Here is a 108,475-nt window from a genome sequence, read left to right as displayed (position 1 = left end):
TAGTTGGATGGCCTTCTCCCCTTGTGGGAGAAGGTGGCCGAAGGCCGGATGAGGGGTTCTCTCCGCGTACTCATCGTCCGTCGCTTCGCTCCGGCCGCGCTACACTTCGTTGCGCGGACCCCTCATCCGCCCTTCGGGCACCTTCTCCCACAAGGGGAGAAGGCTAGAGGTGCCCATCGCCGCCATATGCGATAGCCCTGCCCCAAAGGGGGAGGGAGGCGATCGCCCGGTGGTGAGGGCGACATCCAGGGGCTCCTTACCAAGTCGTTACGCTCTGCAGCCCAAGTATAGGTTTGATTAACCATTCCGGTTTTAGGGTCGCGGCGAGGGCCTGGGGAGGCCCGCCGGGGCTCGGTGATTCGTGCGGCGCTTCAGTGTGGCGCTCATCGCTAATCTATGTTGGCTTGCCGCTCTGCTGATCGCGGTCGGCGGCGTGCTGCTGTTCGGCGTGGGCCTCGTGAGCGCGGTGCTGGCGATCGTTGCAGGGGGCGCGGCGACAACGGGCGCGGCGATCGTCGGGTGGCGCGCCGATCGGGCGTTCTCCGAGCGGCTCACCGCCATTGGCCAGGCGGTCGGGGTGCGCGCGGGCGAGGCCACCAGCCTCGAAGCGGTGGTGAAGAGCCTCTGCACCCGGCTCGACCGAGCCTACAACTTCAAGGCGGCGTTCGGCAGCATGCGACAGCCAGCGGCGCTGGTCGATGCCGATGGCGAGATTCTCGGGGTCAGCAACGGCCTGGTGCTGGTTGAACCGAAAGCCGAGGAGGGCGGGCTGATCTCCGATGTGCTGGGCGGCCGGGTGCTGCTCGAGGACATGGCAGAAGAGAGCATCGTCGTGGTCGGCGACCGCCGCTTTGTGGCCGAGCGGCGCGAGCTGGGCGGCGGGCGCTCAATCCTCGAGTTCACCCCGGCGGGCTACCATATCGCCGATGACGATTTCGATGCCTTCGTCACCGCGCTCAGCAATGGCCGCACCGGGTTCCGTTTCGACGACTGGGGGATGCAGCACTCGCCGGCACTGAAGGCGCTGGGCGGGGCGCTCGAACAGTTCGACAGATCGGTGAAGGCGATCGGCCAGCTGCTGCGCGGCGAACAGATCGACGCGCTCTTACTGATGGGCGCCGGGGCGATGGCGACGGAGCTGAGGCAGTTCGAGCAGGACCTCAACGCGATCCTGATCGAGCGTGAGGAAGCGCTGATGGCGCGCGCCCATCTCGAGGCCAAGATGGAGGCGATCCTCAGAGCCATCGATCGCTACCGGGCCAGCGTCACCAGTCTTGCCGAACTCGCCGACCAGAGCCGCGCGGGCCTGAGCGTGGCGTCGAGCGCCATCGAGAAGGGCCGCGCCAAGGCGCAGTCGGTGCGCGCGCTCGAGCGGCAGGCGGTGGCGCTGGCGGCCGATGCGGCGCTCGCGGTGCAGCGCACCAGTGCGTCGGTCGGCGGCGTGGAGAGCACGACGGCCGAGATCGACCGGATGGTGTCGAGCATCGAGGACGTGAGCTTCCGCACCAACCTATTGGCGCTCAACGCCGCGGTGGAAGCGGCGCGGGCCGGTGAGAAGGGCGCCGGCTTCGCCGTGGTGGCGGCCGAGGTGCGCACCCTGGCGCAGGCGACGCAGAAGGCGGCGCGCGAGATCAAATCGCTGGTCGGCACTTCGCGGCGCGAAGCCAGCGCATCGGTTGAGGAAGCGGCATCGCTCAAAAAGATTCTCTCCGGCCTCGGTGGACATTTAGAGAATCTAAGCAATGAGACGGACATGATCGCCGGTGCACTGGATGAGGGCAGCGGCGCCATCGCCCGGCTGGACGGCAGCGTTGCTGCGGTCGGCTCGGAAGCGGCGAAAGCCCTGCAACTCCCAGCGCGGAGGCGTACGGCCTAGAATGGGCCAGGGGGCAGTATGGAACAGGGCGAATTTGCCCTCAGTGACCGCGAGTTCAATCGGGTCAAGGCACGCGTCTATCAGGAAGCCGGAATCTCGCTGTCGGAGGCCAAGCGCACCCTTGTGGTATCGCGGCTCGGCAAGCTCGTTCGCGCGCTGCGGCTCAACTCGTTCGATGCCTATCTCGATTATCTCGAGCGGCAGGGCACGCCCGCCGATGCGCAGGAGTTCATCAACGCGCTGACCACCAACCTGACGCGGTTCTGGCGCGAGGATCACCATTTCGATCATCTCGAGGGCTATGTGCGTCAGCTGATGGCGCAGCGGCCACGGGTGGGCGCCAAAGGGCGGCCGAAGCTGCGGATCTGGTCGGCCGGCTGCTCGACCGGGCAGGAGCCCTACACCATCGCGCTGAGCCTGCTCTCGGCGTTCCCGGAACTCAAGCGCTGGGACTTCCGCATCCTTGCCACCGATATCGACACCAACGTCGTGGCGAAGGCGGCGGGTGGGGTCTATCCGGAAGCCGAGCTCAACGGGCTGTCGCGCGAGCGGGCCTCGCTGTTCGAACGCGCCGGCGCCGGTCAGGTGCAGATCCCGATGGCAGCGCGCGAGTTGATCGCCTTCAAGCCGCTCAACCTGATGCACAATCCCTGGCCGATGAAGGGGCCGTTCGACGCGGTGTTCTGCCGGAACGTCGCCATTTATTTCGACAAGAAGACGCAGGGCGAACTGTTCGCGCGGCTGGGAGCGATCCTGGTGCCGGACGGCTTTCTCTATATCGGACACTCCGAAAACCTGGGCGCCGGCGGCGCCAATTTCCGGCTGGTCGGCAAGACCATCTACCAGGCACGCGCACAGCAGAAGGCGAGGGACGCAGCATGAGCATCAAGGTGCTGGTCGTCGATGATTCCGCACTCATTCGCGAGGTGCTGAGCCGCACGCTGGGCAAAGATGGCGACATCATCGTCGTCGGTACGGCCGAGGATCCGATCGATGCGCGCTCCAAGGTCAAGGACCTCAACCCTGACGTGGTGACGCTCGATATCGAGATGCCCAACATGAACGGGCTGCAGTTCCTCGACAAACTGATGCGGCTCCATCCACTGCCGGTGGTGATGGTCTCGACGCTGACCACCAAGGGGGCGAGCGAGACGCTCCTGGCGCTGGAACTGGGCGCGGTGGATTTCGTCGCCAAACCCAACGCGACGCTGTCGGGCGGGCTCGATGCGTTCGGCGAGAACCTGCGCCAGAAGGTGCGCGCAGCGGCCCATTCCGACGTGAGGGGCCGCGCCATGAAGGCGCCGACCGCCAAGGTGCCGGTGCGCACCGCGGCGGCACCGAACGGCGCATTGATCGCCATTGGGGCCTCGACCGGCGGGGTCGAGGCGATCCGCGTGGTGCTGAGCGAGATGCCGGCGGACTGCCCGCCGATCGTCATTGCGCAGCACATGCCGGCGGGGTTCACCAGCCGCTTCGCCGGGCGGCTCGACGAGCTGACCGAGCTCAAGGTGGTGGAAGCCGAGGACCGGATGCCGCTGCTGGCCGGCCACGCCTATGTGGCGCGCGGCGATTTTCATTTGCGGGTCGAGCGGAGCTCGGGCCAGCTCAAGTGCCGGGTGACGCAGGATGAACTGACGTCCGGGCACCGACCGAGCGTCGACGTGCTGTTCGAGTCGGTGGCCAGGACCGTGGGGCCGATGGCGGTGGGCGCCATCCTCACCGGCATGGGCCGCGACGGGGCGCGGGGGCTGAAGCTGATGCGCGAGGCGGGGGCCTATACGGTGGGGCAGAGCCAGGCCTCGGCGCTGGTCTACGGCATGCCGCGGGTGGCGTTCGAAGAGGGGGCGGTGATCGAACAGGCGCCGGTCGAAAGCATCGCGGCGCGGCTCGCGGCAGCGCTCACTCGGCTCAAATCCGCAGCATAACGCGGGTTCGGATTGAAGGTTTGGTAACGGAATGTGCCTAGGGTTTTACGATACGCAACCCGGGCGTATTTCGGGCAGCTAGAAGGCGCAGCGTAACGATGCCGAAGGCAAGTGCAGTCAGTGTGATGATCGTCGATGACCAGCAGTCCATGCGGGGCATCTGCAAATACATCCTCACCCAGCTGGGATTCACCAACATTGTCGAAGCCAAGTCGGGGCGCGATGCGCTCGGCAAGCTCGAAAAGAGCAGTGTCGACCTGATCATCTCGGACTGGAACATGGACGATATCGACGGGCTGACGCTGCTGCGCGTCATCCGCAAGCACCCCAAGACGCAGGGCATGCCCTTCATCATGGCCACCGGCCGCTCCGACAAGGAGCAGGTGAAGGAAGCGATCTCGTCGGGCGTCAACAATTACATCATCAAGCCGTTCGACGCCTCGACCATGAAGAAGCGCATCGAGGCGGTGATCGGCGTGCTGTCGTAAGCGCAGCCTCCTGCTGAAGCCACCGAGGCCGCCTCCGGGCGGCCTTTGCTTTTCCGGTCAAGCACTTGCTGCAGCAGGTCTTTCAGGCAGTCGGTGCATCGACTGCGGGGTGGCGGATGTAATCGACTACATGCCCGGAAATGCTGGGTTTGCTACGCATCGTTCCGTAACACGAAATTAATCCGGCGCTGCCAGTCTTTGTCGCAGTCGTGCACGGCCTTGGGGGAGGGCCGACGTGACGCGGGCGCTGCGATTGCTGCGCGCCTTCGGCGTCCTCTCCCTAATGCCACCGGAGGGGAGAGACGGGATGGCTTGGTTCCCAAAATTCAAGATCGCGCAGAAGCTGCCGCTGGCACTGGTCGGCTCGGCGCTGCTGGTCAGCGCCGGCGTCGGTATCGCCAGCTACCTGATCGGCTCGAGCACCGTCGACCAGATGAGCATCCGGCAAATGCAGATGGCGGCCGGCGATCGGGTCAAGTCGTTCGAGACCTATCTCGAAACCATCGAGGCGGACCTGGTGAACCAGGCGGCGGCCGAAAGCGTGCAGACGACGCTGCGTGACTTCGCCATCGGCTGGGGGCAGTTCGCCACCTCGAAGCCCGCCGCCGATCCGATCGCCACGCTGCGCGGCAACTACATCGACAACAACCCCAACGCCGCCGGCTCGCGCCAGGCGCTCGACACGCCCGAGCAGGCGCCGGGCGCCAAGAAGTGGAACTACGATTTCCTCCACTCCAAGGTGCACCCGAACTTCCGGCGGCAGCTCGAGGCGCGCGGCTATTCGGACCTGTTCCTGTTCGATCCCAAGGGCAACCTCGTCTATTCGGTGATGAAGAACGACGACTTCGCGCGGAACTTCGCCGAGGGTGGCGATCTCGCCGATAGCGGGCTGGGGCGGGCGTTCCGCAGTGCTGCGGCGTTCACCGAGCCGGGCAAGGTGGCGTTCGAGGACCTGAGCCTCTATGCGGTGGCCGGCATGCCGGCGAGCTTTCTCGCAACGCCGGTGTTCGACGCGCGCAACAAGCTGATCGGGGTGATGGCGATTGAAATGCCGATCGGGCCGATCAACCTGATGCTGCAGGATAATGCCAATCTGGGGCAGACCGGCGAGAGTATCCTCGTCGGCGCCGACAAGCTGATGCGGTCGGACTCGGTGTTCTCTGCCGACAACGACACGCTGAGCGCCACTTACGACTACCCGGTGGTCGATGCGGCCTTGGCGGGTAATCGGGCCGATGGCATCACCACGGACTATCGTGGCATGCGGATGATCGCCACGGCGCTGCCGGTGGAGTTCAACGGCGCCAAGTGGGCGATGGTCACCACGATGAGCGAGGACGAAGCCTTCGCTCCGGTGGCCGAGATGCGCAACATGATGCTGCTGGTGGGCGGGGGCCTGCTGGCTCTGGCGGCGGTGGTCGGCTTCCTCTTCTCGCGCAGCATTTCGAAACCGATCAGCCGGTTGACCGAGACGATGGGCGCGCTGGCGGAGGGCAAGCTCGACACCGAAGTGCAGGGCGCCGGCCGCAGCGACGAAATCGGCGACATGGCCAAGGCCGTGCAGGTGTTCAGGGAGAATGCGCTGAAGGTCACCGAGCTGACTGAAGGCGAGCGTGCCGCCTCGATCCAGCGCCGGGCCGACCGGACCGAGATGATGCAGACCCTGCAGCAGGCGTTCGGCGAAGTGGTGGATGCGGCGATCGCAGGCGATTTTACCAAGCGCGTCGAGGCGGAGTTTCCGGATCAGGAGCTCAATGTGCTGGCGCACGGGGTGAACGAGCTGGTGGCAACCGTCGATCGCGGCATGAGCGAGACGGCCGAGGTGCTGGCGGCCCTGGCCCATACCGACCTGACCCAGCGGGTGCGCGGCGACTACCAGGGCGCCTTCCTGAGGCTCAAGACCGACACCAATGCGGTGGCCGAAAAGCTCGGCGAAATCGTCATGGGACTGAAGCAGACCTCGCGCTCGCTGAAGACCGCGACGGGCGAGATCCTGTCGGGCGCCAACGACCTGAGCGAACGCACCACCAAGCAGGCGGCGACGATCGAGGAGACCTCGGCGGCGATGGAGCAGCTGTCCGGCACGGTGCTTGCCAATGCCGAACGGGCCAAGGATGCGTCCAATGTTGCGGCGACGGTGACGCGGACCGCCGAAGACGGTGGGCAGGTGATGCGCCAGGCAACCGAAGCGATGGAGCGGATCACCCACTCGTCGGGCAAGATCAGCAACATCATCGGGATGATCGACGACATCGCCTTCCAGACGAACCTGTTGGCGCTCAACGCCTCGGTCGAAGCGGCGCGCGCCGGTGACGCCGGCAAGGGCTTTGCCGTGGTGGCCGTGGAAGTGCGGCGGCTGGCGCAGTCGGCAGCCAGCGCGTCGAGCGAGGTGAAGGCGCTGATCGAACAGTCGGGCAGCGAAGTGAAGGGCGGCTCGAAGCTGGTGGCCGAGGCGGCGGCCAAGCTCGAAGCGATGCTGGTGGCGGCACGCTCGTCGAACGAATTGATGGATTCGATCGCGCGGGCCAGCCAGGAGCAGGCCTCGGCCATCGAGGAGGTCAACGCTGCCGTTCGAACGATGGACGAGATGACCCAGCACAACGCGGCGCTGGTCGAAGAAACCAATGCAGCGATCGAGCAGACCGAGGCGCAGGCGACGGAACTCGACCGGATCGTCGAAGTGTTCCGCATCGGCGATGCCGAGCCGACACGCGCCGTGGAGCCGCCGGCCAAGGGGATCCGGGCGCTGCAGGACAAGGTGCGCACCGCCGCCAAGTCTTACCTCAGCCGTGGCAATGCCGCCCTCGACAAGGATTGGGCCGAGTTCTAGGGCATCGAGTTTGGTGAAGCAGTGGTGGTTGATCGTCAGTAGAGAAGATGGGCGTCTACTGCCGTCTTTTCTTTCGGCAACACGATGCGCCGTTCGTCCGCAAATGCTGAGCGCCCTACGTGTCGTTCCGTAATCAGAAATTAAGGCGGGGTGCCTAGTCTCCGCCAAGTTGTGCACGAGCCTTTTGGGGGATGAGGCGGCGTGAACAGCGGAGGCAGGATGCTTCCGTTACGCTGCGGCAGGACTGCCGCTCCCCCGGAAGGCCAATATTTGGGGGGATATTAGCATGGGTTGGCTTCCGAAATTCAAGATTGCCCAGAAACTGCCATTGGCCATGGTGGGGTCGGCGCTGCTGGTCAGTGTCGGCGTGGGGCTCGGAAGCTACGTGATCGGCTCGGGCATTGTCGCCGACATGAGCGCGCGGCAGATGCAGACGGTGGCCTCGAGCCACGCCGACAAATTCTCCACCTATTTGAAGACCATCGAAGCCGACCTGGTGAACAGCGCCGCGACCGACAGCGCGGTGAATGCGGTGCGCGATTTCGCCATCGCGTGGAAGAGCTTTGCCAAGGCGACGCCGCCGGGTGATCCGATCGTGGTGCTGCGCGAGGCGTTCATCACCAACAACCCGCACCCGGCCGGGCAGCGGCAACTGCTCGATGTCAACGACAAGGGCCGGACCAACTACGACACCACGCATGACAAGGTGCAGGCGACGTTCCGCCGGCAGCTGGAGCTGCGCGGCTACCGCGATTTCTACATGTTCGATACGGCGGGCAATCTCGTCTACTCGGTGATGAAGAACGACGATTTCACGTCGAACTTCGCAGAGGGCGGCGACATGGCCGATAGCGGCCTGGGGCGGGTGTACCGCAAGGCGCTGGCGCTGACCGAGCGCGGCCAGGTGGCCTACGAGGATGCCTCGGTCTATGCGATCGCCGGCTCGCCGGCGAGCTTCATCGCGACGCCGGTGATCGACGTCCGCGGCAAGCTGATGGGGGTGATGGCGATCCAGATGCCGGTCACGCCGATCAACCAGATGCTGCAGGAAAACAGCCAGCTCGGCCAGACCGGCGAGAGTTTTTATGTCGGCGCCGACAAGCTGATGCGCTCGGACTCGGTGTTCTCCGAAGGCGACGACACGCTGAGCGCCGTCTACGACAATCCGGTGGTCGAGGCAGCGTTGGCGGGTAACGCCGCCAACGGCGTTACCACGGACTATCGCGGCATGCGGATGCTGGCCAACGCCACGCCGGTTACCTTCAACGGCACCACCTGGGCGATGGTCACCACCATTGCCGAAGACGAGGCGTTTGCGCCGGTGGCGCAGTTGAGGAACACCATGCTGGCGATCGGCGCGGGGCTCTTGGCGCTGGCGGCGTTGGTCGGCGTGCTGGTCTCGCGCAGCATTTCGAAGCCGATCAGCCGGCTGACCGAGACGATGGAGGCACTGGCCGACGGCAAGCTCGACACCGAGGTGAAGGGCGCCGGCCGCAGCGACGAGATCGGCGACATGGCCAAGGCCGTGCAGGTGTTCAAGGAGAACGCGCTGAAGGTCACCGAGATGACCGAAGGCGAGCGCACGGCCTCGGTGCAGCGCCGCGTCGAGCGCACGGCGATGATGCAGGAGTTGCAGAAGGCATTCGGCGAAGTGGTCGATGCGGCGATCTCGGGCGATTTTTCGAAGCGCGTCGAGGCGGAGTTCCCCGATCAGGAGCTGAACGCCCTGGCGCATGGCGTCAACGAACTGGTCGCGACGGTGGATCGCGGGCTGATCGAGACCGGCGACGTGCTGTCGGCGCTGGCGCAGACCGACCTGACACAGCGGGTGAACGGCCAGTATGGCGGCGCCTTCGCCCGGTTGAAGGACGACACCAATGCGGTGGCCGAGCGGTTGACCGAAATCGTCGGACAGCTCAAGGGCACCTCGCGCTCGCTGAAGACGGCGACGGGCGAGATTCTGTCGGGCGCCAATGACCTGAGCGAACGCACCACCAAGCAGGCGGCGACGATCGAAGAAACCTCGGCGGCGATGGAGCAGCTGTCGGGCACAGTGTTGGCCAACGCGGAGCGGGCCAAGGATGCGTCCAGTGTCGCAGCGACGGTGACGCGGACCGCCGAAGACGGTGGCCAGGTGATGCACCAGGCGACCGAAGCGATGGAGCGGATCACTGCGTCCTCGGGCAAGATCTCGAACATCATCGGGATGATCGACGACATCGCCTTCCAGACCAACCTCCTGGCGCTGAACGCGTCGGTGGAAGCAGCGCGGGCCGGCGACGCCGGCAAGGGCTTTGCGGTGGTGGCGGTGGAAGTGCGGCGGCTGGCGCAGTCGGCCGCCGGGGCATCCAGCGAGGTGAAGGCGCTGATCGAGCAGTCGGGGACCGAAGTCAGGGGCGGCTCGAAGCTGGTGGCCGAGGCAGCGGCCAAGCTCGAGGCGATGCTGGTGGCGGCGCGGTCGTCGAACGAATTGATGGATTCGATCGCCCGGGCCAGCCAGGAACAGGCATCGGCGATCGAAGAGGTCAACGCCGCCGTCCGGACCATGGACGAGATGACCCAGCACAATGCCGCGCTGGTCGAACAAACCAACGCGGCGATCGAGCAGACCGAGGCGCAGGCGACGGAGCTCGACCGGATCGTCGAAGTGTTCCGCATCGAAGCGCAGGCGGCGCCGGCGCGGGCCGCCGAGGCACCGGCCAAGGGCATTCGGGCCCTGCAGGACAAGGTGCGGACCGCAGCCAAGTCCTACCTCAGCCACGGCAATGCCGCGGTCGACAAGGACTGGGCGGAGTTCTAGCCGTTTGTTTCTGTCGCGCTTTCGAACCGGAAGAGTCTGCAACTTTTCCTGAAAGCGTTCCGGCACCTGACGGTCCTCGCGAAACGTCCAGAAGGGACAAGCATGCGCAAACTCACCCGGACCATAGCCGCCCTCGCCATCGGTGCCCTGCCGCTCTGTGGCGGGCTCTATCTGGGGTGGCAGACGACGGCCGAGATGGACGCGGCGCAGCGCGAGGCCGATGGGGTGCGCTATGCCGGGCTGGTGCTGCCGGAACTGGTCGGGCTCGCCCGAGACGGCGCGCTGCCGGCGGCCGATCCGGCGCTGGCCGAGGCGGCGCGGAGCAGCGATGCGCAATTCGGCACGGCCTCGCTGTCGCGGGCCTACGACGCGCTGAAGGCGGAACTGGCCGCGGGGGCGCATCCGGCGGCGGCGCGCAACGCCGCGGCGATACTGGTGCAGCGCATCCATGACAGCTCCGGGCTCAGTGCCGACCCGGGTGCAGAGCAACTGATCGAGGTGCCGCAAGCGGCCAATGCGGCGCCGCTCTCGCCGGCGCTCATGCAGGCGACGCGCTATGCGGTAGCGGTGCAGCCGGCCGAGCTGGCGCGGCTCGAGGAGGTGCTGGCCGAGTTCCGCGCGGCGACCACCGACGGCGGGACCACGCCAGAGGGCAAGGCCTACACGGCGGCGGCGACAGCGGTGGCGGATCGGGTGGCGGCGGGCATCGCGGCGATCCCCGATGCCAAGGCGCGATCGGCTTTCGACTGGGCCGGGCTCGATGCAGCCCACGACGCGTTCCAGGATGCGGCGCTGGCGCTGGGCCGCGCTTCGGGCGCCGATATGCGGCAACTGCTGGAGCAGCGGATCGTCGAAGCGGGCGCGCGGCTCAACTGGATCGGCGGAAGCAGTGCAGCCTTGGCGCTGCTCCTGGGGCTCGCGGCGTGGTTCGGGCTGGGGTGGCTGGGTCAACCCCGGATTAAGGAAGCTTCCCTATCGTTCGCGACAGGGATGAGCGGGGAAGCCGGGCACGAAAGCCGCGGCGACATGGGGGCTAGAATGGCCACAACGTCTTCGCAGGCCAAAGGTGGGCTGGCGCTCACCACGACGATCTCGGCAATGGTGTTCCTCGCGGTGACGGTGGCCATCGCCACCGTGCTGTTCGCGGTGTGGACGATGCTCGCCGCCAATACGCGCGACACCGCCAACCAGCGGCTCGCGGCGGATCTCAGGATTGCCGCGGCGATCCTCGAAGTGAACCTGCCGAACTCCGACATCTTCTGGAACGAGGCAGGCGAGCTCGAAAAGATCGAAGCCAAGGCGATGCCGAAATTCCGCAACCACGATCTGATCGACACGATCGGGCGAGTGACCGGCGATACGGCGACGCTGTTCGTGTTCGATGCGGAGACCCAGGATTTCACCCGCAAGTCGACCACCATTGTCGACGACAAGGGCGAGCGGATTCTCGAAACGCCGCTGGCGCGCGACGGCGCAGCCTATCCGGTGGTGGTAGCCGGCGGCACTTATCAGGGCGAGGCCAATGTATTGGGCGTTCCCTACTATGCCATCTACCGGCCGATCCAGAACCTCAACAACGAGGTGATCGGGCTCATCTATGTCGGCATCCCGAAAGCGGAGATCGATGCGGCGGCGAGTGAGGGGCTGCAACTGCTGGCGCTGGTCGGCGCGGTGGCGGTGCTGGTGATCGGAGCGCTCTCGGTGTTCGCGGCATCGCGGCTGATGCGGCCGGTGCCGATGCTGTCGAAGAGCATGCGGCTGGTGGCCGGCGGCGCGCTCGAAACAGCGATCCCCTATACTGGCCTCCGCAACGAGATCGGCGAGATGGCGCGCAATGTCGAGGTGTTCCGCGCCAACGCACTGAAGGTGCAGGAGCTGACCGAGGACGAGCGGCTGGCGCTGGAGCAGCGCCGGGCCGAGCGGGCCCAGATGATGCAGTCGCTGCAGCAGAGCTTTGGCGACGTGGTGGATGCCGCGACATCGGGCGATTTCTCGCGCCGCGTCGCGACCCGCTTTGCCGACGATGAGCTGAACCGGCTGGCGGGCAGCGTCAACACGCTCGTCGAGACGGTTGAGCGGATCATCGGCGATACCGGTGCAGCGCTGGCGGCGCTGGCCGATACCGACCTGACGCACCGCATCGAGGGCAGCTACGAGGGCGCCCTCGGGCAGCTGCGCGACGACACCAATGAGGTGGCGGAAAAGCTCAGCCACATCGTCTTGACGCTGAAGCAGACCTCGCGCTCGCTGAAGACGGCGACGGGTGAGATCCTGTCGGGCGCCAACGATCTGAGCGAGCGCACGACGCGGCAGGCGGCGACGATCGAAGAGACCAGCGCGGCCATGACGCTGCTGGCCGATACGGTGCGGGCAAATGCCGAGAAGGCCGAGGATGCACGCCATGTGGCCGAGGACGTCAGCCGCACCGCCGAAGCCGGCGGCGCAGTGATGCAGCAGGCCAATGTGGCGATGGAGCGGATCACCCAGTCATCGGCCAAGATCTCCAACATCATCGGGATGATCGACGACATCGCCTTCCAGACCAACCTCCTGGCGCTCAACGCTTCGGTGGAAGCAGCGCGGGCCGGCGAAGCGGGGAAGGGCTTTGCCGTGGTGGCGGTCGAGGTGCGGCGGCTGGCGCAATCGGCGGCGCAGGCCTCGAGCGAGGTCAAGGTGCTGATCGAGCAGTCGGGCACCGAAGTCAAAGGCGGCACCAAGCTGGTGGCCGAGGCAGCCGACAAGCTCGAGGCCATGCTGGCGGCGGCGCGGCGCTCCAACGCGCTGATGGCGGCGATTGCCGACGACAGCCGGCAGCAGGCGGGCTCGATCGACGAGGTCAACGCGGCGGTGCGGCAGCTCGACGAGATGACGCAGCACAATGCGGCGCTGGTCGAGGAGATCAATGCCGCGATCGAGCAGACCGAGGCGCAGGCCGGTGAAGTCGATGGCATCGCCGACATCTTCACCGTCGATGCCGGCGGCATCAGGCGTACCTCCCGCGCAGCGTGACGGCCTCGCCGGCGGCGCCGTCGGCCCAAGCCCCTGACATTGCATTCGCAAGCCCTTCGAGCTCTGCCGGAAACGTCGCCGTTTGACGCGATGTTAACGCTGCCATGCTGTGATCGCGAGTGAGACGCAGGACGCATTTCAGCTCGTCGACACTCCAGAAGGACTACGACCCCTCCATGCCCGCCAAGACCAAATTCAAGCTACCGTCGCTCAAGCTTCGGGGCTCAATTATTCTGGCCGCCGCCGCCATTTTCACGGTCGCCATCGGCACATCGCTCTACTACGTGGTCTCCAGTAATCGCGCCCAGGACCTGGCGCAGGCCGACGAAGTGGTTGGCGGGCTGGCCGAGACGCAGGCCGAGAGCATCAAGACGTTCCTGACCGGCTTCGCGGTGGCGGCGGATTCAACGGCGCGCACCGCCGAGGCGCTGCTCGCCAACCATGATACGTCGCCGACCACCTACGGCACCATCGTCACCAAGCAACTGGCGAGCCTGCCGGGGGCACTGGGCGTCTACATGATGTTCTCGCCGGACTCGGCGCTCTATGCGCGCCCGACCTTTGCCGGTTCACACTTCCTGATCAGCGGCAACCATGTCGGCATCCTCGCCGAGAACAAGCCGGATGGCACGGTGGGCTATGGTTCGCTCGACAGCCCGGCGGGCTTTGACAGCTGGTTCACCGGGCCGTTGAAGGCGGGCGTCGCCGCGATCTCCGGCCCCGACAATATCGAGGGCAAGCTCTACACCAGCTTCACCAACATCATCAAAGATCCGTCGGGCAAGCCGGTCGGGATGAGCGGCGTCGCCTTCGACTCGGCGGTGCTGGCGTCCAAGCTCGGCAGCGAGCCGCCGATGGGCAATGGCTTCATGGGCATCATCAACCAGCGCAACGTCTGGGTGCTGAACCCCGATCCCAAGCTGATCGGCACAGAAGTGACCGAGCCCTGGGCGCTCGAGGCGCTGACCGCCATGACGTCGTCCGAGACGTTCTCGTCGACCGGCGAAGCGGCGGGCCAGACCTGGAAGATGAATGCCCGCAAGGTGGACCTGCCCGGCGCCGATGCGGCCTGGACGGTGGTCGTCGCCGTGCCGCAGGCAACGCTGCTCGCCGACTCCGAAGCGCAGCTCCTGAACCTCTTGATCGGCGGCGTGGTGATCTTCGCGCTCGGCCTTCTGGCGTTCGCCTGGCTCGGCACGGCAATCGCCAAGCCGATCAGCCGGATGACCGGCGTGATGCGCAAGATCGCCGATGGCGACTACAGCGTCGAAGTGCCGTTCGGTACGATGCGCAACGAGATCGGCGACATGGCGAAAGCCGTCGAGGTGTTCCGCGCGAACGGCCTCAAGGTCGCCGAGATGACCGAAGCGGATGCGGCGCGGATCATCCGCGACCAGCAAGCGCGCACCGCGATGATGGCCGAGCTGCAGAAGGCATTCGGCCAGGTGGTGGATGCGGCGGTGGCCGGCGACTTCTCGCGCCGAGTGGAGACCGAATTCCCCGATGCCGAGCTCAACGCCATTGCCGGCTCGATCAACAACCTCGTCGCCACGGTCGATCGCGGCCTCGGCGAGACCGGTGAAGTGCTGGCGGCTTTGGCCGACACCAACCTCACCAAGCGCATGGAAGGCGAGTATGAGGGCGCTTTCGCCCGCTTGCGCGACGACACCAATGCGGTGGGGGACAAGCTGAGCCAGATCGTCGGCCAGCTCAAGGAAACCTCGCGCTCGCTGAAGACCGCGACCGGCGAAATCCTCTCCGGCGCCAACGACCTCAGCGAACGCACCACCAAGCAGGCGGCGACGATCGAGGAAACCTCGGCGGCAATGGAGCAGCTTTCGACCACCGTGCTGCAGAATGCCGAGCGGGCTCGCGAGGCGAGCGAAGTGGCGAGTACCGTTACCCGCACCGCCGAAGAGGGTGGCCAGGTGATGGGCGACGCCAACGCGGCGATGGAACGGATCACCCAGTCTTCGGCCAAGATTTCGAACATTATCGGGCTGATCGACGACATCGCCTTCCAGACCAATCTCCTCGCGCTCAACGCCTCGGTGGAAGCGGCGCGCGCCGGTGATGCCGGCAAGGGTTTTGCCGTGGTCGCGGTGGAAGTGCGGCGCCTGGCGCAGTCGGCCGCCAGCGCCTCGAGCGAAGTGAAGGCGCTGATCGAGCAATCGGGCACAGAAGTGAAGACCGGCTCGAAGCTGGTGGCGGATGCGGCGGCGCGGCTGGTCGCCATGCTGGAGGCAGCGCGCTCGAGCAACCTGTTGATGGACGGCATCGCGCGCGACAGCCGCGAACAGGCCTCGGCGATCGAAGAGGTGAACACCGCGGTGCGCCAGCTCGACGAGATGACGCAGCACAACGCAGCGCTGGTCGAGGAGACCAACGCGGCGATCGAGCAGACCGACGGGCAGGTGAACGAACTCGACCGGATCGTCGACATCTTCACCATCTCGGGCGCCGCGCCGCAGCGCGTGGTGCAGGTGGCGCCGCCGGCCCGCGGCATCAAGGGCTTGCAGGAGCGGGTGAAGAAGGCCGCGAGCTCCTACCTGAGCCAGGGCAATGCCGCGATTGACAAGGACTGGGCCGAATTCTGATCCGGTGAATTCTGGGTTCGACAAATGCTGAGCGGCTCACAATTGTGAGCCGCCAGCGATAACCCTGACACTCGGTGTCAGGTGATCCATGCGAAACCCTTTCCCGCGTTACAACGGAGAGGGTTTTGTTCATGACCCAGACACTCGAGCTCGTCACCTTCAGGCTGGCCCGCGGCAGCGGGCAGCAGTTCATCGATGCCAATGCGGCGATCAGCGACTGGCTGAAGCGGCAGCCCGGGTTCGTATCGCGTCACCTCGCCGAGCGCGATGACGGCAGCTATGTCGACATCGTGTTCTGGCGGACGCATGAAGCAGCACTGGCGGCCAGCGGAAAAATGATGGAAGAGATGGCCCAGAGCGAGGCCATGACCATGATCGATCCCATGGGCCTCGAGATGAGCCATGGCACAATCCGACTCTCGGTCGACTGAAATGGTCGCCGATCTGATGCAAATCGTCCGGTCCTTTCCGCAGCCGGTCGCTGACCTCGCGCAGAAGCTGGCGCTGACGCTGCTCTCGGTGCGGCCGGACCTCGACGCCAAGGCGCGGTTGGGCTGGGGCTCGGTCAACTACCGGCATCCCATTGCCGGGTTCGTCTGCGCCATCTTTCCGATGGAGGATCATGTGTCGCTGGTGTTCGAGCACGGGCGGCTGCTGAGCTCGCCGCTGCTCGAGGGTGACGGCAAGCAGGTGCGCTTCATCCGGTTCGAGCCGGGTGTCGAGATCCCCGAAGACGAGATCGCCATCCTCCTCGCCGAGGCCATTGCGCTCAAGGCGTGAGCCGTGCAGAAAACCTCCGACGACTATCTCCGGAGATTTCCCATGGCGCGTATCGGGCTTGTGGCGCATGACGACAAGAAGGACGAACTGGTCGCCTGGGCCAAGCTCAACCGCGAGAAGCTCGCATTGCATGAGCTGTGGGGCACCGGCACCAGCGGCGGACGGGTCACCGACGGTACCGGCCTGCCGGTGACGCGGCTGCTGAGCGGGCCGCTGGGCGGCGACGCGCAACTGGGAGCAATGATCGCCGAAGGCCGGCTCGATGCGCTGATCTTCTTCCAGGATCCGCTTACCGCGATGCCGCATGACGTCGATATCAAATCGCTGACGCGGCTCGCGACGCTCTACAACATCCTGTTGGCGCCAAACCACAGAACGGCCGACGCAGTGCTCGCCGCGCTTTGACCGTCTGGTCAAAGTCTCCACAACCCTATAAGAGCCGCCCCCAATCGAAACGCGGTGCTTGGTTGACCGGTGTTTGTGCATATGCGCAGATGACCGCAAAACCGGCACAAGCCGCGAAGAAGAACGATTTCATCAGGACGGGGGCGGGGTGTCCTTCGACGCAGTCATCGACGTGAAGAACGTCAGCAAGCGCTTTGGCGGCTTGCGCGCAGTCAACGATTGTTCGCTCCGGGTCGAGCGCGGCTCGATTACCGGGCTGATCGGGCCGAACGGCGCCGGTAAATCGACGCTGTTCAACCTGGTCGCTGGCAATATCGTGCCCGATAGCGGGCAGATTATCTTTGATGGCCAAGATGTTACCGGCCTGAAACCGCACCAGCTGTTTCACCGCGGCATGCTGCGCACCTTCCAGATCGCGCACGAATTCTCCAACATGACGGCGCTGGAGAACCTGATGATGGTGCCATCGGGGCAGCCGGGCGAAAGCCTGGTGAAGACCTGGCTGATGCCCGGCGCCATCAAGCAAGCCGAGCGGCATGTGCGGCAGAAGGCGCTCGACGTCATCGATTTCCTGAAGCTCGGGCACGTCAAGCACGAGCTCGCCGGGAACCTGTCGGGTGGGCAGAAGAAACTGCTGGAACTCGGCCGCACCATGATGGTCGATGCCAAGGTGGTGCTGCTCGATGAGGTGGCGGCCGGCGTCAACCGCACGCTGCTGCAGGATCTTGCCGCCAATATCGAGCGGATGAACCAGGAGCTGGGCTACACCTTCTTCGTCATCGAGCATGACATGGACCTGATCGGGCGGCTGTGCGACCCGGTGATCGTCATGGCCCAAGGCGAGAAGATCGCCGAGGGTCCGATGAGCGAGATCCGCGCCAACCCCGAGATTATCGAGGCCTATTTCGGCTCTCCGGTGGAGGCCGCGTAATGGCATTGCTCGAGATCAAGGACGTCGTCGGCGGATATGGCGGCGCGCCGATCCTCAATGGCGTCAACCTCGCGATCGAACAGTCGGATATCGGCGTGATCGTCGGGCCGAACGGGGCCGGCAAGTCGACGACGCTGAAGGCGATCTTCGGGCTGTTGAAAGTCACCGAAGGCTCGATCAGCTTCCACGGTGAAGCGATCCAGAATTCGCTGCCGGACCGGCTGGTGCCCAAGGGGCTGAGCTTCGTGCCGCAGGAAAAGAACGTCTTCACCTCGATGAGCGTCGAAGAGAACCTCGAGATGGGGGCGTTCACCCGCACCGACGACTTCAAGCCGACGATGGAATGGGTCTACGACATGTTCCCGGTGCTGCGCGAAAAGCGCCGGCAGCCGGCGGGTGAGCTCAGCGGCGGACAGCGCCAGATGGTGGCGATGGGCCGCGCGCTGATGAGCCAGCCCAAGCTCCTCCTGCTCGACGAGCCGTCCGCGGGGCTTTCGCCCCGCTACGTGATCGAAATCTTCGAGCAGATCGTCAAGGTCAACAAGGCGGGGGTCGCCATCCTGATGGTCGAACAGAACGCGCGGCAGGCCCTGGCCTTCGCCTCGCGCGGCTTCGTCCTCGCCACCGGCAAGAACCGGTTCACCGGTACGGGCGCCGAGCTCATCGCCGATCCCGAAGTCGCCAAGAGCTTCTTGGGGGGCTGACGGCAATGAATGAACTGATCTTCTTTTTCAACAATGTCGTCGTCGCCGGCGTGGTGCTGGGCTCGATCTATGCGGTCGGCGCCATCGGCGTGACGCTGATCTTCGGCATCCTGCGCTTCGCGCATTTCGCCCATGGCGACATGATGACCATGGGAGCGTTCATCGCCTTCCTGCTCGCCATGGCGGCAACCGCGCTCGGCATCACCACCCCGGTCGTGCCGACCGGCTTCCTGGTGCTGCCGCTGGCGATGATCCTCGCCGCGATCATTGCGCTGGGGCTCGACAAGGGGTTCTACGCGCCGCTGCGCAAACGCGGGGCACGGCCGGTGACCATGCTGATCGCGTCGATCGGCGTGACGCTGATCATCCAGGGGATGATCCGGCTGTTCTTCGGTTCGGGCACCTACTCGTTCTTCGAGACCGAGCAGAAGCAACTGGTGCGCATCCCGGTGCCGCTCGAAGGCGTCACCCGCACGATCAACTTTACCCAGCCGCAACTGCTGATGGTGCTGTGCACCGCGGTGGCGGTGCTGGCGCTGCATTTCTTCCTCACCCGTTCGCGGCTCGGCAAGGCGATGCGCGCCATGGCCGATAACGCCGACCTGGCGCAGGTTTCGGGCATCAACACCAAGCTGGTGGTGCGGGTCACCTGGATCATCGCCGGCTCGCTCGCGGCGATGGCCGGCACGATGCTGGCGCTCGACGTCAACCTGAAGCCCGACCTGGCGTTCAACATCGTCCTGCCGATCTTCGCGGCGGCGATTGTCGGTGGGCTCGGGCAATCCTATGGCGCCATCGCCGGTGGCTTCCTGATCGGCTTTGCCGAGACGCTGGCGATCTTCAACTGGTCGGTGCTGCTCAGGCCTGTGGCCGGCTCGCTGCCGTTCGAGCTGCCGGGAACGCTGGCAATCGTGCCGACCGAGTACAAGCTGACGGTGGCCTTCGTGATCCTCGTGGTGGTGCTGCTGTGGCGACCGACCGGTATCTTCAAGGGAGCCTCGACATGATCGCGCGTCGTTCGCTCCTGATGTTCGCCGGCCTGTTCGTGCTGTTCACGATCATCGGGCTGTTCCTCGGCGCCGCCAACATCTCGCTGTTGCTGGTGCAGAGCTTCGCCTACGCGCTGATCGCGCTCGGCCTCAATATCCAGTGGGGCTATGGCGGGCTGTTCAACTTCGGCATCATGGGCATGCTGATGCTGGGCGGCGCAGCTGTCACCTTCATCTCCTATCCGGTCAATGCGCAGTTCTGGGGCTCGGAAGGGCCCCTGATGCTGGGCAAGGCGCTGATGGCGTTCCTCGCCGGGTTCCTGCTGGTGTGGGGCGCTCGGCATGCCGATCGCATCGGCATCAAGGGGCGGTGGAAGAGCTTCGTCACCATCCTCGCCTGGGTCGTCGCCTACATCGTCTATCGCAGCCAGATCGATCCGGCGGCGGCCTATATCGAAACGGCCGGCGGCGGCTGGGTCGGTGGGCTTGGTCTACATCCGGTGCTGGGCTGGCTGTTCGGCGGGGTGCTGGCAGCCGGTGTCGCCTATGTGGTGGGGAAGATCTGCCTGGGGCTCCGCACCGACTATCTCGCCATCGCCACCATCGGCATCTCGGAGATCATCCGGGCGCTGCTCAAGAACATGGACTGGCTGACCCGCGGCACGCTGACCGTGTCGCCGATTCCGTGGCCGACGCCGATCCCGCAGGACCTGCAGGCGCAGGGCGTGTCGATCTCGGATTCGTTCATCTATGCGCGACTGGGTTTCCTGGGCCTCGTGATCATCGTGCTCGCCATCGCCTTCTTCCTGGTGCAGCGCGCCTATGGCGGGCCGTGGGGCCGGATGATGCGGGCGATCCGCGACAACCACATTGCCGCGGCCTCGATGGGCAAGAATGTCACCCGGCGGCAGCTCGAGATCTTCGTGCTCGGCTCGGTGCTGATGGGCATTGGCGGTGCCATGCTGGTGAGCTTCCAGCAGATCTATGATCCGGGCGCCTACCAGCCGATCAACCACACCTTCCTGATCTGGGTGATGGTGATTGTCGGCGGGGCGGGCAACAATTGGGGCGCGGTATTCGGGGCGCTGCTAATCTACATCACCTGGATGATTTCCGATCCGGTGTCGCAGTGGCTGTTCAACAACATCTCGAACTGGTCGACCGATATGGGCTGGGGCGCGATCCCCGAAATCCAGTCCCGTGCCAGCCAGATGCGCGTGTTCGTGCTCGGGGTGGTGATCACCGTTGCGCTCCGCTACGCGCCGCGCGGCCTGATCCCGGAAGTGGTGCGGCGCGAGGCATAGTCCAAAATTGGACTCACTCTTGTATCGTGTCTGGATTTGGACTATGTCTGGATCCAGACAAAGGAGTGCGTCATGCAGTTCGGCTTCCGTGAACAGCCCAAGACAGCGTTCGTTCCAGCGAACGGCAGTGACGCGATCGTCGATGTCGGCCGGTTCTCGGCGCCCAACCGGCGTCGGCTGAGCGGGCCGGCGCTCCGGACATTCCTCAACATCGCCGAGCTGTGGGGCCTCAATGAGGAGCAGCGGCGGCTGGTGCTGGGCTATCCTCAGCGCTCGACCTATCACCATTGGGCCAAGCTGGCGCGGGAGCTGCAGCCGTTCACGCTCGATCTCGACGCGCTGCTGCGCATTTCAGCGGTGTTCGGCATCCATCAGGCCCTGGGCGTGCTGTTTGCCGACGAGGCCGAAGGGGTGCGCTGGCTCAAGGGGCCGCATATGGCGCCGCTGTTCGGCGGGCAGCCGCCGCTGACGCTGGTCACCTCGGGCACGCAGGACGGGCTGATGGCGGTGCGGCGCTTCCTCGATGCGGCGCGCGGCGGGCTCTATATGCCGCCCAATGCACTCGATGCGGCGTTCACCCCGTACGAAGACAGCGACATCGTCATCCGCTGATGCAGGCGCCCGCCCCGCAGCCGAGCCACCGGCTGATTCCGTCGCGGTTTCCGCCGATCGGGCTGTTCGATACCGTTGCCACCACCGCCGACGCCGAGGCGGTGATGGAGCTTGCCGGCTGGACCAACGACCGGCTGGTGCGGCAGCGGCTGGCGCGGCTGCCGCAGCACGAGTGGGTGTTCGGGCGGGCCAATTCCAGCATCGTCATGGCGGCGTTCCTCCACGCCGCGCCAGGCGGATCGCGCTTCAATGGGCCGGATCTGGGCGCCTGGTACGCCGCAGCGGCGCTGGTCACGGCGATCGCCGAGGTCGGACATCACCTGAGGCGCGAGGCGCTTGCCCGAGGGCTGGAGACGGCTCAGCGGACTTACCGCAGCTACACTGCGCGGCTCGCGGGCAGCTATCGCGACATCCGCGGCAGCGCGCCCGAGCTGCATGCCTCGGACAGCTATGCGGCCGGGCAGGCGTTCGGCGAAGGCCTGCGGGCAGTGGGAGAAGATGGCGTGCTCTACGACAGCGTGCGGCACCGTGGCGGCAGCAATGTCTGCGCCTATCGGCCGAGCAAGGTGCTCGACGTGGTGCAGGCGGAGCATCTCGAGGTGAGCGTCAGCGTCGGCGACAAGCGGATCGAGGCGACGCGGCTCTCGGGGTAGGGCGCTTCACCACCTCTGATGCCGATGCGAGCTGACCCCCATCCCTGGGGAGGGAAACCCTCACACCGGCGTTTCAGTCCGCTACGCAATGCTGGCAAGTATCGCCCGTACGGCGCGGGGCAGGTCGCGCGCGATGTCGAGGCGAAGCGGGGCGAATTCCGGGCGCGACAGGACGCGTTCGGCGGCGGGGGCCGGATGGGCGGCAGGCCACATGCCGGCCACCAGCGAGCCGATCATGGTGACCGCCCACAGGGCATCCTCGACCGACGCCTTCGGCAGCCGGACACGGAGAGCCACGGCCATCTCGGCGGCCATGGCGCCCATGCTGCGCTTCACCATGATGATGGTCTCCTCCGAGACATTGGCTTCGAGGGTACTGGACAGGATCGAGGTGAGCTGCCCGAAGCGGGGGCGAGAGACGAACTGCTGCGTCACGGCCCGGGCGAGGGCATCAAGATCATTCTCCGGCGCGGCGGCGATCGCCGCGGCGAACGCGGGCACCAGCTGCTCCATCTCGGTGAGGAACAGGCTCAGCAGCACCTCCTCGCGGCTCTCGAAGTAGCGGTAGACATTGGACTTGGTGAAGCCGGCGCGGGCGGCGATAGCGTTGAGCCCGGCGCCGAGCGGGCCTTCCGCATCGAACAGCTCCGCGGCCGCCGCGAGCAGGGTGTCGCGGCGGGCTCGGATTTCCTCGGGCTTGCGTGCCCGCTGGAAGGTCGTGGTGCTCATCTGGTTGTGGTGCGGCGGCCGGGCGGCCGCTGTCAAGCGGTGAGGGCGGTGCGGGTCGGCAAACGTACGCTGCTCAGCTCCTCGGAGACTTCCCATAGCCTGCGGGCCACTGCGAGGTCGAGCGACTGCGGAGGCGCCGAGGCCGCGCCCGGGCGACCGCGGATCTCGAACAGAGCCTGCGGGCCATAGTAGCCGCCGGGCGTGGCGTGCGGGTCGATGGCCGCCATCAGGGTCGGCAGCGCCGCCTGCGGTACCGGCTGGAACAACAATGACAGATAGCGTCGTGCGAGACCGGCCGGGCTGGCGTTGCCCATGCCGTTGACCACCAGTTCCGTCCGCGCCACGCCGGGATGCGCCGCGATGCTTGCAATGCCCCAGCCATTGGCGTCGCTTCGCCGCTGCAGCTCGAACCCAAACATCAGGCAGGCGAGCTTGCTCTGGCTGTAGGCAACCATCGGCTCGTAGTGGCGCTCCGACTGCAGATTGGCAAAATCGATCCTGCCCTGTCGCGCAGCGATGCTGGCCAGCGGCACCACCCGGGGCGCGGGCGCGGCGACCAGCTGGGGCAGCAGCCTCGCCGTCAGGGCAAAGTGGGACAGGTAGTTGGTGGCGAACTGCAGTTCGAGGCCGTCGCTGCTCAGCACGCGCTGTGGCGGGGCCATGACGCCGGCATTGTTGACGAGGATATCGAGGTGGCCATGTGCGCCGGCGAAGCGCTCGGCGAAGGCGGCGACATTGGCAAGGGCGGAGAGATCGAGGCTCTCATACGACACCTTGGCGCCCGGCACTTCGGCCCTGATGCGGGCGAGGGCTGCAGCGCCCTTGTCGGCGTTGCGGCCGGTCAGCACCACGTCGGCGCCGGCGCGCGCCAGCTCCAGCGCGGTTTCGTAACCGAGCCCGCCGGTGGCGCCGGTGATGAGGGCAAGCTTGCCCGATTGATCCGGAATGTCCTTGGTCGACCAGCTCATGGCTGCACCTCAATAAGAGAACGATGGTCTGCAATTAAGAGACCGTCGGTCTGCTTTCAAGGTGCCACCAAAAGAAAAGGCCCGGGATCACTCCCGGGCCTCGGAATTGCTGAAGGCCAAAGGCCTCCGGATTGCTTACTTCACCGGGCCGACTTCGACGAACTTGCCGTCCGTGACGCCGACTTCAACGATGATGCCGTCGACGTCGCCGGCCTTGTCGAAGTCCGCCGGACCACCGGCGCCGTCATAGTCGATATCGGTGCCGGCCTTGATCAGCTCGAGTGCCTTGGCCCACTCGCCGGGCAGGATCTTCTCGCCCGGAGCCGAAGCGACTTCACGCAGGGCGGCCGAGAGGCCTTCACGCTTGGCCGAACCGTTCTTCTCGATCGCGAGCGCGAGGAGGAACGCGGCGTCATAAGCCTGCGGCGCATAGGTCGCCGCCGGGTCCTGGCCGGCGTCGGTCGCCAGCTTGATGTAGGTGTCGGCCGAGGCACCGGTATAGGCGCCGGCGCGGGTGGCGATGATCTTGCCGTTGACGGCAGCCGGATCGAGGCCGGTCACCAGGTCGTCGCCGATCATCCCGTCGCCGCCGACGAACGCGGTGAATTCGCCGCCTTCGATCGCCTGCTGCAGCACCGTCTTGCCCGAGCCCGAAGCGTAGGCGAGGATTACCAGGTTCTGCGAGCCGCCCGAGGACAGCTGGCCGAGCTCGGCGCGATAGTCGGCCTTGCCGTCTTCATGCGCGATGTTGGCCGACACGGTGCCGCCATTGGCGGTGAACTGGGCGACGAACACGTCGGCGAGACCCTTGCCGTAGTCGTTGTTCACGTAGGTGACGGCAACGTCCTTGATGCCCTTCTGGATCAGCAGATCAGCAAGCTTCACGCCCTGGAAGGCGTCCGACGGGGTGGTGCGGAAGACCAGGTCGTTGTCTTCGAGCGTGGTGAGCGCCGGGGCCGAAGCCGACGGCGAGATCTGCACGACGCCGCCCGGGATGCCGGCAGCAGTGGCAGCGCCGATGGTGGCGCCGGTGCAGAAGGCGCCGACGATGGCGGTCACCTGGTCGGTGTTGACGAGCTTGTCGGCAGCCGGGCCGGCCACGGACGGATCGCAGGCGGAGTCACCGGTGACCGAGACGATCTTGCCGCCGCCGAGAATGCCGCCCTGGGCGTTGACCTGGTCGAAAGCCAGCTGGGCGCCGGCAACGATCGGCGGCGCCAGGCTTTCGATCGGCCCGGTCAGATCGCCGAGAATGCCGATCTTGACGTCTTCGGCGAGCGCCGGAACTGCGAGACCGAGCACGGTCGCGGCAACGGCGAGGCCAAGGATACTGGATTTGTTCATGATGTCCCTCTGCAAAGTCGCTCCGCCGTGCGGCGTTGTTTACCGCCGTCTCCATCGAAGCAACAATCAACGGGGGCACAACCCATGCCCCACTGCGGGCGATATTGCATAAATTGCGAAGGCGAGTCATCCGCTTTTGATCAAGTGGTAAAAGCCCGGCCAGGCATTTGTCTTCAGGGGTTCCGGCCTGGAGTTGGATGGCGTTTCGTTGACCCGCCCTCCCCCTCCAGGTTCTTGCTTTGTCGCAAGATCGAACCGGAAAAGTCTGCAACTTTTCCTGATCGTGCTTATAAGTTCGACCTCCAGATCCGTTCCTCGTGCCGGTCCGATGACAAAGTTGCTCCGCTGCCTTTCCATTCTCGCATTGGCCCTGACGCTGGACAGCGTCATGGCTCATGGGGCCCTGGCACAGGAGTCGGTGCAGACGCTCGATCCGCCGGCCGAGGGCGCCGCGGCCGACCCGGCGATCGGCGAGGCGCCGCCTCCGCCGCCTTGCGGTACGCAGCAACTGGCTATTGCCCGCATGGCGTGGCCGTCGTCGGCGCTGCTGGCCGAGGTGCATTCGCGGCTCCTGACCGCCAACTATTTCTGCAACGTCGCGGTGCAGGAAGGCGACCTCGCCGCTACCGGCTCGTCGATGGGCGCCACCGGCCAGCCGGCCGTGGCACCGGAGCTGTGGATCGGACGGATCGCCGATATCTGGAATGCCGCGATGAAGGGCCAGAAGGTGCGGCAGGCCGGCACGCCCTATGCCGATACGACCTTCGAAGGCTGGTTCGTGCCCGAATATGCCGCGACGCAGTGGCCGGAGGTGACGACCATCGACGGGCTCAAGGCGCATGCCGCCGATTTCGGCGACGGCAATGGGCGGGGCAAGTTCATCTCCTGCCCGATCGACTGGGGTTGTGCGGTGGTGAACCGCAACATGCTGCGTGCCTATGGGCTCGACCAGCTGTTCGACATCGTCGAGCCGGCCAACCGGTTCGAGCTCGATACGCTGATCGCCGAGGCGGTGGGGCGCAAGGAGCCGATCCTGTTCTATTACTGGCAGCCCAATGCAGTGCTGGCGCAGTTCGCCTTCAAGCCGGTGACGCTCGCTGCTTACGATCGGGATGCGTTCCTGTGCATGGGGCGCACGACCTGCGCCTCGCCGACACCGACCGGCTTTGCCCCCGATCCGGTGGTGGTGGCGCTGGCCGAGTGGGTCTATCTCGACGCGCCGCAGGTCGCGGCCTATTTCGGCCGAGCCCGCATGCCGTTCGCCGAAATGAACCTGATGCTGCAGCAGCTGGGCGAGGCGGGAGAGACGGTGGAAACCGTGGCAGACCGCTTCGTCGCCGAGCGCAGCGAAGTCTGGCGCCCGTGGGTCGGGCTGCCGCCGTTGGAAACGCCTACCGAGCCGGCGCCGCAGTAACCCCTTTTTAGCCAAGCCTGCCGATGCAGGGGCGGCAGTTGCTGCACTGTCACGAAGCATGGCTAGCCTGCTTGGCCGATCATCCGGCGCCATCGCCCTAGGCGCTTGTATTCGCTGTCATAATCTCCCGCCGTTAGGCCTTCCGAAAGCTTATGGGAGGAGGCTGCCGCGCGATCGTCGCGCGACAGGCCGCGGGGTATCGATCTTGTCGCGCTTTCGAACCGGAGAAGTTTCTCAGCTTTTCCTGAAAGCGCTCCAGCGGAGCCAGGAGGCCCTTTCGTTGCAACGCCAAGCCTCGCTGCAGCATGTCATCAAGACCTACCGGCTGGTATTCGCCGGAGTGGCGGCGCTGATCGTGGTGACAGGAGTGACCGCGCTCATCGGCTATTTCACCGATCCCCGCGCCATCGAAATGGTGGTGGTGCGGGTACTGGCCGGCGCCAGCCTGTTGCTGCTGCTGCGCTGGGGTTATGTGCGGCTGAAGCAGGAGCTGGCGAGCGCTGCCGAGGAGCAGCGGCAATTGCTCGATCTCGCCTATCGCGACGCGCTGACCGGAGCGCATACGCGCTCTTATTTCTTCAGCGCGCTCAAGGAGAGCCTGCACGGCAACGACCACCCCGTCGCCTACATGCAGATCGACATGGACAAGCTCAAGGTGCTCAACGACTCGCACGGCCACGGCGCCGGCGACGCCGCGTTGGTGCACCTGGTAAAGACGCTGAAGACGTTGCTGCCGGATGCGCTGATCGGCCGGCTCGGCGGCGACGAATTCGGCATCGCGCTCGTCGGCCAGGACAGCCGGCCGGCGCTGGTGCGGCTGGGTGATCAGATCCTCGCCACGCTGGGTCAGCCGATCAACATCGACGGCCGGCCGATCCGGCTTTCGGCAACCATCGGGGTGGCGCTATGGCCGCAGGACGCTGCCGGGGCGGATGAGCTGATCTCCAAGGCTGACCTGGCGCTCTACAAGGGCAAGAAGGAGGGCAGGGCTGCGACCGTGGCGTTCGAGAGCGAACTGATGGCGGACGAGCGGCACAAGCGTTTCGTCGAGCGCGACCTGCGCGCCGCGCTCCTCCTGAACGAGCTCGAGCTGCACTACCAGCCGATCTTTGCCGTCGACGGCACGACCCTCCTCAGCCATGAGGCGCTGGTGCGCTGGCAGCACCCGGTGCGCGGACAGGTGCCGCCGAACGACTTCATCGGCATTGCCGAGCAATCCGACCTGATCGACAAGCTGGGCGACTGGGTGCTCCGCCGCGCCTGCGCCGACCTCGCCGCGCTGGGAACGCCGCATGTCGGCATCAATGTTTCGGTGGTGCAGTTGCGGCGCGGCGATCTCGCCGAGCGCTTCGCAGATATCCTGATGGAGACCGGGACCAGCGGCAGCCAGATCGTCATCGAGATCACCGAGTCGCTGCCGCTCAAATCCGGGACGGTAGAGCTCAGCAATATCGAGGCGTTGCGGGCGCTCGGCGTGCGGGTGGCGATCGACGATTTCGGCAGCGGCTTCGCCAGCCTCGAATATCTCAGGGGCTTTCCGTTCGACATCATCAAGATCGACCGCTCCTATGTGGCCAACCTGCCGGGCAGCCGGATCGACGGGCTGATCGTCTCCTCGATCGCCAAGATCGCCCAGTCGCTTCAGGTCGAGGTCATCGCCGAGGGGGTGGAGACGGCCGAGCAGTTGGAGTTCCTGCAGCAAGCCGGCGTGACGGCGCTGCAGGGCTACCTGCTGGCCCGGCCGGAGCCGTTGCGATCGCGGCGCTTTGCTTCCGCCGCCTGACGGCGTAGGCCTGATCCATGAGCATCGAACCTCCCGTCGACATCCGCATGGCCGAGCCGCATGAGGCGGGGGCCATTACCGCCATCGTGATGGCGGCCTATGCCAAGTGGGTGCCGTTGATCGGGCGCGAGCCGATGCCGATGCGGGTCGATTACGAAAAGGCCGTGCTCGAGCACCGGTTCGACCTGGCGGTCGAAAATGGCGCCATTCTCGGGCTGATCGAGACGGTTCCGCACCCCGATCACCTGTGGATCGACAATGTCGCAGTCGCGCCGGCTGCGCAGGGCCGCGGCATCGGGCGGATGCTGCTGGCGTTCACCGAGGAGCGGGCGATCGCGGCCGGTCATCCCGAGTTGCGGCTCGTCACCAATGGCGCGTTCGAAAGCAATATCGCGCTCTATGCCCGGCTCGGGTTTGCGGTGGATCGGATTGAGGATTTCCGCAACGGCAAGGCGGTCTATATGCGCAAGCCGTTCCACGGAACCTAATCCAAAGTCGTGAGACTTAGGGCGGGCGCTGCCGCGCCTTGCCTCTCGGACGGCGCGATGTCTATAAAGGCTTCCGGGAAGACCCAGGCATATCTATCGGAGTATGTGATTTGGACGTGAAGCGGATCAACGACCACGTGAGCGTGTCCCCGCAGATCAGCCCCGAAGATGTGGCCGCCATCAAGGCCCAGGGTTTCGTCGCTATCATCAATAACCGGCCGGACGGGGAATCCCCGGACCAGCCCAGTAGCGCGACGATCGAGCAAGCGGCGCACGACGCCGGCCTCGCCTATCACTACATTCCGCTCGGCCGCGAGGGCGTCAGCGCCCAGATGGTCGAGGAGACCAAGCAGGTGCTCGAGGGGAGCACCGGCCCCGTGTTCTGCTACTGCCGTTCCGGCACCCGCTCGACCACCCTGTGGGCGTTGAGCCAGGCCGGCAAGGCGCCTGCCTCCGAGATCATCTCGGCGGCGGCGAATGCGGGTTACGACATGTCCCACCTCGCGGGACATCTGAGCCAGAAGTAACGGCCGAAAGGCCGCGACGACCCCTTTCCGGCACCTGAGAGTGCCTCAATCCCCTCTGCTCGGGTAACATCGATGCCGATCAAGAAGATCCTTGTCGCCAACCGCAGCGAAATCGCCATCCGGGTGTTTCGCGCCGCCAACGAACTGAACATCAAGACGGTCGCCTGCTACGCCGAAGAGGACAAGCTGGCGCTGCACCGGTTCAAGGCCGACGAAGCGTACCTGATCGGCAAGGGCAAGGGCCCGGTCGAAGCCTATCTGCAGATCGACGAATATATCCGCATCGCCCGCATCTCGGGCGCCGACGCGATCCACCCCGGCTATGGCCTGCTCTCGGAGAGCCCCGAATTCGCCGATGCCTGCGAGGACGCGGGGATCATCTTCATCGGGCCGCGCGCCCAGACGATGCGCGACCTCGGAAACAAGGTGGCGGCGCGCAACATGGCGATCGCCTCGAAAGTGCCGGTGGTGCCGGCGACCGAGGCGCTCCCCGACGATATGGATGAAGTCAAGCGCATGGCCGCCGAGATCGGCTATCCGCTGATGCTGAAGGCCAGCTGGGGCGGCGGCGGCCGCGGCATGCGCCGGATCATGGACGAGAAGAACCTCGTGCACGAGGTGTCCGAGGGCAAACGCGAGGCAAAGGCGGCGTTCGGCAAGGACGAGATGTATCTCGAAAAGCTGATCGAGCGCGCCCGCCACGTCGAGGTGCAGCTGGTCGGCGATGACCACGGCAACCTGGTGCACCTGTTCGAACGCGACTGCTCGGTGCAGCGGCGCAACCAGAAGGTGGTGGAGCGGGCGCCGGCGCCATATCTCAGCCAGCAGGTGCGCGACGACCTCACCGGCGCGGCGATCCGACTCGGCAAGGCCGCCAACTATCGCGGCGCCGGCACGGTCGAGTTCCTGCTCGATGCCGATACCGACAAGTTCTACTTCATCGAAGTGAACCCGCGCATCCAGGTCGAGCACACGGTGACCGAAGTGGTCACCGGCATCGACATCGTGAAGGCGCAGATCCGGCTGCTCGAAGGCGCGGTGATCGGCACGCCAGAGTCCGGCGTGCCCAAGCAGGACGACATCCGGCTCAACGGCAATGCCATCCAGTGCCGCGTCACGACAGAAGACCCGGAACACAACTTCATTCCGGACTATGGCCGCATCACCGCCTATCGCGAGGCGACCGGGTTCGGCGTGCGCCTCGATGGCGGCACCGCCTATGCCGGCGCGGTGGTCACCCGGTTCTACGATCCGCTGCTCGAAAAGATCACCTGCTGGGCGCCGACCGCCGACGAGGCGATCGCCCGCATGCACCGGGCGCTGCGCGAGTTCCGCATCCGCGGCGTCGCGACCAACCTGGCGTTCCTCGAGAACATCATCACCCACCCGGATTTCATCGAGAACCGCTACACCACGCGCTTCATTGACACGACGCCGGCGCTGTTCGATTTCAAGCAGCGGCAGGACCGGGCGACCAAGCTCCTCACCTACATTGCCGACGTCACCGTCAACGGTCACCCGGAAGTGCGCGACCGGCCACGGCCGCCGGCCGATGCCGCGGCGCCGGTGGTGCCGGAATACGAGCCGCTGATCGTCGTCGAGGGGTCGAAGCAGATCCTCGACCGCGACGGGCCGAAGGGCCTGGCACGCTGGATGAAGGCGCAGCAACAGGTGCTGTTCACCGACACGACGATGCGCGATGCGCACCAGTCGCTGCTCGCCACCCGGATGCGCTCGTTCGACATCACGCGCATCGCGCGCGCCTATAGCCGCGGGCTGCCGAACCTGTTCTCGCTCGAATGCTGGGGTGGCGCGACGTTCGACGTGTCGATGCGCTTCCTCAACGAGGATCCGTGGGAGCGCCTGGCCGCGGTGCGCGAGGGCGCACCCAACATCCTGACGCAGATGCTGCTGCGCGGTTCGAACGGCGTCGGCTACACCAACTACCCCGACAACGTGGTGAAGTTCTTCGTCCGTGAAGCGGCGAAGGGCGGGGTCGATGTGTTCCGGGTGTTCGACTGCCTCAACTGGGTGGAGAACATGCGCGTCTCGATCGACGCGGTGATCGAGGCCGACAAGGTGGCCGAGGGCGCCATCTGCTATACCGGCGACCTGCTCGATCCGGATCGGGCCAAGTACGACCTCAAATATTATGTCGGGCTGGCGAAGGAACTCGAAGCCGCCGGCGCGCATGTGCTGGGGCTGAAGGATATGGCGGGGCTGCTGAAGCCCGCCGCAGCCAAAAAGCTGATCGAGACGCTGAAGCAGGAAATCGGCCTGCCGATCCATCTCCACACCCACGACACCTCGGGCGCCGCGGCGGCGACGATCATGGCGGCAGTGGAGGCGGGCGTCGATGCGGTCGATGCGGCGATGGATGCGCTCTCGGGCACTACCTCGCAGCCGACGCTTGGCTCGCTGGTGGCGGCACTGAAGGACGGGCCGCGCGCGCCGGGGCTCGACCAGAAGGTGATCCGCGAGATCTCGTTCTACTGGGAGGCGGTGCGCAACCAGTATCGCGCCTTCGAGAGCGACCTGAAGGGCGGCGCCTCGGAAGTCTACCTGCATGAAATGCCCGGCGGGCAGTTCACCAACCTCAAGGAGCAGGCGCGTTCGCTCGGGCTCGAGAGCCGCTGGCACCAGGTGGCGCAGACCTATGCCGACGTGAACCAGATGTTCGGCGACATCGTGAAGGTGACGCCGTCATCGAAGGTCGTGGGCGACATGGCGCTGGCCATGGTGTCGGCCGGGCTGACCCGCGCCGATGTCGAGGATCCCTCGCGCGATATCGCCTTCCCGGATTCGGTGGTCGGGTTCTTTGCCGGCGACCTGGGCCAGCCACCGGGTGGCTTCCCCAAGGCGTTGCAGAAGAAAGTGCTGAAGGGCAAGAAGCCGCTGACCGAGCGGCCCGGGTCCTACCTCAAGGATGTCGATCTCGAGGCCGAGCGGAAGAAGGTGGCCAAGGACATTGGCGGCGAGGTCGATGACAAGCGGCTCGCCTCGTACCTGATGTACCCCAAGGTTTACTCGGACTTCGTCAAGACACAGGACAAGTACGGCCCCACCGAGGTGCTGCCGACGCCGATCTATTTCTACGGCCTCAAGGAGGGCGAGGAGGTGTTCCTCGACCTCGAGAAGGGCAAAACCCTGGTGCTGACCTACCAGGGCCGCACCGAGACCAACGAGAAGGGCGAAGTGCGCGTCTTCTTCGATCTCAACGGCCAGCCGCGCACCATCACCGTGCCGGACCGGCTGAAAGTCGGCGAAGTGAAAGTCCGCGCCAAGGCGGCGCTGGGCGATGCCAAGCAGATCGGCGCGCCGATGCCGGGCGTCATCTCGTCGCTGGGCATCAAGGTCGGCGACAAGGTGGTGGCCGGCGACGTGCTGCTGTCGATCGAAGCGATGAAGATGGAAACCGCCATCCACGCCGAAGCCGACGGCACCGTTGCCGAGGTTACGGTGAAGCCGGGCGACCAGATCGACGCCAAGGACCTGCTGGTCCGTTTCGAATGAGCCTCAGACTTCCGCGCCCATTGCCGTTGCGATGGTGCGGAAGTCCCTCTCGCTGATTTCGAACAGGCCGAAGCGCATCTGGTAACCCCAGTTGGCCTTGCCACGGGTGAACTCGAGCCGTTCGAGCAGTGGCACGATCGGGGCCTCTGCTGCTTCGACGTAATCGACATTCCGCCGCCATGGCGTGAAGTCGCCGCCCATCACGCCCTGGTAAAGCTCCTCGTCCCGCACCCGGCCAATGGTGGTGAAGCTTTGCAGGCGATCCCTGCCGCCGATGGTTTCGGCCGGCGAGTAATAGGCCACCCCGTCGCCGGCGCGGATGCGCTGCAGCGGGGCCTTCTTGCCGTGGTTCACCTGCATGAAGCCGTCGCGCCCGCGACGGGCGTGCTCAGCCGAGGCCACTGCGATCCAGTACTTGGTCATGTCGAAGTCTCCGTTAATACGGAGACCGATCTCACTGCAGGCTGTCAGAAACCGGCAGTGGTTATTGATTTGTGTCGCGCTTTCGAACCGGAAAAGTCTGCAACTTTTCCTGAAAGCGCTAGCGACGACGGTACGTGCCGTCGATCACCTTGGCCCCGTCAGCGGCGCGCCGATAGACCGGTGCCTTCTGCGGCAGCAGCTTCACGATCAGGCTGACGAGCAGCGGCACGACGATGAAATCGTCGACCCAGCCGAGCAGCGGGATCACGTCGGGGATCAGGTCGATCGGGCTCAAGAGGTAGGCCGGCACCAGCAGCATCAGCGCCTTCAGGTGCACCGGCGTCTCGGAGGAGACGAAGGCCTGCCAGAGCGTTGCGAGTTCCTTGCGGAAGGTGAGAAAACGGGCGAGGAGCGAGAACCTGTTCATGCACCAGAAATGGTCTCCGCCGGCGCCAGCTTCAAGAGGTGCTGCAGTCGGTCGCAGGCACCGACTGGCGGGGAATGCGCGTCCGCCGCGACAGTAGCCTGGAGTGAAGGGCCCGACAGGCTCCGGGCCCTTCCGATATCCTCACGCCGCGAGCGGTCCCGGATCGTCATCGGGGTCGTCGTTGGTCACGGCGATGACCTGCAGTCGCTGCACGGCGCCGTTGCGATCCAGCCAGGCCATCTGGTGGCCGGGGCGCGTCCCCAACAGCGCAGCGCCGTGCTCGGAGGTAACGGGCAGGCTGTAGCCTCCCGAGCCTGTGGCATTGTCGGGGAGTACCAGCTTCGCGGTTCGCTCAACGCCTGGTACGGGAGCGTAGCGCACGATGCTGCCGATGCGGACGACGTCGGCTGGCACCATGCCGTCCGGGATGATCCTGGCGCGGTCGAGTTCGTAGAGCAGCAGGTCGGCGTTGCGGCCGCGTTCTCCAACATGGGTGAGCGCGACCACCGTCAGCCGGTGATGCTCGGTCTTGCCCACCACGATTTCGGGAGATTGCATCCAGTCCGTCAGGGAGATGGTTGTCATGGCGTTTCCTTCGGAGCTCCGAGCTCCCTCAGATCGAACACTGAGATGGGTGTCGGCCTTGGCGCCGGCGGCCCATGGGGCTTCTCGTGGCACCAGGGACATCTGGCGGCCCCGCGCGGGCGTGCGCCCTTGCAGGACCGGCAGTAGCGCAGCGCCGGCATTCATTGCCCCTCCTCACCCGGCGGCTGCGTGCTGGCCCAGCTGTGCAGCAGCCGTGCCCGATCATCGAGGGACAACAGCCGTATGGTCATGACCTCGGTCTTGATCGGGGTCTGCTGTGGCAGGCTGTAGCTCAGGTCGGAGAGGTGGTGCTCAACCCATTGCCGAAAGCGGCGCAGCTTGTTGCCGCCGCTGATCGGCAGGGTCACGGAGTACTTGAAAGTCATGATCGTCGCCTTGTGCGCGTGCGCAATCGAGAGCGCCCCGCGGGACGACACATCGCCCCGGGGCCGACCGATCGGCATGCTGTTTTGGGTGAGTGATGAACGCTCCTGATGCCGCCCTTGCCGTTCGGCAGATGGCGACATCAGGCAATCAGCCTGCCCGGCTGAGGCGACTTCCTATGGGGCAAGCTGTTGCGGAGAACCTGTTCATGGGCGCCATCATGGCCAAAGCCGGCGCGAAGTCAAATCGCCCCTTGGACGCAGCGTCGACGCCGCGACTGGCCGGCTATTTCAGTCCGCCGCGATCCTTCAGCAGCTTGACGATCGCCATGGCGTGGCCGTGACCGAGCTGGTAGTCGGCCTTCAGCCAGTCGGTAATCTGGGTGGCTTTTGTCCCGGCTTTGGTAAAGCCTTTTGCGGTGGCGAGGTGGATCCACTGGTCCGGCGTGACGCCGGTCTGCTTCTCGATATTGTCGAGATAGGCTTGGAAGGTCATGGGCGGCTCGCTTCAATCGGTCACGCAATCGTAACATTGCGCCCTCAACCTCAAAGGCCTATTTGCTGAGGCGACAAGTCCATGACTGTCGCGCTTTCGAGCTGGAAGAGTCTCCAGCTCCTGCTGAAGCGCTCCAGGGGTTTTCGATGAGCATTTCTCCCCGCCGGCACTCGGTCGGCGTCAATGTCGGTGGCGTGATGGTGGGCGGCGGCGCACCGATCGTCGTCCAGTCGATGACCAATACCGATACCGCCGATATCGAGGCGACGGTGCGCCAGGTGGCGCAGCTATGGCGTGCCGGCTCGGAGATCGTCCGCGTCACTGTCGATCGCGACGAGGCGGCGGCGGCGGTGCCGCATATCCGCGACCGGCTGGCGGCACGCGGCGTCAACGTGCCGATCGTCGGCGATTTCCACTATATCGGCCATAAGCTGCTGACCGATCATCCGGCGGCCGCCGAGGCGCTGGCCAAGTACCGCATCAACCCGGGCAATGTCGGCTTTAAGGCCAAGCGCGACACGCAGTTCGCGACGCTGATCGAACTGGCGATGAAATACGACAAGCCGGTGCGGATCGGGGTGAACTGGGGGTCGCTCGACGAAGAGCTGCTGACCCGGCTGATGGACGAGAACTCGGCTTCGGCGACGCCGGTTTCAGCGGCCGCGGTACAGCGCGAGGCGATCATCCAGTCGGCGCTGCTCTCAGCGCAACGGGCCGAGGAGCTTGGGCTCGGGCGCGACAAGATCATCCTCTCGACCAAGGTTTCGGACGTTCAGCACCTGATCGCGGTCTATCAGGACCTCGGGGCGCGCTGCGACTATGCGCTGCATCTGGGGCTGACCGAGGCCGGCATGGGCTCGAAGGGCATTGTCGCCTCGTCGGCGGCGATGGGGATCCTCTTGCAGCAGGGCATCGGCGACACCATTCGCGTATCGCTGACGCCGGAGCCGGGCGGCGACCGCACGCAGGAAGTGCGGGTGGCGCAGGAGTTGCTGCAGACCATGGGCTTCCGGCAGTTCCTGCCGGTGGTGGCGGCCTGCCCGGGGTGCGGGCGCACCACGAGCCAGACCTTCCAGGTGCTGGCCAAGGAAATCCAGGATCACCTGAGCGCTTCGATGCCGGAGTGGAAGGAACGCTATCCGGGCGTCGAAAGCCTGTCGGTGGCCGTGATGGGCTGCATCGTCAACGGCCCGGGGGAGAGCAAGCACGCCAATATCGGCATCTCGCTCCCCGGCACCGGCGAAACCCCGGCGGCGCCGGTGTTCGTCGATGGCCAGAAGGTCGCGACGCTGCGCGGCGCTGACGTCGCCGAGCAGTTCAAGGTGATGGTCGCCGACTATATCGAAAAGCGTTTCGGCACGGCCGAGAAGACCGCCGCGGAATGAGCCGGCTGCGCAACTGGCTGTTCACCGGCGAAGCGGCGCGGCGGCGCTGGCTGTGGCTCGGGGTGCTGGCCGTGCTGCTCATCGTGCTGTGGCTGACGGGTAACCTCAGGCAGCAGTAGGGCGACCGGCGCCGGCTTGTTATGCTCCCGGCATCAGAATCGCGCCGAAGGCCAGCCATGCAGAGCCCGAACCTGCCCGAGCCGCCCTACTACATGGTCAGCTTCGCCTCACAGCGGACGCCAGGCGACCATGGGCACCACGAGATGGGCGCCGCGATGCTCGAGCTGGCGCGCCGGCAGCCGGGCTTTCTCGGCTTCGAAAGCTGCCGCGATGCCAGCGGCTTCGGCATCCTCAACTCGTTCTGGACCGACGAAGAGAGCATACGCAACTGGAAGGCCGTGGCCGAACACACCGAGGCGCAGCGGCGCGGGCAGGCCGAATGGTACACCGGCTACCAGATCCGCATCGCACTGGTGCAGCGGGCCTATGGGTTCGAGGGGCGGGAGAGAGCCTCCGAAGCCGGTGCGGGCTGACCCGCACCCCTCCTCCCCGCAAGGGGGAGGGAGACCCTCACACCGGCATCGTGGCTCTCGCGTCTGCGGGGAGGATCAAAGGTGGGCGTCGGCTGCCACCAGCTTGGGCCGTCAGCCCGCTAGCTCTGCCGTTCGGCGAAGAACCGGGCGGTGGCGCGGAGGCCGTCGGCGCGGTGGTCGAAGGGGAGCAGCGCGGTGAGTGCGTTGTGGATGACCTCGGCGAGCTGGCGCTGGGCGGCTTCGACGCCGATGCGGGCGACGATGGTTTGCTTGCCGGCCTCGGCGTCCTTGCCGGTGGCCTTGCCGAGCGTTTCGGCCGAGGCGGTGACGTCGAGGATGTCGTCAGCGAGCTGGAAGGCCCGGCCGGCGGCCTCGGCGTAGCTGGTGAGATGCGCGAGGTCCGTATCGGAGGCGCCACCGAGGATGGCGCCGATACGGACGGCGGCGCGGATCAGCGCACCGGTCTTCATCGCCTGCATCTGGGCAATGGCGCGCTCGGTGAGAAAACTCGTCTCGCCCTCGATATCGCGCATCTGGCCGCCGACCATGCCGCCGGCTCCGGCGCCGGTCGCGAGCTCGGCAACGAGGCGAACACGAATGGCGGAATCGGGATGCGCGGCTTCATCGGCGAGCAGCGCGAAGGCGTGGGTCAACAGCGCATCACCGGCGAGGATGGCGGTGGCGTCGTCATAGGCCTTGTGGACGGTGGGCTGGCCGCGGCGCAGGTCGTCGTCGTCCATCGCCGGGAGGTCGTCATGCACCAGCGAGTAGCAGTGGATCATCTCGACGGCGAGGCCGGCGGTGGCGGTGGCGGCAGGCGCGATACCGAAGACGCCGGCGGCCTGCCGGACCAGCAGGGGCCTGAGGCGCTTGCCGCCGCTGAGGCTGCCGTGGCGCATCGCGGCGATGAGCCGATCGGGAGGAATTCCGGGGCCGGAAAGGGCAGGGGCGGCGAGCAAGGCGTCGAGCGCCTGTTCGATATCGGCGGCGGTGCTGGCGAGTTCGTCTGGGAAGGAGTAGATCACGGTCGAGGCGTCCGGCAGGGTCGAGCGCTTGTAGCGGATTTGCGCCGATGCAGGAACTGCGCCGGAAACCCGCAACTGGGCCAATTTCGCCCCTTCCCATCCGCGCGATTGTGCTCTATAGACGCCCCCAATTCCCGACAGACCCTGTCTGTTAGACGCCGGAACGCCTTCGGCGAAACGCTATTGAACCAGGAGTAACAACCATGGCAGTGCCAAAGCGCAAGACCTCGCCGATGAAGCGCGGGTTCCGCCGCTCCGCCGATGCGCTGGCCACCCCGGCCTATGTCGAAGACAAGGATTCGGGTGAGCTGCGTCGTCCGCACCACGTCGATCTGAAGACCGGCATGTATCGCGGCCGGCAGATTCTGCAGCCCAAGAGCTCGTAAGCCTTCGGGCCGGCGCTCCCTTGCGCACCAAACGATAGATATTCCCGGCCGGCTCCCAGATCAGGGAGCCGGCCGTTTTCATTTGTTCCAGAGGTTTTTCCGGCTATGGCCATGCGCGTCGAATCGGATTCCATGGGCACGATCAACGTGCCGTCGGAAAAGTACTACGGGGCGCAGACCGCCCGCTCGCTGGCCAACTTCGACATCGGCGGCGAGAAGATGCCGGCTGAGATCATCCGGGCCTTCGGCATCCTCAAGAAGGCAGCGGCGCTCGCCAACCACAAGCTGGGGCTCATGGACCAGGCGACGCGCGACCTGGTGGTCGCGGCGGCCGACGAGGTGATCGCCGGCAAGCTCGCCGAACACTTCCCGCTGGTGGTGTGGCAGACCGGCTCGGGCACCCAGTCGAACATGAATGTCAACGAGGTGATCTCGAACCGCGCCATCGAGATGGCCGGCGGCGTGATGGGCTCCAAGAAGCCGGTGCACCCGAACGACCACGTCAACATGAGCCAGTCGTCGAACGACACCTATCCGACGGCGATGCACATCGCCGCGGTCGAAGCGATCGAGAACTACCTGGTCGACCGGGTCATGCTGCTGCGCAACACGCTCGACGCCAAGGCGACCGAGTTCATGGGCGTGGTGAAGATCGGCCGCACCCATTTGCAGGATGCGACGCCGCTGACGCTCGGCCAGGAGATTTCCGGCTGGGTGGCGCAGCTCGACCTGGCGCTGAAGGCGATCCGCGCCACGCTGCCGCAGCTCTATGAGCTGGCGCTGGGCGGCACGGCCGTCGGCACCGGGCTCAACGCGCATCCGAAATACGGCGAGACGGTCGCGGCGGAGATCGCGACGCTCACCGGGCAGCCCTTCGTCACCGCACCGAACAAGTTCGCCGTGATGGCCGGGCACGATGCGTTCGTCGGTTCGTCCGGCGCCCTGAAGCAGCTGGCCGTGGCGCTGATGAAGATCGCCAACGACGTGCGCTGGCTGGCCTCCGGTCCGCGCTCGGGCCTGGGCGAAATCACCATTCCGGAGAACGAGCCGGGCTCGTCTATCATGCCGGGCAAGGTCAACCCGACGCAGGCCGAGGCGACCACCATGGTCGCGGTGCAAGTGATGGGCAACGACACGGCGATCGGCATTGCGGCGAGCCAGGGCAATTTCGAGCTCAACGTGTTCAAGCCGGTAATCGCCTACAACTTCCTGCAGTCGGTGCGGTTGCTGGCCGATGCGGCCAAGAGCTTCAACGACCACTGCGCGGTGGGGATCGAGCCGGATCGCGACCGGATCAAGCAGTTGGTCGATCAGTCGCTGATGCTGGTGACGGCGCTCAACCGCAAGATCGGCTACGACAATGCGGCCAAGATCGCCAAGCACGCCCACAAGAAGCGCTCGACGCTGCGCGAAAGCGCCATCGAGCTGGGGCTGCTCACCGGCGAGGAATTCGACGCCGAAGTGAAGCCCGAGCAGATGGTCGGCCCGCTCAAGCTCTGATCTGTCTGGAGCAGGGCTCTTCGTTGCATCGCACTCCGCGATTGGCACTGAGCTTCCCCCTTCACGGGGTGACACGGTGGGTGAGGTAAGGCTGGTGCCCTCAACTGATTTAGGTATCCCAGAGTTCACCCTTCCTAGGGCATCAGTGCGAAAGCGCACGGCGGGGCTGGCGGGGGCGGCCCGGCTTTGGCATTGTGCCCCGCACTAACCGAGCAGAGAACGCGCCATGTCCGACAATACGGTATTCATCCCCCAGGGTGGCCGCGCTTCGCGCAACGGCGCCTTCATTCCCCCGCTGCTGCTGATCCCGCTGATTGCCTACAACTTCTTTGCCTTTCTGTTCATGGGCGGCAACCCGGCCGGCTGGAGCCAGCAACTGCTGACCATTCCGATGGTCTCGGGCGTGCCGTGGTCGCTGACCGCCGGCGACCTGATCCTCGTGGTGGGCCTCGTCTGCCTGTTCTTCGAGGTGCTGAAATCCACCAATACCGGGCGCAACTCGGTGATCGAGCACATGCTCTCGGTGGTGGTGTTCGTGATCTTCCTCGTCGAGTTCCTGCTTGTCGGGGCGGCAGCCAGCTCGGTGTTCTTCATCCTGATGATGATGGCGATCGTCGACGTGGTGGCGGGCTTCACTGTCTCGATCACCGGCGCCGGCCGCGACGTGACCATGGGCGGCTGAGGCCGCCAGCATCAAAAGCGCCCTCAACCACGGTGTGTCATCCCGGCGAAGCCCATAGGCGCTAAGCTATTGCCGTGCCCACCCGCCGGCGTCATTCCCGCGAAGGCGGGAACCCAGTGGGATGCTGCGGCGCCGGTGGAGGCTGAGAGATCGCACTGGGTCCCCGCCTTCGCGGGGATGACGCCGGTAGGATGTGGCGGGCCCATGGCAGGGGTGTTGCAGGCGGTGCCTTGGGATGGGCCAAGGATCATTTCGGCATCTCAGGATGGGCTCCGGCCTTCGCCGGGGTGACACCGCGAATGTGGAACGGTCAGGCGGCCAACGGCTCAGGTAACGATGGTCTTGCGATAGCCGGCAGGCATGCGCCGGACCGTGATCTTGCTGCCATTGGCATAGGCGTCGACCGCCTGCCCGACCGGGGCGCGGCGACGCTCGCGCTGTGCAGGCAGATGCTGGCGGGCGGCGATCAGCTGGCTGAGGAAATCGGCATGGGCGGGGGCGTGCACGAGCATCAGCAGCTCACGCGGTGCCTCCTGCACCGCCGGCAGCGTGAAGACCTGCTTTGCCGTCCCCTTGTCGTCCATCGCCTCGGACCTGGTGCCGGTCCGGGATGACTGCCTGGCGAGGCAGCCTTCGCGGACCATGGGAGTAACGTCGCCATGACCGGGTGAGGTTGCAATGTTTCGTCGGCGGTTTCCCGCGTTTCATCAAGAAAGGGTTAACCGCATCACATGCCGGCGGGTACCGGCTTTCCCTATTTCGACGAAGCCCAACCCCGCGAAGGCCGGGACAAACCCCATGAAGCGATAGCTCGGAGAAGAGGGCGCGACGGGGTAGGCCTCCAGAACATCGGCTTTGTGCTCTCTCGCGTGGGCGATGGCGGCGGCGATCAGCTGCCGGCCGAGCCCTTCGCCCCGGACCTGCCGGCGGACATACATGCAGGTGAGCGACCAGACATGCTCGCCGGGCTCGTCGTCGGGGCCGCCGAGATTGCGGAAGGTGTCGCGGGGCGCGACCGATACCCAGGCGACCGGCTCGCCGTCGGCATAGCCGAGGAGACCGACCGGCACGCCGTCCGCAATGCGGCCGAGGATCTGCTGGCGCCGTGCAGGCCCCTTGTTGTCCTTGATCTCCTGAGGCGTGGCGCGCCAGGTCATGCACCAGCAGGGCTTTGGCCCGCCCGGGCCGGCAAACAGGGCTTCGAAATCCCTGGCGGTCGCTCTGGTCACCGGCTTGAAGGCCAGCTTGTCGGGCATCCCTTACCCTTTGAATTCGTCCTTCGCCTTGCGTAAAGCGGCGAACACCTTGGCCGGTTCCGTATCGGCGGCAAGCCCCATGGCTTTGGCCAGCACCGGCTGGTCAGCGCGCAGGAACGGGTTGCTGGCCTTTTCGAGCCCGAGCGTCACCGGGATGGTGTACTTGCCGGCCTCGACCATGCGCTTGACTTCGGCGGCGCGGATGTTGAGCGCCGGGTTCTTCGGGTCGACGCTCAGCGCAAAGGCGGCGTTCGAGGCGGTGTATTCGTGGCCCGGATAGACCAGCGTATCGTCGGGCAGGGCGCGCAACTCTTCGAGGCCGTTCCACATCGGGCCGGGTTTGCCCTCGAACATCCGGCCGACGCCGAGCGAGAACAGCGCATCGGCGGAGAACAGGTGCCGGCCGGACGGGTCGTAGTAGACGATGTGTCCGAGCGTGTGGCCCGGGGTCTCGATGACGATGAAGTCGGTTTCGCCGAGCGACACAGTATCGCTGGCCGAGACCAGCACTTCGAGCCCGAGGATCTTCGACGCTTCGGCCTTGGGCCCGACGACGCGCACCCCATATTCACGCTTGAGGGCCGGAATGCCCTCGACGTGGTCGGTGTGGTGGTGGGTGATGAACAGGTCGGTCAGTTTCCAGCCACGGCGCTGCAGCGCTTCCTTGATGGCCTTGGCGTCCGGCGCGTCGATCGCGGCGGTGCGGCCGCTGGCGACATCGTGGACGAGGTAGCCGAAATTGTCGGAACGGCAGAGAAAGACGTCGATCAGCAGGGGCACGTGGCGGAGTCTCCGGGTCGGGCGCGCCGCGTGGGTGGCATGCGGCGGCGAAGCATGACAGAAACTAAAGAACGTTTTCGGACAATGCCATGACCTCTCACGTCGAGCGGCTGATCGGCTTCTACAAGTCGCCCCTGGGAAAGATTTCCCGCGCCCTGCTGCGCGAGGAGGTGCTGCGCTTTGCCGGCAACGTACGCGGGTTGCGGGTGCTGGGGCTGGGGTTTGCCACGCCCTATATGCGCTTCACGCTGGAAAAGGCCGAGCGGGTGATCGCCGCCATGCCGGCCCGCCAGGGGGCTTCAGCCTGGCCGCGCGAGGGCCCGTCGCACACCGTGCTCTGCGATCCGCTGGAACTGCCGCTCACCGACGCTGCTGTCGACCTGATCATCGCGGTGCATGCGTTTGAGCATGTCAGCGACACCGAAGAGCTGATGCGTGAGCTGTGGCGGGTTTCCGCCCCCAATGCGCGGCTGATCGTCGTGGTGCCGAAGCGCCGCGGCACCTGGTCGTCGATCGACACGACGCCGTTCGGTGATGGGCATCCGTTCTCGCGCGGGCAACTGGAACGCCTGCTGCGCGACCATAGCTTCGTGCCCGAGCAGTGGCGCGATGCGCTTTACGTGCCGCCGTCGCAGCATTCTCTGGTGCTCAAATCGACGCGCTTCTTCGAGCGTGCCGGCAGGATGTTCGGGCCGACCTTTGCGGGCGTCCATTGCGTGCTGGCCCGCAAGGAGCTGTTCCCGGCGGTACCGCGGCGGAAGAAAGCCGAGCGGCTGATCAAGGTGCCGGCACTGGCCCCGCAGGCGGCGATGAAGCTGCCGCGAGAGCGCTGACGAGCCGAATTTTCGCCGCCCTAGAGCGCGCTCTCGACGTTCATTTCCGGCCTCAAATGCACCGCGACCTCGCCCGACCAGGGCTCGGTGACGCCGCGGCCGCCGCCAAGATCCTCGAGCAAGGAGCGGAAACGGTCGAGCATGGCGATCATCTGGGGGCGGGCCTGCACCAGATTGCTCATCTCGCCCCAGTCGCCGACGACGCAGAAATCACGCTCGCCGGTTCTCACCACCCAGAAATTGCGCAGGCCCGCCATGTCGGAGCTGTCGATGTCGCGGTGGAGGGCGATGAACTCCTCCTCGCGACCGGGCTTCACCCGCATATGCACGATGTTCATTGCCGTCATCGGATCCTCCTCCGTCTCGACAAGCACGCCGCGGCCCCACCCTAGCAGATGTCGGGGCAGCTGGGGCCGGGATTCCTTTGCAAGCGTGGGCGCCATCCCCTATGGTCCGGCCGATTTTTGACCCGGCTTCCCCCTCAGACATGACCGACACGCCCAAACGCCCCGTCCCGCAGCCCGGCATCCTGAAGATCGCGCCCTATGTCCCGGGCCGCTCCGACACGCCTGATGGCGTCAAGCTGGTGAAGCTCTCGGCCAACGAGTCGCCTTTGGGCGCCAGCCCCAGGGCGATCGAAGCGGTGCGGGACGCGGCCGGCCGCATCGAGATCTATCCGGAGGGGTCTTCGCGCGATCTGCGCGTCGCGCTGGGCGAGGTGCATGGGCTGGCGCCGGAGCGGATCGTCTGCGGCTTCGGCTCGGATGATATCCTCCACCTCCTCGCGCAGGTCTATCTCGGCGAGGGCGATGAGGCGGTGATGAGCCAGTATGGCTTCAACGTCTACCCGATCATCACCCGCAGCGCCTCGGCCGAGATCATCATGGTGCCCGAGACGGGCTATCGGGCTGATGTCGACGCGCTGCTTGCCGCCGTGACGCCGCGCACCCGGATGCTGTTCCTCGCCAACCCGAACAACCCGACCGGCACGTACCTGCCGGCGGCAGAGGTCGAGCGGCTGCAGCGCGGGCTGAGGTCCGACATCCTGTTGGTACTCGACAGCGCCTATGCGGAATATGTCACCGCCGAGGACTACTCTGAAGGCATCGAGCTGGTGAATGGCTCGGACAATGTGGTGATGGTGCGCACCTTCTCGAAGATGGGCATTGCCGGCGAGCGGGTGGGCTGGATGTATGGGCCCGACCACGTGGTCGACGCGGTGAACCGCATCCGCGGGCCGTTCAACGTGTCGCTGTCGGGCCAGGCGGCGGCCGCCGCCGCGGCGCGCGATGTCGAGTTCACCGCAAAGCTACGAGAGCACAATGCACGCTGGCGCAGCTGGCTCACCGAGGCGCTCCAGTCGAACGCCATCCTGGTGCCGCCAAGCCAGGGCAACTTCATCCTGGCGCTGTTCGAGGATGTGGCGACGGCGAAGGCGGCGTTCGCCGCGCTGCGCGACAAGGGCCTCCTGGTGCGCGAAATGCATGGCTATGGCATACCCGAGGGTCTGCGCATCTCGATCGGGCTCGAGGAGCACATGCGCGCCGTGGTCGAAATTCTGAAGGCGTTCGGGGCGCCGGGGGCAAGCAACTGATGTTCGAAAAACTGACGCTTATCGGCATCGGCCTGATCGGCTCCTCCATCGCCCGGGCAGTGAAGCTCAAGGGTCTCGCGAAAACCATCGCCATCACCACGCGCAAGTCGGCGACGCTCGAAGAGGCGCGGGCGCTGGGGCTGGGTGACATCTATACGCTCGACGCCGCCGAGGCGGTGGAGGGCGCCGACCTCGTCATCCTCTGCACTCCGGTCGGCGTCTATGCCGATGTGATGAGGCAGATCGGCGGGCGCCTGGCGCCAGGCGCCATCCTCTCGGACGTGGGCTCGGTGAAGGGCCAGGTGATGAAGGCGCTGGAGCCGATGGTTCCCGCGGGCGTGCATTTCATCCCCGGCCATCCGATTGCCGGCACCGAGCATTCCGGCCCGTCGGCCGGTTTCCCCGACCTGTTCGTCGGGCGCTGGTGCGTGCTGACGCCGAAGCCGGAGGTGGACCCGGTGGCGGTCGACCGGCTGGTGTCGTTCTGGGGGGCGCTCGGCTCGAACGTCGAGGTAATGGATGCCGCGCACCATGACCTGGTGCTGGCGATCACCAGCCACGTGCCGCACCTCATCGCCTACAATATCGTCGGCACGGTCGCAGATCTCGAAGCGGCAACGCAATCAGAGGTGATCAAGTTCTCGGCCTCGGGATTCAGGGATTTCACTCGTATTGCCGCCAGTGACCCGGTGATGTGGCGCGACGTGTTCCTCACCAACCGCGAGGCGGTGCTGGAAATGCTCGGGCGCTTCCTCGAGGACCTGTCTAGCCTGCAGCGCATGGTCCGCGTCGGTGACGGTGAGGGCATGCAGGCGCTGTTCACCCGCACCCGCGCCATCCGCCGCTCGATCATCACCGCCGGCCAGGAAACCGCGGCGCCCGATTTCGGCCGCCCGCACGGCACGCCGGAAGCCGTGGTGCAGCCGGCCGACATCCCCGCAGTCACCGTGCGCGAGCATGGCGGCGGCGAGGACGCCTGATCGCGAAGCGATCGTGGGTCGTTCCCGAGGTCTGTGCTCCTGGCCCACCCCCCTCCCAACCTCCCCCACAAGGGGGGAGGTGCCGTGCAGTGGGGGAGGCACGATCAAGCCTAATCCACCGGACCGGCACCTCCCCCTTGATGGGGGAGGACGGGAGGGGGTGGAGCCGCAGGTACGATGCTCGGGCAGGTCGCCTGCCAGGGCCGCTGGCGCTAAGTAATCAGAACAACGGCAGCAACTGCGCGAAGGGCACGGCGAGCAGCTTTACCTGGCCATCGGTGATGGTGAGGGTGTTGCGGAAGCTGCCATCGGCATTGGGGGCGCCGCGCAGCATGGCGAGCTGCATCACCGGCAGGAATTGGGCAAAGCGATCGAGCACGCCCTTGGTGGTGTAGTTGATCTCGCCCTCGGGGTAGCCGCCGCCATTCAGCTTCAGCGTCCCTGATATCTCGAAGCGCTCGTCGGGCTGTGGCTGGCTGCCGGCCAGTTTGGTGAGGGTCAGCGCCCCGCCGGCGGCCTGCCAGCGGCGCAGCGCATCGGGTTCGCCCAAGGCGCGAAGGTCGTCGGGCACTCCGGTGAGCTCGACTTCGGCACTGGTGTCGGCCGCCGCCACCTGCAGCCCCGGCAGACCCAGCGCCGTGGTCGAAAGGTAGCCGCGGAGCGCCGCAGTGCCTGCCGCCTTGTCGTGCAGCTCGGGGACATCGAGCAGGTGCGCTTCGGCGTGCTTGGCGCGCGCTTCGACGATCTCGCCGGCGACGGTATCGGTGAGCACCAGGTCGTCGGCCACCAGCGAGAAGCGGGCGATGCGCCAGCCCTCACCGCTGAGGCCGCGGACCAGGTCGGTCGAGGTGAGCCGGAGGCTGCCTTCCATGGCGCCGAAATCGAGCCGGCGCTGGCTGCCTGAGAAGGCGTCGGCGAGGCTGAACGGCGCCTTGGCCGAAAAGATCAGGTGCGAGGGCGCATAGACCAGCACCGAGCCCTTGAGGCCGGCAAAGGTTGCGGTGATGTCCTGGTCGACGAGTGTGGCGTCGAGGCACTCGAGGTCGAAGCGGAACGGGAAGCCGGAGACCTCGAAGGTGCCGCAAGTCAGCTTCGGGGCGGTCTCACCATCGGCCTCGCTGAGGAGCTTGACCTGTCGCGTTGCCTCACCGGCGGCCCAGAGCCAGCCGGCGGTCCACAGCCCGACCACGACGACCACCGCGATGGCGAGCCACATGAACTTCCGCAACGTCAGGTCTCCCATTCCGGCGCACCGATTGCGCGGCGCGGACCGTATCGGTAGGAACGTGACCGCGGCAAGGCGGGTGGACGTTTCGTGCAGCAGAATTCAACGCATTGGGTATTCGGCTACGGCTCCTTGATCTGGCGGCCGGGCTTTGCCTTCATCCGGCAGATGCCGGCGCTGCTGCGCGGCGTGCACCGCCGCCTCTGCGTCTACTCATTCCGGCATCGCGGCACCGAGGCGCAGCCGGGGCTGGTGTTCGGGTTGATGCCGGGCGGCTCCTGTCGCGGCATGGCGTTCGAGGTCGCCGATGCTGAGTGGGGCGGGGTACACGCCTACCTCAGCGAGCGCGAGATGGATCGCGGCGTCTACCGCGAGGCGACCCGGCAGATCGAACTCGCCGATGGCGGCCTGGTGCCGTCTCTGGCCTTCCTCGCCGATACAAGGCACCTGCAATATGCCGGCAAGCTCGCTATTGCCGAGCAGGTGCGGATCGTGCGCGCCGGGGTGGGGGAGTCCGGCGCCAACCCGGAATATGTGCTGGAGACAGCGCGGAAGCTGCATGAACTCGGGATCGTCGACCGCTATCTCGACGAGGTGGTGGCGGTGCTGAACGGTACGGATGTGCCGGTGGTGGCAGGGGCTTAGGGCTGACTGCCGTCTCTCTCGGTTGTCCTCAGGCCGCGCTCAGCCCGAGGATCGGTTCGGCGCCTTCGAGGTCCCACACCACGGTGAGCCGCTCGATGGCATCGGCGCTGGTTTCGACGTGGAAGACGCGGTCGGCGCAATCCATGGCGAGGCGGAAGCGGGCGCGGCTCACCGGGTCTTCGACGAGGTCGGCAGCACCGCCCGCCCACATGACGTGCGGGCCCAGCGCGATCAGGTAGAGTTCATCTGCCTTGAAGCTGAAATCGTCGAAGCGCAGCGGTTCCAGCGCATAGAAACGCCCCGAGCGACCGCGCCAGTTCACCGGATGCGCGGTGGCGTGCTGCAGCAGCGTACGATCGAGTGTCGGCACCATACCCCCGGCTCCTTCGATACTCGGCGAAAGAGAACGAATATAGAACAAATTTGAGCTAAATGTCAAGCACCGCCCTGCGTGACGTCTACACCTATGGGCTGCGTCGTTGATTCCGTCAAGATGTAGTGGTCTGAAGCGGGCCGGGCGCTATCCCTTGCTTCAGCTTCTCGAGCCGATCGCGCAGCTCGGGACTGATCGGGCGGTCGAGCCCCTCATCATAGGCCTCGAGGATCAGCTTGTTGGTTTCCCCCTCGATCGCCGCGATCAGGCGGCCGCGAAATTCCTCGACCGGCAGGCCCGGCGGGATGGCGGGGAGAAACCTGGCGCGGGCGGTGCCGGGCCAGAGCAGCAGGCTGTTGCGGCCCCAGAACAGGCCGGAGTTGAGCGCCACCGGCACCACTGGGATGTTCAGGCCCTGGTAGAGCCGGACCACGCCGTAGCGATAGTCGTAGGGCTCGAGCGGCGCCTTCCGCGTCCCCTCGGGGAAGATGATGATGCGGGCGCCGTTGGCGAGCGAGCGGCGGGCGTCGGAGAGCATCAGCGGGATGGCGTCGCCGCCTTTCGAGCGATCTACGCGGATGGTGTCGAAGGCCATTGCCGCCTGGCCGAAGAACGGGATGTCCATCAGCTCCTTCTTGGCAATGAAGGCGGGGCGCCGCGCCCCGGGCAGAAGTGCGAAGATGTCCCAGTCGCTCATGTGCTTACTGGCAATGATGCAGGGACCATCGGGAATGTTCTCGATTCCCTCGACGTCGGTCTTGATGCCGGCGATGAGCCGCAATGCCAGGATGTGCGAGTGGATCCAGTAGAGCGCCAGCGTCCAGCCAAACCGCGTGCGGCCCCAGATTGCGCTGATGCCGACGACGATCGCCAGCACTACGGTCTGCAGATAGAACACCGCGTAGAACAGCAGCGAGCGCAACGCCTGGCCGAGCAAAGTTGATCCTCCCCGTTTTGCGCCGGAGGGTGCCTGCGCAACGCAGTGGCCGCAAGGCGGAATTACCGGCTCACCCCTCACCCGTCTCGGCCTTCGGCCGATCCACCCTCTCCCCGACGGGGTCCGGTGAAGGCTAATCAGCCTTCACCGCGGGAACGGTGCCCCGATCGAGCCACAGCGCATTCTTCCCCCCGTCGGGGTCGCGGGACGAGGGCGTAGCCCTCGCCCGGAGGTGGCGCGTAGCGCCGGATGAGGGGGTCGAGCCCCGATGCTCTACGACGTCTTCTGCAGGAAGCGGCGCACCGTCATGCGCGAGGTGATGGCGGTCAGAGCGGCGATCACCGGCACCACGGCGAGGATGCCGAACATGCCGTCGATGCCCAGCGCGAAGCGACCGAACAGGATGCCCAGTTGCTGGCCGGCCTCCTGCGGCACCATCGAGCCGGCGGCGACGCCGACCAGCAGGAAGAATAGCAGTGCCGCGAGCCCGCCAACGATCCCGCCACGGAAGCCGATGGTCAGGAACCGGCCCTGGAACTCGCCGGCGATGAAACTGTTCGAGGCGCCGATGAAGTGCAGCACGTCGACGATCTCGCGGTTCGACGCCATGGTGCCGCGCGTCGCGAAGATGATGGCGAGCACGGTGGCGACCACGATCAGCGCCAGCACCAGCAGGCCCGAGGCGACAATGGTGCCGGCCATGACGTTGAGCTGCTGCCGCCAGGCGGCGTGGGTATCGAGGCTCGCGCCTTTCACGGCAGCGAGGTCGCGCTGCAGCTTTTCCACATCGGCTTCGGCCGGGTCGGCGAGCTGCACGACGACGAGGCGAGGGATGTCGATGGCGGTAAGGTCGAGGCCGGCGCCGAGCCAGGGCTCCAGCAGCTTCTGGCTCTCTTCGAGGCTCAGGGCGCGGGCTGAGGCGACGCCGGGCGTGGCTTCCGCCAGCGCCACCGCGGTGCGCAGGTTCGAGTCCATCACCTCGCCCTCGACCGGGCGGATCTGGATGGTCATTTCGCGGCCGACATCGGAGGACCAGGCGATGGCGGATTTCTGCACCAGCACGACGCCGCCCAGCGTCACGCCCGACAGGAACGTCATGATGGCGATCAGCAGCACCAGGGTGCGGCCGGCCACCGAGCGTTCCGGCACGATGGCGGCAGCGCGCTCGCGATTCTCGATCCCGGCGAAGCGGGGGAGCTTCAGCTCAATCGGCAAAGACGATCTCCCCCTCGTTGAGGATCATGCGCGGAAAGGGGAAGGCATCGAGCAGCGGCAGTTCGTGCGTTGCGAGGATGATGGTGGTTCCCATCTTGTTGAGTTCGGCGAACAGCCGCACCAGCCGTAGCGACAGCTCGGGGTCGACGTTGCCGGTCGGCTCGTCCGCGAGGAGGATGTCGGGACGGCCGATCACCGCGCGGGCGATGGCGGCGCGCTGTTTCTCGCCGCCCGACAGCACCGCCGGCAGCGCATCGAGGCGCTGGCCGAGGCCGACCCATTCGAGCAGCTCGGTGACATTGGCGCGGTAGCTCGCCTCGGGTTCACCGAGCACGCGCAGCGGCAGCGCCACGTTCTCGAAGGTGGTGAGGTGGTCGAGCAGGCGGAATTCCTGGAACACGATGCCGATATGGCGGCGCATCTGCAGGAGCGCATCCTGATCGAGCGAGGAGGTATCCTTGCCGAACAGGGTGACCCGTCCGCGGGTTGGCCGCAGCGACAGCAGCAGCAGCTTCAGCAGCGAGGTCTTGCCCGAGCCGGAAGGGCCGGTGAGAAAATGGAACGTGCCGGGTTCGATGCGGAAATTGAGATCGCGGAGGATCTCAGGCCCCTGCCCATAGCGCAGGCCGACATTGGAGAACTCGATCACCGGGCCATCCGCTCCGAATCAGTTGTGAGGCATCATAACAGCGGCATCCCGCCGGGGCGGGGTTCTCACCCATAATTCAGCCCAAATCTTGGTCGGCCAACGCCTCGGCTGCGGCAGTTTCGACGTTCGGGTTTGAGGAAACTTAACCCGGCGCCGCTAGCTTTCGCCCATGCGTTCACCCCAGCCAGCGACGGTCGTCATCGCCTGCCCCCATTGCGGCACGCGCTACCAGGTGCCGCCCGAAACGCTCGGGCCGCGCGGCCGACAGGTCAGCTGCGCGCATTGCGGCAAGGCCTGGATGGCGGAAGCGCAGATGGCGCCGCCCGACGACGACAAGCTGTTCACCCCGACCGAGGAAGAGGCGCTCGACCGCGAGTTCAAGGCGATCGAACATCGCACCGGCATCGCCGAAATCCCCGCTTCGCTGCGCGGGGTGATGCCTGATGGAGCGCCGCCGCCCGAAGTGGTGCGCTCGATCGCCGAGATCAAAGCCGCCATCGCCCCGAAAACGGCAGAGCAGACACCGGCTCCCGAACCTGCAGCAAAGCCCACGGCGGCCGAACGCGCGGCCAACGGCAAACTGGAGAAACGGCAGCGCGCGGTGGCGCGCCGGCTGCCGGCGGCGAAGCTGTTCCGGGTGATCCGCATCGGTGCGGTCTGCCTGCTGGTGGCCGTGGTGGCCGGTGGGCTGCTGTTTCGCACCGAGATCGTCAAGCTGGCGCCTTCGATGGCGGGGGTCTATTCGGCCCTCGGCATGGGCGTGAACGTCGTCGGCCTGGAATTTTCGGACGTTTCGACGGTGATGAGCCGGCGCGGCGACAGCGACGTGATCAGCGTCACCGCCACCATCCACGGCGTCGAAGCGCGCCGCGTCGTGGTGCCGCCGGTGGTGGTGAGCCTCCTCGATGCGCAAGGCGCGCCGCTCTACCAGTGGAGCGTCATGCCGCCGGCTCCCGATGTCGAGCCGGGCGAGGCCGTGGCCTTTTCCGCCGAACTGGCGTCGCCGCCCAAGGGCGCGACGCAGCTGCGGCTGGGCTTTGCCTCGAGCCGGCAGAACGTCGCGGCGATACCGCCCGTGGCGACCAAGGAAATTATTGAAGAGACGGTACACTGATGGCCAGAATTCTGCTTGCCGAAGACGATGATGGAGTGCGGGCGTTCGTCTCGCGCGCCCTCGCTCACATGGGCCACGATGTGGTGGAAGCCGAGGATGGCGGGCTCGCCGCCGAGGTCATGCAGGACGAGCAGGGGCGCTTCGACCTGTTGCTCTCCGACATCAAGATGCCCGTCATGGATGGCATCGCGCTGGCGCTCAACGTCGCCTCGGCCTGGCCCGAGGTCACCATCATGCTGATGACCGGCTTTGCCGACCAGCGCGAACGCGCGCACGGCCTCGACCAACTGATCTATGACGTGATCCCGAAACCCTTCACGCTGGCGCAGGTGCTGGAAAAGGTGGACGACGCCCTTGCCGGCCGGCCGCCGGAGATTATCTCTTTGGCACGTCAGGCGATGATGGGGTGAAGGCGGGGCCCATAGTCCCAACGTCATCCCCCGGTCGCTTCTCCCCTCAGGGGAACCGGACGAGGGCGTAGCCCTCGCCGGGAGGTGGCGCGAAGCGCCGGATGAGGGGTGAAGCGGTGCAATACGCGCTCGCTGCGAAGCTGAACCCCTCACCCTAGTTCCGCTACCGACCTCGCGGTCCTTGCTGCACTACCCTCTCCCCTCAGGGGAGCGGGGCTCTTGAGCCGAACCATCGAGGTGTCGGACACCGGCGAGTCTCAGGCTGGCACCTCCTGCACGCGGACGTCGAACGTCTCGGCCTTCTCCTCCATGAAGCGCAGGAACTTCAGGCCCTCGCGCTCGATCTCGGCGACGTCCTTTTTCCTGAGCTGGTGGTAGGGCGTGACGGTGAGCACCGCTGCGCCCTTCTTGTTGTCGATCGCCCAGGCGGCGGAGATGATGCCGTCGACCAGCACCGACGGCTTCGCGTCGTGCAGGAAGTCGCCGCGTTTCTCGTCGTCTTCGGCGAGCACGCGGCTGCGGTTGTCGTAGCCGAGGAAGGCATTTTCGAACAACGGCATGAAGCGGATCGGCGCGGGCGTATCGGCATCGGGGCGCGGTGCGTCTGGCAGGTCGAACAGTTCCCGGCCGTCGGGGGCGATGAAGCTGACCAGCTCGGGTCGGAGCGCCTCGAACACCTCGCTCAGCTTGGTGAGCCGCGACCAGCTCTGCATGTCGGCGACGCTGGCCGGGCCATAGGCCGCGAGGTAACGGCGGACCAGGGTTTCGCGGGCGATCGGGCGCTCATAGGGCGCCGGCAGCCAGTTGCCGATGCGGGTCAGCAGCGGTGCATGGCCGGAGCCCCAGATGCGGGTTGGCGGAATCTGGATCAGCGCATCCGAGGTTTGCAGCAGCATGGTCATCGCCAGCGGCTCGGCGGTGGGGAAGCGCTCGGCGAGGCGCTTGCCGAGCTGGCCGGCCGTCATCGGCTCGGCATCGAGCAGTTCTCGCGCCAGCGCGAGAACCTGGGCTTCGTCATTGTCGCCGAATCGCTTCCGGAAATTGCTCTGCCAAACCGACCGCAGAAATGGCTGCACCAGGGCACGGATGCCGATCAGGTCGTCGGTGGTGTGGAGGTGCAGCGTGCCGCGCATGGTGGTGGCACGAGCCAGGGCGCGGTCGATGATCAGCGCTGTCAGGGCTTCGTGGGTGAAGCCGTTCAATCGGGACCACAGGCCGATATAGGGATCGTGGGTCTGCTGCGCCTGCATGCCGAGCAGCCAGGCAATGGTCTCGGTGATCGAGATGTCGCTGCGCTCGAGCAGCATCTGGCGGGCGAGGGTGGCGCGGTTGAGCTGGCGGTCGGTCAGGGTGTTCGTCATCAGCGCCTCCTTGGATACGCATAACCTAACCGAGGCGTACTGACAGGGGCTGTCAGCAGCTTGCATGGGCCGGAATCCGGTTCGATAGTCCAGGCATGATTGCCATTCTCGCATTGCTGCTCGCCTGTCAGCTCGGCGGCGAAATCCTGGCGCGCTCGCTGGCTCTGCCGATGCCCGGCCCGGTGGTCGGGCTGATCCTCCTCGCCATCGTGCTGCTGGTGTGGGTGCAGCGCCGACCGGATCTCAAGGGCACGCTGCTCGACAAGGTCACCACCTTCCTCGTCGGCGGGCTGGGGCTGTTGTTCGTGCCGACCGGGGTCGGCGTCGTGCAGCAACTGGGGCTGCTCGGCGACTATGGCGTGGGGATCGTCCTGACGCTGATCATTTCGGCGGTGCTCACCATGCTGGCGACGGTCGGGGCGTTCCTTGCCGTGAAACGCTGGACGGGGAGGCGGCCATGAACGATCCGTTTGCGCTTTGGGTCTATCTCAGCTCGACGCCGCTGCTGTGGCTGACAGTGACGCTGTGCGTCTGGGTCGGGGCGGACTGGCTGGCGCTGAAATCGGGCCGCAACCCGCTGGTCAATCCGGTGCTGCTGTCGATCATCGCGGTCGGCGCGGTGCTGCTGGCTACCGGCACACCCTATGGGCGCTATTTCGAAGGTGCGCAGTTCGTGCATTTCCTGCTCGGGCCGGCGATCGTCGCCATCGCCGTGCCGCTGGTAACCAACCGCAAGATCGTGATGGAGAACCTGTTGCCGCTGCTCGGCGCGCTGCTGGCGGGTTCGGTGACGGCGATCGTCTCGGTGGTGCTCCTGGGCCGGCTGTTCGGGCTGCCGCCGGACGTGCTGCTTGCGCTGGTGCCGAAATCGGTGACGGCGGGTGTCGCCATGGGCATTGCCGAGCAGATCGGCGGCTCACCCTCGCTCACCGCCGTGCTGGTGGTGCTGACCGGGGTCACCGGCGCGGTGCTGGTGACGCCGATCATGAACGCCTTGAAGATCACCGACTACGCGGCGCGCGGCTTTTCGGTGGGGCTCGCCTCGCACGGCATCGGCACGGCGCGCGCCTTCGCGGTCGACCCGGTGGCCGGCACCTTTGCCGGCATCGCCATGGGGCTCAACGCAGTGCTGACCTCGGTGCTGGCGCCGGTGCTGGCGGCGTGGCTGGTGTAGGTTGCTTCACGTTTTGGGGCATTGGTTGCTCCGCCAACGCGATGTCATCCCTGCGAAAGCAGGGACCCATTTCACCGTCTGCACCAGCCGATAGTTGGGTCCCAGCTTTCGCTGGGATGACACCCGTGGGGAGGCGAGGTGAGTGGAACATCCCGACCGGTATCTCGATCGCCGACGTTCCGGTTGAACCGCCTCGGCGGCTGATCACACCCAGTCCGGCACGCTGTCCAGGGCGATCAGTTCGGCGATCGACTTGCGTGGGCGGATGACGTGCCACTTGTCGCCGTCGACCAGCACTTCGGGCACCAGCGGGCGCGAGTTGTAGGTCGAGGCCATCACCGCGCCATAGGCGCCGGCCGACATCACGGCGAGCAGGTCGCCTTCCTTTACGCCTTCCATCTTCCTATCCTGGGCGATGAAATCGCCGGTCTCGCAGACCGGGCCAACCACGTCGGCGGTGATCTGCGCCAGGTTGGAATGCACCACCGGCTGGATGTCGTGATGCGCCTCGTAGAGGGTGGGGCGGATCAGGTCGTTCATCGCCGCGTCGACGATGACGAAGGTCTTGCCGCCTTCCTTCACGTACTCGACCTTGGTGACGAGGATGCCGGCATTGCCGACGATCAGCCGGCCGGGCTCCAGCACCAGCGACACGCCGAGCGGACCGATATGCTTCCTGACGATCTCCGCATAGGCGGGCGGCGCCGGCGGGGCGTCCTCGTCGTGGTGATAGGGGATGCCGAGGCCGCCGCCGACATCGGCGTGGCGGATATCGTGCCCGGCGGCCTTGAGGTCGCGCACCAGTTCGGCGAGCAGCGCGAAGGCGTTGTCGAACGGCGTCATGTCGGTGATCTGGCTGCCGATATGCATGTCGACGCCGACGGCGCGCACCCCGGGCAGCGCCGCGATGCGGGCATAGACCTCGCGGGCCCGCGCGAACGGGATGCCGAACTTGTTCTCGGCCTTGCCGGTCGAAATCTTCTTGTGCGTGCCGGCATCGACGTCGGGGTTGATGCGCACCGAGACCGGTGCTGTCATGCCCATGGAGACGGCGACGTCGCTCAGCCGCTCGAGCTCCGGCTCGCTCTCCAGATTGAAGCACTTGATCCCGACTTCGAGCGCCCGGCGCATCTCGGCGAAGGTCTTGCCGACGCCGGAGAAAACGATGCGGTTGGCCGGCACTCCGGCGGCAATGGCGCGCTCGAGTTCGCCGCCCGACACCACGTCGGCGCCGGCGCCTTCCTTGGCGATGAGCTTGATCACCGCCTGGTTGGAGTTGGCCTTCATGGCGTACGCGACCAGCGTGTCGATACCCTTGAAGGCATCGCGCATCACCTGCACGTGGCGGCGCAGCGTCGCGGCCGAATAGACGTAAAACGGCGTGCCCACCTTACCGGCGAGGGCGGTGAGGTCGACCTCCTCGGCGAACAGCCGGTCGTCGCGATACTGGAAGTGATGCACCAAGGTCCTGCGCCCCTACGAAATCCGGGCGAAGCTCTAGGCGAAAACGCTGGGCAGCGGAAGCTGGAGTTATTGATGGGGCCGATTGGGGATGATGATGGCACCCGTCGCCATCGGGCTAGGCCTGTGCCGGCCAGTGATGCTCGATCCGTTCCGCCACCAGCTTCTGGATGGCCCAGAGGTTCCGGTCGTGGATGCCGTACTCCTCAAGCTTCGTCACGGTCGAAAGCACATACTCGGCCATCGAGCCCTTCCAGCCGTGGGCCTGCGCCAGCCGGTCGGCACGCTCCGCCAAGGTAAGACCACCGATATAGCGGGTGCTTTTGCGGTTGATAGCGAATGCGAGGGCGGTGAGCGGGCCCTCGGCGGTCGTGACCTTGATCCAGCGTCCGGGGAAGGCATTGGGCACCATGCTCATCTCGCGGCGCACCAGCTTGTCCATGTTGGCTTTGATGGTCCCAGCGGGGATGCGATAGGCGACGCTGCGGCAACTGCCGCCCCGATCGAGGCAGAGCATCAGGCCCGGCTGTTTGGGGTTGCCTCTATACCGCTGGTCGAACAAGCAGAAGTTGCGGTGCCAGCCGCTGGCGACGGCGATGCGCTGCTGGTCGAACTCGGTGGCCGGGTTCCAGATCAGCGAGCTTAAGGCAAAGATCCAGAAATCGCCTTCGGGCGCCGTATCCATGATGCGTGCAACCTCAGCATCGTAGTCGGCATCGGTCGCCGGGCGGATACCGGGGTAGTTCGGCTGCCCCGGATCCTCGATCACCGGGATGCGGGCGACATGGTCGGCAGTGAGGTGCAGGGGGCGGGGCTTGCGCGGCATCGCCGGAGCCTACTCCACCCCGCCGTCGCCGTGACCGCCGGATTTCTTCACGCTGACCGGTTCGGATTTCACGCCGGTCAGGAGTTCCTTCCAGCGGGCGGCCTGCAACGCGACGTTTTCCGGCGCGGTGCCGCCATAGCTCTTGCGGGCGGCAACCGAGCTCTCGACGCTCAGCACCTTGTGGATGCGGCTGTCGATGCGGTGGTCGATGAACTTGAAGTCCTCAATGGTGAGGCCATCGAGGGTCATGCCCTTCTGCTCGGCCAGCGCCACGATCTGCCCGGTGATGTGGTGGGCCTCGCGGAACGGGATATTGGCCTGTTTGACCAGCCAGTCGGCGATATCGGTGGCGGTGGAGAAGCCGGCATTGGCCGAGGCGCGCATCTTGTCGCGGTTGGCCTTCAGATCCTCGACCATGCCGGTCATCGCGGCGAGCGACAGTGACAGACTATCCAGCGCGTCGAAGGCGACTTCCTTGTCTTCCTGCATGTCCTTGGAATAGGCGAGCGGCAGGCCCTTCATGACGATCAGCAGGCTGGTCAGCGCGCCCATGATGCGGCCCACCTTGGCGCGGATCAGCTCGGCGGCATCGGGGTTGCGCTTCTGCGGCATGATCGACGAGCCGGTGGTGAACTTGTCGCTGAGCTTGACGAAGCCGAACTGCGACGAGGACCAGATCACCAGTTCCTCGGCGAAGCGACTGAGGTGCATGGCGCAGAGGCTGGCGGCGCTGAGCGTTTCGAGGATGAAGTCACGATCGGAAACGGCGTCGAGCGAGTTGGCAGTGGGGCGATCGAAGCCGAGCGCCTTGGCGGTCATGTCGCGGTCGATCGGGTAGGGGGTACCGGCCAGCGCGGCCGAGCCAAGAGGGCTTTCGTTGAGGCGCTTGCGCGCATCTTCGAAGCGGCCGTAGTCGCGGCCGAGCATTTCCACATAGGCGAGCAGGTGGTGGCCGAAGGTCACCGGCTGGGCGTTCTGCAGGTGGGTGAAGCCGGGCATGATGGTGGCGACTTCTTCCTCGGCCCGTTTCACCAGCGCCAGCTGCAGGGTCTTCACCTGCACCAGCAGCGTGTCGATGGCGTCGCGGACATAGAGGCGGAAATCGGTTGCCACCTGGTCGTTGCGCGAGCGGGCGGTGTGGAGGCGCCCGGCGGCGTCGCCGATCACCTCCTTCAGCCGGCTCTCGACATTCATGTGAATGTCTTCGAGCGAACGCGAGAACGTGAACTTGTTTGTCTCGATCTCGTCGAGCACGGTCTTTAGGCCGGTGATGATCGCGTCGCGATCCGCCTGGGTCAGGATGCCCACTTCCGCCAGCATGGTGGCGTGTGCGATAGAGCCGGCGATGTCCTGCTTGTAGAGCCGCTGATCGAAGCCGATGGAGGCGTTGATCTCTTCCATGATGGCGTCGGGCCCGGTCGCAAAACGGCCGCCCCACATGCGATTGCTCATCTCAACTCCAACGGTAGCACTATGACCGACCAAAGCCCCGCCCCGACCCGGAGATTGCGCCCCAGGCGGGTGCTGCTCGTCGCCCTGATCAGTGCGGCGGTAGCACTAGTCCTTACCCTCGTCATTGGCAACTTTATGCCGGCGCAGGCGACACAGTGCGATCCGCAGGTGGTGAAAGGGCAGAAGATCGATGCCGCGGCGATCGGCATGCTGGCAGCGCTCAACGGCACCGGCGAAGGGCGCGGCTATGCCGACATGTCGTTCAAGGACGCAGCGGGCGCGCCAACCACGATCGGCAACTTTGCCGGCAAGAAGCTGCTGGTGAATTTCTGGGCCAGTTGGTGCGTGCCGTGCCGCGAGGAAATGCCCGCGCTCGATGCCATCGCGACCAAGTACAATTCGGAGCAGTTCATGGTGCTGCCGATCAATCTCGATGTCGGCGAGAGCGGGCTCGAGAAGGCGAAGAAATTCCTGGCTGACGAAGGGCTGCAGAACCTGCCGCTCTTCGCGGATTCGACCTTCGATGCGTTCAAGCGGCTGCAGCAGCAGGCGGTGGCGATCGGGCTGCCGGCGACGCTGCTGCTTGACGAGAAGGGCTGCGAGCTCGCAGTGCTGCAGGGACCGGCCGAGTGGGATTCGCCCGACGGTCACAACGTCATCGACGCGCTGATCGGAACCTGACCCCATGCGCCGCATCCTCTGCGTCGGTGCCCTGACCATGGACACGATTTTCCGGCTGGATCGCCTGCCGGATGGGCCGGGCAAAGTCATTCCGCTCGATGCGGTCGAGGTCGCCGAAGGCATGGCGGCGGCCCAGGCGGCGAGCATCGTGCGGCTCGGTGGCAAGGCCGCGCTCTGGGCCTCGGCCGGCCACGATGCGACGGGCGACCGGCTGGTGCAGCAGATCTCGGGCGAAGGCGTCGACTGTTCGCGGGTGCGGCGCGTAGCTGGTTCGCGCTCGGGCTTTTCATCGATCTTCATGGATCGCAGCGGCAGTACGATGATCGTGCCGCGCTACGATCCGACGCTGATGGCGCCGCCGGAGGCCGCCCCTGACCTTGGTGGCATCGATGCGGTGATGACCGACGTGCGCTGGCCGGGCGCGGCGGCGCTGGCGCTGGCGGCGGCGAAGGCAGCCGGTATCCCTGGTATCCTCGATGCCGACATGGCGGCGCGCGAGGTGCTCGACGGCTTGTTGCCGCTGGCGTCGCATGTGGTGGCCTCGGAGAGCGCGGCAAAGCTGGTGACCGGGGCGGACGCCCCGGAGCAGGCGGCCGGGTGGCTTGCGGTCAGCCATGGCGGCTTCGTCGCGGTCACGGCCGGCGCCGATGGCTGCTGGTGGAGCGAGGGCGGCGGGATCCGCCATTCGCCCGCACCGAAAATCGAAGCGATCGATACGCTGGCGGCGGGTGATGTGTTCCATGCCGGGTTCGCGGTCGGGCTGCTCGAGGGCTGGCCGATGCGCAACGTCATCGCCTTTGCTTCGGCCGCCGCGGCGATCAAGTGCACGCGGTTCGGCGGCCGGCTCGGCGCGCCATCGCGCGCCGAGGTTGAGGCGTTTCTGGTGAAAGCGCGCTGAGTTAAGCCGCGTTCGCCGCCTGCCGCATCGGCTTGGCGTCGGCTTTGCGGATCACCCGGCAGGGGTTACCCGCGGCCAGCACGCCGGCGGGGATGTCGCGGGTGACGACGCTGCCGGCGCCGATGGTGGTGCCGTCGCCGATGCTGACGCCGCCGACGATGATGGTGCCGGCGCCGATCCAGCAGTGCTTGCCGATGCTGATCGGCTTGTTGATGCACTGGGCGCCGATCAGCTTGCCGGTCTTGGGATCGCGGCGCTCGCGCTCGTGCGGATCGACCGGGTGGCCGGCGGTCAGGAACATCACCCGCGGCGCAATGGCGGTGCCGTCGCCGATGCGGACTTCGGCGCCGTCGAGGAACACGCATTCGAAGTTGATGAACACACCCTCGCCGATATGGATGTGCTTGCCGTATTCCCAGGTGACGGGGCTCAGGACGAAACTGTCGCCGAAGCTGCCGAGCTGGTCGCGGAACATCGCGGTGCGGTTGGCCATGTCCCAGTTGGGGACGGCGTTGAGGCGGTCGAGTTTTTTCCTCGCTTCGACCTGCAGCTCGATCAGGTCCCAGTCCGGCCCTTCATAGAGCTCGCCCGATACCATCTTCTCGTAGCCCGTCTTGCTCATGGGGCCAGTCTCCTGTTCAGCGTCCCCCCGCTGAAGGCGGTTGCTTCTGCCCCGATGGGACAGCTCCCCGCAAGCGCGGAGTTTGCCGAATCATGGGCGGCTGCGCCCCGTCCGTTCAGATGGGGTTCAGGGACAAAGCCCTGGGAGGTGGAGAGCTGAACAGCCGTTCAGGCGATGCGGTCGATGATGCGACCGACGAACGCGTCGGAGCGCTGCTCCATGTCGGTGAGCGCCCGCTCGAGGTCGGCGCCAGTGGAGGCGGAGCCTTCGTTGATCTGCTTGAGCAGCATCTGGTGTTCGAGGTCGGCGCGCTTCTTGGCGACGAGCACCTGCGCGACGCCGAGGGTGTCGGCCTCGCGGAAGGCCATGCGATAGATCGACGTGTCGAGGTTCATCACACCCCTCCGGCTGGTCAGGCGATCTTGTCGACCTTGGTCCCCTGGCCGGGCGGTGGAGCGGAGCGCGCCACGCTATCGACCATCTGGATCAGCGACATTTCCATCTCGTGCGACTTCTTCAGCACGGCGATGGCGATCGAATGCTGCGTCCCCTGGGAACGTGCGGCAAGCAGCTGCGATGTCAGATCCATGTCCATCCCCGGGGTTTTATGACCGGGGCGTAAACGAAACCTTCTCGGGCCTGTGCCGGATTGGTGCGATCGTGAATCAATGGTTTACCGATCAGCGGCCGCCGAACAGCGCCACGTCGCGACGTTTCAGCGGCACGCAGAGGGCCGCCCCGACGATCAGCCCGCCGACATGGGCGGACCAGGCGACCGGGCTGGCGTCGCCGAAGACGAGGTAGAACAGCTGCACCGCCGCCCAGGCGCCGAGCATCCAGAGCGCCGGTAGTGGCAACGGGATCGGGATGGTGAGCCCAAGCAGCACATAGACCCTGGCATGCGGGTAGAGGACGATATAGGCGCCCATCACCCCCGCCACGGCGCCCGAAGCGCCGATCAGCCAGGTGTAGGTGCCCATGGCGAAGAGGATGTAGACCAGCCCAGACAGCGCGGCGCAGGCGAGATAGAAGGCGGCGAACTTCACATGCCCCAGCGCGTCCTCGATATTGTCGCCGAACACCCAGAGGAACAGCATGTTGCTGCCCAGGTGCAGCCAGTCGGCGTGGAAGAACGCGTAGGTGAGGAGTGTCAGGCCGTCGGGCAGGTAGGCCAGCCGGTCCGGCGCCCCGGCTTGCAGGAAGTAGGCGGGTACGGCGGCGTAGCTCAGCGCGAACTCGTCGAAGCTGATCCCGCTGCCATGCGCCAGCTGGATCAGGAATACGAGGACGTTCAGCCCGATTATGGCGTAGGTGACATAGGGGAACCTGATGTGCCGGACCGGGTTGCGATCGTGCAGCGGGATGAACATCAGCCGCGCGATTGCCCCTGGTCGTGGCCGAACTTGCCGGGCGTCCACAGCACGTCGCTGTCGCCGTTGGAATTGGCCACCCGCGCCATGACGAACATCAGGTCCGACAGCCGGTTGAGATAGACCAGCACGGCATTGTTGACGTCGGGTTCGGCGGCGATCAGCTCGACCACCAGCCGTTCGGCCCGACGGGTGACGGTGCGGGCCAGATGCAGCGCCACCGCCAGCGGCGTGCCGCCGGGGAGAACGAAGCTGGTCAGCGGCTTCAGCGCCTCGTTGTAGTGGTCGATCTGCTCTTCGATCCACTCGGCCTGCTGCGCGGTGATGCGCAATGAGGGCGCGGCGCCGGCCGGATCAGCGCCGGGAGTGGCAAGGTCGGAGCCGAGGTCGAACAGGTCATTCTGGACGCGGGCGAGCAGCCGGTCGAGCTTGGGCATCGCGGCGGTATGGAGCCGCGCCATGCCGATGAAGCTGTTGGCTTCGTCGACGGTGCCGAAGCACTCGATACGCAGATCAGCCTTGGAGCGGCGCGGACCGCGGACCAGCCCGGTGGTGCCGTCGTCGCCGGTCTTGGTGTAGATCTTGTTGAGCTTGACCATGTCGTCCCGTCGCGAGTCAGTGGCGACGAAACTAGCTCAGCGGTCGTGGCGCGCGAAGCGCTTTCGGTCAGCTCCCCCGCCCGAAGAAGTAGAGCGCGCCCAGGATCACCACGATGGCCACGGCCTGGGCGATGACGCGGGCGCGCATCAGCTTCTGGCTCAAATTGGGGTCGCCGCCGCGGAACATGTTCCACAAGCCCATGAACAGGATGATGGCGACCGCGCCGAGCGCGACGATGGTGATGATGCCGGTGATGTTCATAATGTCCTCGCGAGGAAGCGGCTGAGGCCCTCGCCCAGTCGGTCATAGATGGCACGAATGCGACGGCTGGTGAACAGTTCGCGATGCGTGGTCAACCACACTTCCAGCGGCGGCGGGCGGAAATCCGGCAGCAGCGGCACCATGCCGCGCGTCTCTGCCACCAGCAGCTGCTGCGCGAAGCCGACCCCGAGGCCGGCCTTGATCAGCTCCCAGGCATTGGTCTGGCTGTCGGTGCGGACGATGAAATCGCTGCGCTTCAGTTCGAACCCCATGCGCCGGGCGGCGCCGATCAGCAGTTCGGAGCGATCGAAGCCGATCAGGTCGTGTTCGACCAGTTGCTCGGGCCGTTCCGGCCGACCGCGCCTCAGGATGTAGCTTTCGTGGGCGCAGGTGACGATCGGGCTTTCGCCGAGCTTCTTGGTGATCAGTTCGAGCTGGGTGGGGCGGAACATGCGGACGGCGATATCGGCCTCGCGTAACAGCAGGTTCTCGGCCGAATCCGATGGCACCAGCTCGATCGCTACCTGCGGGAAGCTCTGACGCAGGTCGAGGAGGAAGGGCGGCAAGACATAGTGGCACATCACGGTGCTCGAGGTGATGCGGACCGAGCCGGTGAGCGCAGCGCTCGCCCCCTCGGCGATCAGCGTCGCTTCGGCCAGCGCCTGCTGCGCCGCGAGCACCGGCTCGTAGAGCTTTAGCGCCGTATCGGTGGCGTGGAAGCCGTTGAGCGTCCGCTCGAACAGGCTCATCCCCAATGCCTGCTCCAACGCCTCGACGTGACGGCCCAGCGTCGGCTGGCTCAGGCCGAGGGCGCGGGCGGCGGCCGAGAGCGAGCCGTGTTCGACGACGGCGCCAAAGCTGCGCCACAGCGACCAGTCGGGATCGGGCATGGTTCAAGCATCTCCTGCCATTCAATTCTGTATGGCAAGGGTACGATCTTGTCCAATTCATCAACGCTGATGTTGCACCTACCTTCCTCCTCACCAGCAAGGAGCAAGCAAATGAACGCGCAGAAAGTCCTCGTCATCGGCATCAACGGCCATGTCGGCCACCATATCGCGAGGGCATTCGTCGCCGCCGGGTGGGACGTCGCCGGCTTTGGGCGGTCCAACAAGCAGCCGATAGCGGGGGTGCGCTTCATCAAGGGCGACGCCGAGGATGTGGAAGCGATGCGTGCGGCGATCGGCGATACCGAGGTGGTGGTCAACGCGCTGAACCTGCCCTACCACCAGTGGGATCAGGGCCGGATGGAAGCGCAGAACCAGCGGGTGATCGCGGCGCTCGGCCAGAGCGGCAAGACGCTGCTGTTCCCCGGCAATATCTATAACTATGCGGCCGGTGACCGGACGGTGACGCCGGAGCTCAAGCAGCATCCGCAAACGCCGCGCGGCGAGATCCGGGTGCGGGTCGAGGCGCTGTACGAAGCGGCGGCGAAGCGCGGCGACATCCAGGCGATTATCCTTCGCGCCGGGGACTTCTACGGGCCGGAAAGCTCGTTCGACTGGTTCGACCTCGCCATGCTGCGCGAGGCCAGGAAGGGCAAGTTCGCGATGATGGGCGTGCCCGGCGTCGGCCACTCCTGGGCTTATCTGCCGGATGTCGGCCGGGCCTTCGAGAAGCTCGCCTGGCACCGCAAGGAGTTCGGCGCCTTCGAGAACTTCCACTTTGCCGGCAACTATGTGACACCCGAACAGATGGCCGCCGCCGCCGTGGCCGCGGCGCCGGTGAAGCTCAAGGTCGGCACGTTCCCGCGCGTGCTGTTCAACGTCGTGGGCCTGGTCGACCCGCTGATGCGGGCGGTCAGCAAGATGAGCTACCTGTGGGAGAACCCGATGGAGCTCAAGGACACGCGGCTCGACGCCATCCTCGGCCCGGACTTTGCGACGCCGTTCGATGCGGCGGTGGCGGCGACGGTGGCGCCGTTCTTTGCGGCGGAGAAGCTGGCGGCGTAGTTTGCAGAGGCTGGTGGCTGTGGACCCCAACCCCGTCCCCTCCCCCTTGCGAGGAGGGATCAGGGGTGGGGTCAGCTCGCACCGGCTAAGCGGTCAGAACCCCAGTTCCTTGCGAATCTCCTCCGCCGTCCGACCCGCGTCACGAAGGCTCCGCAGCGATGTGGAGCCTTTCGATTTGCTGAGCTTTTTGCCCGCCTCATCGAGGATCAGCTTGTGGAAGGTGTAGAGCGGCGAGGTGAGGCCGAGCAGCATCTGCAGGAGCACGTGGATATCGGTCGAGGGCTCCATGTCGCGGCCACGGGTGACATGGGTGACGCCCTGCGCATCGTCGTCGATCACCACGCTCAGGTGATAGCTGGTCGGCGTGCCCTTGCGCTGCAGCACCACATCGCCCCAGCGCTCCGGCCGGGCATAGCGGATCTGCGGTCGATCCGCGGGAGTGGGGCCGGCGACGCTGTAGGTCAGCACGCCGGTGAGCGCCATGGCGTCGTCGGTCTTGAGCCGCCAGTTTGCCGCGCGCCCTTCGGCAAAGCGCTGCTTCACCTCGGCGCGAGACAGATGCCGGCAGGTGCCGGGATAGAGCGGCGCACCGTCGGGGTCGGTGCCGCTCGACTGGGTGGCCAACTCGGTACGCGAACAGAAGCAGGGATAAAGCAGGTCGCGGGCTTTCAGCCGGTCCGCCGCAGCCGCGTAGACGGCGAAGCGGTCGGACTGCCGCAGTACCGGCTGTTCCCAGGTGAGGCCGAGCCAGGCGAGGTCCTCGAAGATCGCTTCGGTGAATTCCGGCTTGCTTCGGGTTATGTCGGTGTCTTCGATGCGCAGGAGGAACCGGCCACCCAGCGCCTCGGCCCATACCGAGGTGAACAGCGCCGAATAGGCGTGCCCCAGATGCAGCAAGCCATTGGGGCTCGGGGCGAAGCGGAGGACGGGTCTGAGCATGACAAAGTGCTAGCACGTAAGGATATTTCTTTGACAGACCGTCTCGACACGCCAGAGGCGCTGCAACGCCAGCTTGGCGCCCTGATTGAGCTCGATCCGCGCCTCGGAGGCGTTGCCGAGCGCGCCGGCACATTCGAAATCCGCCGCTCGCCGGGCGGCTTTGAGGGGCTGGCGCGGATCGTCACTGGGCAGCAGGTGTCAACTGCCAGCGCCGATGCGATCTGGTCGCGCTTCGCCCGGCTCGAAGGCGCGCTTGATCCGATCGGCTATCTGAAGCTCAGCGAGGAGGCCGTGCGCGGCGCCGGGCAATCGGGCGGCAAGTACCGGACCCTGCGCGGGCTGGCTGAGGCGATCGCGGCGGGGAGTGTCGACTTCGCACGTCTCGCTGAATTGCCGGCCGACGAGGCGATCGCCGCGCTGACCAAACTCAAGGGTATCGGCCCCTGGACCGCCGAGATCTACCTGATGTTCTCGGCAGCCCATCCGGACATCTTTCCGGCCGGCGATGTCGCATTGCAGCGGGCGGCCGAGTGGGCGTTCGGGCTTGACGGCAAGCCGTTGGTGAAGGACTTGATCGAGATGGCGCGGCGCTGGTCGCCCTACCGCTCCACTGCCGCATTGCTGCTGTGGCGCTACTATCGCGCCGTGCGCAACAAGGAAGGATTATCGATCTGATGGCCAAGCTCTCCGGCCCGATGCTGCCGCCCAAGAGCGGTGGCGCCCCCAAGCAGGCAGTGATCCTGCTGCACGGCTATGGCGCCGACGGCAGCGACCTGATCGGGCTCGGTCACCATTGGGGGCCGTTGCTGCCCGATGCATTGTTCATTGCGCCGAACGCGCCGACGCCGTGCGCCGGCAACCCGTTCGGCTTCGAGTGGTTTCCGTTGGCGGTGGATCGGATCGCCGGCCGCATCGAAGGCGCCAAGAATGCGGCGCCCATCATCATCGAGTTTCTCACCGACCTCTGGACGCAGACCGACATCAAGCCGGCGGACACCTTCCTTATCGGCTTCTCGCAGGGGGCGATGATGGCGCTGCATGTCGGCACGGCGCTGCCGCGGCCGGTCAAGGGCATCGTGGCGTTCTCCGGCGCCTTCGTTCCTGCCGAAGGGTTCCCGGCGCTGGACAAAGCGCCGGTGGCGCTGATCCACGGCGATCTCGACCAGGTGGTCGATCCAGGGCTCAGCCGGCAGGCGGCGACCGAGCTGGCGGCCGCCGGATTCGATGTCTCGCTGCACATTTCGTCGGGCACGGCGCATGGCATTGCGCCGGACGGGCTCGATTTCGCCACCTCCTTCATGCTGGCGCAAAACGCCTGAATCGACTGATCGAATCGCGCTTCACAGGGGTGTCACAGTCGGCATAGAATATTGCTGATCATGACTGGCCGCGATTCCCGTTCGGGGGGCGACAAGTGACAGTACATGTGTCGCTTGAGAATAGCCCTGCTCTGGTGCTGAATGCCGATTACAGGCCACTCAGCTACTACCCCTTGTCGCTTTGGTCCTGGCAGGACGCGATCAAGGCGATCTGTCTTGATCGGGTGCATGTGGTCTCCAACTACGACCGGGTGATCAAGTCGCCGAGCTTCGAGATGCTGCTGCCCAGCGTCGTCTCGCTCAAGGATTATGTGCGGCCGGCGCGGCACCCTGCCTTCACCCGCTTCAACGTGTTCCTGCGCGACAAATTCCAGTGCCAGTATTGCGGCGCCCGGGACGAGCTGACTTTCGATCACGTGATCCCGCGTTCCAAGGGTGGGCGCACCACCTGGGAAAACGTCGTCGCGGCCTGCGCGCCGTGCAATCTCAGGAAAGCCAACCGGCTGCCGCGCGAGATCAAGATGTTCCCGATGCAGGAGCCGTTCCAGCCGACCGTGCATGACCTGCACAATAACGGCCGGGCCTTCCCGCCCAACCACCTGCACACCAGCTGGCTCGATTACCTCTACTGGGACATCGAACTGGAGCCGTAAGGCTGGACGCCGGTAGCGCCAATAACTATTATTGGTAGGGTACCGACGGAGGCCGATATGGCAATCAGCGCAGATCTGGGGCCGAACCTCGAGGCCGTGGTCGAGGACCTGGTCAAGAACGGCCGCTACAACTCCAAGAGCGAAGTGCTGCGCGAAGGCGTTCGCCTGGTGCAGGAGCGCGAGGCGGCGCTCCGGCGGCTTGATGCGGCGCTGGCTCGTGGGCTCGCGGACGCAGAGGCGGGGCGTGTCCATTCGTTGGACGAGGTCTTCGACGAGATCGAAGGCGAATTGCAGGCGATGACCGATGCCGACCAGCCAGTATCGCGTCGCCGTCACGGCTAGGGCGCGCGCCGTCTTTCGTGAGATCGCCGGATACCTGCGCGAGGAAAGTCCGGCACTGGCCCTCCGGATAGTTCGGAAACTTCGTCTCTCCTCAGCAGAGCTCGGTGACAGGGCCTTGCGCTACGCTCTGTTGCCTAGCCACGAGGCGAGCGGAATACGACGGCGGGTCGTCGGTTCCTACAACATTTTCTATCGCGTCGTCGGAGATCGGGTGGAGGTGCTGCACGTACTTCATCATGCCCGCGACCACGAGCCGCTCCTTTTCCCCGAAGACTAGGCGTTCCGGCCCCTTGCCAGCGCTGTGCCGAGCATCAGGGCGAACGCCGCCGAGACCAGCGCGGCGACGTCCGCGATGGGCACGCGAGCATGGTTGACACTCACTCCTGCCTCACTGTATCTAACCGATTAGTTAGCTAACCGATCGGTTAGGAGCGGATGTGCAACCGGACCAGCTCAGCCTCACCCTGTCGGCCATCGCCGATCCCACCCGCCGCGCCATCCTGATGCGGCTGATGGATGGGGAGGCGTCGGTCAAGGAGCTTGCCGCGCCGTTCGAGATGAGCATTCCGGCGATCTGCAAGCACCTCAAGGTGCTCGAAGGCGCGGGCCTGATCAGCCGCGGCCGCAATGCCCAGCTCCGGCCTTGCCGGCTCGAGGCGCAGCCGCTGCGCGAGGCCGTCGGCTGGATCGAGGAGTTCTCGAGGTTCTGGGATACGAGCCTCAACCGGCTCGACGGGCTGCTCGAGCGGCTGCAGGCGACCGATGCAACGGCCAAGAAGAACTGAGGCGCGCCATGAACCGTGACACAGCTTCGGGCCCGCTCGCACAGCGCGAGTTCGTCATCAGCCGCCGCCTCAAGGCGCCGCGCGAGCTGGTCTGGCGCACCTTCGAGGATCCGGACCTGCTCGCCCAATGGTGGGGCCCGGAACATTTCACCTCCACTATCACGAGGCTCGAGTTCCGTGCCGGCGGCGAGTGGCACGTCACCATGCGGCGGCCCGGCGGCAGCGAGCATCCGGTGCGCTACCAGTTCGTCGAAATCCTGGCGCCAGAACGCATCGTCTACCGGCCGTGGCGCCCGCCCGAAGTGGCTAATCCGCCGCCGACCTATCTTGCGACCCTTACGTTCGAAGCGCTCGGCAACGAAACGATCTTCACCATGCGCGCCGAGTTCGACAGCGCCGCGGATCTCGCCGTCGCGATCGAGGGCGGTTTCTTCGAGGGCACCAACCAGGCTTTCGACAAGCTCGAGCGGCACCTCGCAGCGTACTGATTTGAGGAGGACTATCATGCTGAGGCGCGCCCTCGTGATCCTCGCCTTTGTCGCTGCGGCGCTCGTCGCAGCGCCCGTCATTGCCCAAACCACAGGAGACGATCCGATGAGCACCCCCTTAAGCACGGGCAAGGTCCCGGTCGGCGGCGCCGAAATCTACTACGAGATCCACGGCGACGGTCCGCCGCTGGTGCTGCTGCATGGCGGCGTCGACCCGTCCCAGACGTTCGGCACGCCGCTCGCCGCGATGGCGAAGACGCACAAGGTGATCGCCATTCACATGCGCGGCCACGGCTTCAGCAAGGACGGTGACGAGCCTTGGTCCACCGAGCTGATGGCCGACGACGTTGCGGCCGTGCTGCAGTACCTCGGCATCGGCAAGGCGCGCTTCATGGGCTATTCGCTCGGCGCGGGCGTCGCGCTGCAGGTGGCGTTCCGGCACCCGGAGCTGGTCGAAAAGCTGATTTCGGTCTCGGTAGATTACCGCACCGACGACGACTATCCCGAAGTCCGCGAGGCCTTCCGGCAATTGCCGGCCCATGCGGCGGAGTACGGACAGCAGCTCGCCAGTTCACCGCTCGGAGAGCTCTATCCCAACGTCGACTGGGAGCGAGTGTTTCGCAAGTCCGGCGAAATGAACGAGCCCGAGTACGACTGGACCAAGGGGATCAAGACGATGACGGCCCCGACGCTGCTGGTCTTCGCGGACGCGGATTCGATCCGGCCCGAGCACATGGTGGCGTTCTGGAAGCTGCTCGGTGGCGGCCAGCGCGACGCCGGGTTCGACGGCTCCCAGCGTCCGGCCAGCCAGCTTGCCATCCTCCCGGGCACCACGCACTACAACCTGATCCAGTCGCCGCTCCTCACCGAGGTGGCGACGGCCTTTCTCACCCAGTAGCGGAAAGCTTCACGCCTTCCGGCCCTTGAGCAGAACCGTGCCGAGCAGCAGGACGATCGCTGCCGAGATCAGCGTGTTGGCGCCGGCCAGCGTTACGCCGAACAGGCTGAACTGGATCTTGTCGCAGGGCACGACACGGGCGGCGTTGATATTGGTGAGGTCGGAGAAGCTGACATCGACGCCGGTGCCAGTGCAGGCGGTGGGGCCGGGCCAGAAGCCGTATTCGACCCCGGCGTGATAGCCGGCGAGATAGGTCGACCACACGAAGGTCAAGAGCACCAGGACGATCCCGACATACCAGACGGCACGCGGCAGCCGGTGCCACAGGATCAGCACCAGCGCCAGCAGCGGCAGCCCCCAATAGTAGGGCATGCGCTGCTCGAGGCAGAGTTCGCACGGCACCAGCCCGCCGAACAGCTGCGAGCCCCAGGCGCCGGCAATGGTCGCGAGGCCGAGGACGAACGCGATCGTCGCGAGCAGGCGGGGACGGTCGGCAGTGAGGCTGGTGGTCACGATGACGCTCCTATTCGGATGCGCGCCATATTCTCGGGCGCGGGCTCCGAGTCAACTTAAGCCCGCTCACGAGATCGTCACTCGCCGCCCGGTCCGCTGAGGCCGAGCTGTGCCATGACGGCGCGCGCATTGTCGGGCGCATGTTCCTTGTCGGTGGAGACGAAGAAGGCGAACACATCGCGCGGCGGTGGGCTCGCTTCGGCAGCCGTGACATAGGGCGTATCGGCAACCGGCCTGCCTTCGGCCCAGGCCTTCAGCCAGCCGGCGCGGACATCGCGCTCGGCAACCGAATAGCTCTGCTTGCCCGGGGCGCCTTGCAGTCGGGCATAGGAGAAATCGGCGGTCTGGTCGATGTAGGACCACTCTGCGGTATCGGCGACGACGAGGGCGACGTTGTGGGCCCGCAACTGCGCGATGAAGCGTGGATCGGCGAAACTCTCGTGCCGCACTTCGATGGCATGGCGGACGCGAGTGATGCCGGCGGCGTCGAGATGAGGCGGATTCTTGCCGTAGTCGGTCTTTTCGGCCAGAGCGACCAGCGCTTCCGGCGTCTGCGGCAGCAACGCGAGGAACGCCTCCATCCGTTCAGGGTCGTACTTGCTGTTCCCGGGCAGTTGCCAGCAGAACGGCCCGAGCTTGTTGCCCAGCGCCATCACGCCGGAGGCAAAGAAGTTGGCGAGCGGGATCTCGACGTCCTTCAGCCGCTTGATGTGGGTCACCAACTGGTGGCCCTTCACAGTGAAGACGAAATCGTCCGGGGTCTGGCCGGCCCAGTTCTCGAAGCTCGCGGCCTTCTGGTGCGAATAGAAGGTTGCGTTGATCTCGATATTGCCGAGCCGGGCGCTCGAATAGGCGAGCTCGTCCTTCTGCTTCAGCCCGTCGGGGTAGTAGCTCTTGCGCCAGGCCTCGAACACCCAGCCGGCCGTGCCGAGCCTGATCGTTCCTGCCATGTTTCCCTCGCGACGCAATGCTGACGTGTCGTCAAGGTGGGCGACCTCGCTCTGCAACACAACCCCTCAACGGCGCGCCAAGCGACGCCTCGCGTTGTGGCGGTGCTTCAGCTCGATCAGTCAGGATGATTGGTGCCCCCGGTCGGACTCGAACCGACATGCCTCGCGGCGGCGGATTTTGAGTCCGCTGCGTCTACCAATTCCACCACAGGGGCGCGGGGAAAGCCCGTAGCATCGCGCCGGTAGTGGCGCAACCCCGCCGCCGCTAGACGATCGGCGGAACGAAGGGGTAGTCGGTGTCGCGGCGCGGCGGCGGCAGGTCTTCGTCGGGGATCTCTTGGGCTGCGGTTTCGATCTCTTCGCCGTGCGGCACCGCTTCGATGCCCTCGGCGTGCCTCAGGATCGCCGCGGCGGGGCCGGCATGGGCTTCATCGACGCGGGCGCTGACGATGGCGCCGCCTCGTTCGAGCCGTTCGGCGAGCACCTTGGCCTCGGTTTCGGGAACGCCGGCGCTGGTGAAGGCGCCGATCAGGCCGCCGGTTGCAGCGCCCACGCCGGCCCCGGCGAAGGCGCCGATGGCGGTAGCGAACAGCCAGCCGGCGGCGACCACCGGACCGAGGCCCGGGATGGAAATGATGCCGAGACCGGCCAAGAGGCCCCCGGCGGCGCCCAGACCGGCGCCGACTTCGGCGCCGGTGGTGGCGCCTTCGCCCACCTCGTCGGGTTCAAAGTCGGGCGGGGTGTTGGCGACGAAGCTGATGTCGGTATGGGCGATGCCGGCCTCGTGCAGCGCATGCACGGCGGCGGCGGCATGCTCGTAGCTGTCGAACTGTCCGATGATGGTCTGCATATGACCCTCCTTGCTGGAACTACAACGAGCAAGGAGCCGGCCGTGTTCCCTGATGCGCCCCTACGCGCCCAGCGCCAGGCGGGCGAGGTAGACCGCCAGCACGCCGCCGAGCATGGCGGCAAACAGGTTCCGGCTGACGATATAGATCAGTGCGGTGACGGTAGCGGCGACGGCTTCGGCAGCACCGCCGGCGAGTATAGCCGGGGCGACCAGCGCCGCCAGCACGGCGCCCGGGACGTGCTTCATCCAACTGGCAACGAAGCCGGTGGTGGGCAGCCGGTTGGCGAGCAGCAGGCCGCCGGCACGGATGGCAAAGGTCACCGCGGCCATGCCGAGGATGGCGATCAGCGCCTCAAGCGACATGGCGGCGCTCCCTGATGGTTTCGGCCAGTGCGCCGGCAAAGCTGCCGACGAGACCGCCGACGATGATGTACCAGTTCCCTTCGATCAGCTTCGAGGTGAGGATGGCGGCGAGCGCGCCGACGATCCACGGCACCAGGTCGCCGCGGCCGCGCCACATGCCGAGCAGCAGGGCGAGGAAGGTGGCGGTGAAAGCGAAATCGAGCCCATACCTGGTAGGATCGTCGATGAAGGCGCCGAGCACCCGGCCGCAAAGCGTCGAGCCCATCCAGGCGAGCCAGCTGAGGACCCCGGTGCCGAGCAGGAAGGCGACGCTGCCTGTGCCCTTTCTGACCTCGGCCATGGTCATCGCCCATTGCTCGTCGGAGACGAAGAACATGGCGCCCAGCTGCCTGGGCAGCGACAGGTGGCCGACCAGCGGTCGAAGCGTCGCCGACATCAGCAGCATGCGCAGGTTGACAATGCCGGCGGCGATGACGATCGACAGCACCGGCAGGTCTCCCGGCGTCCACATGTCGAGCGCCACGAACTGGCTGGCGCCGGCAAACACCAGGCCGCTCATCAGCGCCACTTCGATCACGCTCAGCCCCGCCTGGCCGGCGAGCACGCCCCAGACCACGCCATAGGCGGCGATGGAGACGGCGACGGGCAGGAACATCCGGACGCCGAGCCAGAACTGCGCGGGTCCGCTATGGGGGGCAGGGGCATGCATGGGTGGGGACGCTACATCAGGTTGGTGCGGTGGCGCGATGACATCTGGTGATCGACCCCATTCACCGCAATGATCGAGAGCCCGATTGCAGGTCAGATCGCACGGGTCATGCCGCCATCGACGAGGAGGCTCTGGCCGGTGACATAGGAGGCGTCGTCGGAGAGGAGGAAGGCCACCACCTTCGCCAGTTCCTGCAGCTCGCCGTAGCGGCCGACGGGGATCTTCTGGCGGCGGGTTTCGACGGTGTCGTAATTGTCGAGAAAGCCCGGCAGCACGGCGTTCATGCGGATGCCTTCGGCGCCATAGCGGTCGGCATAGAGCTTGGTCCAGGCCTGCAATGCCGGGCGCAACGCCGATGACATCGGCATTGCGAGGTCGGGCGACTTGCCGGCAAAGCTCGAGATGTTCACGGCAGCACCCTTGCCGGCCGCAAGGAAGTGCGGCGTCACCAGCCGCATCAGGCGGACCGGGTTCAATACGATCATGTCGAAGCCGTGCTGCCAGTCGTCGTCGGCCATGCCGCCGATATCGCCGGTGGGGACATGGCCGGCATTGTTGACCACGGCGTCGATGCGGCCATGCGTCGTGATGGTGGTGTCGACGAGGCGCTGCAGGTCGGCGGGCTCGGTGAGCGAGCCGCGCACCGAGGTGGCCGAGAGATCGGCGGCAATCGCCTCCACCTGTTCCGTGCGGGCGAACAGCACCAGCTGGTAATCGCGGGCGGCGAGCTCGCGGGCGATGGCGGCGCCAATGCCCTGGCCGGCTCCGGTGACGATGGCGATGGGTCTGGTCATGGGCGGGAGACTACACGAGGTGGCGGGCCTGGGTGATGAGAGTTGCTGATCGCAGCTATTCGCCCGCTGATCGGGAGAGACCGATATGGCAGGTAAGCGCGCCCGGACGTTGACCGGCGGACGGGGCGGGTCTAGAGAACCGGCCGTGCGTTCATACCCCATCGTGCTCCGACCCGCCTGCATCTTCAGCTGAGATGTGAAGTGGCCCGCCTCGCGACCCCGTCGGCTCGACCGGCCGCTGGTCATTTGGGGCCCAACGCCGTCGCATAATTTACGGGTTTCGGAGTTCCCTCGATGAACAATCTCTCTAGGCCGCTCTGGCAGCGGTTCCTCGTCTTCCTCGTGCCGCTGATGCTCAGCAACATCCTGCAGTCGCTGTCGGGCACCATCAACAACATCTATATCGGGCAAATGATCGGGGTGGAGGCATTGGCCGCCGTCTCGGTGTTCTTCCCGATCATGATCTTCCTCATCTCGTTCGTGATCGGCCTCGCCTCGGGCGCGGCGATCCTGATCGGGCAGGCGTGGGGCGCCAAGAACCTCTTGAAGATCAAGCAGGTCACCGGCACGACGCTGACCGTGGGCTTTTTGATGGGGCTGGTCGTTGCGGTGTTTGGCGGCTTGTTCGCGCAGAACCTGATGGAGCTGCTCGGGGCCCCCGCCGACATCGTCGCCGAAGCGACGGCCTATGGCCGGATCGTCTTGATCGGCATGCCCGGGTTCTTCCTGTTCCTGATCATCACCTCGACGCTGCGCGGCGTCGGAGACACGGTGACGCCGTTGCTGACGCTGGTGTTTTCGATCGGGGTGGGTCTGTTCGTGACGCCGGCGCTGATCCAGGGCTGGTTCGGCCTGCCGCAGATCGGCGTGCTGGCCGCGGCGGTGGCGTTCATCGCCGGCTTCGTCGTGGTGCTGATCTTCCTGTTCTTCTACCTCAACTACAAGAAGAGCCCGATGGCGCCCGATGCCGAGCTGATCCGGCATCTGAAGGTCGATTTCCAGCTGCTCGGCTTGATCCTCAAGCTCGGCATCCCGGCCGGCGTCGCCATGGTCGTGTCGTCGATCTCGGCCATCGTCATCGTCGGCATCGTCAACCGCTTCGGCTCGGACGCCACGGCGGCCTATGGCGCGGTCAACCAGGTGCTGAGCTATGTGCAGTTCCCCGCCATGTCGATCGGCATCGCCGCCTCGATCTTCGCCGCTCAGGCGATCGGGGCGCGGCGCTTCGACGAGGTGGAGAAGGTGACGCGCACGGCGCTGTTGATGAACCTCATCGTCACCGGCGCGCTGGTGCTGATCGCCTACCTGTTCTCGCAGCACCTGGTGCGGCTGTTCATCACCGACGAAGCGGTGGTGCAGGTCGCCGAGCGGCTGCTGCACATCGTGTTGTGGAGCTGCCTGGTGTTCGGCTGGGGCTCGGTGTTCTCGGCGGTGATGCGCGCTTCGGGCGACGTGTGGATCCCGATGGCGCTGTCGCTGGCTGCGATCATCCTGGTCGAAGTGCCGGCGGCGCTGACGCTCAGCCACTTCTTCGGGCTCGAAGGCGTGTGGTGGGGCTACTGCCTCAGCTTTACGGCGCTGCTCACCTTCCAGGCCACCTACTATCTCGGCTGGTGGCGGAAGAAGGAAATCACCGCGCTGGTCTAGGGCGTCTGGTTTCCTGGGAGGGGCAGACCAAGTTGAGGGCACTCAAATTACCCCACACAGTGGGTGGGGCAAAGGTCGATGCCCGCTAGGGCGCCACGGTCCTGGTCGCTCCGGCCAGAACATCCCAGGCGGCCATGGCGCCGTCGATGACACGCTCCAGGGCGGCGCCGCCGGCGCCGTCTCTCGCCTGCAGGGCGAGCCCGTTCAGCACCGTGGTGTAGAACTGCGCCATGGCCTCGGCGTCGGCGCCCCGGGGCACATCGCCGTCCACCATCCCCTTCCTGATCCGCGCCGCGAACGAGCCGGTCGAGGCGTTGCGCAGCATTGCCAGATGCGCCCGGACTTCGGCGTTCTGCGGCGGCCCGACGGCAGCGGCCAGCACGATCATGCAGCCTGAGGGAATGTTCGGGTCGGTGTAGGTCTCGGCATTGGATCGCAGCAAGGACTCGATGGCGCCGCGCGCCGTGGGTACGTCCCCCAGGGTTGGCCCGTAGGTGCGCACGTAAAGGTCGAGCGCCTCGTAGAACAGCTGCTCCTTCGAGCCGAAGGCGGCGTAAAGGCTCGGTTTGCCGACGCCGAGCGCGTCGGTCAGGTCGCTGACCGAGGTGCCCTCATAGCCGCGCTCCCAGAACAGGCGCATCGCCCGGTCCAGGGCCAGATCGCGATCGAACTCTCGGGGACGGCCTGCCAAAATCGGGTTTCCGGGTGATTGTCTACCGATCAGTATAAAATCCTTGACGCTGGATCGCAACCGTCATAGCCAATTGTGTACCGATCGGTAGAAAATGGAGATCCGATATGACTGACCTCGAACTTTCCGGCCGCGTGGCCCTTGTCACTGGCGGCAGCCGCGGCATCGGCGCGGCCACCGTGCTGGCGCTGGCCAAAGCTGGTGCCGACGTTGCCTTTACCTTCGAGCGCAATGGCGAGAAGGCCGGCGAGATCGCGGCTGAAGTCACGGCGCTCGGCCGGCGGGCCATCGCCATGCAGGTGGATTCGGCCGACCCCGATGCGGTGATGGCCGCCGTCGACCGCACCGCCCGAGAACTGGGGCGCATCGATATCCTCGTCAACAATGCCGGTGTCGGCACCGGTGGGCCGTTCGGCGAGGTGACCGTCGAGAACTTCGATCGGCTGTTCTCGATCCATGCCCGGGCGCCGTTCTTCGCCACGCAGGCGGCAGTGAAGCACATGACCGAGGGTGGGCGGATCATTTCGATCGGCACCAATATGGCAACCCGCGTCGCAGGGCCGGGGCTCAGCCTCTATGTCACCAGCAAATCGGCATTGGGCGGCATGACTCGGGCGCTGGCGCGCGAACTGGGGCCGCTGGGGATCACCATCAACACTGTCGATCCCGGTTCGACCGATACCGACATGAACCCGGCGGACGGGCCGATGGCACCTTCGCAGATGGGGCTCAATGCGCTCGGCCGGTTCGGCGCCGCCGAGGATATCGCGGCGGCGGTGGTGCACCTCGCCGGCCCCGGCGGGCGGAGCATCACCGGCACCTCGATCCTCGTCGACAGCGGTTTCAACGCCTAGAACGCCAGCGCGCTGGCCTGCTGGAAAATCACCGCTTGACTTAGAGTGCGCTCGAACTCCTAGCCTCGTCTCTCGTCGTGGCAAGGAAGGTAGAGATGAAGATCGGTCAGTTGGTCGAGCGTTCGGGACTTACCGCCCATACGATCCGCTATTACGAGCGGATCGGGCTGTTGCCCTATGCCGACCGGGACCAATCGGGCCAGCGCGATTACGACGCGTCGATCCTCCGCTGGATCGAGTTTCTCGGCCGCCTCAAGGCGACCGGGATGCCGATCCGGGAGATGCTGCATTATGCAGCGCTGCGTGACCAGGGGCCGGCAACCGAGGCGGCGCGTCGCGAACTCCTGGAGCGGCATCGCGAGAAGGTGCGGGTCCAACTGGCCGAACTCTCCGAGAGCCTCCTTGTCCTCGACGCCAAGATCGCCGGCTATGCCGGCATATCGAAGAGGATGAACGAGTATGACGCACTCCCAGAACGCCGCAAACGACCGGCAACCGTCAGGCGGGCAGCCGCCCGCCGGTAGCCGCTTGGCGACGCGAACCCTCGGTCCGCTGACCGTTTCGACCGTCGGACTGGGCTGCATGGCGATGAGCCACGCCTATGGCGGCCAGGACGAAGCCGATGCCGTCCGCACGCTGCATCGCGCGGTGGAACTGGGTGTCACGTTCTTCGACACCGCCGAGGTCTATGGGCCGTTCGCCAACGAGATTCTCGTCGGCAAGGCGCTGAAGCCGTTTGGCGACAAGGTGGTGATCGCCACCAAGTTCGGGTTCAAGATCGACCCCAGCAAGTCGGACATCAGCGCCATGGCAGGCGTCGACGGGCGGCCCGAGCATGCCCGGGAAGTGGCCGAGGCGTCGCTCAAGCGGCTGGGCGTCGAAGCGATCGACCTGTTCTACCTGCACCGCGTCGACCCTCAGGTGCCAATCGAGGACACGGTGGGCGCCATGTCCGAGTTGGTGCGGGAGGGCAAAGTCCGGGCGCTCGGGCTCTCCGAAACCAGCGCCGATACCCTCCGCCGGGCCCATGCCGTGCATCCGATCGCGGCGCTGCAGAGCGAATACTCGCTGTGGACCCGCGACCCCGAGGGCGACATCCTCGACACCTGCCGTGAGCTCGGGATCGGTTTCGTGCCGTTCAGCCCGCTCGGCCGCGGCTTCCTCACCGGCACAATCCAGAAGCCGGAAGATCTCGGCGCCACCGACTTCCGGCGCAGCCTGCCGCGCTTCAGCGAGGAGAACATGGCGGCCAATGCCCGGCTGGTGCAACTGCTCGAGGAAATGGCGGCGGCAAAGGGCGTGACGGCGGCACAGCTGGCGCTCGCCTGGGTGATTCACCAGGGCGATTTCATCGTGCCGATTCCCGGCGCACGGCGGATCACGCATCTCGAACAGAATGTCGCCGCAGCGGACATTGCGCTCTCGGCGGAGGAGCTGAAAACGCTCGGCGAATTGCTGGCGGCGGAGAAGTTCTCGGGCAAGCGCTATGGCGATAGCGGCGCCTGGGTGGCGAAGCGCTAGCCGAGCCCAACCACAGATGTCATCCCCGCGTAGGCGGGGATCCAGTGCGATGTCTCCACAACGCTGGGCGTGGCAGCATCGCACCAGGTTCCCGCCTTCGCGGGAATGACGGCGGTGCGGAGGTGAAGAACCGCAGGTCAGCAGACAAGGCTCAGAGCGTCTTGCCCCAGAGCTCGAGCCAGTCGACGCCGAACGCCACCATCGCGGCGGCGGGGACGAGCACCGAGCTCGCCTCGCCGACCGTGCCCCGCTTGCCGCGGCCAGTGGCGAGGAATGCTTCGACGATGGTGGCGAAATAGTCATCGGGCAACCCGTCCGGCGGCTCCGAGGTGTCGAATTCTTCGAACCAGCGCCAGACGGTTTCACCATCAACGAGGATCGGGGCCTCATAGCGCAGGATGCGCTTGTTGGGAAAATCGGCGAGGTGCTCGGCATGATGCAGCAGCGTCATGGTGTCGAGCGGGGCGCCCAGCATCAGCACCTTGCCCTCGGCTTCGACCAGTTTGCCGAGCGGCGATTGCGGGCCATAGCCATAGTCGAGCGCGTGGTCGGCGGTGAACCATTCGGCCTCGCCGCCAAGCGCCGCCATCGAGGCGCCGGGGCTGCCGCTGCGCCGCGCGCCGGGCGTGGTACGCAGCGCCTCGGGCCAAAAGCCATTGTCGCGGGTGGAGCGCGAGCGCTCGGGGTCGAAGGCGGCGATGTGGGGACGCATCGAGGGGTCGTCGCGCAGCTCGTCTTCGAGCTGCCAGTCGCAATAGCCGAGGATGGTGCCGGCCGGACCGATCACGTCGCGCAGCGCATCGATGATGGCGTCTGGGCCGCCGACGATCTTGCCGACCTGGCGCAGCGCCGCATGCACCAGCACGGCATCGCCATCGGCGAGGCCGATGGCGCTCAGATCGTCAGCAAGGCTGGATCGGGTTGCGACCCGGCTCGTCACCTGGCGGCGCCGGCGTAGCGCCGCTCCGGCGGATGCTGATCGGCCGTGTCTTCGTGCAGCCCGTCATATTCGAGCCGGGCGCTCTGCACCTCGCCCTGGTGCTCTTCCGCCCAGGCCCAGAGGGCGCTGATCGGCTCCTGCAGGCTCTGGCCGAGTGGCGTCAGCTGGTACTCAACCCGCGGCGGGATCTCCGGGTACACCGTACGGGTGACGAGGCCGTCGCGCTCGAGGTTACGCAGCGTCAGGGTCAGCATGCGCTGCGAGATGCCGCCGATGGTGTGGCGCAGCTCGTTGAAGCGCATGGTCTTCTTGCCGAGATAACCGACGATCATGACGCTCCACTTATCGCCGATGCGATTGAGGATGTCGGCCATGGCGTTGCAGGTCTCGCTCCTGCCGGGAATGGGTTTCATGGTGCCTCCAACGGGCAAGAACTCTTGATCCTGTCGCGCTCTCGAACCGGAAAAGTCTGCAACTTTCCCCAGAGCGCTTCTTAGTCACAAATATAGACACGGTTACTCCTTGTGACTAGGGGTGCTCCTCGTCTGTGGGCGTTGCCTTGAAATGGTGAAATGCTCTAGGGGAGCGTAGAACGTTCAACGAGAGAGGAATGACGATGGGGCGGATCGAGGAACTGGTCGACCGGATGACGCTCGAGGAGCAGGTGAGCCTGTTATCGGGCGAGGATTTCTGGTCGCTGCCGGCGATCGATCGGCTCGGCGTCGGCAAGCTCCGCGTCACCGACGGGCCGAACGGGGCGCGTGGCGGCGGCTCGCTGATCGGCGGGGTCAAGTCGGCGGCGTTCCCGGTGGGGATCGCGCTCGGCGCCAGCTGGAACGTCCGGCTGCTTACCGAGGTCGGCACGGCTTTGGCCGAGGAGGTGAAATCGAAGGGGGCGCATGTGAGCCTCGCCCCGACGGTGAACCTCCATCGCTCGGTCAGCAACGGGCGCAACTTCGAGTGCTACTCGGAGGACCCGATCCTCACCGCCAGCTTGGCGGTCGGCTATATCGAAGGGCTGCAGGGGCAGGGCGTTTCGGCAACGATCAAGCATTTTGCCGGCAACGAATCCGAAATCGAGCGCACCACCATCAGCTCCGAGATCGATGAGCGGGCGCTGCGCGAGCTTTACCTCGTGCCGTTCGAGTGGGCGGTGAAACGCGCCGGCGCCTGGGGCATCATGAGCTCCTACAACAAGCTCAACGGCACCTTCACCAGCGAGAACCCCTGGCTGCTCGACCAGGTGCTGCGCAGGGAATGGCACTATGACGGCGTGGTGATGTCGGACTGGTTCGGCTCGCACTCGACCGCGCCGACCGTCAATGCCGGGCTCGACGTCGAAATGCCGGGGCCTGCACGCGACCGTGGCGAGAAGCTGGTGGCGGCGGTGGAGGCCGGCGAGGTCAGCCGCGAAACGCTGCGGACCCGGGTGCTCGACGTGCTGCGGCTGATGGAGCGGACCGGGGCGCTGGACGATCACAGCGAGTGGGTGGAGCGGGCCGACGATCGCGCCGAGCACCGGGCGCTGATCCGTCGCGCCGGCGCGGAAGGCGCGGTGCTGCTGAAGAATGCGGGCGAACTGCTGCCATTGAGCGGGTCGGGCAAGATCGCGGTGATCGGGCCGAACGCCAAAGTGGCGCAGATCATGGGCGGCGGCAGCGCGCAGCTCAACCCGCACTATCGGGTGTCGCCGTGGGATGGTCTGGTCGCGGCCTTGGGCGAAGAACGCCTCAGCTATGCGGCGGGTGCGACCAACCACCGTTTCGAGCCGCTGCTGCGCGGCGGCTTCACGGCTGAGTATTTCGCCAACGAGACTCTCGCCGGCATGCCGGTGTTCAACGAGACGCTGGAAGAGGCGCAGGCGTTCTGGATCGGGCGAGTCGGTGGCGGCAAGGTCGATCCACTGCATTTCTCGGCCAGGCTCACCGGCCGGTTCACCCCGGAGGCGAGCGGCGAACATCGCGTCGGCATCTACAGCGCCGGTTTTTCGCGGGTGCTGGTCGACGGCAAGCTGGTGGCCGATGCGTGGACGAACTGGCGCAAAGGCCGCACCTTCTTTGAGGAAGGCTGCGACGAGGTCGTCGGCACGATCGATCTCGAAGCCGGCCGCAGCTACGAAGTGGTGATCGAGTTCGCCACCAAGCCGTTCGCGACGCTGGGGCTCGCGGCCTTCGCCGCCGGCATCGGCCTGCCGCTTGGCGACGCGGCGATCGCCGAAGCGGTCGCAGCGGCGCGTGACGCCGAGGTGGCGGTGGTATTCGTCGGGCGCAACGGCGAGTGGGACACAGAGGGCAGCGACCTCGATTCGATCGTCTTGCCCGGCCGGCAGGACGAGCTGATCGCCGCGGTTGCGGCGGTGAACCCGCGCACCGTGGTGGTGCTGCAGACCGGCGGGCCGGTGGAAATGCCGTGGCTCGGTGACGTCGCCGCGGTGCTCGAGGCCTGGTATCCGGGGCAGGAGGCGGGCAACGCCATCGCTGACGTGCTGACCGGCGCGGCCGAGCCGGGCGGCCGGCTGCCGCAGAGCTTTCCGGTCAAGTGGGCCGATAACCCCACCAACTCGCAGGATCGCGAAATCTATCCCGGCCTCGACGGCAAGGTGCGCTACGAAGAGGGGGTGTTCATCGGCTATCGCCACTACGATCGCCATGGCATCGCCCCGCTGTTCCCGTTCGGCTTCGGACTTGGCTACACCAGCTTTGCGGTGTCGGAGCTTGAACTCGACGCTTCGGGCTTCGAAGCGGATGGCAGTGCGAGCGTCTCGGTCACGGTCGAGAATACCGGCCGGCGCGCCGGCTCGGAAGTGGTGCAGGTCTACGTGTCGGCGCCGGATGCGATGGTGTCGCGGCCGGCCAAGGAGCTGAAGGCTTTCGAGAAGCTGCATCTGGCGCCGGGCGAGCGGCAGCGGGTGACGCTGGAGCTCGATGACCGGGCTTTCGCTTACTACCGCACCGAAGCGCAGCACTGGCTGGTGGAGCCGGGGCGGTATGTGATCCGGGTGGCCCGGCATGCTGCCGATGCCGGGTTGTCGGCGGAGGTGGTGCGGCAGGACCGGTTGCTGCTGCCGGTGTGACTGATTCGCGAGGCCGGCGAGGGCTGACCCCACCCTTGATCCTGTATAGACCGGGGAGATGGTGGACGGGTGTTCGGAGACATGGTGGACGGATTTGGCATGAAGGGCGGGACAGGGGTGGGGGTCAGCTAGCGCCGGCCCCCGCGCCTCAAGCCGCCTTGCTGAACTGCGCCGCGTGCATGCCGACATAGAAGTCGAGGTTCTCGTCGGCTAGCCCGAGGCCATCCATCACGGCGGCCATGAAGCTTACCGGCGAGGTGCCGCCGGCGGTGACGACGCGGCCGTCGGTCACGGCGGCCGGGGTGTCGCGATAGAGCGCTTTGCCCTGATAGCCGGTGAAATCGAGATAGCCGTCGCCATTGCTGGTGTGGCGAATGCCGTCGAGCAACCCGGCTTTGGCGCCGGCCACTGTGCCGTCGCAGATCAAGCCGATGAGCTTGCCCTGTTGCTTGGCAGCGTTCAGCAGCGGCGCCATGTCGGGCGCTTCGGGCGACTGCCAGATGGTGCCGCCGCAGACGATGATCGCGTCATAATCGGCCACGTCGATCGCCTCGAGCGCCAGTTCGGGAGTGACCGTCATGTTGCCCGACGAGGTCACCGGCTTGCCGCCGGGGGTCGCGTACTTGGTTTCCACCTTGTAGAAGCTGTGCGCCACGGCGTTGAGCAGGGCGGTCTCCCAGTCGGCGAAGCCTTCGGTCAGGATGGTGAGAATGGTGGTCATTTGGTCTCTCCTTCAATTTCGATGCGAGAAGGCTAACCGCGCCCGGCACCCGATTTTGTCAGCAGCGATGCACGGCTGATGGCCAAGCGCTCGGAACGGTTGCTCAGCCTGATGCAGGCGTTGCGCCGCCGCCGCCGTCCGGTGACCGGGGCGGTGCTGGCCGAGGAGATGGGCGTGTCGCTGCGCTCGGTCTATCGCGACATCGAGACGCTCAAATCGATGGGGGCGGCGATCGACGGCGAGGCCGGGGTCGGCTTCCAGCTGCGCGCCGAGCACTTCCTGCCGCCGCTGATGTTCACCGATGAGGAGATCGAGGCGCTGGTGCTTGGCCTGCGTGGGCTGATCTACGGCCCCGACGGCGAGATGGCGGCGACGGCGCGCGATGCCGCGAGCAAGATCGAGGCAGTGCTGCCCAAGGCGCGGCGCGACGACATGCTCTCGGTGGGGCTGTTCGTCATTCCACCGCGCACGGTCGACGAGGCCAACCCGCTGGGTCGGCTGCGCCGGGCGCTGCGCGAGGAAAAGCAGGTCTGGCTCGGTTATCGCGACAAGAGCGGCGCCTTGAGCGAGCGGACGGTCTATCCGGTGGCGCTCGGCTATTTCGAGGGCTATCAGACGCTGGTCGCCTGGTGCACGCTCAGGCACGATTTCCGCAGCTTCCGCATCGACGGCATTAACGCACTTGAGGTGCTGGAGGCGGCAATGCCGGAGCCGCGCCGGACGCTGTTCCACCGTTGGTCGAGCGCCCTCAATCTGCCCGACTTAACCTAGAAGGAACCGCGGTGCTTCAAAATCATTTGAGCGGCAACCGACGGCGGTTGAGCGACGCAGGCCGCGTTGCTAGAACGCTGCCAACCCCACTGACTACCTGATCTGGAGGCGCCTTGCTCGCGCATCTTCGCCGGCGCATAGCCGCCAGCCTGTTGGTCATCCTCGCCACCCTCGGCACGACGCCTACCTGGGCCAACCCACGGCTGCTGGTCGACGCGAACACCTTCGAGGTCCTCTATGCCGAGGACGCGGGCGTGCCGTGGCATCCGGCGTCGCTCACCAAGCTGATGACCGCCTATGTGGCGTTCGCCGCCATCAAGGCCGGCACGGTCAGCCTCGATACCAAGGTGAAGGTGTCCAAGAACGCCTGGAACCAGGCGCCGAGCAAATCGGGCCTCAAGGTCGGCGCCTCGGTCACCATGAAGGATGCGCTCTACATTCTCGTGGTGAAGTCGGCCAACGACATGGCCGTCGCCATTGCCGAGACGGTTTCGGGCTCGGTGCCGGCCTTCGTCGAGGAGATGAACGGCATGGCTTCGGCGATGGGGCTCAGCGCCACGCATTTCGTCAATCCGCATGGGCTGCACAACGAAGGCCAGGTAACCTCGGCGCGCGATCTTGCCATCCTCGCGCTGATCCTCCGCCGCGACTTCCCCCAATACCTGCCGATGTTCGGCACCGAAGCGGTGAAGCTGGGCAAGGCCAAGCTCGAATCGAACAATGGGTTGCTCGAGCATTTCGCCGGCACCACCGGCATGAAGACCGGTTATGTCTGTGCGTCGGGCCTCAATATCGTCGCGACGGTCGAACGCGGCGGCCGCTCGATGCTGGCGGTGGTGCTGGGCGGCTCATCGGCGCGCGAGCGCAACGAGATGACGGCCGAACTGTTCCTGCGCGGCCTCTCCGGGGCAGTGAACGGCACCGGCAAGAATGTCGTGCAGCTCAGCAACATCGACGAGCCGCCGGTCAACATGCGCTCGCAGATCTGCGGCAAGGAAGCCAAGGCCTATGTCAAAGAGCGCGAGGCGGCGTTCCCGATGGGCCTCAAGGGCCATCCGAGCTACCTGACCGACGAGATCGACGGCGTAACCTACGCAGCGACCGACCTCGGGGTTCTGGTCGACGACGTGCCGCTGCCACGGCCGCGCCCAACCTGGGCCCCGGCGGCGGTCGCATCGGTCGAAGACTGATAGAGACGGCCCCCTCCCATCCTCCCCCATGAAGGGGGAGGTGCCCCATCCAGTGTTTGGCACCCTCTCGACACAGCCTCGACTCTTCACCTCCCCCTTCATGGGGGAGGATGGGAGGGGGCCGTCCGCTTCAGTCAGCCGCCTTCACGATGGCAAAGCGCATCACCTCGGCCTCGCTGCTGACTTCACAGGCATGGCCGTTCTGCCGGCAGTAGAGCGGAATATCGACCTTGGCCATCGGGTCGGTGGCGAGCACGATGAACGAAGCGCCTGCCGGCAGCTGCGACAGGCGCTTTTCCATCTTCAGCACGGGCAGCGGGCATTTCACCCCGCGGCAGTCGATGATCTCGATCTCAGTCGTCAAGCACCAGCACCCAATAGACGCCGTGCGACGAGTTCGGCTCGTAGGCGACGCCGAGGCCGGCGCGCTTGGCGGTGAAGTCGGCGATCGCCGCGGCATCGGCCGGCACGGCGCGCCAGCCCGAGAACGCCTCGGCGAAGGTGGTGTAGCCGGCACTGAGCCGCATCGCCACAGCACCCGCCGGCAGGGCCGGCTGCGCGCCGGTCTTGGCATAGGCGGTGGCGAGCGACTGGGCGGTGTTGTCGAGCACGGTGTCGCCACGTACGTCGGCGGCGCCCTGGGCCCGGCGGAAATCGTTGAGCAGGAACAGTGCCTCGACGCGGTTGAGCTTGGCGCCCGGCTGGTTCATCGGCGCCGACAGGCCCGGCGACAGCTGGCCGCCGCCACCGCCCATCGAGCAGGCGGTAAGACCGGCGGCAAGCGCTCCGGCGAGCGCGATGCGGACGAGGGCGGGATATCCCTTGAGGTTCATGGTCGGTCCTCCTTCTACGGCCGGGGAAGTCCGGCATGGCCTCATGCAACTGGTGACCCCGGCGCGATTCGAACGCGCGGCCTCAGGATTAGGAATCCTGCGCTCTATCCTGCTGAGCTACGGGGTCACTGGGTTGCGACATAGCAAATGCAACGCTTCGGGGGAACCACCCGCGCGACGCTGACTGCGATGATGCCATCCGGTTGGGTCGTGCTCAATCCTCCGCACGCAACGCGGGGTAGGCCAGGAACGAGACCGTCTGCGAGTTGGACAGGATGAGCACCGGCTTGCCCGCCATATGCATCACGTTCACGATGTCATGGCCTGAGACGGACAGGGCTTCATGGAAGATGCCGCCCTCGTTCAGGAACACCCGGGACGGAATCTCAAAACCCGACGCCGACCTGGCGATGATGTCCGGCACGCCGTTCTCCGCCTCGAATGCCCAGGCCCGACGCATCCAGACGTAATTGGCTTTGCTCTTGCTGACATAGACTGTGTCCGCGCCCGGCAGGTACGTAGCGGTCTCGTGGGTAAAGTGGCCCGTACCGTCGTTCTTCAGGTATTGGAGCGAATAGCCCTTGTAGAAGGGAGTGCTCACCATGAGAAGGTCATTGCCTGTGCTCTGTTCGGCCGAGATGCCCGAGATACTCGCAATCGCAGGACGCTCCGTACTTTTGGTCACAGGGCTCCATGCAGAGGGCACAGATGGCTTCGGTAGTGCGATTTTCTCGCCCTTGCTGAAATTTCCATCGCCAGGGTTGAGGAACAATAGGCCTTTCTTGCTGCCCGTCATAAGGTCGGCCAGCTGATCCTGATTGACATCCACCAGCGCGGCGAGGCCATCGTATCGGAAGTCCTTCGGCACCCACTTGGACCTATCAACCAGCCCGTCTGATGTGACCTGCCGATACTGCGTCGGCCCGTCCTGCGCACTGTGGATCTTGGCCGCATAAATGCCGATCTCGCCGTTTGGGCCAACCACCCCGGCACTCAAGCCCTCGCCCCAGCCCCGCCTCTGCGTCAGCAGACGGCCGTAGTCCTCAAGCTTCCCCTCGTCGTTCAGAACCAGCAGGTTGTCGATTGCGCCAGTGGCCTTACGATTGTCCTGCCCGCCGTTGAGTATGTAAACGCTTGGTCTGCCGTCGACGAACGCTCCCAAAGCGACGTCATGCGGACCATCGGTGAAGGGGCGATCCCCCACAAAGGCGTCTTGGGACGTGTCTATATAGGCAGCCAACTTCGGGTCGTATGCGAGGACCTGAATTGGAACGGGAAGACCTGGCGAGATCGTCCACAAAACCATGAGATCCGGATAGTCAGGACCGGTGTGGGGGAGCGGAACGACCTCGCCGATGTAGGCGTCCTTCTTGGGAGCCGAGAAGTAGACCGGCACATCGATCGGCCCCGCCCCTTCTGAGGCTTCGGGATCTGTGTAGGCGAACTCCAAAGGAAGGCCCGGCGCCACGTAAGTTTCGATCTTGGTGATCTCGTCAGGCAGGCCGGAAATCTCCTCCAGGTGCTCCTCGTAGTTGAGGCAACGAGAGAGCGCTTCGGACTTCGCAGAGGGGTCCTTGGCCTGCTTATCGGCAATGAGCGGAAGAACGATCTGGCCCTGCCGGTCGGTCTTGGCCAGATAGGTGGTGACCAGCATCTGGCCCGCGGGCCGAACGATCTTGAGATAGTCCGCGCCGTAGGACTGATAGCGCAACGTAATGTCTCCGGCCTCCCGCACGATGCCGTTGCTGCTGGTGCCGCCCGCTTTGGCAATGATGGTGTCGGTGGATACCGTCATCGGCGAAAGGGCGCCGGTATCCTTGTAGGTGCGAGACGTGCATTGCTTGTCCTTACAGACGTAGAGCACGCCGGTGCCGTTGAAGCACCCAGAGGGATTGGCAGCAAAAAAGCCGTTCAACAGCTCATCACTTGCCTGGGCAACAGTGCCGCCAAGCAGCACAAACATCCCCACACGTGCGGCCGCCACGGCAGCACGCCCCAACTTCCTATTACCCGACATGTTCTCCCCCCGATCGGCAGTCCGCAGCGCGATTGTGTCGAAAGCCCGCTCGCAATCATCACTCTATGTGGCTGCAGCGGTCGACACTATTTGCCGGGCGCGGGCCGGGGTAAAGCAAAATGTCGACTGCAGACAGGTCAGTCGATCCGCCCGCACCTGAGCAGATGAGTATAGAGGGGCGATAACGATCGAGACGCCCGCCGCCGGCGCCGAGCGGGTCAATACCGGCCAGGGCGAACTCAACTGGCGGCGTGGCGTGATCGCTCGCCCTCGCCGCGGCGCTGGCGACCGCCTTACGAGAACGCCGGATTGCCGGCGGCGACGGCGAGGTCGGCAGTGGTCGGGGCAGCAGCGTCGGCCGGGCAGGTGCCCAGCGGGTCGTTAGGCAGGTCGGCGGAACCGGCACTGAAGACATAGCGGCCGCCGCAGGTACCGACCGTCGCCGGCCGCTGCGTCTGGGCCAGTACGTCGTAACCCTGCTTGAGGTTGCGCCAGAACGCGATGTTGGGGTTGGCGGCGTGCCGGGTCAGGTTGGCCTCGGTCATCCGGAACGGATAAAGCTCCAGCTTGAAGCTCGGATTGCCGCCGGCAAAGCTCTCGCGCGCCAGAGCGTAGATTTCCTTCATCTGCTCATCGGTCATGGCGTAGCAGCCGACCGATTTGCAGTCGCCATGGATCATCAGGTTGCTGCCGGTGCGGCCCTGGGCGCGGTCGAGCCGGTTGGGGAAGCCGGTGTTGAACGAGAGGTAGTAGCTGGATTTGGGATTCATCATCCCCGGCGTCACTTCATAGAAACCTTCGGGCGACTGGTAGTCGCCTTCCTTGACCTTGGGCCCCAGCTCCCCGGACCATTTGCAGATGGCGTAGGTCTTGAACAGGCGGTAGCTGCCGCGGCTGTCGGGCTTCCAGACCTCGAGCTCCGAGCTCTCCTTGAAGACGCGCACCAGCATCGGCGCGGCCGGCGTGGTGTCGAGCGCGGCGAGCACACTGACCGTACGGGCGGAAAGCGGCTGCTTGTCCTTGGTGAGGCCGCCCAATGACGAGCAGCCGGCAAGGACGAAGGTCAGCAACAGAACGGTCAGCAGGGCAGGCACGGGGGATTTACGCATGGCACTCTCGATCACTCGCGGCTGAGGATAGAGGCGGATGGTTACCCAGCCCTTGCCAGCGGCAATATCGGCGCTGGCGCCGGCCTGAACCCCGCTGCAACAGGGACCCGTTGCTGCGGCCGCTGGGGGGCCTGGCCGGGCTGGCAAGCGGGGTCGCGAAAGCGCTAGTCTCGCGCCCGCCAATTATCGAAACCAATGGAGTTTTCTGATGAAGCGTACTGCCACCGCCAACTGGAAGGGAACGTTGCAGGAGGGGACCGGCACGCTCGATGTGCTGAGCGGCGCTTTCGCGGGCCTGCCCTACACCTTCAAGGGACGCTTCGTCGACGAAAGCGGCCAATCCGGCACCAACCCGGAGGAGCTGATCGCGGCGGCGCATTCGGGCTGCTTTGCCATGCAGTTCAGCGCCTTCCTCGCCGCCAACGGCACCACCGCCGAGAACCTCAGGGTCACCGCGGCGGTCGAGCTGATTCCCGGTACCGGTATTGTCGGCAGTGCGCTGACAGTCGAGGGCAAGGTGCCGGGGATCGATGCGGCGAAGTTCCAGGAACTGGCCGAGAAGGCCAAGGCCGAGTGCCCGGTGTCGCGGGCGCTCGGCGCCATCAAGGTAACGCTGGACGCGCGCCTGGTCTGAGCCAGCAGAGAGGTCAGGCGTGGCGCCAGTCGGGCCACGCCGCCATCGAATGCACACGACGGGTGTGGCGGCCTTCCTCGCCGAAGGGCGCCACTTCCCATTTCCAGCGCAGGCCGCTGCGCGGCACCGGCCGGCCATGCAGCAGGTCGGCAGTGTCGAGCATCACGCCGTGCCGGTTGAACACGCGGTAGTCGAGATCGGTTACCAGCGTGGCCGGGCAGGGGAGCGCCGCGAGCTTGTCGAGATGGCCGTCGACCACCCGGCGCTCTGCCCCGGGAGCGGCGCGCGCCAGCTGGCTGACGAGGCTCAGCGAAATCACCCAGTCGAGATCGTCGATCGCCTCGAGGAAGTCGAGGGCGCCAGGATTGCTCGCCGTCGACAGGTCATGCCAGTGGCGCTCGACATTGGGATAGCGGTCGACCCGCCGGCCGATGGTCGAGAGGTGGATGCGGTCGACGAGGATCACCCGCTTGAAGGTGCGGCAGAGCGACTCGACCGGCACGTCGAACAGCGGACCCGAGCCGAGCACCACTACGGTGCGGCGCGAGGCCAAGTCGTCGATGGTGGTGTCGATCAGGCCGCGGGAGTTGGCGAGATGCGGGGCCCAGGCGCGGGTCTGGCGCTGGCCGCGGGCCCACAGGCCCACCGCCTCGCTCAGATGCAGGCGGAACGCCGGCGGCGTTCCGCGATAGCTCGCAGCATAGACGAAGAGTTCGGCGAGCATCGGTCAGGGATCCGGCAGCAGAATCGGCGTGATCCTAAAGCACGTGGCCGTTTCGTTGAAACGGGGCACGCTGCAAGTCGTTGAACGGTCACGCCGTCGAACCGGCAAGGTCTGCGGTTTGCCCTGGCAGCAGTTCCAGGGCGAAGTGGCCGGGTTGCAACATTCGTCGTGGTGCGGCCACGAGATGGAAGAATTTCGCCGCAATTTCGTGCAGTTTGCCATGTCGTCGGATGGGGCCAAACTTGCTTGTCTTCAATGTGCTCAGATTTGCTGCGGCTGCGGTGTTCGTCGCCATGCCGTTGAGCGCCCTTGCCATGGGCTGTGACGGGCTGGTCGACGGCCCCAAGGGCACCGTCATGTCGGTGACCGATGGCGACACGGTGGTGCTCGATACCGGCGTCGTGGTCCGGCTGATCGGTACACAAGCGCCCAAGCTGCCCCTGGGGCGCGAGGATTTCGAGACGTGGCCGAAAGCCGAGGAGGCGCGGCTGGCGCTGCAAGCGCTGACGCTCGGCAAACGGGTTGCGGTGCGCCATGGCGGCGAGCAGGTCGACCGGCACGGCCGGACGCTGGGGCAGCTCTTCGTTATCGGCACGCCCGAGCTCTGGGTGCAGCAGCGGATGATCGCCGACGGCTGGGCGCGGGTCTACTCGTTCCCCGATAATCGTGCATGTCTGCCACAGTTGCTGGTTGCCGAAGGCTCGGCGCGGCTGATGAAGCTTGGCATCTGGGCCGATCCCTACTATCTCGTGCGGCGGGCGGACCGGCCGGTTGAACTGGCCGGGCGCCTGGGTCACTACGAGCTGGTGGAGGGTCGAGTGCTTCTCGCCGATGAGGCGCAGGGGCGCATCTACCTGAATTTCGGCCGATCGTGGAAAGAGGACTTCACCGCCGTGCTCGAGCGGTCGGCGGTCCAGCTCTTTGCGCGCTCCGGCCTCGACCCCCTCAAGCTCGAGGGTGCCCTCGTGCGGATCAGAGGCTGGGTGGATGACGTCGATGGCCCGCGCGTCGAAGTCACCCATCCAGAGCAGATAGAGGTTCTCCTCGCTCCATGAAGTCGCGTTCGATGATCACGGCGCTCGGCGCCCCGCTCGCAGCAGCACTCCTCGCAGTGCTTGCTGCCTGCTCGAGCCTGCCTGGCGTCACGACGACCCGCACCGAGGGACAGAACGCGCCGATCGTTGCTTCCGACGATCCGGAGGAGGACGCGATCGGAGCGCGCGAGCACCCGCGCATCGTCGCCTCCTATGGCGGCATCTATTCGGACCGTCAGGCCGAGATCATGATCGCGCGGATCGTCGGGCGGCTGCTTGCGGCGGCCGACCAGCCGAACCAGAAGTTCACCGTCACCATCCTGGACACCGCCGAGGTCAACGCCTTCGCGCTGCCGGGCGGCTATGTCTATGTCACCCGCGGCATCCTGGCGCTCGCCTCCGATACATCGGAGATCGCGGCCGTGCTGTCGCACGAGATCGCGCACGTGACGCTGAAGCATGCCCGCGCCCGCACCAACAGGGCCCGTACCAACGAGATCGTCGACAAGGTGGTGTCGGGCGTGTTCGGCGCCGATACGGCCACCGACCAGGCGTCGAACCGCTCGAAGATGTCGCTTGCGGCGTTCAGCCAGCAACAGGAGCTGGCGGCCGACAAGGAGGGGATCCTGACCTCCGGCCGCGCCGGTTACGATCCGCACGCCGCGGCACGCTTCCTCGGCGCCATGGGCCGGTTCGCGCATTTCTCGGCCGGCGATGCAGACCAGGAAGGCGACTTCCTTTCCTCGCACCCCTCGACTCCCGATCGCATCCAGAAGGCGATCGAGACGGCGCGCGCCTTCTTCGGCGCCCCGGGCCTGGGCGAAACGGCGCGCGACGGCTACATGGCCGGCATCGAAGGCCTCGCCTTCGGCGACAGCCCGGCGCAGGGTGCGGTGGTCGGCCGCCGCTATATCAATCCGACGCTGAAGTTCACCTTCGAGGTGCCGCAGAACTACACGCTGCAGATCTCGAAGGGCGCCGTGGTGGGCGTTGCCGGCGAGGGCGAGGCGGTACGCTTCGACAGCGCCGAGGTGCCGGCGTCGATGGGGCTCGAGGACTATCTGAAGTCCGGCTGGATCGCCGGGCTGCAGCCCACGACGGTGAAGCGCGAGAGCGCCAACGGTTTCGAGATGGCGACCGGCGTCGCGGTCACCCCGCAGTGGAATTTCCGCGTTGCGGTGGTGCGCCATGACGGGCGGGTCTACCGCTTCATCTTCGCTGCCAAGTTCGATAGCCCGGCCTTCACCAAGGCGGCCGAGGCGACGCTGAAGAGCTTCCGGGCGGCGACCGCCAAGGACCTCGGCCAGGTCAAGAAGCTGGTGGTCCGCACCGTCACTGCCGGCAGCGTCGACACCGCCGACTCACTGGCGCGCCGGATGAGCGGGCTCAGCCGCGGTACCGACCTGTTCTATATCCTCAACAACCTCTACCCGGGCGACACGCTGGTCGCCGGGCAGAAGTACAAGATCGTCACCGTCGAGTAAGCGCAGGTCGTTTGCTGCGAAGGGCCGTTTCTAGTCCAGTGGCTAGCCTCGGTCTGGTCTTCCCACCGACGTCGTGCGTGGGGTGATTTCTGTGGCACCGCAACCGCGTATCGGCGGTCACTCGATGACACCGTTGGCCGTTCGGTCCATCTGTGAGGTGCGCCTCAGCCCGGCACCAGCCAGCGCACCGCCCAGTAACCGCCCAGTGCCGTGACCGCGGTGAGCGCGGTGCCCCAGGCGACGTCGACCAGGCTGAGGCTCAGCGGCCAGTTGCGCAGGGTCGAGAGGTTGGTGAAGTCGTAGGTGCCATAGGCGACGAGGCCGAGCAGGGCGCCGAAGCCCAGTGCGGTCACCCAGCTGCGCGCCTCGAGCGCCGGCAGGATGGCGAAGACCACCACGCCGACCAGGTAGAGCAGGTAGAACACCCCCGCCACCGCGAGGTTGGGCCGCTCTGCGAGGAGGGCACCCAACTGCGGCTGGTAGATGCGTGGCACCATGGTGGTGAGCCAGATCGCATCGAGTGCCAGCATGGTGATGGCGGCTCCGGCATAGGCGACGACGAAGGGCGGCATGCGGCGATCTCCCCTGGAACTGAGCCGTAAGTAACGGGCCGGAATGCCCAACTGTTTCGCCCGCCAGAGTTTTTTGCCGCGGCTGAAACAATTCCCGTGCGCGACCCGTAGTTGCTCCCATCGGCAGCAGATGGGAAATTCAGGTGCGATATCTCCAACAAGACCAGGCACGGGCGTCGGGACGGCGCATCGCAATCATTGGCGCGGGTATTGCCGGGCTGTCAGCCGCCTGGCTGCTAAGCCGGCGGCACGAGGTGGTGCTGTACGAAGCCAATGGCTGGCTTGGCGGGCACGCCAACACTGTCGATGTCGAGTGCCCGGAGGGGCCGATCGCCGTTGATACCGGCTTCATCGTCTATAATCCCGACAACTACCCCAATTTCACAGCACTGCTCGAACACCTGCAGGTGGCAAGCGTCGACTCAGACATGTCGCTGGGCGTGTCGGTAGGCGATGGCCGGGTCGAATATTCCAGCCGGCCGTCCGGGCTGTTCGGGCAGAAGCGTAACATCGTCAACCCGCGCTTCTGGCGGATGATCGCCGATATCGTGAAGTTCTACGAAGTGACGCGCGGCCTCGACGAGAGCGCCATGGAGGCGGTTTCGCTGGGTGAGTTCCTTGATCGCGGCGGCTGGTCGCCGGCGCTGGTCGAGGAACACGTGCTGCCGATGTGCGCGGCGATCTGGTCGACCACCTCGGAGCAGATGCGGCACTACCCGATGCGCTCGTTCCTCCGCTTCTTTACCAGCCACGGCTTGCTGCAGGTCACCAACCGGCCGCAATGGCGCACCGTGCTTGGCGGCAGTCGTAGCTATGTCGAGGCGCTGATGGCCGATATCGGCACCGCGATGCAACGCCGCCCGGGCGCGACGCGGGTCAGCCGGCAAGCTGGCCTGGTGATTGTCGAAGATGCGGCGGGCGGGCGCGAAGTGTTCACCGACGTCGTGATCGGCGCTCATGCCGACCAGGCCCTGGGGTTGCTCGCGGCCGCCTCCGACGACGAGCAGGCAGTGCTCGGCGCCTTTCGCTATACCCCCAATGTCGCGGTGCTGCATGACGACCCCGCGCTGATGCCGCGGCGGCGGTCAGTATGGGCCAGCTGGAACTATATCGGCTCGGACGATGCAGGAACCGACCGGCCGCTCTGCGTCAGCTACTGGATGAACCACCTGCAGTCGCTGCGCACCCGCCGGCAGCTGTTCCTGACCCTGAACCCGTCGCGGCAGCCGCGGTCCGAGAGCGTCGTCCGCAGCTTCGAATACGCCCACCCGCTGTTCGACCACGCAGCGCTGGCGGCACAGGACCAGCTGTGGCGGCTGCAGGGGGTGCGCAATACCTGGTTCTGCGGCAGCTATTTCGGCTACGGCTTCCACGAGGACGCGCTGCAATCGGGCCTGGCGGTAGCCAGCCAGTTCGGCATCAGCCCGCCCTGGGCCGCGCAGCACAGCCGCATCGCTGCGGCGCCGACGGTGCTGGAAGCGGTGCAATGAGGTCGGCGCTGTATCGCGGCGAGGTCGCGCACACCCGGCTCAGGCCGAAGCGGCACAGCCTCGGCTACAAGGTGTTCTGCCTGCTGCTCGACCTCGATGAGCTCGAGACGCTTGCCGGCCGGTTCGCCCTGCTCGGCATCGAGCGCCCCGGGGTGATCAGCTTCCGGCAGTCCGATCATGGCGATGGGCAGCTGCCGCTCAAGGCGTGGGCGGCAGCGCGACTGGCCGAGGCCGGGATCGGCTATGATGGCGGCCGGATCGAGCTGCTCTGCTATCCGCGCCTCTTCGGTTTCGTGTTCAACCCGTTGAGCGTCTACTTCTGCCATCGCCAGGACGGATCCCTCGCCGGCATCCTTTACGAGGTGCACAACACGCACGGCGAGCGCCACACCTATGCGCTGCCGGCCGGCGGCGATGGGCGGGTGGTGCGGCATGCGACGAAGAAGCAGTTCTTCGTCTCGCCGTTCATGCCGATGGATTGCACCTATCGTTTCCGCATGACCGCTCCGAAGGAGCGCGTCGGTGTCTCGATCCTTGAGGATGATGCCGAGGGGCTGCTGCTCACCGCCAGCTTCACCGGGCGGCGCGAAGAGCTGTCGAATCGGGCGCTGTGGCGGGCTTTTGCCGGCTACCCGCTGATGACGCTCAAGGTGGTCGCCGGCATCCACTGGGAAGCCCTGAAGCTCATCGCCAAGGGCGTGCCGTTCTTTCACTGGTCGCCGGCGCGGCAGCGGATTGCCTCGGGGACGGTGAGGGTCTCCGAGCGGCGCGTGCCGGAGCAGGTCAAATGATCAGCGGCACCACGATCGTGATCGCGGCGGTGTTGCTGTCATCGATAATGGCGCTGGCCTGGTGGGTGGTCGTCAGTTCGGGCCGGTCCGGCTGGGCTGATACGTTCTGGAGCTATGGCACCGGGCTGGTTGGTGTCGTCGCCGTGTGGTGGTCCGCGGCCGGGATGATGAGCGAACGTACGCTGCTGGTGATGGCGCTGCTGGCGCTATGGGCATTGCGTCTTGGCACCCACATCGCCCGCCGCACCCTCATCGGCGGCGACGATCCGCGCTACGCAGAATTGCGCCGCGGCTGGGGTGAGCGTTATCGCAGCCAGTTGTTCGTGTTTCTCCAGGTCCAGGCCGTGGCGGCGTTGGTGCTGGTGGTCGCGGCGCTCGCGGCAGCCGGCAATCCCGCGCCGCTGGGCCTCGGCGACATGCTTGGCGTCGTCATCGCGCTGCTCGCGATCACCGGCGAGGCGGTCAGCGACGCGCAACTGAGGGCGTTCAAGGCCGATCGGGCTGATGCCGACCGGGTTTGCGATGTCGGGTTGTGGTCGCTCAGCCGGCACCCGAACTACTTCTTCGAGTGGCTGCACTGGCTGGCCTATGTACCGATCGGTGTCAGCCTCGCCTATCCCTTGGGCTGGCTGACGCTGCTGGCGCCGGCGATGATGTACTGGTTGCTGGTGCACGTCTCGGGCATCCCGCCGCTCGAAACCCACATGCTGCGTACCCGCGGCGACCGCTTCCTGGCCTACCAGCAACGCGTCCGGGCGTTCTGGCCGGTTCCGAAGTAAGGTTCAGCGGTTGCGGAGGTAGGCCGGCAGGATGTGGTGGCGCGACAGGGCCGCCAGCTCGAGCTGACCGGGCTCGGCAGGGTCGACCCAGCGGGTTTCCTCGATCTCGGCTTGTGGCGTCGGAGTCGACTGGATGTCGAGCCAGAAGGCTTCTGCCACCACGGTGGCGTCCGTCTCATGGGCGGCGGGGGCCGAGAACCGGCCGAGATAGCGGGCGGAAGCTGGATCGATGGCGATACCCAGTTCCTCGTGCACCTCGCGCTGCAGTGCCCCCAATGGCGCTTCGCCCGGCTCGATCTTGCCGCCCGGCTGCATGAACACGCCGGTGCCGCGCTTGCGCACGAGGAGGATACGGCCATCAGGGCCGGCCAGCACGGCGGCGGCGATGAAGATCTGTCGAGGTCTGGCGGTCATGGAATCAATCATTGGGGCAGCGCCACCCTGCCGCGGTTGCGCCTCGGCGTCACGAGGCCGTGCCCCGGTGGCCACGGGCAGAAACAGAAAGGGCCGGTCTTGCGACCGGCCCCGATGCGTCACATGACGTGAACTTACGCGGCTTCCTCGGCGTCGGCGGCGTCCGATTTCGGACCGCGGCGCGGCGACTTGGCGAGGTTCTTCTCGATCAGCTGCACAGCCTCGGTGAGGGTCAGCTTGTTGACGGCCGAAACCTCACGGCTCATGCGGTCCATCGCCTGCTCGAACAGCTGGCGTTCCGAGTAGGACTGCTCGGGCTGGTCGTCGGAGCGGAACAGGTCGCGCACCACTTCCGAGATGGCGATCAGGTCGCCGGAATTGATCTTGGCTTCGTATTCCTGGGCGCGGCGCGACCACATGGTGCGCTTGACGCGGGCGCGACCGGTGACGGTCTCCAGCGCCTTCTTGACCTCTTCCTCTTCGGCGAGCTTGCGCATGCCGACCGACTTGATCTTGGCGACGGGAACACGAAGGGTCAGTTTATCCTGCTCGAACGAGATGACGAACAGCTCGAGGGTCAGCCCCGCGACCTCCTGTTCCTCGATCGAGGTGATGAGGCCGACGCCATGCGCCGGATAGACGATGTACTCGCCCGTCTTGAATCCAAGCCGCTGCTGAGGCTTCTTGGTGACCATAGAGGATACTCCTATTAACGCCGCCGCCGGACAGCTCTTCGCGGAGAGGCCGTCCTGTTGTTGCTCGTTCGCCCGTCCGAACAGATAAGCAAAACCCTTTGCGCACTCTTCCGGTCCGCGCGACCGGATGACTGCGCCCCCATTATTGCTGGTGTCAAAAAAAAGGGTGCCCGAAGGCACGCATTGGATGACGGGCAAGCTCCATTCGTTTGAGGAGCGTAGCACAAAATTTCAGCAAAATCAAAAGTTGCGAATCAAGACCGCCGGGAGCCGTTCAGCTTCCGGGCCCAACCCGTTCATCGCTATGGCAAATGCGCGACAAACCGGGGCTTGATCGCTCTGCTCAAACAGGCCGGGTGCCCCCGCCGGGCGAAGCTCAGTCGCCCTCGCCGGGGGCTTCGGAGAAGTATTTCTCGAACTTGCCCTCGACCCCGTCCCACTCCTTGGCATCGGCCGGAGCGTCGCGCTTCTCGGTGATGTTGGGCCAGGCGGAGGCGTATTTGCTGTTGATCTCCAGCCACTTGTCGAGACCACCCTCGGTATCGGGCTTGATCGCCTCGGCCGGGCATTCGGGCTCGCAGACGCCGCAATCGATGCACTCGTCGGGGTGGATGACGAGCATGTTCTCGCCTTCATAGAAGCAGTCGACGGGACAAACCTCGACGCAGTCCATGTACTTGCACTTAATGCAGTTGTCCGTGACGATGTAGGTCATTCTTCGCGAGCGTTCCTGCTCAAGTTTCTAGGGCCGCTGGGTCTTTCAGCCGGGCGCACGCAGCAAGCCTTACGCCTCGGGCCGTGCTAGCCCTTTTTCTCCCACGCCGCAAGGGACAGGGCGGTCAGGCTTTCGACGCATCGGCTTTCCTGCCGGCATGGTTATCCTCGCTATCTCAGGAGCGCTGCCGTGCCTGTGCGTCGAGGCGTGCGGGTCGGCAACTGCGGCCGAGCAATTGTGGCCGAGAGAGCGCGCAACCGAAACCGGCGACCGTAACGGCAAAGTGAACGATGGGCGTCGAACCGTTCAGTCCTCGTCGTCGCGCAATCGGTCGGTGTCGCGGCGTTCCTTCTTGGTCGGCCGCCCGCTGCCGGCGTCGCGCTCAGCGTGGCTCGGTGGGGCGGCTTCGCGGGGCACCGGGGGCGGTGAGAGGTCCTCGTAGAGCAGGGCAGCTTCGGGGGCGGGGCCGCGGCGGGCGCCGGGATCGAGGATGCGCCAGACCAGCAGCCGGGTATGCACCGTCATGGTGAGAACGTCGCCCGGCCCGACCTTGTGGTCGGACCGGTCAGTGCGTTCGGAATTGACCCTGACGGAGCCGGTCTCGATCAGCTTCTGCGCCAAAGTGCGGGATTTCACTGCGCGCGAGAAGAACAGCCACTTGTCGAGCCGCTGCTTCTCCAAGCGCCGCTATTCCGACTTGGGGTTCCGCAGGGCGGCGAGCGCAGCCCAGGGCGAGTTCGGATCGAGCACCGGCGGCTTCCGGTCTTCGCGCGGACGGTGTTCCTTCCAGTCCTCGCGCGGCTTGTCGAAGCGCTTGCCACCGGGCTTGCCGCCCTTGTTCTCGAACGGCTTGCCGCCGCCATTGCTGTTGCCGGCCCCTTGGCGCTGGCCGTCGCGGCGACCCTCGAAGCGCGGGCGGCTGGGTTTGGCGTCGCCCTTGTCGCCGCCTTCCGGACGGTCGGGGCGACGGAAATTGCGCTGCGGACGCTCGGACTTTTCCGCCTCGGCGGCGCCTTCCGCCCCCTCGACACGCGGGCCGCGGCTGCGGGCACCGCCGTGGCGCGGATTGTCGGGGCGGCGACCAGCGGGGAACCAGACCTCGTCGAACTCGGGCTCGGCCGGCTTGTCCGCCTCGGCCGGCGCCGGTGCACCCAGATCCGTGGTGGCGGTTTCGATGGCAGCGGCCTCTGCCTCGACCGCCACGGCAGTTTCGACCGCCGGGGCCGCGCCCTCGACCGCCTCGGCGGCCGCAGCGTTGAGCACTGCGTCGACGGCATCGGCAACCGCGGGATCGGCCGGCGCGGCGGTCGTCACGGTCTCTGTTGTCTCGATGGTCTCGATGGTCTCGATCGTTTCGGTGGTCTCAGTCGTCTCCGCCATCGGCGCTGCCGCGACCTTGGGGGTGCGGCGGACGCGGTAGCCGAGCGAGTTGAGGATCGAGGCAAAGTCCTCGCCGGCGGTACCGAGCAGCGAGGTCATCTCGACGGTGACGCGGAAGCCATTGCCTTCGGCAGCGCCCGGAGGCAGCTCGCCCTGGTGAGTCACCGGGTTCAGCGCGATCAGCGGCCGGATGATATCGGCGAGCCGCTCGAGGATATCGACGCGCACGGCGCGGCGCCCGGCGACCTTGAAGCCGGCGAGCTCATAGAGCTTCACGTTCACTTCGGGGTCGATGAGGAACGAGGTGCGGCCCGACAGCACGATCTGCGGCAGCTCGGCGACGCCGGGCTGGCGGACGCCGCCGTGCTTCAGCGCATAGAGGATCAGCGCCAGCTCGCGCGGCGCCGGCTTCAGGCTCTGCGGCACGTAGATATGGTAGGCGCCGAACTTGACGCCGAGCTTGCGCAGCTTGCCGCGCACGTCCTGGTCGAGACCCTTGACCTCTTCGGCCACGGCGCTGCGCGGCAGGATGCCGAGGTTCTCGTACAGCCGATAGGCGACGCCGCGGGCGGCGCCCTCGAGATCGGCCGGCGCTTCGAGCGACAGCACGCTTTCGAGCTGGGTGTTGACCAGGTGGCGGAGCCACAGGTTCAGCCGGTCCTGCACGCGCTCGAGATCGGGGCCGGTGAGGCTCTCATCGGCAAGGATGATGAGGCGCGGGGTGAACAGCTGTTCGCCCTCGACCAGATTGGCGATCACCTGGCCGCGCCAGCGCACATAGCCGTCGGTGGCGAGCACCAGTTCTTCGTTAGGCGCGCCGGCGACACGCTCGGCGCGTTTGGCGATTTCAGGCGCCACGACCTGCGCGGCGGCCGCCGCTACGCCCTTGGCATCGCCACCTTCCGACCGGGCCAAGGTGAAGCGGAAGCCCTCGATGGAGCCAATCAGGTGGCCTTCGAGGCTCACCTCGCCGCGGTCGTTAATTTCAGGCGATACCATATGCTTGTCTCTCAGGTGGCGCATAAGCACCGAAGTGCGACGATCGACGAAACGTTGAGTGAGACGCTCGTGCAGGGCGTCGCTCAGTCGATCTTCAATGTCCCGGGTCTTTTCGCGCCAATATGCGGGGTCTTCAAGCCAGTTCTTGCGGTTGGCGACAAAGGTCCATGTCCGGATCTGCTTGATCCGATTGGAAAGCGTATCAATGTCGCCTGTCACATTGTCGCAGAACCGCACCTGCTCGGCAATCCAGTCGGCATCGACATGGCGGTGGCGGGTGAGGTCGAGATAGATGCGGGTGATGATCTCGCCATGCTGGGCCGGCGAGATATCGCGGTAGTCCGGGATGCCGCAGCACTCCCACAACAGCCGCACCGCCGCCTCGCCTTTCGCCGCGACGCCGGCCTCGTTGCGGGCGACGAACTCCAGCGCATGCTGGTCGGTGGCGATGGGGACGCGGGTCAGGCCCCTGAGCGTGGGCGTCTGATCGAGGCTATGTCGCAGGTCCTCGATCGAAGCGAAATCCAGCTCGGCGTTGCGCCATTGCACCACCCGGATCGGCTCGAAATCGTGGGTCTCGAGGCGCTTGACCAGTTCCTCGTCGAAATCGGGGGCGTGGCCGGTGACCCCGAAGGTGCCGTTGTGCATGTGGCGGCCGGCGCGGCCGGCGATCTGGCCGAACTCGGCCGGGGTCAGCTGCCGGCTCTGGTGGCCGTCGAACTTGTGGTCGTCGGCAAAGGCGACGTGGTGCACGTCGAGGTTGAGGCCCATGCCGATGGCATCGGTGGCGACGAGGAAATCGACATCGCCGTTCTGGTACAGGTCGACCTGGGCGTTGCGGGTGCGGGGCGACAGTGCCCCCATCACCACGGCGGCGCCACCGCGCTCGCGCCGGATCAGCTCGGCGATGGCGTAGACCTGGGTGGCCGAGAAGGCGACGATGGCCGAGCGCTTGGGCTGGCGGGAGATCTTCTTCGAACCGGCGTAGAGCAACTCCGAAAAGCGCGGGCGCTGGATGATCTCGGCGTCCGGCAGCAGGGCGCGGATCAGCGGCGTCATGGTGGCGGCGCCGAGCAGCAGGGTTTCGCTGATGCCGCGTGCATGCAGCAGGCGATTGGTGAAGACGTGGCCGCGATCGAAATCGGTCGCCACCTGGATTTCGTCGATGGCGATGCATTCGACCGGCACGTCGAGCGGCATGGCCTCGACCGTGCACACCCAGTAGCGGGGCTTCGCCGGAACGATCCGCTCCTCGCCGGTGACCAGCGCCACGTGCTGGGCGCCGATCCGGTCGACCACCTTGTGGTAGACCTCGCGGGCCAGCAGCCGCAGGGGCAGGCCGATCATCCCCGAGCGGTGCGCCAGCATCCGTTCGATGGCAAAGAAGGTCTTGCCGGTGTTGGTGGGCCCAAGGATCGCCTTGAGCGAGGAGGCGGAAGCGGGAGTCATCGCGCCCTATTTAGGTGATCGAAAGCCAACAAACGAGTGTCTCGTCGCGAAACAAAAGAGCGGCAGCACCCGGGTCGGCATTAACCATTGGTACAAACGAAGAACAAACCGGAAAGGAATCGGTTGCGACTCGGAAATCCGTGTTTGTTCACTACAGCATATGGTGGGTGGTTTGGTCAGCGACCCGCTAGCGCCACGGCTTTCCTGTGGCACTGGGCGCAATCCCCGGAAATCGCGTTCAGGAAGGTTTCCAAGGGGTTAATTTCGGGCGGTTCGGGGCTCGAATCGGTCAAGTGTGAACGAGGCGTAAAGCCTTTGCCCGCAAAGAATTTTATCGGCTTCACGGCTTGGGTGCCTGAACAGTGGCTGCTCACGCTGCCGCGTTGGCAAAATAGCCGTTGACCGTCCCGGAATGACACGCGGATTTTGGTAACGTCCGGTTAACCATGATTTCCGCCGCCCGGCCGGCAACCCCGCTTGGAGGCGTGCCGGCACGAGGGACCACGGGTCTGTTGCCGGTGGTCCGGGGCGCGGAAGTCGGGGCGGATCAGCTCCGCTGACCGCGGGATCAGCTCCGCTGACCGCGGGATCAGCTCTGCTGACCGCGGGATCAGCACTCGGCGACGAGCGGGACCCAGTTGCTCTGGATCGGCGTGCCGGCGACGACGACGCGGTATTCGGCGTCGACCGGGTTGTTGATCACCAGGTTCTGGGTGTAGCTGCCCATGACGATGCCGTTGGCGCCTTTGACCGTGGTGACGGAATAGGGACCGCCGACGGCGCCGCCCTTCTTCACCACGAGGATGTTGATGGTGCCGGGCTTGTTGGTCTCGACCCAGGCGGTCAGCTTGCCATTGCCCGGGCAGATGTTGTTGGGCGGCGAGATGATGCCGAGCTGGATGCTGGTCGGCACGAGCTTGCCCGGGCCGGGGGTGGCGATCTTCAGGTCGAGGGCACTGGCGGCGCCAGCGAGCGCGACCGTAGTGGCGAGAGCGGCGATGCCGAGTTTCACGATAGTCTTCAATTCCTCCTTGGCGCGAGCCTTGGAGGAGAAAATGCCGTCGCGCGCTTGAACGCGTGCTGAGGCAAGGGTTTAGCTGACGTTCATCGCCTGGGTCTTCGATTTGGTCGCGCTTTCGAACCGGAAAAGTCTGCAACTTTTCCTGAAAGCGCTCCGCGGGCGGCGTGGCTATTCGGCGAGTTCGGTCAGCACCACCGAAAGGTCACCGGCTTCGGTGGTCACCAGCGCCCGGTAGGGAATGTAGTAGCCGGTTGCCTTGAGCGGCGCGTACCAGACGAGGATGCGCTCGTTTTTGGCGAGATAGGTGGTGATCTCGTTGTTGGTATAGTGCCCGGAAATCGGGGTGTAGTGCATCGAGCACAGCACCAGCGGCCCCTGGTAGCCGGTGCGCTTCGACGTCGCGGTGTCGTCCTTGATATATTTGAGGCTCAGGTTGAAGCGCTCGACACCGGTGAAGATCGGCATCTGCCGGTTGCACAACTGCTGGTCGAGCGCCGCGCCCTTCAGGACGAACGGCGCCAGCATGTCGTTGGCAGTGGTGAGGTGCTTCCGCTCAATTGCCACGCGGTCGATATTGTTGACGATCGGCGGGGCGACCTTGAACGTATCCACGGTGCCGCCGGCATAGGTGACGGCCGCGGTGAAATCCTCGCCGCCGGCACGGGTCAGGATGTCGAACTTCTGCGCCCTCAGGCCCTTGTCGGTGGAGGTCCCGGTCGAGGTAGCCTTGGCGGTGCCGCTTGCCACCAGCTGTGCCAGCCCGGTGATCTTGGCGTCGAGTACCAGCGAATAGGCCGAGCCGTTATCGGTCAGATTGATGCGGACATTGGCGATATGGGTGCCGCCCATGGTCACCATATACTCGGCGCGCGCCTTGATCTCGGCCGCAGCGGCGGGCAGGGCCAGCAGCATCAATCCTAAACTGGCAAGTCGTGCGGCCAATCGCATCGTCTGGCGGAAACCGGCGTTCAACACGGGAACGGACCTCTGGCGGCGTCGCCAAGCGGCGACGCGACGTCACCAGGCAGCGAATCAATATTGCTGCCAAAATGCCGAGCGAGGCTCGGGCTGGCAAGGCATTCGGCGTTCACAAGCTTGACGGGAGGAGCTCAGTTCTCTATGGGAGCGTCCGCAATCAAGAACAGACTCCAGCCCGTTGCGAGGGGATAGTCCCCCGCCGAGGGCCTTTTGACAGGATACTCCAATGGCTCGCCGCTGCGAACTCACCGGTAAGGGCGTGATGACCGGGAACAAGGTGAGCCATGCGCTCAACCGTACCCGTCGCCGCTTCCTCCCCAACCTCCTCAACGTCTCGCTGCTGTCGGACACGCTCGGCCGCACGGTCAAGCTGCGTATCTCGGCGAACGCGCTGCGTACCGTCGAGCACCGCGGTGGCCTCGATGCGTTCCTGCTCAAGGCAGACGACGCCGAGCTGTCGCCCGTCGCGCTGTCGGTGAAGAAGGAAGTCCGCGCCGCTCTCGCGACCGCGTAAGCTTCGCCCCTTCAGTTTCGCCGCGCGTCCCGAAAGGGGCGCGCGGTTTGTTTTGCGGTCAGCTTGCTGTCCACCACCGCTGTCATCCCCGCGAAAGCGGGGATCTCCGTTTTGCGATAGTGCATGAGGCACCAAAACAGAGGTTCCCGCTTTCGCGGGAATGACATCGCGACTAGAAGACCCATCGGAGCGGAAGCTCCAACCCCACCGCCCCGGTCTGATGCCGGCCAGCGGGTTACATAGAGGTGCAGGATATGCTCGCTCGCTTTGTCGCGGCTATTGCCGCGATGGTCGTGGTCGTCACCGCGTCCAACATTCTCGTGCTCTACCCGGTCGAGGCGACGCTCGGCCCGATCAACCTCAAGGATCTCCTCACCTGGGGAGCCTTCACTTACCCCTTCGCCTTCCTCGTCACCGACCTCACCAACCGCTATGACGGCGCGGCGCGCGCCCGTCTGGTAGTGGTTTTCGGCTTCGTCGTGGCGGTGGCGCTGTCATTCTACCTGAGCTTCAACCCGCTGCCGTGGAATGCCGGAGGGGCTCCCGCGACCACGGCGCGCATCGCCACCGCATCGGTGACAGCGTTCCTCATCGGGCAATTGCTCGATATCTCGGTGTTCTCGCGGCTGAGGGCCAGCAAGAACTGGTTCCTGCCGCCGCTCGCCGGGTCGCTGTTCGGCTCGCTGCTCGATACGGCGATCTTCTTTTCCATCGCCTTCTCGCCGGCCTTCGGCTTTGTCGACGGGATCTATGGGGCACAGGATGGTTCGCTCGGCTTCCCGGCGCCGTTCCTCAGCCTCGGAGCCGAGGTGCCACTGTGGGTCTCGCTGGCGGCCGGCGACTTCCTGGTGAAGTTCCTCGCCGCGCTGCTGCTGCTGGCGCCCTACCGGATGCTGATGGGCAAGCTGATGCCGCTGTCGCCGGTCAAGGCTGCCGCGTAGAGCATCACGGATCGGCGCGTGTTTGGGGCGCGCTGTCGCCGAGTTGATCCTTTGCGATCACCCCACCTACGGGATGACAGCCGGTGGGTGGGGTAAGACCGAGACAACCGGTCCCGCCCCACGCAGCCTAGCCATCTACGACCTGGCCCGGCCAGCGGCTCAGGTGCTCGTGGGCGATCCACCAGCGGTCGCCCGCGCGTTTGAGCACCGTGGTGCCGCGCCCGGAACCCGAGATCGGCTTGCCGTCGGCGACAGTTTCCCAGTTGAAGCGGTAGATGCAGGCTGCGGCGCTGTCGCCTTCGGCGATCCATTCGAGCTCATCGAGCCAGTAGTGCTCGCTAGGCCCCATCGCCCGCCAGGTCGCCTCGAACGCCGCACGGATCGCCGCGATGCCGCTATGGGTGCCGTTGGTGAACCAGAACGTCGCGTCGGGCGCGATGAGCTCGGTCAGGAGGTCGAAGTCCTGGCGGTTGATGCGGTCGGTGTAGGCCTCAAGCACATGCTTCGCCGACATGCCTCGTCCTCTTCAATCGGGCAGGCTGAATTCCAGCAGCAGGTTGCGTTCCCAGTCGTTGAAGTTGTTGTCCGACACCAGGGTGATGCGGGTGGTGCCATCGGGGGCGCTGTGGACGGCGAGGGCTTCCATGTTGTCGATATCGCCGCCCGCGGCGTGCAGCAGCTGTTCGCCCTTCAGGTGGGCGCCGGCCTTCACTTCGGCCGCCGGGATGCGGACCAGCCGCATCTGGAAGGCGAGCAGCGCAATACCGCGTTCCAGCACCAGGAGGTCGCCATTGGGCATGAAGGCGCAGTCGGTGGGGTTGGTGCCGTCGCCGGAAATATAGCTCAGCGGCCCTTTGTCGTTCTGGCCGAGCAGATAGGCCGAGTGCTGGCCGTCATCGTCGATGATGCCCTCGGTGAGCAGCAGGGTGGAGCCGGCAATGGGGGAGTTGGCGGGGGCGATGCAGACGGCCTCCAGCGTCTCGTTGGTGCGCGTGTCGGTCAGCCATCTGGGGATGTTGACCTCGCGGGCGGCGCCCTGCGGCACGCCGTCGACCAGCGTGAAGTCGGCGACCCGGGTGAGGTTCTCGAAGCCGACGCGCACCGCGCTCGGCTTGCCATCGCGCTCGATCACCGCCAGCGCCTCGGCATCGCGCGAGTAGGCACGCGGCAGTTCCTTGCCCTTGGAATTCTGGATCGGTTCGACCTTGACGCCGATCAGCCCCATCGGCCGTCCGGCCTCGTCATAGAGCAGTTGGCCGGAGACGAAATTGCCGCGGTCCGAGACCATCACCAGCCGCCCATCCGGACCGGTGAAGCCGAGGCCCGAGAGGCCGCCGAAAGTGTCGGTCTGGCTCTGCATCTCGATGCCGCCACGCCAGACAAGACCCTGCACGCGCTGGCCGATGCCCGCTGACATGAAGCTCGAGATGGGCACCGACGTGACCGTCTCCTCGTCGGCCCGGACTCCCAGCCCACCTGCGACCAGCAGTGCGGCGCCTGCGCTCGCGATCAGCAGTGCCGCTCCGGCGAGACGCGATGCACGCCGCCCTGCGGTCATCCGTAACGGCTCTTGCGGAAGGCGCCGGGCGGCTCTTCGTCGAACAGCGAGGCGAGCTCGTCAGTCAGGGCTCCCGCCAGTTCCTCGGCATCGAGCAGCGTCACGGCGCGCCGATAGTAGCGCGTGACGTCGTGGCCGATGCCGACCGCCACCAACTGCACGGCGGAGCG

Annotated in this window: 118 protein-coding genes and 2 tRNA genes (1 of these 120 cut by a window edge); 62 read left to right on the top strand and 58 right to left on the bottom strand. The window is 66.0% G+C overall.

All coding sequences use genetic code 11. The features are described from left to right. Window positions 1–376 precede the first annotated feature (376 nt). The 17 genes from AC1ROK_RS20520 to AC1ROK_RS20440 all read left to right on the top strand — a co-directional run bounded on the left by AC1ROK_RS20520 (window position 377) and on the right by AC1ROK_RS20440 (window position 21,903). Window positions 377–1,876: a methyl-accepting chemotaxis protein gene (locus tag AC1ROK_RS20520; protein ID WP_492850341.1), complete on the top strand. Its 1,500-nt coding sequence runs from the start codon at window positions 377–379 to the stop codon at window positions 1,874–1,876. 18 nt (window positions 1,877–1,894) lie between these two features. Then, complete coding sequence (locus AC1ROK_RS20515) at window positions 1,895–2,758, top strand: CheR family methyltransferase (protein WP_492850339.1); 864 nt, start codon at window positions 1,895–1,897, stop codon at window positions 2,756–2,758. Further along, window positions 2,755–3,801 (top strand): protein-glutamate methylesterase/protein-glutamine glutaminase, encoded by a 1,047-nt coding sequence (locus tag AC1ROK_RS20510; protein ID WP_492850337.1) that lies wholly within the window; start codon window positions 2,755–2,757, stop codon window positions 3,799–3,801. The genes AC1ROK_RS20515 and AC1ROK_RS20510 overlap by 4 nt, the downstream gene beginning before the upstream one ends. Before the next feature lie 98 nt (window positions 3,802–3,899). Next, a complete protein-coding gene (locus AC1ROK_RS20505; RefSeq protein ID WP_055886854.1) occupies window positions 3,900–4,289 on the top strand; it encodes a response regulator in 390 nt (129 codons plus the stop codon). Window positions 4,290–4,596: 307 nt separating this feature from the next. Next, complete coding sequence (locus tag AC1ROK_RS20500; protein ID WP_492850335.1) at window positions 4,597–7,119, top strand: methyl-accepting chemotaxis protein; 2,523 nt, start codon at window positions 4,597–4,599, stop codon at window positions 7,117–7,119. Window positions 7,120–7,405: 286 nt separating this feature from the next. Further along, complete coding sequence (locus tag AC1ROK_RS20495; protein WP_492850333.1) at window positions 7,406–9,919, top strand: methyl-accepting chemotaxis protein; 2,514 nt, start codon at window positions 7,406–7,408, stop codon at window positions 9,917–9,919. A 102-nt stretch (window positions 9,920–10,021) separates the two neighbouring features. Then, entirely contained in the window at window positions 10,022–12,928 is a 2,907-nt protein-coding gene (locus AC1ROK_RS20490; protein ID WP_492850331.1) for a methyl-accepting chemotaxis protein, read from the top strand. 176 nt (window positions 12,929–13,104) lie between these two features. Further along, the gene (locus tag AC1ROK_RS20485) at window positions 13,105–15,525 is read left to right on the top strand and encodes a methyl-accepting chemotaxis protein (protein WP_492850329.1); all 2,421 of its coding nucleotides are present in this window, start codon (window positions 13,105–13,107) and stop codon (window positions 15,523–15,525) included. A 131-nt stretch (window positions 15,526–15,656) separates the two neighbouring features. Next, a complete protein-coding gene (locus AC1ROK_RS20480) occupies window positions 15,657–15,956 on the top strand; it encodes an antibiotic biosynthesis monooxygenase family protein (protein ID WP_492850327.1) in 300 nt (99 codons plus the stop codon). A gap of 1 nt (window position 15,957) precedes the next feature. Continuing rightward, complete coding sequence (locus AC1ROK_RS20475; RefSeq protein ID WP_492850325.1) at window positions 15,958–16,305, top strand: DUF1801 domain-containing protein; 348 nt, start codon at window positions 15,958–15,960, stop codon at window positions 16,303–16,305. A 42-nt stretch (window positions 16,306–16,347) separates the two neighbouring features. After that, the gene (locus tag AC1ROK_RS20470; protein WP_492850323.1) at window positions 16,348–16,710 is read left to right on the top strand and encodes a methylglyoxal synthase; all 363 of its coding nucleotides are present in this window, start codon (window positions 16,348–16,350) and stop codon (window positions 16,708–16,710) included. A 148-nt stretch (window positions 16,711–16,858) separates the two neighbouring features. Beyond that, on the top strand, window positions 16,859–17,641 hold the full coding sequence (locus tag AC1ROK_RS20465) for an ABC transporter ATP-binding protein (RefSeq protein WP_492850321.1): 783 nt from the start codon (window positions 16,859–16,861) through the stop codon (window positions 17,639–17,641). Next, entirely contained in the window at window positions 17,641–18,345 is a 705-nt protein-coding gene (locus AC1ROK_RS20460; RefSeq protein ID WP_492850319.1) for an ABC transporter ATP-binding protein, read from the top strand. The genes AC1ROK_RS20465 and AC1ROK_RS20460 overlap by 1 nt, the downstream gene beginning before the upstream one ends. Window positions 18,346–18,350: 5 nt before the next feature. Beyond that, the gene (locus AC1ROK_RS20455; protein WP_492850317.1) at window positions 18,351–19,352 is read left to right on the top strand and encodes a branched-chain amino acid ABC transporter permease; all 1,002 of its coding nucleotides are present in this window, start codon (window positions 18,351–18,353) and stop codon (window positions 19,350–19,352) included. Then, window positions 19,349–20,638, top strand: coding sequence for a branched-chain amino acid ABC transporter permease (locus AC1ROK_RS20450; RefSeq protein ID WP_492850315.1), 1,290 nt, complete (start codon window positions 19,349–19,351; stop codon window positions 20,636–20,638). The genes AC1ROK_RS20455 and AC1ROK_RS20450 overlap by 4 nt, the downstream gene beginning before the upstream one ends. Window positions 20,639–20,710: 72 nt before the next feature. Then, on the top strand, window positions 20,711–21,250 hold the full coding sequence (locus tag AC1ROK_RS20445) for an MbcA/ParS/Xre antitoxin family protein (RefSeq protein WP_492850313.1): 540 nt from the start codon (window positions 20,711–20,713) through the stop codon (window positions 21,248–21,250). Beyond that, a complete protein-coding gene (locus AC1ROK_RS20440; protein ID WP_492850679.1) occupies window positions 21,247–21,903 on the top strand; it encodes an RES family NAD+ phosphorylase in 657 nt (218 codons plus the stop codon). Before AC1ROK_RS20445 ends, AC1ROK_RS20440 begins: the two co-directional genes overlap by 4 nt. An 81-nt stretch (window positions 21,904–21,984) precedes the next feature. Here AC1ROK_RS20440 and AC1ROK_RS20435 read toward each other — a convergent pair whose 3' ends face one another. The 3 genes from AC1ROK_RS20435 to AC1ROK_RS20425 form a co-directional block, all read right to left on the bottom strand. After that, window positions 21,985–22,632: a TetR/AcrR family transcriptional regulator gene (locus AC1ROK_RS20435; RefSeq protein WP_492850311.1), complete on the bottom strand. Its 648-nt coding sequence runs from the start codon at window positions 22,630–22,632 to the stop codon at window positions 21,985–21,987. A gap of 32 nt (window positions 22,633–22,664) precedes the next feature. After that, window positions 22,665–23,600: an SDR family oxidoreductase gene (locus AC1ROK_RS20430; RefSeq protein WP_492850309.1), complete on the bottom strand. Its 936-nt coding sequence runs from the start codon at window positions 23,598–23,600 to the stop codon at window positions 22,665–22,667. Between the two features lie 135 nt (window positions 23,601–23,735). Further along, a complete protein-coding gene (locus AC1ROK_RS20425) occupies window positions 23,736–24,944 on the bottom strand; it encodes an ABC transporter substrate-binding protein (protein ID WP_492850307.1) in 1,209 nt (402 codons plus the stop codon). A 388-nt stretch (window positions 24,945–25,332) separates the two neighbouring features. On the opposite strand from AC1ROK_RS20425, the gene AC1ROK_RS20420 reads away from it, so the two are divergent. From AC1ROK_RS20420 to pyc, 5 genes are all read left to right on the top strand, one after another. After that, window positions 25,333–26,358, top strand: a complete 1,026-nt coding sequence (locus tag AC1ROK_RS20420) for a glycine betaine ABC transporter substrate-binding protein (protein ID WP_492850305.1) — start codon at window positions 25,333–25,335, stop codon at window positions 26,356–26,358. Window positions 26,359–26,638: 280 nt separating this feature from the next. Next, entirely contained in the window at window positions 26,639–28,141 is a 1,503-nt protein-coding gene (locus AC1ROK_RS20415) for a putative bifunctional diguanylate cyclase/phosphodiesterase (protein ID WP_492850303.1), read from the top strand. Between the two features lie 17 nt (window positions 28,142–28,158). Further along, window positions 28,159–28,629, top strand: coding sequence for a GNAT family N-acetyltransferase (locus AC1ROK_RS20410; RefSeq protein WP_492850301.1), 471 nt, complete (start codon window positions 28,159–28,161; stop codon window positions 28,627–28,629). 116 nt (window positions 28,630–28,745) lie between these two features. Then, window positions 28,746–29,156: a protein tyrosine phosphatase family protein gene (locus AC1ROK_RS20405; protein WP_236884267.1), complete on the top strand. Its 411-nt coding sequence runs from the start codon at window positions 28,746–28,748 to the stop codon at window positions 29,154–29,156. A 72-nt stretch (window positions 29,157–29,228) separates the two neighbouring features. Continuing rightward, window positions 29,229–32,669, top strand: a complete 3,441-nt coding sequence (gene pyc, locus AC1ROK_RS20400) for a pyruvate carboxylase (RefSeq protein WP_492850299.1) — start codon at window positions 29,229–29,231, stop codon at window positions 32,667–32,669. Between the two features lie 3 nt (window positions 32,670–32,672). Here the strand turns inward: pyc and AC1ROK_RS20395 are convergent, their stop codons facing one another. From AC1ROK_RS20395 to AC1ROK_RS20375, 5 genes are all read right to left on the bottom strand, one after another. Then, window positions 32,673–33,092 carry an EVE domain-containing protein gene (locus tag AC1ROK_RS20395; protein ID WP_492850297.1) on the bottom strand — a complete coding sequence of 140 codons (420 nt, stop codon included), beginning with the start codon at window positions 33,090–33,092 and terminating at the stop codon, window positions 32,673–32,675. Window positions 33,093–33,210: 118 nt separating this feature from the next. Next, window positions 33,211–33,519, bottom strand: coding sequence for a YkvA family protein (locus AC1ROK_RS20390; protein ID WP_492850295.1), 309 nt, complete (start codon window positions 33,517–33,519; stop codon window positions 33,211–33,213). A 141-nt stretch (window positions 33,520–33,660) separates the two neighbouring features. Then, window positions 33,661–34,104: a GreA/GreB family elongation factor gene (locus AC1ROK_RS20385; RefSeq protein WP_492850293.1), complete on the bottom strand. Its 444-nt coding sequence runs from the start codon at window positions 34,102–34,104 to the stop codon at window positions 33,661–33,663. A 161-nt stretch (window positions 34,105–34,265) separates the two neighbouring features. Further along, complete coding sequence (locus AC1ROK_RS20380; protein WP_492850291.1) at window positions 34,266–34,490, bottom strand: hypothetical protein; 225 nt, start codon at window positions 34,488–34,490, stop codon at window positions 34,266–34,268. 283 nt (window positions 34,491–34,773) lie between these two features. Continuing rightward, window positions 34,774–34,983: a DUF4287 domain-containing protein gene (locus AC1ROK_RS20375; RefSeq protein ID WP_492850289.1), complete on the bottom strand. Its 210-nt coding sequence runs from the start codon at window positions 34,981–34,983 to the stop codon at window positions 34,774–34,776. Window positions 34,984–35,129: 146 nt separating this feature from the next. Here AC1ROK_RS20375 and ispG point away from each other — a divergent pair, with 146 nt between their 5' ends. The 3 genes from ispG to AC1ROK_RS20360 are packed head-to-tail and all read left to right on the top strand — an operon-like array spanning window position 35,130 to window position 36,901. Continuing rightward, complete coding sequence (ispG, locus tag AC1ROK_RS20370) at window positions 35,130–36,368, top strand: flavodoxin-dependent (E)-4-hydroxy-3-methylbut-2-enyl-diphosphate synthase (protein ID WP_492850287.1); 1,239 nt, start codon at window positions 35,130–35,132, stop codon at window positions 36,366–36,368. Then, window positions 36,365–36,487, top strand: a complete 123-nt coding sequence (locus AC1ROK_RS20365) for a hypothetical protein (RefSeq protein WP_492850285.1) — start codon at window positions 36,365–36,367, stop codon at window positions 36,485–36,487. The genes ispG and AC1ROK_RS20365 overlap by 4 nt, the downstream gene beginning before the upstream one ends. Before the next feature lie 57 nt (window positions 36,488–36,544). Next, window positions 36,545–36,901 (top strand): antibiotic biosynthesis monooxygenase family protein, encoded by a 357-nt coding sequence (locus AC1ROK_RS20360; RefSeq protein ID WP_492850283.1) that lies wholly within the window; start codon window positions 36,545–36,547, stop codon window positions 36,899–36,901. 119 nt (window positions 36,902–37,020) lie between these two features. On the opposite strand, the gene AC1ROK_RS20355 is transcribed toward AC1ROK_RS20360, so the two are convergent. Continuing rightward, window positions 37,021–37,926: a polyprenyl synthetase family protein gene (locus AC1ROK_RS20355; RefSeq protein ID WP_492850676.1), complete on the bottom strand. Its 906-nt coding sequence runs from the start codon at window positions 37,924–37,926 to the stop codon at window positions 37,021–37,023. Between the two features lie 203 nt (window positions 37,927–38,129). On the opposite strand from AC1ROK_RS20355, the gene rpmF reads away from it, so the two are divergent. The 3 genes from rpmF (at window position 38,130) to AC1ROK_RS20340 (ending at window position 40,494) form a co-directional block, all read left to right on the top strand. Further along, the gene (rpmF, locus tag AC1ROK_RS20350; RefSeq protein ID WP_055886755.1) at window positions 38,130–38,312 is read left to right on the top strand and encodes a 50S ribosomal protein L32; all 183 of its coding nucleotides are present in this window, start codon (window positions 38,130–38,132) and stop codon (window positions 38,310–38,312) included. Window positions 38,313–38,417: 105 nt separating this feature from the next. Further along, window positions 38,418–39,812, top strand: coding sequence for a class II fumarate hydratase (gene fumC, locus AC1ROK_RS20345; RefSeq protein WP_492850281.1), 1,395 nt, complete (start codon window positions 38,418–38,420; stop codon window positions 39,810–39,812). 226 nt (window positions 39,813–40,038) lie between these two features. Continuing rightward, window positions 40,039–40,494 (top strand): hypothetical protein, encoded by a 456-nt coding sequence (locus AC1ROK_RS20340; RefSeq protein ID WP_492850279.1) that lies wholly within the window; start codon window positions 40,039–40,041, stop codon window positions 40,492–40,494. 326 nt (window positions 40,495–40,820) lie between these two features. Here AC1ROK_RS20340 and AC1ROK_RS20335 read toward each other — a convergent pair whose 3' ends face one another. The 3 genes from AC1ROK_RS20335 to gloB form a co-directional block, all read right to left on the bottom strand. Beyond that, entirely contained in the window at window positions 40,821–41,138 is a 318-nt protein-coding gene (locus AC1ROK_RS20335; protein ID WP_492850277.1) for a hypothetical protein, read from the bottom strand. 63 nt (window positions 41,139–41,201) lie between these two features. Continuing rightward, entirely contained in the window at window positions 41,202–41,750 is a 549-nt protein-coding gene (locus tag AC1ROK_RS20330) for a GNAT family N-acetyltransferase (RefSeq protein WP_492850275.1), read from the bottom strand. Between the two features lie 3 nt (window positions 41,751–41,753). Continuing rightward, the gene (gene gloB, locus AC1ROK_RS20325; protein WP_492850273.1) at window positions 41,754–42,530 is read right to left on the bottom strand and encodes a hydroxyacylglutathione hydrolase; all 777 of its coding nucleotides are present in this window, start codon (window positions 42,528–42,530) and stop codon (window positions 41,754–41,756) included. Between the two features lie 89 nt (window positions 42,531–42,619). Here gloB and AC1ROK_RS20320 point away from each other — a divergent pair, with 89 nt between their 5' ends. Further along, window positions 42,620–43,363 (top strand): class I SAM-dependent methyltransferase, encoded by a 744-nt coding sequence (locus AC1ROK_RS20320; RefSeq protein WP_492850271.1) that lies wholly within the window; start codon window positions 42,620–42,622, stop codon window positions 43,361–43,363. A 20-nt stretch (window positions 43,364–43,383) separates the two neighbouring features. Here the strand turns inward: AC1ROK_RS20320 and AC1ROK_RS20315 are convergent, their stop codons facing one another. Further along, on the bottom strand, window positions 43,384–43,710 hold the full coding sequence (locus AC1ROK_RS20315) for a DUF718 domain-containing protein (RefSeq protein WP_492850269.1): 327 nt from the start codon (window positions 43,708–43,710) through the stop codon (window positions 43,384–43,386). Between the two features lie 140 nt (window positions 43,711–43,850). On the opposite strand from AC1ROK_RS20315, the gene AC1ROK_RS20310 reads away from it, so the two are divergent. Beyond that, window positions 43,851–44,957 carry a pyridoxal phosphate-dependent aminotransferase gene (locus tag AC1ROK_RS20310; protein WP_492850267.1) on the top strand — a complete coding sequence of 369 codons (1,107 nt, stop codon included), beginning with the start codon at window positions 43,851–43,853 and terminating at the stop codon, window positions 44,955–44,957. After that, the gene (locus AC1ROK_RS20305) at window positions 44,957–45,937 is read left to right on the top strand and encodes a prephenate/arogenate dehydrogenase family protein (protein WP_492850265.1); all 981 of its coding nucleotides are present in this window, start codon (window positions 44,957–44,959) and stop codon (window positions 45,935–45,937) included. The genes AC1ROK_RS20310 and AC1ROK_RS20305 overlap by 1 nt, the downstream gene beginning before the upstream one ends. Window positions 45,938–46,157: 220 nt before the next feature. On the opposite strand, the gene AC1ROK_RS20300 is transcribed toward AC1ROK_RS20305, so the two are convergent. Continuing rightward, window positions 46,158–47,165, bottom strand: coding sequence for a DUF2125 domain-containing protein (locus AC1ROK_RS20300; RefSeq protein ID WP_492850263.1), 1,008 nt, complete (start codon window positions 47,163–47,165; stop codon window positions 46,158–46,160). Window positions 47,166–47,252: 87 nt separating this feature from the next. Here AC1ROK_RS20300 and AC1ROK_RS20295 point away from each other — a divergent pair, with 87 nt between their 5' ends. Further along, on the top strand, window positions 47,253–47,807 hold the full coding sequence (locus AC1ROK_RS20295; protein ID WP_492850261.1) for a gamma-glutamylcyclotransferase: 555 nt from the start codon (window positions 47,253–47,255) through the stop codon (window positions 47,805–47,807). A gap of 28 nt (window positions 47,808–47,835) precedes the next feature. Here AC1ROK_RS20295 and AC1ROK_RS20290 read toward each other — a convergent pair whose 3' ends face one another. From AC1ROK_RS20290 to ftsE, 4 genes are all read right to left on the bottom strand, one after another. Then, entirely contained in the window at window positions 47,836–48,180 is a 345-nt protein-coding gene (locus AC1ROK_RS20290; RefSeq protein ID WP_492850259.1) for a hypothetical protein, read from the bottom strand. 115 nt (window positions 48,181–48,295) lie between these two features. After that, complete coding sequence (locus tag AC1ROK_RS20285) at window positions 48,296–49,117, bottom strand: lysophospholipid acyltransferase family protein (protein ID WP_492850257.1); 822 nt, start codon at window positions 49,115–49,117, stop codon at window positions 48,296–48,298. Window positions 49,118–49,390: 273 nt separating this feature from the next. Then, window positions 49,391–50,332 carry a cell division protein FtsX gene (locus tag AC1ROK_RS20280; protein WP_492850255.1) on the bottom strand — a complete coding sequence of 314 codons (942 nt, stop codon included), beginning with the start codon at window positions 50,330–50,332 and terminating at the stop codon, window positions 49,391–49,393. After that, complete coding sequence (ftsE, locus tag AC1ROK_RS20275) at window positions 50,322–50,981, bottom strand: cell division ATP-binding protein FtsE (RefSeq protein WP_055046533.1); 660 nt, start codon at window positions 50,979–50,981, stop codon at window positions 50,322–50,324. Before ftsE ends, AC1ROK_RS20280 begins: the two co-directional genes overlap by 11 nt. A 169-nt stretch (window positions 50,982–51,150) precedes the next feature. Here ftsE and AC1ROK_RS20270 point away from each other — a divergent pair, with 169 nt between their 5' ends. Together AC1ROK_RS20270 and AC1ROK_RS20265 are read left to right on the top strand one after the other, a co-directional pair. After that, window positions 51,151–52,095 carry an MJ0042-type zinc finger domain-containing protein gene (locus AC1ROK_RS20270; protein WP_492850253.1) on the top strand — a complete coding sequence of 315 codons (945 nt, stop codon included), beginning with the start codon at window positions 51,151–51,153 and terminating at the stop codon, window positions 52,093–52,095. Next, window positions 52,095–52,505 (top strand): response regulator, encoded by a 411-nt coding sequence (locus tag AC1ROK_RS20265; protein ID WP_055046531.1) that lies wholly within the window; start codon window positions 52,095–52,097, stop codon window positions 52,503–52,505. Before AC1ROK_RS20270 ends, AC1ROK_RS20265 begins: the two co-directional genes overlap by 1 nt. Before the next feature lie 257 nt (window positions 52,506–52,762). On the opposite strand, the gene AC1ROK_RS20260 is transcribed toward AC1ROK_RS20265, so the two are convergent. After that, window positions 52,763–53,866 carry a winged helix DNA-binding domain-containing protein gene (locus tag AC1ROK_RS20260; RefSeq protein WP_492850251.1) on the bottom strand — a complete coding sequence of 368 codons (1,104 nt, stop codon included), beginning with the start codon at window positions 53,864–53,866 and terminating at the stop codon, window positions 52,763–52,765. A gap of 95 nt (window positions 53,867–53,961) precedes the next feature. Here AC1ROK_RS20260 and AC1ROK_RS20255 point away from each other — a divergent pair, with 95 nt between their 5' ends. Both AC1ROK_RS20255 and AC1ROK_RS20250 read left to right on the top strand, forming a co-directional pair. Then, window positions 53,962–54,327: a CidA/LrgA family protein gene (locus AC1ROK_RS20255; protein ID WP_492850249.1), complete on the top strand. Its 366-nt coding sequence runs from the start codon at window positions 53,962–53,964 to the stop codon at window positions 54,325–54,327. Continuing rightward, window positions 54,324–55,040 carry an LrgB family protein gene (locus AC1ROK_RS20250; RefSeq protein WP_492850247.1) on the top strand — a complete coding sequence of 239 codons (717 nt, stop codon included), beginning with the start codon at window positions 54,324–54,326 and terminating at the stop codon, window positions 55,038–55,040. Before AC1ROK_RS20255 ends, AC1ROK_RS20250 begins: the two co-directional genes overlap by 4 nt. Before the next feature lie 204 nt (window positions 55,041–55,244). Here AC1ROK_RS20250 and lysA read toward each other — a convergent pair whose 3' ends face one another. The 3 genes from lysA to argH all read right to left on the bottom strand — a co-directional run bounded on the left by lysA (window position 55,245) and on the right by argH (window position 58,779). Beyond that, complete coding sequence (gene lysA, locus AC1ROK_RS20245) at window positions 55,245–56,501, bottom strand: diaminopimelate decarboxylase (RefSeq protein ID WP_492850674.1); 1,257 nt, start codon at window positions 56,499–56,501, stop codon at window positions 55,245–55,247. 118 nt (window positions 56,502–56,619) lie between these two features. Next, on the bottom strand, window positions 56,620–57,327 hold the full coding sequence (locus tag AC1ROK_RS20240) for a gamma-glutamylcyclotransferase (protein ID WP_492850245.1): 708 nt from the start codon (window positions 57,325–57,327) through the stop codon (window positions 56,620–56,622). Between the two features lie 9 nt (window positions 57,328–57,336). Next, window positions 57,337–58,779, bottom strand: a complete 1,443-nt coding sequence (gene argH, locus AC1ROK_RS20235) for an argininosuccinate lyase (RefSeq protein ID WP_492850243.1) — start codon at window positions 58,777–58,779, stop codon at window positions 57,337–57,339. A 21-nt stretch (window positions 58,780–58,800) separates the two neighbouring features. Here argH and AC1ROK_RS20230 point away from each other — a divergent pair, with 21 nt between their 5' ends. Both AC1ROK_RS20230 and AC1ROK_RS20225 read left to right on the top strand, forming a co-directional pair. Beyond that, on the top strand, window positions 58,801–59,460 hold the full coding sequence (locus tag AC1ROK_RS20230; RefSeq protein ID WP_492850241.1) for a TlpA disulfide reductase family protein: 660 nt from the start codon (window positions 58,801–58,803) through the stop codon (window positions 59,458–59,460). A 4-nt stretch (window positions 59,461–59,464) separates the two neighbouring features. Beyond that, entirely contained in the window at window positions 59,465–60,358 is an 894-nt protein-coding gene (locus AC1ROK_RS20225; protein WP_492850239.1) for a PfkB family carbohydrate kinase, read from the top strand. Between the two features lies 1 nt (window position 60,359). Here AC1ROK_RS20225 and AC1ROK_RS20220 read toward each other — a convergent pair whose 3' ends face one another. The 7 genes from AC1ROK_RS20220 to AC1ROK_RS20190 form a co-directional block, all read right to left on the bottom strand. Beyond that, window positions 60,360–60,980 carry a sugar O-acetyltransferase gene (locus AC1ROK_RS20220; protein ID WP_492850237.1) on the bottom strand — a complete coding sequence of 207 codons (621 nt, stop codon included), beginning with the start codon at window positions 60,978–60,980 and terminating at the stop codon, window positions 60,360–60,362. A gap of 167 nt (window positions 60,981–61,147) precedes the next feature. Beyond that, on the bottom strand, window positions 61,148–61,375 hold the full coding sequence (locus AC1ROK_RS20215) for a hypothetical protein (protein ID WP_492850235.1): 228 nt from the start codon (window positions 61,373–61,375) through the stop codon (window positions 61,148–61,150). Window positions 61,376–61,392: 17 nt separating this feature from the next. Continuing rightward, window positions 61,393–61,569, bottom strand: coding sequence for a hypothetical protein (locus AC1ROK_RS20210; protein WP_492850233.1), 177 nt, complete (start codon window positions 61,567–61,569; stop codon window positions 61,393–61,395). A 91-nt stretch (window positions 61,570–61,660) separates the two neighbouring features. Continuing rightward, window positions 61,661–62,350 carry a rhomboid family intramembrane serine protease gene (locus tag AC1ROK_RS20205; protein ID WP_492850231.1) on the bottom strand — a complete coding sequence of 230 codons (690 nt, stop codon included), beginning with the start codon at window positions 62,348–62,350 and terminating at the stop codon, window positions 61,661–61,663. Further along, window positions 62,350–62,949 (bottom strand): cob(I)yrinic acid a,c-diamide adenosyltransferase, encoded by a 600-nt coding sequence (locus tag AC1ROK_RS20200; protein ID WP_492850229.1) that lies wholly within the window; start codon window positions 62,947–62,949, stop codon window positions 62,350–62,352. The genes AC1ROK_RS20205 and AC1ROK_RS20200 overlap by 1 nt, the downstream gene beginning before the upstream one ends. 67 nt (window positions 62,950–63,016) lie before the next feature. Then, window positions 63,017–63,211 (bottom strand): twin transmembrane helix small protein, encoded by a 195-nt coding sequence (locus tag AC1ROK_RS20195; protein WP_492850227.1) that lies wholly within the window; start codon window positions 63,209–63,211, stop codon window positions 63,017–63,019. Beyond that, window positions 63,208–64,101 (bottom strand): LysR family transcriptional regulator, encoded by an 894-nt coding sequence (locus AC1ROK_RS20190; RefSeq protein ID WP_492850225.1) that lies wholly within the window; start codon window positions 64,099–64,101, stop codon window positions 63,208–63,210. The genes AC1ROK_RS20195 and AC1ROK_RS20190 overlap by 4 nt, the downstream gene beginning before the upstream one ends. 111 nt (window positions 64,102–64,212) lie before the next feature. Between AC1ROK_RS20190 and AC1ROK_RS20185 the strand changes: the two genes are divergently transcribed. Then, entirely contained in the window at window positions 64,213–65,163 is a 951-nt protein-coding gene (locus AC1ROK_RS20185; RefSeq protein ID WP_492850223.1) for an NAD-dependent epimerase/dehydratase family protein, read from the top strand. A 93-nt stretch (window positions 65,164–65,256) separates the two neighbouring features. Here the strand turns inward: AC1ROK_RS20185 and gluQRS are convergent, their stop codons facing one another. After that, window positions 65,257–66,102, bottom strand: coding sequence for a tRNA glutamyl-Q(34) synthetase GluQRS (gluQRS, locus tag AC1ROK_RS20180; protein ID WP_492850221.1), 846 nt, complete (start codon window positions 66,100–66,102; stop codon window positions 65,257–65,259). A gap of 30 nt (window positions 66,103–66,132) precedes the next feature. On the opposite strand from gluQRS, the gene AC1ROK_RS20175 reads away from it, so the two are divergent. The 8 genes from AC1ROK_RS20175 to AC1ROK_RS20140 all read left to right on the top strand — a co-directional run bounded on the left by AC1ROK_RS20175 (window position 66,133) and on the right by AC1ROK_RS20140 (window position 70,587). Then, window positions 66,133–66,777, top strand: coding sequence for a DNA-3-methyladenine glycosylase family protein (locus AC1ROK_RS20175; RefSeq protein ID WP_492850220.1), 645 nt, complete (start codon window positions 66,133–66,135; stop codon window positions 66,775–66,777). Then, window positions 66,777–67,421, top strand: a complete 645-nt coding sequence (locus tag AC1ROK_RS20170; RefSeq protein WP_492850218.1) for an alpha/beta hydrolase — start codon at window positions 66,777–66,779, stop codon at window positions 67,419–67,421. Before AC1ROK_RS20175 ends, AC1ROK_RS20170 begins: the two co-directional genes overlap by 1 nt. A gap of 95 nt (window positions 67,422–67,516) precedes the next feature. Continuing rightward, on the top strand, window positions 67,517–68,074 hold the full coding sequence (locus AC1ROK_RS20165; RefSeq protein ID WP_492850216.1) for an HNH endonuclease: 558 nt from the start codon (window positions 67,517–67,519) through the stop codon (window positions 68,072–68,074). A 57-nt stretch (window positions 68,075–68,131) separates the two neighbouring features. Further along, complete coding sequence (locus tag AC1ROK_RS20160) at window positions 68,132–68,416, top strand: type II toxin-antitoxin system ParD family antitoxin (RefSeq protein WP_492850214.1); 285 nt, start codon at window positions 68,132–68,134, stop codon at window positions 68,414–68,416. Further along, window positions 68,379–68,693: a type II toxin-antitoxin system RelE/ParE family toxin gene (locus AC1ROK_RS20155; RefSeq protein ID WP_492850212.1), complete on the top strand. Its 315-nt coding sequence runs from the start codon at window positions 68,379–68,381 to the stop codon at window positions 68,691–68,693. Before AC1ROK_RS20160 ends, AC1ROK_RS20155 begins: the two co-directional genes overlap by 38 nt. A gap of 160 nt (window positions 68,694–68,853) precedes the next feature. Then, on the top strand, window positions 68,854–69,201 hold the full coding sequence (locus AC1ROK_RS20150; RefSeq protein WP_492850210.1) for an ArsR/SmtB family transcription factor: 348 nt from the start codon (window positions 68,854–68,856) through the stop codon (window positions 69,199–69,201). 8 nt (window positions 69,202–69,209) lie between these two features. Then, on the top strand, window positions 69,210–69,689 hold the full coding sequence (locus AC1ROK_RS20145; RefSeq protein WP_492850208.1) for an SRPBCC domain-containing protein: 480 nt from the start codon (window positions 69,210–69,212) through the stop codon (window positions 69,687–69,689). 16 nt (window positions 69,690–69,705) lie between these two features. Then, window positions 69,706–70,587: an alpha/beta fold hydrolase gene (locus tag AC1ROK_RS20140; RefSeq protein ID WP_492850206.1), complete on the top strand. Its 882-nt coding sequence runs from the start codon at window positions 69,706–69,708 to the stop codon at window positions 70,585–70,587. Window positions 70,588–70,596: 9 nt separating this feature from the next. Here AC1ROK_RS20140 and AC1ROK_RS20135 read toward each other — a convergent pair whose 3' ends face one another. The 7 genes from AC1ROK_RS20135 to AC1ROK_RS20105 all read right to left on the bottom strand — a co-directional run bounded on the left by AC1ROK_RS20135 (window position 70,597) and on the right by AC1ROK_RS20105 (window position 74,766). Then, window positions 70,597–71,100, bottom strand: coding sequence for a disulfide bond formation protein B (locus tag AC1ROK_RS20135; protein WP_492850204.1), 504 nt, complete (start codon window positions 71,098–71,100; stop codon window positions 70,597–70,599). Window positions 71,101–71,177: 77 nt separating this feature from the next. Further along, window positions 71,178–72,050: a DUF72 domain-containing protein gene (locus tag AC1ROK_RS20130; protein WP_492850202.1), complete on the bottom strand. Its 873-nt coding sequence runs from the start codon at window positions 72,048–72,050 to the stop codon at window positions 71,178–71,180. 130 nt (window positions 72,051–72,180) lie between these two features. After that, window positions 72,181–72,265, bottom strand: a tRNA-Leu gene (locus AC1ROK_RS20125). 50 nt (window positions 72,266–72,315) lie between these two features. Then, entirely contained in the window at window positions 72,316–72,900 is a 585-nt protein-coding gene (locus tag AC1ROK_RS20120; protein ID WP_492850200.1) for a hypothetical protein, read from the bottom strand. A gap of 60 nt (window positions 72,901–72,960) precedes the next feature. Next, window positions 72,961–73,263, bottom strand: coding sequence for an AzlD domain-containing protein (locus AC1ROK_RS20115; RefSeq protein WP_492850198.1), 303 nt, complete (start codon window positions 73,261–73,263; stop codon window positions 72,961–72,963). Continuing rightward, complete coding sequence (locus tag AC1ROK_RS20110) at window positions 73,253–73,918, bottom strand: AzlC family ABC transporter permease (protein WP_492850196.1); 666 nt, start codon at window positions 73,916–73,918, stop codon at window positions 73,253–73,255. Before AC1ROK_RS20110 ends, AC1ROK_RS20115 begins: the two co-directional genes overlap by 11 nt. A 146-nt stretch (window positions 73,919–74,064) precedes the next feature. Next, window positions 74,065–74,766 (bottom strand): SDR family oxidoreductase, encoded by a 702-nt coding sequence (locus AC1ROK_RS20105; RefSeq protein WP_492850194.1) that lies wholly within the window; start codon window positions 74,764–74,766, stop codon window positions 74,065–74,067. A 294-nt stretch (window positions 74,767–75,060) separates the two neighbouring features. Here AC1ROK_RS20105 and AC1ROK_RS20100 point away from each other — a divergent pair, with 294 nt between their 5' ends. Further along, window positions 75,061–76,413 (top strand): MATE family efflux transporter, encoded by a 1,353-nt coding sequence (locus tag AC1ROK_RS20100; RefSeq protein ID WP_492850192.1) that lies wholly within the window; start codon window positions 75,061–75,063, stop codon window positions 76,411–76,413. 85 nt (window positions 76,414–76,498) lie between these two features. Here AC1ROK_RS20100 and AC1ROK_RS20095 read toward each other — a convergent pair whose 3' ends face one another. Beyond that, on the bottom strand, window positions 76,499–77,104 hold the full coding sequence (locus AC1ROK_RS20095) for a TetR/AcrR family transcriptional regulator (RefSeq protein ID WP_492850190.1): 606 nt from the start codon (window positions 77,102–77,104) through the stop codon (window positions 76,499–76,501). A gap of 107 nt (window positions 77,105–77,211) precedes the next feature. On the opposite strand from AC1ROK_RS20095, the gene AC1ROK_RS20090 reads away from it, so the two are divergent. The 3 genes from AC1ROK_RS20090 to AC1ROK_RS20080 all read left to right on the top strand — a co-directional run bounded on the left by AC1ROK_RS20090 (window position 77,212) and on the right by AC1ROK_RS20080 (window position 79,479). After that, a complete protein-coding gene (locus AC1ROK_RS20090) occupies window positions 77,212–77,958 on the top strand; it encodes an SDR family NAD(P)-dependent oxidoreductase (RefSeq protein ID WP_492850188.1) in 747 nt (248 codons plus the stop codon). A 95-nt stretch (window positions 77,959–78,053) separates the two neighbouring features. Further along, the gene (locus AC1ROK_RS20085) at window positions 78,054–78,482 is read left to right on the top strand and encodes a MerR family transcriptional regulator (protein ID WP_492850186.1); all 429 of its coding nucleotides are present in this window, start codon (window positions 78,054–78,056) and stop codon (window positions 78,480–78,482) included. Between the two features lie 4 nt (window positions 78,483–78,486). Then, a complete protein-coding gene (locus tag AC1ROK_RS20080) occupies window positions 78,487–79,479 on the top strand; it encodes an aldo/keto reductase (protein WP_492850184.1) in 993 nt (330 codons plus the stop codon). Window positions 79,480–79,630: 151 nt separating this feature from the next. On the opposite strand, the gene aac(3) is transcribed toward AC1ROK_RS20080, so the two are convergent. Together aac(3) and AC1ROK_RS20070 are read right to left on the bottom strand one after the other, a co-directional pair. After that, window positions 79,631–80,419 carry an aminoglycoside 3-N-acetyltransferase gene (aac(3), locus tag AC1ROK_RS20075; protein WP_492850182.1) on the bottom strand — a complete coding sequence of 263 codons (789 nt, stop codon included), beginning with the start codon at window positions 80,417–80,419 and terminating at the stop codon, window positions 79,631–79,633. Further along, window positions 80,416–80,832, bottom strand: coding sequence for a winged helix-turn-helix transcriptional regulator (locus tag AC1ROK_RS20070; RefSeq protein WP_492850180.1), 417 nt, complete (start codon window positions 80,830–80,832; stop codon window positions 80,416–80,418). Before AC1ROK_RS20070 ends, aac(3) begins: the two co-directional genes overlap by 4 nt. A 203-nt stretch (window positions 80,833–81,035) precedes the next feature. Between AC1ROK_RS20070 and AC1ROK_RS20065 the strand changes: the two genes are divergently transcribed. Continuing rightward, complete coding sequence (locus AC1ROK_RS20065; protein WP_492850672.1) at window positions 81,036–83,492, top strand: beta-glucosidase; 2,457 nt, start codon at window positions 81,036–81,038, stop codon at window positions 83,490–83,492. 148 nt (window positions 83,493–83,640) lie between these two features. Here the strand turns inward: AC1ROK_RS20065 and AC1ROK_RS20060 are convergent, their stop codons facing one another. Beyond that, window positions 83,641–84,213, bottom strand: coding sequence for a DJ-1/PfpI family protein (locus AC1ROK_RS20060; protein ID WP_492850178.1), 573 nt, complete (start codon window positions 84,211–84,213; stop codon window positions 83,641–83,643). A 78-nt stretch (window positions 84,214–84,291) separates the two neighbouring features. Between AC1ROK_RS20060 and AC1ROK_RS20055 the strand changes: the two genes are divergently transcribed. Both AC1ROK_RS20055 and AC1ROK_RS20050 read left to right on the top strand, forming a co-directional pair. After that, window positions 84,292–84,984, top strand: coding sequence for a helix-turn-helix transcriptional regulator (locus AC1ROK_RS20055; protein WP_492850176.1), 693 nt, complete (start codon window positions 84,292–84,294; stop codon window positions 84,982–84,984). A gap of 113 nt (window positions 84,985–85,097) precedes the next feature. Beyond that, window positions 85,098–86,174, top strand: coding sequence for a D-alanyl-D-alanine carboxypeptidase family protein (locus AC1ROK_RS20050; protein ID WP_492850174.1), 1,077 nt, complete (start codon window positions 85,098–85,100; stop codon window positions 86,172–86,174). 130 nt (window positions 86,175–86,304) lie between these two features. On the opposite strand, the gene AC1ROK_RS20045 is transcribed toward AC1ROK_RS20050, so the two are convergent. The 5 genes from AC1ROK_RS20045 to AC1ROK_RS20025 form a co-directional block, all read right to left on the bottom strand. Continuing rightward, the gene (locus AC1ROK_RS20045) at window positions 86,305–86,538 is read right to left on the bottom strand and encodes a sulfurtransferase TusA family protein (RefSeq protein ID WP_492850172.1); all 234 of its coding nucleotides are present in this window, start codon (window positions 86,536–86,538) and stop codon (window positions 86,305–86,307) included. Next, window positions 86,528–87,007: a spore germination YkwD domain-containing protein gene (locus AC1ROK_RS20040; protein ID WP_492850170.1), complete on the bottom strand. Its 480-nt coding sequence runs from the start codon at window positions 87,005–87,007 to the stop codon at window positions 86,528–86,530. Before AC1ROK_RS20040 ends, AC1ROK_RS20045 begins: the two co-directional genes overlap by 11 nt. A 50-nt stretch (window positions 87,008–87,057) precedes the next feature. Further along, window positions 87,058–87,134: transfer RNA gene (locus AC1ROK_RS20035), tRNA-Arg, on the bottom strand. 87 nt (window positions 87,135–87,221) lie between these two features. After that, complete coding sequence (locus AC1ROK_RS20030) at window positions 87,222–88,991, bottom strand: hypothetical protein (protein WP_492850168.1); 1,770 nt, start codon at window positions 88,989–88,991, stop codon at window positions 87,222–87,224. Between the two features lie 326 nt (window positions 88,992–89,317). Beyond that, window positions 89,318–90,133 (bottom strand): L,D-transpeptidase family protein, encoded by an 816-nt coding sequence (locus AC1ROK_RS20025; protein ID WP_492850166.1) that lies wholly within the window; start codon window positions 90,131–90,133, stop codon window positions 89,318–89,320. 208 nt (window positions 90,134–90,341) lie between these two features. Between AC1ROK_RS20025 and AC1ROK_RS20020 the strand changes: the two genes are divergently transcribed. Further along, window positions 90,342–90,767 (top strand): OsmC family protein, encoded by a 426-nt coding sequence (locus tag AC1ROK_RS20020; protein ID WP_492850164.1) that lies wholly within the window; start codon window positions 90,342–90,344, stop codon window positions 90,765–90,767. A 13-nt stretch (window positions 90,768–90,780) separates the two neighbouring features. On the opposite strand, the gene AC1ROK_RS20015 is transcribed toward AC1ROK_RS20020, so the two are convergent. After that, a complete protein-coding gene (locus tag AC1ROK_RS20015; protein WP_492850162.1) occupies window positions 90,781–91,491 on the bottom strand; it encodes a hypothetical protein in 711 nt (236 codons plus the stop codon). 242 nt (window positions 91,492–91,733) lie between these two features. Here AC1ROK_RS20015 and AC1ROK_RS20010 point away from each other — a divergent pair, with 242 nt between their 5' ends. Both AC1ROK_RS20010 and AC1ROK_RS20005 read left to right on the top strand, forming a co-directional pair. After that, window positions 91,734–92,546, top strand: a complete 813-nt coding sequence (locus tag AC1ROK_RS20010; RefSeq protein WP_492850160.1) for a thermonuclease family protein — start codon at window positions 91,734–91,736, stop codon at window positions 92,544–92,546. Further along, complete coding sequence (locus tag AC1ROK_RS20005) at window positions 92,543–94,009, top strand: M48 family metalloprotease (RefSeq protein WP_492850158.1); 1,467 nt, start codon at window positions 92,543–92,545, stop codon at window positions 94,007–94,009. Before AC1ROK_RS20010 ends, AC1ROK_RS20005 begins: the two co-directional genes overlap by 4 nt. 164 nt (window positions 94,010–94,173) lie before the next feature. Here the strand turns inward: AC1ROK_RS20005 and AC1ROK_RS20000 are convergent, their stop codons facing one another. Beyond that, a complete protein-coding gene (locus tag AC1ROK_RS20000; protein WP_492850156.1) occupies window positions 94,174–94,581 on the bottom strand; it encodes a DUF2177 family protein in 408 nt (135 codons plus the stop codon). 143 nt (window positions 94,582–94,724) lie between these two features. On the opposite strand from AC1ROK_RS20000, the gene AC1ROK_RS19995 reads away from it, so the two are divergent. From AC1ROK_RS19995 to AC1ROK_RS19985, 3 genes are read left to right on the top strand one after another with little or no spacing between them, the layout of a single operon-like run. Next, complete coding sequence (locus AC1ROK_RS19995) at window positions 94,725–96,071, top strand: NAD(P)/FAD-dependent oxidoreductase (protein WP_492850154.1); 1,347 nt, start codon at window positions 94,725–94,727, stop codon at window positions 96,069–96,071. Beyond that, on the top strand, window positions 96,068–96,862 hold the full coding sequence (locus AC1ROK_RS19990; RefSeq protein WP_492850152.1) for a DUF1365 domain-containing protein: 795 nt from the start codon (window positions 96,068–96,070) through the stop codon (window positions 96,860–96,862). Before AC1ROK_RS19995 ends, AC1ROK_RS19990 begins: the two co-directional genes overlap by 4 nt. Next, a complete protein-coding gene (locus AC1ROK_RS19985; RefSeq protein WP_492850150.1) occupies window positions 96,859–97,641 on the top strand; it encodes a DUF1295 domain-containing protein in 783 nt (260 codons plus the stop codon). Before AC1ROK_RS19990 ends, AC1ROK_RS19985 begins: the two co-directional genes overlap by 4 nt. Window positions 97,642–97,644: 3 nt before the next feature. Here AC1ROK_RS19985 and AC1ROK_RS19980 read toward each other — a convergent pair whose 3' ends face one another. From AC1ROK_RS19980 to AC1ROK_RS19950, 7 genes are all read right to left on the bottom strand, one after another. Next, window positions 97,645–98,055 (bottom strand): NUDIX hydrolase, encoded by a 411-nt coding sequence (locus tag AC1ROK_RS19980; protein ID WP_492850148.1) that lies wholly within the window; start codon window positions 98,053–98,055, stop codon window positions 97,645–97,647. A gap of 134 nt (window positions 98,056–98,189) precedes the next feature. After that, window positions 98,190–98,750: a CarD family transcriptional regulator gene (locus tag AC1ROK_RS19975; RefSeq protein ID WP_492850146.1), complete on the bottom strand. Its 561-nt coding sequence runs from the start codon at window positions 98,748–98,750 to the stop codon at window positions 98,190–98,192. A gap of 376 nt (window positions 98,751–99,126) precedes the next feature. Next, window positions 99,127–99,465, bottom strand: coding sequence for a ferredoxin FdxA (gene fdxA / locus AC1ROK_RS19970; protein ID WP_273959908.1), 339 nt, complete (start codon window positions 99,463–99,465; stop codon window positions 99,127–99,129). Between the two features lie 306 nt (window positions 99,466–99,771). Then, the gene (locus AC1ROK_RS19965) at window positions 99,772–100,146 is read right to left on the bottom strand and encodes an RNA-binding S4 domain-containing protein (RefSeq protein WP_492850143.1); all 375 of its coding nucleotides are present in this window, start codon (window positions 100,144–100,146) and stop codon (window positions 99,772–99,774) included. Between the two features lie 6 nt (window positions 100,147–100,152). Then, on the bottom strand, window positions 100,153–103,293 hold the full coding sequence (locus tag AC1ROK_RS19960) for a helicase-related protein (protein ID WP_492850141.1): 3,141 nt from the start codon (window positions 103,291–103,293) through the stop codon (window positions 100,153–100,155). A gap of 610 nt (window positions 103,294–103,903) precedes the next feature. Continuing rightward, on the bottom strand, window positions 103,904–104,317 hold the full coding sequence (locus AC1ROK_RS19955; protein WP_492850139.1) for a hypothetical protein: 414 nt from the start codon (window positions 104,315–104,317) through the stop codon (window positions 103,904–103,906). 165 nt (window positions 104,318–104,482) lie between these two features. Beyond that, entirely contained in the window at window positions 104,483–105,226 is a 744-nt protein-coding gene (locus AC1ROK_RS19950) for a DUF3108 domain-containing protein (RefSeq protein WP_492850137.1), read from the bottom strand. 292 nt (window positions 105,227–105,518) lie between these two features. Here AC1ROK_RS19950 and rpmB point away from each other — a divergent pair, with 292 nt between their 5' ends. After that, a complete protein-coding gene (rpmB, locus tag AC1ROK_RS19945; RefSeq protein WP_055886447.1) occupies window positions 105,519–105,806 on the top strand; it encodes a 50S ribosomal protein L28 in 288 nt (95 codons plus the stop codon). Window positions 105,807–106,060: 254 nt separating this feature from the next. After that, window positions 106,061–106,747 carry a queuosine precursor transporter gene (locus AC1ROK_RS19940; protein WP_492850135.1) on the top strand — a complete coding sequence of 229 codons (687 nt, stop codon included), beginning with the start codon at window positions 106,061–106,063 and terminating at the stop codon, window positions 106,745–106,747. Window positions 106,748–106,874: 127 nt separating this feature from the next. On the opposite strand, the gene AC1ROK_RS19935 is transcribed toward AC1ROK_RS19940, so the two are convergent. The 3 genes in view from AC1ROK_RS19935 to cobT are tightly spaced (at most 12 nt apart) and all read right to left on the bottom strand, a layout consistent with a single transcriptional unit that may run on beyond the window. Continuing rightward, window positions 106,875–107,261, bottom strand: coding sequence for a YybH family protein (locus AC1ROK_RS19935; protein ID WP_492850133.1), 387 nt, complete (start codon window positions 107,259–107,261; stop codon window positions 106,875–106,877). Between the two features lie 12 nt (window positions 107,262–107,273). Continuing rightward, window positions 107,274–108,305: an esterase-like activity of phytase family protein gene (locus tag AC1ROK_RS19930; protein WP_492850131.1), complete on the bottom strand. Its 1,032-nt coding sequence runs from the start codon at window positions 108,303–108,305 to the stop codon at window positions 107,274–107,276. Further along, window positions 108,302–108,475, bottom strand: the 3' end of a protein-coding gene (cobT, locus tag AC1ROK_RS19925) for a cobaltochelatase subunit CobT (protein WP_492850129.1). The gene runs 1,716 nt beyond the window's last position; 174 of the gene's 1,890 nt are visible here — the last part of the coding sequence; the start codon falls outside the window, past its right edge; its stop codon occupies window positions 108,302–108,304. Before cobT ends, AC1ROK_RS19930 begins: the two co-directional genes overlap by 4 nt.

This window comes from Devosia sp. GW821-FHT12F11, from assembly GCF_058806655.1.
This window is presented reverse-complemented; position numbering and strand designations above follow the sequence as displayed.

Excerpts from the sequence above, each read along its gene's own strand:
- AC1ROK_RS20515 (WP_492850339.1), top strand. The coding sequence starts at position 1,895 with ATGGAACAGGGCGAATTTGCCCTCAGTGACCGCGAGTTCAATCGGGTC.
- AC1ROK_RS20510 (WP_492850337.1), top strand. The coding sequence starts at position 2,755 with ATGAGCATCAAGGTGCTGGTCGTCGATGATTCCGCACTCATTCGCGAG.
- AC1ROK_RS20505 (WP_055886854.1), top strand. The coding sequence starts at position 3,900 with ATGCCGAAGGCAAGTGCAGTCAGTGTGATGATCGTCGATGACCAGCAG.
- AC1ROK_RS20500 (WP_492850335.1), top strand. The coding sequence starts at position 4,597 with ATGGCTTGGTTCCCAAAATTCAAGATCGCGCAGAAGCTGCCGCTGGCA.
- AC1ROK_RS20495 (WP_492850333.1), top strand. The coding sequence starts at position 7,406 with ATGGGTTGGCTTCCGAAATTCAAGATTGCCCAGAAACTGCCATTGGCC.
- AC1ROK_RS20490 (WP_492850331.1), top strand. The coding sequence starts at position 10,022 with ATGCGCAAACTCACCCGGACCATAGCCGCCCTCGCCATCGGTGCCCTG.
- AC1ROK_RS20485 (WP_492850329.1), top strand. The coding sequence starts at position 13,105 with ATGCCCGCCAAGACCAAATTCAAGCTACCGTCGCTCAAGCTTCGGGGC.
- AC1ROK_RS20480 (WP_492850327.1), top strand. The coding sequence starts at position 15,657 with ATGACCCAGACACTCGAGCTCGTCACCTTCAGGCTGGCCCGCGGCAGC.
- AC1ROK_RS20475 (WP_492850325.1), top strand. The coding sequence starts at position 15,958 with ATGGTCGCCGATCTGATGCAAATCGTCCGGTCCTTTCCGCAGCCGGTC.
- AC1ROK_RS20470 (WP_492850323.1), top strand. The coding sequence starts at position 16,348 with ATGGCGCGTATCGGGCTTGTGGCGCATGACGACAAGAAGGACGAACTG.
- AC1ROK_RS20460 (WP_492850319.1), top strand. The coding sequence starts at position 17,641 with ATGGCATTGCTCGAGATCAAGGACGTCGTCGGCGGATATGGCGGCGCG.
- AC1ROK_RS20455 (WP_492850317.1), top strand. The coding sequence starts at position 18,351 with ATGAATGAACTGATCTTCTTTTTCAACAATGTCGTCGTCGCCGGCGTG.
- AC1ROK_RS20450 (WP_492850315.1), top strand. The coding sequence starts at position 19,349 with ATGATCGCGCGTCGTTCGCTCCTGATGTTCGCCGGCCTGTTCGTGCTG.
- AC1ROK_RS20445 (WP_492850313.1), top strand. The coding sequence starts at position 20,711 with ATGCAGTTCGGCTTCCGTGAACAGCCCAAGACAGCGTTCGTTCCAGCG.
- AC1ROK_RS20435 (WP_492850311.1), bottom strand. The coding sequence starts at position 22,632 with ATGAGCACCACGACCTTCCAGCGGGCACGCAAGCCCGAGGAAATCCGA.
- AC1ROK_RS20430 (WP_492850309.1), bottom strand. The coding sequence starts at position 23,600 with ATGAGCTGGTCGACCAAGGACATTCCGGATCAATCGGGCAAGCTTGCC.
- AC1ROK_RS20425 (WP_492850307.1), bottom strand. The coding sequence starts at position 24,944 with ATGAACAAATCCAGTATCCTTGGCCTCGCCGTTGCCGCGACCGTGCTC.
- AC1ROK_RS20420 (WP_492850305.1), top strand. The coding sequence starts at position 25,333 with ATGGCTCATGGGGCCCTGGCACAGGAGTCGGTGCAGACGCTCGATCCG.
- AC1ROK_RS20410 (WP_492850301.1), top strand. The coding sequence starts at position 28,159 with ATGAGCATCGAACCTCCCGTCGACATCCGCATGGCCGAGCCGCATGAG.
- pyc (WP_492850299.1), top strand. The coding sequence starts at position 29,229 with ATGCCGATCAAGAAGATCCTTGTCGCCAACCGCAGCGAAATCGCCATC.
- AC1ROK_RS20395 (WP_492850297.1), bottom strand. The coding sequence starts at position 33,092 with ATGACCAAGTACTGGATCGCAGTGGCCTCGGCTGAGCACGCCCGTCGC.
- AC1ROK_RS20390 (WP_492850295.1), bottom strand. The coding sequence starts at position 33,519 with ATGAACAGGTTCTCGCTCCTCGCCCGTTTTCTCACCTTCCGCAAGGAA.
- AC1ROK_RS20385 (WP_492850293.1), bottom strand. The coding sequence starts at position 34,104 with ATGACAACCATCTCCCTGACGGACTGGATGCAATCTCCCGAAATCGTG.
- AC1ROK_RS20380 (WP_492850291.1), bottom strand. The coding sequence starts at position 34,490 with ATGACTTTCAAGTACTCCGTGACCCTGCCGATCAGCGGCGGCAACAAG.
- AC1ROK_RS20375 (WP_492850289.1), bottom strand. The coding sequence starts at position 34,983 with ATGACCTTCCAAGCCTATCTCGACAATATCGAGAAGCAGACCGGCGTC.
- ispG (WP_492850287.1), top strand. The coding sequence starts at position 35,130 with ATGAGCATTTCTCCCCGCCGGCACTCGGTCGGCGTCAATGTCGGTGGC.
- AC1ROK_RS20365 (WP_492850285.1), top strand. The coding sequence starts at position 36,365 with ATGAGCCGGCTGCGCAACTGGCTGTTCACCGGCGAAGCGGCGCGGCGG.
- AC1ROK_RS20360 (WP_492850283.1), top strand. The coding sequence starts at position 36,545 with ATGCAGAGCCCGAACCTGCCCGAGCCGCCCTACTACATGGTCAGCTTC.
- rpmF (WP_055886755.1), top strand. The coding sequence starts at position 38,130 with ATGGCAGTGCCAAAGCGCAAGACCTCGCCGATGAAGCGCGGGTTCCGC.
- fumC (WP_492850281.1), top strand. The coding sequence starts at position 38,418 with ATGGCCATGCGCGTCGAATCGGATTCCATGGGCACGATCAACGTGCCG.
- AC1ROK_RS20340 (WP_492850279.1), top strand. The coding sequence starts at position 40,039 with ATGTCCGACAATACGGTATTCATCCCCCAGGGTGGCCGCGCTTCGCGC.
- AC1ROK_RS20335 (WP_492850277.1), bottom strand. The coding sequence starts at position 41,138 with ATGGTCCGCGAAGGCTGCCTCGCCAGGCAGTCATCCCGGACCGGCACC.
- AC1ROK_RS20330 (WP_492850275.1), bottom strand. The coding sequence starts at position 41,750 with ATGCCCGACAAGCTGGCCTTCAAGCCGGTGACCAGAGCGACCGCCAGG.
- AC1ROK_RS20320 (WP_492850271.1), top strand. The coding sequence starts at position 42,620 with ATGACCTCTCACGTCGAGCGGCTGATCGGCTTCTACAAGTCGCCCCTG.
- AC1ROK_RS20315 (WP_492850269.1), bottom strand. The coding sequence starts at position 43,710 with ATGACGGCAATGAACATCGTGCATATGCGGGTGAAGCCCGGTCGCGAG.
- AC1ROK_RS20310 (WP_492850267.1), top strand. The coding sequence starts at position 43,851 with ATGACCGACACGCCCAAACGCCCCGTCCCGCAGCCCGGCATCCTGAAG.
- AC1ROK_RS20305 (WP_492850265.1), top strand. The coding sequence starts at position 44,957 with ATGTTCGAAAAACTGACGCTTATCGGCATCGGCCTGATCGGCTCCTCC.
- AC1ROK_RS20290 (WP_492850259.1), bottom strand. The coding sequence starts at position 48,180 with ATGGTGCCGACACTCGATCGTACGCTGCTGCAGCACGCCACCGCGCAT.
- AC1ROK_RS20270 (WP_492850253.1), top strand. The coding sequence starts at position 51,151 with ATGCGTTCACCCCAGCCAGCGACGGTCGTCATCGCCTGCCCCCATTGC.
- AC1ROK_RS20265 (WP_055046531.1), top strand. The coding sequence starts at position 52,095 with ATGGCCAGAATTCTGCTTGCCGAAGACGATGATGGAGTGCGGGCGTTC.
- AC1ROK_RS20260 (WP_492850251.1), bottom strand. The coding sequence starts at position 53,866 with ATGACGAACACCCTGACCGACCGCCAGCTCAACCGCGCCACCCTCGCC.
- AC1ROK_RS20255 (WP_492850249.1), top strand. The coding sequence starts at position 53,962 with ATGATTGCCATTCTCGCATTGCTGCTCGCCTGTCAGCTCGGCGGCGAA.
- AC1ROK_RS20250 (WP_492850247.1), top strand. The coding sequence starts at position 54,324 with ATGAACGATCCGTTTGCGCTTTGGGTCTATCTCAGCTCGACGCCGCTG.
- AC1ROK_RS20240 (WP_492850245.1), bottom strand. The coding sequence starts at position 57,327 with ATGCCGCGCAAGCCCCGCCCCCTGCACCTCACTGCCGACCATGTCGCC.
- argH (WP_492850243.1), bottom strand. The coding sequence starts at position 58,779 with ATGAGCAATCGCATGTGGGGCGGCCGTTTTGCGACCGGGCCCGACGCC.
- AC1ROK_RS20230 (WP_492850241.1), top strand. The coding sequence starts at position 58,801 with ATGACCGACCAAAGCCCCGCCCCGACCCGGAGATTGCGCCCCAGGCGG.
- AC1ROK_RS20225 (WP_492850239.1), top strand. The coding sequence starts at position 59,465 with ATGCGCCGCATCCTCTGCGTCGGTGCCCTGACCATGGACACGATTTTC.
- AC1ROK_RS20220 (WP_492850237.1), bottom strand. The coding sequence starts at position 60,980 with ATGAGCAAGACGGGCTACGAGAAGATGGTATCGGGCGAGCTCTATGAA.
- AC1ROK_RS20215 (WP_492850235.1), bottom strand. The coding sequence starts at position 61,375 with ATGAACCTCGACACGTCGATCTATCGCATGGCCTTCCGCGAGGCCGAC.
- AC1ROK_RS20210 (WP_492850233.1), bottom strand. The coding sequence starts at position 61,569 with ATGGATCTGACATCGCAGCTGCTTGCCGCACGTTCCCAGGGGACGCAG.
- AC1ROK_RS20205 (WP_492850231.1), bottom strand. The coding sequence starts at position 62,350 with ATGTTCATCCCGCTGCACGATCGCAACCCGGTCCGGCACATCAGGTTC.
- AC1ROK_RS20200 (WP_492850229.1), bottom strand. The coding sequence starts at position 62,949 with ATGGTCAAGCTCAACAAGATCTACACCAAGACCGGCGACGACGGCACC.
- AC1ROK_RS20195 (WP_492850227.1), bottom strand. The coding sequence starts at position 63,211 with ATGAACATCACCGGCATCATCACCATCGTCGCGCTCGGCGCGGTCGCC.
- AC1ROK_RS20190 (WP_492850225.1), bottom strand. The coding sequence starts at position 64,101 with ATGCCCGATCCCGACTGGTCGCTGTGGCGCAGCTTTGGCGCCGTCGTC.
- AC1ROK_RS20185 (WP_492850223.1), top strand. The coding sequence starts at position 64,213 with ATGAACGCGCAGAAAGTCCTCGTCATCGGCATCAACGGCCATGTCGGC.
- gluQRS (WP_492850221.1), bottom strand. The coding sequence starts at position 66,102 with ATGCTCAGACCCGTCCTCCGCTTCGCCCCGAGCCCCAATGGCTTGCTG.
- AC1ROK_RS20170 (WP_492850218.1), top strand. The coding sequence starts at position 66,777 with ATGGCCAAGCTCTCCGGCCCGATGCTGCCGCCCAAGAGCGGTGGCGCC.
- AC1ROK_RS20160 (WP_492850214.1), top strand. The coding sequence starts at position 68,132 with ATGGCAATCAGCGCAGATCTGGGGCCGAACCTCGAGGCCGTGGTCGAG.
- AC1ROK_RS20155 (WP_492850212.1), top strand. The coding sequence starts at position 68,379 with ATGCCGACCAGCCAGTATCGCGTCGCCGTCACGGCTAGGGCGCGCGCC.
- AC1ROK_RS20145 (WP_492850208.1), top strand. The coding sequence starts at position 69,210 with ATGAACCGTGACACAGCTTCGGGCCCGCTCGCACAGCGCGAGTTCGTC.
- AC1ROK_RS20140 (WP_492850206.1), top strand. The coding sequence starts at position 69,706 with ATGCTGAGGCGCGCCCTCGTGATCCTCGCCTTTGTCGCTGCGGCGCTC.
- AC1ROK_RS20130 (WP_492850202.1), bottom strand. The coding sequence starts at position 72,050 with ATGGCAGGAACGATCAGGCTCGGCACGGCCGGCTGGGTGTTCGAGGCC.
- AC1ROK_RS20120 (WP_492850200.1), bottom strand. The coding sequence starts at position 72,900 with ATGCAGACCATCATCGGACAGTTCGACAGCTACGAGCATGCCGCCGCC.
- AC1ROK_RS20115 (WP_492850198.1), bottom strand. The coding sequence starts at position 73,263 with ATGTCGCTTGAGGCGCTGATCGCCATCCTCGGCATGGCCGCGGTGACC.
- AC1ROK_RS20110 (WP_492850196.1), bottom strand. The coding sequence starts at position 73,918 with ATGTTCCTGCCCGTCGCCGTCTCCATCGCCGCCTATGGCGTGGTCTGG.
- AC1ROK_RS20105 (WP_492850194.1), bottom strand. The coding sequence starts at position 74,766 with ATGACCAGACCCATCGCCATCGTCACCGGAGCCGGCCAGGGCATTGGC.
- AC1ROK_RS20100 (WP_492850192.1), top strand. The coding sequence starts at position 75,061 with ATGAACAATCTCTCTAGGCCGCTCTGGCAGCGGTTCCTCGTCTTCCTC.
- AC1ROK_RS20090 (WP_492850188.1), top strand. The coding sequence starts at position 77,212 with ATGACTGACCTCGAACTTTCCGGCCGCGTGGCCCTTGTCACTGGCGGC.
- AC1ROK_RS20085 (WP_492850186.1), top strand. The coding sequence starts at position 78,054 with ATGAAGATCGGTCAGTTGGTCGAGCGTTCGGGACTTACCGCCCATACG.
- AC1ROK_RS20070 (WP_492850180.1), bottom strand. The coding sequence starts at position 80,832 with ATGAAACCCATTCCCGGCAGGAGCGAGACCTGCAACGCCATGGCCGAC.
- AC1ROK_RS20065 (WP_492850672.1), top strand. The coding sequence starts at position 81,036 with ATGGGGCGGATCGAGGAACTGGTCGACCGGATGACGCTCGAGGAGCAG.
- AC1ROK_RS20060 (WP_492850178.1), bottom strand. The coding sequence starts at position 84,213 with ATGACCACCATTCTCACCATCCTGACCGAAGGCTTCGCCGACTGGGAG.
- AC1ROK_RS20055 (WP_492850176.1), top strand. The coding sequence starts at position 84,292 with ATGGCCAAGCGCTCGGAACGGTTGCTCAGCCTGATGCAGGCGTTGCGC.
- AC1ROK_RS20040 (WP_492850170.1), bottom strand. The coding sequence starts at position 87,007 with ATGAACCTCAAGGGATATCCCGCCCTCGTCCGCATCGCGCTCGCCGGA.
- AC1ROK_RS20025 (WP_492850166.1), bottom strand. The coding sequence starts at position 90,133 with ATGCGTAAATCCCCCGTGCCTGCCCTGCTGACCGTTCTGTTGCTGACC.
- AC1ROK_RS20020 (WP_492850164.1), top strand. The coding sequence starts at position 90,342 with ATGAAGCGTACTGCCACCGCCAACTGGAAGGGAACGTTGCAGGAGGGG.
- AC1ROK_RS20015 (WP_492850162.1), bottom strand. The coding sequence starts at position 91,491 with ATGCTCGCCGAACTCTTCGTCTATGCTGCGAGCTATCGCGGAACGCCG.
- AC1ROK_RS20005 (WP_492850158.1), top strand. The coding sequence starts at position 92,543 with ATGAAGTCGCGTTCGATGATCACGGCGCTCGGCGCCCCGCTCGCAGCA.
- AC1ROK_RS20000 (WP_492850156.1), bottom strand. The coding sequence starts at position 94,581 with ATGCCGCCCTTCGTCGTCGCCTATGCCGGAGCCGCCATCACCATGCTG.
- AC1ROK_RS19990 (WP_492850152.1), top strand. The coding sequence starts at position 96,068 with ATGAGGTCGGCGCTGTATCGCGGCGAGGTCGCGCACACCCGGCTCAGG.
- AC1ROK_RS19985 (WP_492850150.1), top strand. The coding sequence starts at position 96,859 with ATGATCAGCGGCACCACGATCGTGATCGCGGCGGTGTTGCTGTCATCG.
- AC1ROK_RS19980 (WP_492850148.1), bottom strand. The coding sequence starts at position 98,055 with ATGACCGCCAGACCTCGACAGATCTTCATCGCCGCCGCCGTGCTGGCC.
- AC1ROK_RS19975 (WP_492850146.1), bottom strand. The coding sequence starts at position 98,750 with ATGGTCACCAAGAAGCCTCAGCAGCGGCTTGGATTCAAGACGGGCGAG.
- fdxA (WP_273959908.1), bottom strand. The coding sequence starts at position 99,465 with ATGACCTACATCGTCACGGACAACTGCATTAAGTGCAAGTACATGGAC.
- AC1ROK_RS19960 (WP_492850141.1), bottom strand. The coding sequence starts at position 103,293 with ATGACTCCCGCTTCCGCCTCCTCGCTCAAGGCGATCCTTGGGCCCACC.
- AC1ROK_RS19950 (WP_492850137.1), bottom strand. The coding sequence starts at position 105,226 with ATGCTGCTGGCCCTGCCCGCCGCTGCGGCCGAGATCAAGGCGCGCGCC.
- rpmB (WP_055886447.1), top strand. The coding sequence starts at position 105,519 with ATGGCTCGCCGCTGCGAACTCACCGGTAAGGGCGTGATGACCGGGAAC.
- AC1ROK_RS19940 (WP_492850135.1), top strand. The coding sequence starts at position 106,061 with ATGCTCGCTCGCTTTGTCGCGGCTATTGCCGCGATGGTCGTGGTCGTC.
- AC1ROK_RS19935 (WP_492850133.1), bottom strand. The coding sequence starts at position 107,261 with ATGTCGGCGAAGCATGTGCTTGAGGCCTACACCGACCGCATCAACCGC.
- AC1ROK_RS19930 (WP_492850131.1), bottom strand. The coding sequence starts at position 108,305 with ATGACCGCAGGGCGGCGTGCATCGCGTCTCGCCGGAGCGGCACTGCTG.